This window comes from Curtobacterium sp. SORGH_AS_0776 (assembly GCF_031453355.1).
In the GTDB taxonomy this organism is placed as follows: domain Bacteria; phylum Actinomycetota; class Actinomycetes; order Actinomycetales; family Microbacteriaceae; genus Curtobacterium.
Genome location: NZ_JAVIYU010000001.1, coordinates 1,360,150 through 1,470,570, shown reverse-complemented (window position 1 = coordinate 1,470,570; position 110,421 = coordinate 1,360,150). Strand labels below are relative to the sequence as shown.

At 69.9% G+C, this 110,421-nt stretch carries 122 protein-coding genes, 1 tRNA gene and 3 pseudogenes (2 of these 126 cut by a window edge); 68 read left to right on the top strand and 58 right to left on the bottom strand.

Translation table 11 applies throughout. The features are described from left to right. Positions 1-1,148, top strand: the 3' portion of a protein-coding gene (locus QE359_RS07460; protein ID WP_309778647.1) for a hypothetical protein. It extends 40 nt beyond the left edge of the window; the window shows 1,148 of its 1,188 coding nt (coding positions 41-1,188); its start codon lies beyond the left edge, outside the window; its stop codon occupies positions 1,146-1,148. A gap of 16 nt (positions 1,149-1,164) precedes the next feature. Here the strand turns inward: QE359_RS07460 and QE359_RS07455 are convergent, their stop codons facing one another. Further along, positions 1,165-1,980 (bottom strand): helix-turn-helix transcriptional regulator, encoded by an 816-nt coding sequence (locus QE359_RS07455; protein WP_209080225.1) that lies wholly within the window; start codon positions 1,978-1,980, stop codon positions 1,165-1,167. Positions 1,981-2,134: 154 nt separating this feature from the next. On the opposite strand from QE359_RS07455, the gene QE359_RS07450 reads away from it, so the two are divergent. The 5 genes from QE359_RS07450 (at position 2,135) to QE359_RS07430 (ending at position 4,980) form a co-directional block, all read left to right on the top strand. Next, positions 2,135-2,974, top strand: a complete 840-nt coding sequence (locus QE359_RS07450) for an SDR family oxidoreductase (RefSeq protein WP_309778644.1) — start codon at positions 2,135-2,137, stop codon at positions 2,972-2,974. Between the two features lie 2 nt (positions 2,975-2,976). Continuing rightward, positions 2,977-3,744, top strand: a complete 768-nt coding sequence (locus tag QE359_RS07445; protein WP_309778642.1) for an SDR family NAD(P)-dependent oxidoreductase — start codon at positions 2,977-2,979, stop codon at positions 3,742-3,744. After that, a complete protein-coding gene (locus QE359_RS07440; RefSeq protein ID WP_309780474.1) occupies positions 3,725-4,030 on the top strand; it encodes a hypothetical protein in 306 nt (101 codons plus the stop codon). Before QE359_RS07445 ends, QE359_RS07440 begins: the two co-directional genes overlap by 20 nt. Then, entirely contained in the window at positions 4,014-4,634 is a 621-nt protein-coding gene (locus tag QE359_RS07435) for a helix-turn-helix domain-containing protein (protein WP_309778640.1), read from the top strand. The genes QE359_RS07440 and QE359_RS07435 overlap by 17 nt, the downstream gene beginning before the upstream one ends. A gap of 181 nt (positions 4,635-4,815) precedes the next feature. After that, a complete protein-coding gene (locus tag QE359_RS07430) occupies positions 4,816-4,980 on the top strand; it encodes a hypothetical protein (RefSeq protein ID WP_309778637.1) in 165 nt (54 codons plus the stop codon). Positions 4,981-5,014: 34 nt separating this feature from the next. On the opposite strand, the gene QE359_RS07425 is transcribed toward QE359_RS07430, so the two are convergent. From QE359_RS07425 to QE359_RS07415, 3 genes are read right to left on the bottom strand one after another with little or no spacing between them, the layout of a single operon-like run. After that, positions 5,015-6,292: an FAD-binding oxidoreductase gene (locus QE359_RS07425; RefSeq protein ID WP_309778635.1), complete on the bottom strand. Its 1,278-nt coding sequence runs from the start codon at positions 6,290-6,292 to the stop codon at positions 5,015-5,017. 19 nt (positions 6,293-6,311) lie between these two features. After that, positions 6,312-7,088, bottom strand: coding sequence for an SDR family oxidoreductase (locus tag QE359_RS07420; RefSeq protein WP_309778633.1), 777 nt, complete (start codon positions 7,086-7,088; stop codon positions 6,312-6,314). After that, the gene (locus QE359_RS07415) at positions 7,085-7,594 is read right to left on the bottom strand and encodes a MarR family winged helix-turn-helix transcriptional regulator (RefSeq protein ID WP_309778632.1); all 510 of its coding nucleotides are present in this window, start codon (positions 7,592-7,594) and stop codon (positions 7,085-7,087) included. Before QE359_RS07415 ends, QE359_RS07420 begins: the two co-directional genes overlap by 4 nt. A 218-nt stretch (positions 7,595-7,812) precedes the next feature. Between QE359_RS07415 and QE359_RS07410 the strand changes: the two genes are divergently transcribed. Then, entirely contained in the window at positions 7,813-8,715 is a 903-nt protein-coding gene (locus QE359_RS07410; protein ID WP_309778630.1) for an alcohol dehydrogenase catalytic domain-containing protein, read from the top strand. A 361-nt stretch (positions 8,716-9,076) separates the two neighbouring features. Beyond that, positions 9,077-9,277: a hypothetical protein gene (locus tag QE359_RS07405; RefSeq protein WP_309778629.1), complete on the top strand. Its 201-nt coding sequence runs from the start codon at positions 9,077-9,079 to the stop codon at positions 9,275-9,277. 63 nt (positions 9,278-9,340) lie between these two features. On the opposite strand, the gene QE359_RS07400 is transcribed toward QE359_RS07405, so the two are convergent. Further along, on the bottom strand, positions 9,341-10,114 hold the full coding sequence (locus tag QE359_RS07400) for a hypothetical protein (protein WP_309778628.1): 774 nt from the start codon (positions 10,112-10,114) through the stop codon (positions 9,341-9,343). A gap of 481 nt (positions 10,115-10,595) precedes the next feature. On the opposite strand from QE359_RS07400, the gene QE359_RS07395 reads away from it, so the two are divergent. The 6 genes from QE359_RS07395 (at position 10,596) to QE359_RS07370 (ending at position 14,724) form a co-directional block, all read left to right on the top strand. Beyond that, a complete protein-coding gene (locus tag QE359_RS07395) occupies positions 10,596-11,129 on the top strand; it encodes a hypothetical protein (protein WP_309778626.1) in 534 nt (177 codons plus the stop codon). 84 nt (positions 11,130-11,213) lie between these two features. Next, positions 11,214-12,224 (top strand): hypothetical protein, encoded by a 1,011-nt coding sequence (locus QE359_RS07390; protein WP_309778625.1) that lies wholly within the window; start codon positions 11,214-11,216, stop codon positions 12,222-12,224. A gap of 23 nt (positions 12,225-12,247) precedes the next feature. Continuing rightward, entirely contained in the window at positions 12,248-12,526 is a 279-nt protein-coding gene (locus QE359_RS07385) for a hypothetical protein (protein ID WP_309778624.1), read from the top strand. Between the two features lie 52 nt (positions 12,527-12,578). Continuing rightward, positions 12,579-13,442 (top strand): hypothetical protein, encoded by an 864-nt coding sequence (locus QE359_RS07380; RefSeq protein WP_309778622.1) that lies wholly within the window; start codon positions 12,579-12,581, stop codon positions 13,440-13,442. Further along, a complete protein-coding gene (locus QE359_RS07375) occupies positions 13,439-13,690 on the top strand; it encodes a hypothetical protein (protein ID WP_309778620.1) in 252 nt (83 codons plus the stop codon). The genes QE359_RS07380 and QE359_RS07375 overlap by 4 nt, the downstream gene beginning before the upstream one ends. Then, entirely contained in the window at positions 13,690-14,724 is a 1,035-nt protein-coding gene (locus QE359_RS07370; RefSeq protein ID WP_309778618.1) for a hypothetical protein, read from the top strand. Before QE359_RS07375 ends, QE359_RS07370 begins: the two co-directional genes overlap by 1 nt. Positions 14,725-15,765: 1,041 nt before the next feature. Here the strand turns inward: QE359_RS07370 and QE359_RS07365 are convergent. Next, a complete protein-coding gene (locus QE359_RS07365; RefSeq protein ID WP_309778617.1) occupies positions 15,766-18,843 on the bottom strand; it encodes a hypothetical protein in 3,078 nt (1,025 codons plus the stop codon). Between the two features lie 309 nt (positions 18,844-19,152). Between QE359_RS07365 and QE359_RS07360 the strand changes: the two genes are divergently transcribed. Next, positions 19,153-20,691: a LuxR C-terminal-related transcriptional regulator gene (locus QE359_RS07360; protein ID WP_309778616.1), complete on the top strand. Its 1,539-nt coding sequence runs from the start codon at positions 19,153-19,155 to the stop codon at positions 20,689-20,691. Between the two features lie 58 nt (positions 20,692-20,749). On the opposite strand, the gene QE359_RS07355 is transcribed toward QE359_RS07360, so the two are convergent. Then, positions 20,750-21,025 (bottom strand): hypothetical protein, encoded by a 276-nt coding sequence (locus QE359_RS07355; protein WP_309778615.1) that lies wholly within the window; start codon positions 21,023-21,025, stop codon positions 20,750-20,752. Between the two features lie 372 nt (positions 21,026-21,397). Between QE359_RS07355 and QE359_RS07350 the strand changes: the two genes are divergently transcribed. From QE359_RS07350 to QE359_RS07335, 4 genes are all read left to right on the top strand, one after another. Then, positions 21,398-22,072 carry a TetR family transcriptional regulator gene (locus tag QE359_RS07350; protein ID WP_309778613.1) on the top strand — a complete coding sequence of 225 codons (675 nt, stop codon included), beginning with the start codon at positions 21,398-21,400 and terminating at the stop codon, positions 22,070-22,072. Beyond that, a complete protein-coding gene (locus QE359_RS07345) occupies positions 22,036-23,607 on the top strand; it encodes an FAD-dependent monooxygenase (RefSeq protein ID WP_309778611.1) in 1,572 nt (523 codons plus the stop codon). Before QE359_RS07350 ends, QE359_RS07345 begins: the two co-directional genes overlap by 37 nt. Positions 23,608-23,610: 3 nt before the next feature. Beyond that, positions 23,611-23,967 (top strand): hypothetical protein, encoded by a 357-nt coding sequence (locus QE359_RS07340; protein ID WP_309778609.1) that lies wholly within the window; start codon positions 23,611-23,613, stop codon positions 23,965-23,967. Between the two features lie 153 nt (positions 23,968-24,120). Then, positions 24,121-24,693 (top strand): VanZ family protein, encoded by a 573-nt coding sequence (locus QE359_RS07335; protein WP_309778608.1) that lies wholly within the window; start codon positions 24,121-24,123, stop codon positions 24,691-24,693. Positions 24,694-24,829: 136 nt separating this feature from the next. On the opposite strand, the gene QE359_RS07330 is transcribed toward QE359_RS07335, so the two are convergent. Further along, positions 24,830-25,813 carry an aldo/keto reductase gene (locus QE359_RS07330; protein ID WP_309778606.1) on the bottom strand — a complete coding sequence of 328 codons (984 nt, stop codon included), beginning with the start codon at positions 25,811-25,813 and terminating at the stop codon, positions 24,830-24,832. A 2-nt stretch (positions 25,814-25,815) separates the two neighbouring features. Between QE359_RS07330 and QE359_RS07325 the strand changes: the two genes are divergently transcribed. Then, positions 25,816-26,346 carry a MerR family transcriptional regulator gene (locus QE359_RS07325; protein WP_309778605.1) on the top strand — a complete coding sequence of 177 codons (531 nt, stop codon included), beginning with the start codon at positions 25,816-25,818 and terminating at the stop codon, positions 26,344-26,346. Positions 26,347-26,352: 6 nt separating this feature from the next. Here the strand turns inward: QE359_RS07325 and QE359_RS07320 are convergent, their stop codons facing one another. The 4 genes from QE359_RS07320 to QE359_RS07305 all read right to left on the bottom strand — a co-directional run bounded on the left by QE359_RS07320 (position 26,353) and on the right by QE359_RS07305 (position 29,265). Then, on the bottom strand, positions 26,353-27,072 hold the full coding sequence (locus QE359_RS07320; RefSeq protein WP_309778603.1) for a hypothetical protein: 720 nt from the start codon (positions 27,070-27,072) through the stop codon (positions 26,353-26,355). Next, positions 27,069-27,578, bottom strand: a complete 510-nt coding sequence (locus tag QE359_RS07315; RefSeq protein ID WP_309778601.1) for a sigma-70 family RNA polymerase sigma factor — start codon at positions 27,576-27,578, stop codon at positions 27,069-27,071. The genes QE359_RS07320 and QE359_RS07315 overlap by 4 nt, the downstream gene beginning before the upstream one ends. After that, complete coding sequence (locus QE359_RS07310; RefSeq protein ID WP_309778600.1) at positions 27,575-28,183, bottom strand: YceI family protein; 609 nt, start codon at positions 28,181-28,183, stop codon at positions 27,575-27,577. Before QE359_RS07310 ends, QE359_RS07315 begins: the two co-directional genes overlap by 4 nt. Before the next feature lie 203 nt (positions 28,184-28,386). Next, entirely contained in the window at positions 28,387-29,265 is an 879-nt protein-coding gene (locus tag QE359_RS07305) for an aldo/keto reductase (RefSeq protein ID WP_309778598.1), read from the bottom strand. A 101-nt stretch (positions 29,266-29,366) separates the two neighbouring features. Between QE359_RS07305 and QE359_RS07300 the strand changes: the two genes are divergently transcribed. Further along, positions 29,367-29,930 (top strand): helix-turn-helix domain-containing protein, encoded by a 564-nt coding sequence (locus tag QE359_RS07300; protein WP_309778596.1) that lies wholly within the window; start codon positions 29,367-29,369, stop codon positions 29,928-29,930. A 60-nt stretch (positions 29,931-29,990) separates the two neighbouring features. On the opposite strand, the gene QE359_RS07295 is transcribed toward QE359_RS07300, so the two are convergent. Then, a complete protein-coding gene (locus QE359_RS07295; protein ID WP_309778594.1) occupies positions 29,991-30,464 on the bottom strand; it encodes a hypothetical protein in 474 nt (157 codons plus the stop codon). 94 nt (positions 30,465-30,558) lie between these two features. After that, positions 30,559-31,200 carry a hypothetical protein gene (locus QE359_RS07290; protein ID WP_309778592.1) on the bottom strand — a complete coding sequence of 214 codons (642 nt, stop codon included), beginning with the start codon at positions 31,198-31,200 and terminating at the stop codon, positions 30,559-30,561. Positions 31,201-31,389: 189 nt separating this feature from the next. On the opposite strand from QE359_RS07290, the gene QE359_RS07285 reads away from it, so the two are divergent. Next, positions 31,390-32,043: a phospholipase gene (locus tag QE359_RS07285; protein ID WP_309778591.1), complete on the top strand. Its 654-nt coding sequence runs from the start codon at positions 31,390-31,392 to the stop codon at positions 32,041-32,043. Between the two features lie 62 nt (positions 32,044-32,105). On the opposite strand, the gene QE359_RS07280 is transcribed toward QE359_RS07285, so the two are convergent. Continuing rightward, on the bottom strand, positions 32,106-32,801 hold the full coding sequence (locus QE359_RS07280; protein WP_309778588.1) for an SDR family oxidoreductase: 696 nt from the start codon (positions 32,799-32,801) through the stop codon (positions 32,106-32,108). Positions 32,802-32,934: 133 nt separating this feature from the next. Here QE359_RS07280 and QE359_RS07275 point away from each other — a divergent pair, with 133 nt between their 5' ends. Further along, positions 32,935-33,810 (top strand): LysR substrate-binding domain-containing protein, encoded by an 876-nt coding sequence (locus tag QE359_RS07275; RefSeq protein ID WP_309778586.1) that lies wholly within the window; start codon positions 32,935-32,937, stop codon positions 33,808-33,810. Positions 33,811-33,899: 89 nt separating this feature from the next. Continuing rightward, a complete protein-coding gene (locus tag QE359_RS07270; protein ID WP_309778584.1) occupies positions 33,900-34,157 on the top strand; it encodes a hypothetical protein in 258 nt (85 codons plus the stop codon). A gap of 92 nt (positions 34,158-34,249) precedes the next feature. On the opposite strand, the gene QE359_RS07265 is transcribed toward QE359_RS07270, so the two are convergent. Both QE359_RS07265 and QE359_RS07260 read right to left on the bottom strand, forming a co-directional pair. Further along, positions 34,250-35,158 (bottom strand): DUF4231 domain-containing protein, encoded by a 909-nt coding sequence (locus QE359_RS07265; RefSeq protein ID WP_309778582.1) that lies wholly within the window; start codon positions 35,156-35,158, stop codon positions 34,250-34,252. Continuing rightward, positions 35,148-35,693 (bottom strand): TIR domain-containing protein, encoded by a 546-nt coding sequence (locus QE359_RS07260; RefSeq protein ID WP_309778580.1) that lies wholly within the window; start codon positions 35,691-35,693, stop codon positions 35,148-35,150. Before QE359_RS07260 ends, QE359_RS07265 begins: the two co-directional genes overlap by 11 nt. Before the next feature lie 454 nt (positions 35,694-36,147). On the opposite strand from QE359_RS07260, the gene QE359_RS07255 reads away from it, so the two are divergent. Next, a complete protein-coding gene (locus QE359_RS07255) occupies positions 36,148-36,852 on the top strand; it encodes an SDR family oxidoreductase (protein ID WP_309778578.1) in 705 nt (234 codons plus the stop codon). Positions 36,853-36,949: 97 nt separating this feature from the next. Here the strand turns inward: QE359_RS07255 and QE359_RS07250 are convergent, their stop codons facing one another. Continuing rightward, a complete protein-coding gene (locus tag QE359_RS07250; RefSeq protein WP_259570715.1) occupies positions 36,950-37,786 on the bottom strand; it encodes an MBL fold metallo-hydrolase in 837 nt (278 codons plus the stop codon). Beyond that, on the bottom strand, positions 37,783-39,045 hold the full coding sequence (locus tag QE359_RS07245) for an MFS transporter (protein ID WP_259570717.1): 1,263 nt from the start codon (positions 39,043-39,045) through the stop codon (positions 37,783-37,785). Before QE359_RS07245 ends, QE359_RS07250 begins: the two co-directional genes overlap by 4 nt. Before the next feature lie 64 nt (positions 39,046-39,109). Here QE359_RS07245 and QE359_RS07240 point away from each other — a divergent pair, with 64 nt between their 5' ends. From QE359_RS07240 to QE359_RS07225, 4 genes are read left to right on the top strand one after another with little or no spacing between them, the layout of a single operon-like run. Next, positions 39,110-40,129: a LacI family DNA-binding transcriptional regulator gene (locus QE359_RS07240; protein ID WP_309778573.1), complete on the top strand. Its 1,020-nt coding sequence runs from the start codon at positions 39,110-39,112 to the stop codon at positions 40,127-40,129. 47 nt (positions 40,130-40,176) lie between these two features. Beyond that, on the top strand, positions 40,177-40,611 hold the full coding sequence (locus QE359_RS07235) for a hypothetical protein (protein WP_309778571.1): 435 nt from the start codon (positions 40,177-40,179) through the stop codon (positions 40,609-40,611). 36 nt (positions 40,612-40,647) lie between these two features. Next, positions 40,648-41,577: a 2-dehydropantoate 2-reductase gene (locus QE359_RS07230; RefSeq protein ID WP_309778569.1), complete on the top strand. Its 930-nt coding sequence runs from the start codon at positions 40,648-40,650 to the stop codon at positions 41,575-41,577. After that, positions 41,574-41,828, top strand: coding sequence for a glutaredoxin family protein (locus QE359_RS07225; protein WP_144711684.1), 255 nt, complete (start codon positions 41,574-41,576; stop codon positions 41,826-41,828). The genes QE359_RS07230 and QE359_RS07225 overlap by 4 nt, the downstream gene beginning before the upstream one ends. A 55-nt stretch (positions 41,829-41,883) precedes the next feature. On the opposite strand, the gene QE359_RS07220 is transcribed toward QE359_RS07225, so the two are convergent. Genes QE359_RS07220 through QE359_RS07210 form a run of 3 tightly spaced genes read right to left on the bottom strand, consistent with a single transcriptional unit; the run spans position 41,884 to position 44,260 of the window. Beyond that, entirely contained in the window at positions 41,884-42,183 is a 300-nt protein-coding gene (locus QE359_RS07220) for an antibiotic biosynthesis monooxygenase (protein WP_309778567.1), read from the bottom strand. 42 nt (positions 42,184-42,225) lie between these two features. Further along, positions 42,226-43,203: a helix-turn-helix domain-containing protein gene (locus QE359_RS07215; protein WP_309778566.1), complete on the bottom strand. Its 978-nt coding sequence runs from the start codon at positions 43,201-43,203 to the stop codon at positions 42,226-42,228. 34 nt (positions 43,204-43,237) lie between these two features. Beyond that, positions 43,238-44,260 carry a TDT family transporter gene (locus QE359_RS07210; protein WP_309778565.1) on the bottom strand — a complete coding sequence of 341 codons (1,023 nt, stop codon included), beginning with the start codon at positions 44,258-44,260 and terminating at the stop codon, positions 43,238-43,240. Positions 44,261-44,347: 87 nt separating this feature from the next. On the opposite strand from QE359_RS07210, the gene QE359_RS07205 reads away from it, so the two are divergent. Beyond that, on the top strand, positions 44,348-45,067 hold the full coding sequence (locus QE359_RS07205) for a hypothetical protein (RefSeq protein ID WP_309778563.1): 720 nt from the start codon (positions 44,348-44,350) through the stop codon (positions 45,065-45,067). A 23-nt stretch (positions 45,068-45,090) separates the two neighbouring features. On the opposite strand, the gene QE359_RS07200 is transcribed toward QE359_RS07205, so the two are convergent. After that, positions 45,091-45,699 carry a TetR/AcrR family transcriptional regulator gene (locus tag QE359_RS07200; RefSeq protein WP_309778562.1) on the bottom strand — a complete coding sequence of 203 codons (609 nt, stop codon included), beginning with the start codon at positions 45,697-45,699 and terminating at the stop codon, positions 45,091-45,093. Positions 45,700-45,776: 77 nt separating this feature from the next. Here QE359_RS07200 and QE359_RS07195 point away from each other — a divergent pair, with 77 nt between their 5' ends. Both QE359_RS07195 and QE359_RS07190 read left to right on the top strand, forming a co-directional pair. After that, entirely contained in the window at positions 45,777-46,637 is an 861-nt protein-coding gene (locus tag QE359_RS07195; RefSeq protein WP_309778560.1) for an SDR family NAD(P)-dependent oxidoreductase, read from the top strand. A 75-nt stretch (positions 46,638-46,712) separates the two neighbouring features. Beyond that, the gene (locus tag QE359_RS07190; protein ID WP_309778557.1) at positions 46,713-47,546 is read left to right on the top strand and encodes an alpha/beta hydrolase; all 834 of its coding nucleotides are present in this window, start codon (positions 46,713-46,715) and stop codon (positions 47,544-47,546) included. 59 nt (positions 47,547-47,605) lie between these two features. On the opposite strand, the gene QE359_RS07185 is transcribed toward QE359_RS07190, so the two are convergent. Together QE359_RS07185 and QE359_RS07180 are read right to left on the bottom strand one after the other, a co-directional pair. After that, complete coding sequence (locus QE359_RS07185) at positions 47,606-48,439, bottom strand: GNAT family N-acetyltransferase (RefSeq protein WP_309778556.1); 834 nt, start codon at positions 48,437-48,439, stop codon at positions 47,606-47,608. Positions 48,440-48,456: 17 nt separating this feature from the next. Next, entirely contained in the window at positions 48,457-49,437 is a 981-nt protein-coding gene (locus QE359_RS07180; protein WP_309778554.1) for a GlxA family transcriptional regulator, read from the bottom strand. Positions 49,438-49,528: 91 nt separating this feature from the next. Between QE359_RS07180 and QE359_RS07175 the strand changes: the two genes are divergently transcribed. Beyond that, positions 49,529-50,167 (top strand): HD domain-containing protein, encoded by a 639-nt coding sequence (locus QE359_RS07175; RefSeq protein ID WP_144711692.1) that lies wholly within the window; start codon positions 49,529-49,531, stop codon positions 50,165-50,167. 99 nt (positions 50,168-50,266) lie between these two features. On the opposite strand, the gene QE359_RS07170 is transcribed toward QE359_RS07175, so the two are convergent. Further along, positions 50,267-51,223: an alpha/beta hydrolase fold domain-containing protein gene (locus tag QE359_RS07170; RefSeq protein WP_309778550.1), complete on the bottom strand. Its 957-nt coding sequence runs from the start codon at positions 51,221-51,223 to the stop codon at positions 50,267-50,269. A 157-nt stretch (positions 51,224-51,380) separates the two neighbouring features. Between QE359_RS07170 and QE359_RS07165 the strand changes: the two genes are divergently transcribed. Continuing rightward, the gene (locus tag QE359_RS07165; protein ID WP_309778549.1) at positions 51,381-52,223 is read left to right on the top strand and encodes an alpha/beta hydrolase; all 843 of its coding nucleotides are present in this window, start codon (positions 51,381-51,383) and stop codon (positions 52,221-52,223) included. 59 nt (positions 52,224-52,282) lie between these two features. Here the strand turns inward: QE359_RS07165 and QE359_RS07160 are convergent, their stop codons facing one another. Together QE359_RS07160 and QE359_RS07155 are read right to left on the bottom strand one after the other, a co-directional pair. Further along, a complete protein-coding gene (locus tag QE359_RS07160) occupies positions 52,283-53,491 on the bottom strand; it encodes an MFS transporter (protein ID WP_309778548.1) in 1,209 nt (402 codons plus the stop codon). A gap of 132 nt (positions 53,492-53,623) precedes the next feature. Then, complete coding sequence (locus QE359_RS07155; RefSeq protein WP_309778546.1) at positions 53,624-54,175, bottom strand: TetR/AcrR family transcriptional regulator; 552 nt, start codon at positions 54,173-54,175, stop codon at positions 53,624-53,626. 74 nt (positions 54,176-54,249) lie between these two features. Between QE359_RS07155 and QE359_RS19065 the strand changes: the two are divergent. Both QE359_RS19065 and QE359_RS07150 read left to right on the top strand, forming a co-directional pair. Then, positions 54,250-54,447 (top strand): annotated as a pseudogene (locus tag QE359_RS19065) (helix-turn-helix domain-containing protein); the annotation flags it as partial. A 121-nt stretch (positions 54,448-54,568) separates the two neighbouring features. Beyond that, the gene (locus QE359_RS07150; RefSeq protein WP_309778544.1) at positions 54,569-54,871 is read left to right on the top strand and encodes a hypothetical protein; all 303 of its coding nucleotides are present in this window, start codon (positions 54,569-54,571) and stop codon (positions 54,869-54,871) included. A 54-nt stretch (positions 54,872-54,925) separates the two neighbouring features. Here the strand turns inward: QE359_RS07150 and QE359_RS07145 are convergent, their stop codons facing one another. The 4 genes from QE359_RS07145 to QE359_RS07130 form a co-directional block, all read right to left on the bottom strand. Further along, positions 54,926-55,774 (bottom strand): alpha/beta hydrolase, encoded by an 849-nt coding sequence (locus QE359_RS07145; protein WP_309778542.1) that lies wholly within the window; start codon positions 55,772-55,774, stop codon positions 54,926-54,928. Positions 55,775-55,805: 31 nt separating this feature from the next. Beyond that, on the bottom strand, positions 55,806-56,252 hold the full coding sequence (locus QE359_RS07140) for a hypothetical protein (RefSeq protein ID WP_309778539.1): 447 nt from the start codon (positions 56,250-56,252) through the stop codon (positions 55,806-55,808). Positions 56,253-56,328: 76 nt separating this feature from the next. Then, complete coding sequence (locus tag QE359_RS07135; protein ID WP_309778538.1) at positions 56,329-57,126, bottom strand: alpha/beta hydrolase; 798 nt, start codon at positions 57,124-57,126, stop codon at positions 56,329-56,331. 8 nt (positions 57,127-57,134) lie between these two features. Continuing rightward, complete coding sequence (locus tag QE359_RS07130; RefSeq protein WP_309778536.1) at positions 57,135-57,998, bottom strand: alpha/beta hydrolase; 864 nt, start codon at positions 57,996-57,998, stop codon at positions 57,135-57,137. Between the two features lie 125 nt (positions 57,999-58,123). Between QE359_RS07130 and QE359_RS07125 the strand changes: the two genes are divergently transcribed. The 5 genes from QE359_RS07125 to QE359_RS07105 all read left to right on the top strand — a co-directional run bounded on the left by QE359_RS07125 (position 58,124) and on the right by QE359_RS07105 (position 62,533). Next, complete coding sequence (locus tag QE359_RS07125) at positions 58,124-58,702, top strand: TetR/AcrR family transcriptional regulator (protein ID WP_309778534.1); 579 nt, start codon at positions 58,124-58,126, stop codon at positions 58,700-58,702. A gap of 40 nt (positions 58,703-58,742) precedes the next feature. Further along, positions 58,743-59,204, top strand: a complete 462-nt coding sequence (locus QE359_RS07120; protein ID WP_309778532.1) for a helix-turn-helix domain-containing protein — start codon at positions 58,743-58,745, stop codon at positions 59,202-59,204. A 77-nt stretch (positions 59,205-59,281) separates the two neighbouring features. After that, complete coding sequence (locus QE359_RS07115; RefSeq protein WP_309778528.1) at positions 59,282-60,451, top strand: thiolase family protein; 1,170 nt, start codon at positions 59,282-59,284, stop codon at positions 60,449-60,451. Between the two features lie 11 nt (positions 60,452-60,462). Then, positions 60,463-61,314 carry an MBL fold metallo-hydrolase gene (locus tag QE359_RS07110; RefSeq protein ID WP_309778526.1) on the top strand — a complete coding sequence of 284 codons (852 nt, stop codon included), beginning with the start codon at positions 60,463-60,465 and terminating at the stop codon, positions 61,312-61,314. Positions 61,315-61,408: 94 nt separating this feature from the next. Beyond that, complete coding sequence (locus QE359_RS07105; RefSeq protein WP_309778524.1) at positions 61,409-62,533, top strand: MFS transporter; 1,125 nt, start codon at positions 61,409-61,411, stop codon at positions 62,531-62,533. 467 nt (positions 62,534-63,000) lie between these two features. On the opposite strand, the gene QE359_RS07100 is transcribed toward QE359_RS07105, so the two are convergent. Beyond that, on the bottom strand, positions 63,001-63,567 hold the full coding sequence (locus tag QE359_RS07100; RefSeq protein WP_309778523.1) for a hypothetical protein: 567 nt from the start codon (positions 63,565-63,567) through the stop codon (positions 63,001-63,003). Positions 63,568-63,781: 214 nt separating this feature from the next. On the opposite strand from QE359_RS07100, the gene QE359_RS07095 reads away from it, so the two are divergent. Then, positions 63,782-64,909: a hypothetical protein gene (locus tag QE359_RS07095; RefSeq protein WP_309778522.1), complete on the top strand. Its 1,128-nt coding sequence runs from the start codon at positions 63,782-63,784 to the stop codon at positions 64,907-64,909. Between the two features lie 5 nt (positions 64,910-64,914). Here the strand turns inward: QE359_RS07095 and QE359_RS07090 are convergent, their stop codons facing one another. After that, entirely contained in the window at positions 64,915-65,484 is a 570-nt protein-coding gene (locus QE359_RS07090) for a helicase associated domain-containing protein (RefSeq protein ID WP_309778521.1), read from the bottom strand. Between the two features lie 373 nt (positions 65,485-65,857). On the opposite strand from QE359_RS07090, the gene QE359_RS07085 reads away from it, so the two are divergent. Further along, the gene (locus QE359_RS07085) at positions 65,858-66,838 is read left to right on the top strand and encodes a hypothetical protein (RefSeq protein ID WP_309778520.1); all 981 of its coding nucleotides are present in this window, start codon (positions 65,858-65,860) and stop codon (positions 66,836-66,838) included. Then, entirely contained in the window at positions 66,835-68,664 is a 1,830-nt protein-coding gene (locus QE359_RS07080) for a hypothetical protein (protein WP_309778518.1), read from the top strand. The genes QE359_RS07085 and QE359_RS07080 overlap by 4 nt, the downstream gene beginning before the upstream one ends. Positions 68,665-68,908: 244 nt before the next feature. On the opposite strand, the gene QE359_RS07075 is transcribed toward QE359_RS07080, so the two are convergent. Further along, positions 68,909-68,980 (bottom strand) — tRNA-Gln (locus QE359_RS07075). Between the two features lie 80 nt (positions 68,981-69,060). On the opposite strand from QE359_RS07075, the gene QE359_RS07070 reads away from it, so the two are divergent. The 4 genes from QE359_RS07070 to QE359_RS07055 all read left to right on the top strand — a co-directional run bounded on the left by QE359_RS07070 (position 69,061) and on the right by QE359_RS07055 (position 72,067). After that, a complete protein-coding gene (locus tag QE359_RS07070) occupies positions 69,061-69,555 on the top strand; it encodes a MarR family transcriptional regulator (RefSeq protein ID WP_309778517.1) in 495 nt (164 codons plus the stop codon). Positions 69,556-69,678: 123 nt separating this feature from the next. After that, positions 69,679-71,004, top strand: a complete 1,326-nt coding sequence (gene dacB / locus QE359_RS07065) for a D-alanyl-D-alanine carboxypeptidase/D-alanyl-D-alanine-endopeptidase (protein WP_309778516.1) — start codon at positions 69,679-69,681, stop codon at positions 71,002-71,004. A 10-nt stretch (positions 71,005-71,014) separates the two neighbouring features. After that, the gene (locus QE359_RS07060; RefSeq protein ID WP_309778514.1) at positions 71,015-71,452 is read left to right on the top strand and encodes a VOC family protein; all 438 of its coding nucleotides are present in this window, start codon (positions 71,015-71,017) and stop codon (positions 71,450-71,452) included. 36 nt (positions 71,453-71,488) lie between these two features. Then, complete coding sequence (locus QE359_RS07055; RefSeq protein ID WP_309778513.1) at positions 71,489-72,067, top strand: hypothetical protein; 579 nt, start codon at positions 71,489-71,491, stop codon at positions 72,065-72,067. Positions 72,068-72,083: 16 nt separating this feature from the next. Here QE359_RS07055 and QE359_RS07050 read toward each other — a convergent pair whose 3' ends face one another. From QE359_RS07050 to glp, 8 genes and pseudogenes are all read right to left on the bottom strand, one after another. Further along, positions 72,084-73,430: an ABC-F family ATP-binding cassette domain-containing protein gene (locus tag QE359_RS07050; RefSeq protein WP_396127753.1), complete on the bottom strand. Its 1,347-nt coding sequence runs from the start codon at positions 73,428-73,430 to the stop codon at positions 72,084-72,086. Between the two features lie 56 nt (positions 73,431-73,486). Beyond that, positions 73,487-73,853, bottom strand: a pseudogene (locus QE359_RS19060) (ATP-binding cassette domain-containing protein); the annotation flags it as partial. 258 nt (positions 73,854-74,111) lie between these two features. Further along, complete coding sequence (locus QE359_RS07045; RefSeq protein WP_309778510.1) at positions 74,112-74,510, bottom strand: PLDc N-terminal domain-containing protein; 399 nt, start codon at positions 74,508-74,510, stop codon at positions 74,112-74,114. Between the two features lie 22 nt (positions 74,511-74,532). Next, the gene (locus QE359_RS07040) at positions 74,533-75,177 is read right to left on the bottom strand and encodes a hypothetical protein (RefSeq protein ID WP_309778508.1); all 645 of its coding nucleotides are present in this window, start codon (positions 75,175-75,177) and stop codon (positions 74,533-74,535) included. Between the two features lie 34 nt (positions 75,178-75,211). Next, positions 75,212-75,655: a molybdenum cofactor biosynthesis protein MoaE gene (locus QE359_RS07035; RefSeq protein WP_309778507.1), complete on the bottom strand. Its 444-nt coding sequence runs from the start codon at positions 75,653-75,655 to the stop codon at positions 75,212-75,214. Next, positions 75,652-76,164, bottom strand: a complete 513-nt coding sequence (locus tag QE359_RS07030; protein ID WP_261645783.1) for a molybdopterin-binding protein — start codon at positions 76,162-76,164, stop codon at positions 75,652-75,654. Before QE359_RS07030 ends, QE359_RS07035 begins: the two co-directional genes overlap by 4 nt. Further along, positions 76,161-76,652, bottom strand: a complete 492-nt coding sequence (moaC, locus tag QE359_RS07025; RefSeq protein ID WP_309778505.1) for a cyclic pyranopterin monophosphate synthase MoaC — start codon at positions 76,650-76,652, stop codon at positions 76,161-76,163. The genes QE359_RS07030 and moaC overlap by 4 nt, the downstream gene beginning before the upstream one ends. Next, entirely contained in the window at positions 76,649-77,878 is a 1,230-nt protein-coding gene (gene glp / locus QE359_RS07020; RefSeq protein WP_309778503.1) for a gephyrin-like molybdotransferase Glp, read from the bottom strand. Before glp ends, moaC begins: the two co-directional genes overlap by 4 nt. Positions 77,879-77,997: 119 nt before the next feature. On the opposite strand from glp, the gene QE359_RS07015 reads away from it, so the two are divergent. The 9 genes from QE359_RS07015 (at position 77,998) to QE359_RS06975 (ending at position 88,305) form a co-directional block, all read left to right on the top strand. Beyond that, positions 77,998-78,897: an MTAP family purine nucleoside phosphorylase gene (locus QE359_RS07015; RefSeq protein WP_309778501.1), complete on the top strand. Its 900-nt coding sequence runs from the start codon at positions 77,998-78,000 to the stop codon at positions 78,895-78,897. Next, positions 78,894-79,964 (top strand): NAD-dependent epimerase/dehydratase family protein, encoded by a 1,071-nt coding sequence (locus QE359_RS07010; RefSeq protein ID WP_309778500.1) that lies wholly within the window; start codon positions 78,894-78,896, stop codon positions 79,962-79,964. Before QE359_RS07015 ends, QE359_RS07010 begins: the two co-directional genes overlap by 4 nt. Positions 79,965-80,511: 547 nt before the next feature. Continuing rightward, positions 80,512-81,258, top strand: a complete 747-nt coding sequence (locus QE359_RS07005) for a glycosyltransferase family 2 protein (protein ID WP_309778498.1) — start codon at positions 80,512-80,514, stop codon at positions 81,256-81,258. Next, on the top strand, positions 81,255-81,887 hold the full coding sequence (locus QE359_RS07000) for a DUF2064 domain-containing protein (protein WP_139219734.1): 633 nt from the start codon (positions 81,255-81,257) through the stop codon (positions 81,885-81,887). The genes QE359_RS07005 and QE359_RS07000 overlap by 4 nt, the downstream gene beginning before the upstream one ends. Further along, complete coding sequence (locus QE359_RS06995; RefSeq protein WP_309778497.1) at positions 81,884-82,546, top strand: class I SAM-dependent methyltransferase; 663 nt, start codon at positions 81,884-81,886, stop codon at positions 82,544-82,546. The genes QE359_RS07000 and QE359_RS06995 overlap by 4 nt, the downstream gene beginning before the upstream one ends. Before the next feature lie 118 nt (positions 82,547-82,664). Next, the gene (locus QE359_RS06990) at positions 82,665-82,910 is read left to right on the top strand and encodes a hypothetical protein (RefSeq protein WP_309778494.1); all 246 of its coding nucleotides are present in this window, start codon (positions 82,665-82,667) and stop codon (positions 82,908-82,910) included. A 153-nt stretch (positions 82,911-83,063) separates the two neighbouring features. Then, positions 83,064-84,683, top strand: coding sequence for a phosphoglucomutase (alpha-D-glucose-1,6-bisphosphate-dependent) (gene pgm / locus QE359_RS06985; RefSeq protein WP_071295065.1), 1,620 nt, complete (start codon positions 83,064-83,066; stop codon positions 84,681-84,683). Positions 84,684-84,695: 12 nt separating this feature from the next. Further along, positions 84,696-85,631 (top strand): hypothetical protein, encoded by a 936-nt coding sequence (locus tag QE359_RS06980; RefSeq protein ID WP_309778493.1) that lies wholly within the window; start codon positions 84,696-84,698, stop codon positions 85,629-85,631. Positions 85,632-85,818: 187 nt separating this feature from the next. Beyond that, entirely contained in the window at positions 85,819-88,305 is a 2,487-nt protein-coding gene (locus QE359_RS06975; protein WP_309778492.1) for an MDR family MFS transporter, read from the top strand. 8 nt (positions 88,306-88,313) lie between these two features. On the opposite strand, the gene QE359_RS06970 is transcribed toward QE359_RS06975, so the two are convergent. Both QE359_RS06970 and QE359_RS06965 read right to left on the bottom strand, forming a co-directional pair. Then, on the bottom strand, positions 88,314-89,231 hold the full coding sequence (locus QE359_RS06970) for a DNA-methyltransferase (RefSeq protein ID WP_396127723.1): 918 nt from the start codon (positions 89,229-89,231) through the stop codon (positions 88,314-88,316). A 46-nt stretch (positions 89,232-89,277) separates the two neighbouring features. Then, positions 89,278-90,663 carry a hypothetical protein gene (locus QE359_RS06965; protein ID WP_309778488.1) on the bottom strand — a complete coding sequence of 462 codons (1,386 nt, stop codon included), beginning with the start codon at positions 90,661-90,663 and terminating at the stop codon, positions 89,278-89,280. 69 nt (positions 90,664-90,732) lie between these two features. Between QE359_RS06965 and QE359_RS06960 the strand changes: the two genes are divergently transcribed. Further along, complete coding sequence (locus QE359_RS06960) at positions 90,733-91,020, top strand: GNAT family N-acetyltransferase (RefSeq protein ID WP_070416961.1); 288 nt, start codon at positions 90,733-90,735, stop codon at positions 91,018-91,020. Positions 91,021-91,029: 9 nt separating this feature from the next. Here the strand turns inward: QE359_RS06960 and QE359_RS06955 are convergent, their stop codons facing one another. Further along, complete coding sequence (locus tag QE359_RS06955) at positions 91,030-91,359, bottom strand: hypothetical protein (protein ID WP_139199469.1); 330 nt, start codon at positions 91,357-91,359, stop codon at positions 91,030-91,032. A 219-nt stretch (positions 91,360-91,578) separates the two neighbouring features. Here QE359_RS06955 and QE359_RS06950 point away from each other — a divergent pair, with 219 nt between their 5' ends. After that, on the top strand, positions 91,579-93,135 hold the full coding sequence (locus QE359_RS06950) for an ATP-binding protein (protein ID WP_309778486.1): 1,557 nt from the start codon (positions 91,579-91,581) through the stop codon (positions 93,133-93,135). On the opposite strand, the gene QE359_RS06945 is transcribed toward QE359_RS06950, so the two are convergent. Together QE359_RS06945 and QE359_RS06940 are read right to left on the bottom strand one after the other, a co-directional pair. Next, the gene (locus QE359_RS06945; protein WP_309778485.1) at positions 93,136-94,185 is read right to left on the bottom strand and encodes a biotin/lipoate A/B protein ligase family protein; all 1,050 of its coding nucleotides are present in this window, start codon (positions 94,183-94,185) and stop codon (positions 93,136-93,138) included. A gap of 79 nt (positions 94,186-94,264) precedes the next feature. Further along, positions 94,265-95,140 carry an alpha/beta fold hydrolase gene (locus tag QE359_RS06940; protein ID WP_071295057.1) on the bottom strand — a complete coding sequence of 292 codons (876 nt, stop codon included), beginning with the start codon at positions 95,138-95,140 and terminating at the stop codon, positions 94,265-94,267. Positions 95,141-95,238: 98 nt separating this feature from the next. Between QE359_RS06940 and QE359_RS06935 the strand changes: the two genes are divergently transcribed. The 3 genes from QE359_RS06935 (at position 95,239) to QE359_RS06925 (ending at position 97,678) form a co-directional block, all read left to right on the top strand. Beyond that, positions 95,239-96,381: an inorganic phosphate transporter gene (locus QE359_RS06935; protein ID WP_092384522.1), complete on the top strand. Its 1,143-nt coding sequence runs from the start codon at positions 95,239-95,241 to the stop codon at positions 96,379-96,381. Between the two features lie 11 nt (positions 96,382-96,392). After that, positions 96,393-96,662, top strand: a complete 270-nt coding sequence (locus QE359_RS06930; protein ID WP_071303526.1) for a hypothetical protein — start codon at positions 96,393-96,395, stop codon at positions 96,660-96,662. 62 nt (positions 96,663-96,724) lie between these two features. Next, positions 96,725-97,678, top strand: coding sequence for an acetamidase/formamidase family protein (locus QE359_RS06925; RefSeq protein WP_309778479.1), 954 nt, complete (start codon positions 96,725-96,727; stop codon positions 97,676-97,678). A 70-nt stretch (positions 97,679-97,748) separates the two neighbouring features. On the opposite strand, the gene QE359_RS06920 is transcribed toward QE359_RS06925, so the two are convergent. Further along, positions 97,749-98,501: an SDR family NAD(P)-dependent oxidoreductase gene (locus tag QE359_RS06920; protein WP_309778478.1), complete on the bottom strand. Its 753-nt coding sequence runs from the start codon at positions 98,499-98,501 to the stop codon at positions 97,749-97,751. A gap of 94 nt (positions 98,502-98,595) precedes the next feature. Between QE359_RS06920 and QE359_RS06915 the strand changes: the two genes are divergently transcribed. Further along, positions 98,596-99,006, top strand: coding sequence for a MarR family winged helix-turn-helix transcriptional regulator (locus QE359_RS06915; RefSeq protein WP_070416969.1), 411 nt, complete (start codon positions 98,596-98,598; stop codon positions 99,004-99,006). Between the two features lie 5 nt (positions 99,007-99,011). Continuing rightward, a complete protein-coding gene (locus QE359_RS06910) occupies positions 99,012-100,349 on the top strand; it encodes an MFS transporter (protein ID WP_396127752.1) in 1,338 nt (445 codons plus the stop codon). Between the two features lie 154 nt (positions 100,350-100,503). Here QE359_RS06910 and QE359_RS06905 read toward each other — a convergent pair whose 3' ends face one another. After that, entirely contained in the window at positions 100,504-101,400 is an 897-nt protein-coding gene (locus QE359_RS06905; protein WP_309778473.1) for an alpha-E domain-containing protein, read from the bottom strand. 198 nt (positions 101,401-101,598) lie between these two features. Between QE359_RS06905 and QE359_RS06900 the strand changes: the two genes are divergently transcribed. Both QE359_RS06900 and QE359_RS06895 read left to right on the top strand, forming a co-directional pair. Continuing rightward, a complete protein-coding gene (locus QE359_RS06900; RefSeq protein WP_309778472.1) occupies positions 101,599-102,129 on the top strand; it encodes a MarR family transcriptional regulator in 531 nt (176 codons plus the stop codon). A gap of 9 nt (positions 102,130-102,138) precedes the next feature. Continuing rightward, a complete protein-coding gene (locus QE359_RS06895; RefSeq protein WP_229087417.1) occupies positions 102,139-102,399 on the top strand; it encodes a hypothetical protein in 261 nt (86 codons plus the stop codon). Here the strand turns inward: QE359_RS06895 and QE359_RS19055 are convergent. From QE359_RS19055 to QE359_RS06865, 7 genes and pseudogenes are all read right to left on the bottom strand, one after another. After that, positions 102,396-102,761 (bottom strand): NAD-binding protein, encoded by a 366-nt coding sequence (locus QE359_RS19055; RefSeq protein ID WP_396127722.1) that lies wholly within the window; start codon positions 102,759-102,761, stop codon positions 102,396-102,398. The genes QE359_RS06895 and QE359_RS19055 overlap by 4 nt on opposite strands. Beyond that, positions 102,658-103,215, bottom strand: a pseudogene (locus QE359_RS06890) (NAD(P)-dependent oxidoreductase); the annotation flags it as partial. The gene QE359_RS19055 and the pseudogene QE359_RS06890, both read right to left, overlap by 104 nt. Positions 103,216-103,305: 90 nt before the next feature. Then, entirely contained in the window at positions 103,306-104,286 is a 981-nt protein-coding gene (locus tag QE359_RS06885) for a M23 family metallopeptidase (protein ID WP_309778470.1), read from the bottom strand. Between the two features lie 20 nt (positions 104,287-104,306). After that, positions 104,307-104,633: a hypothetical protein gene (locus QE359_RS06880; protein ID WP_309778468.1), complete on the bottom strand. Its 327-nt coding sequence runs from the start codon at positions 104,631-104,633 to the stop codon at positions 104,307-104,309. Between the two features lie 133 nt (positions 104,634-104,766). Further along, positions 104,767-105,447: a lysophospholipid acyltransferase family protein gene (locus QE359_RS06875; protein ID WP_309780406.1), complete on the bottom strand. Its 681-nt coding sequence runs from the start codon at positions 105,445-105,447 to the stop codon at positions 104,767-104,769. 139 nt (positions 105,448-105,586) lie between these two features. Then, positions 105,587-107,434 (bottom strand): DNA helicase RecQ, encoded by a 1,848-nt coding sequence (gene recQ / locus QE359_RS06870; RefSeq protein WP_309778467.1) that lies wholly within the window; start codon positions 107,432-107,434, stop codon positions 105,587-105,589. A gap of 9 nt (positions 107,435-107,443) precedes the next feature. Beyond that, positions 107,444-108,571 carry a CPBP family intramembrane glutamic endopeptidase gene (locus QE359_RS06865; protein ID WP_309778466.1) on the bottom strand — a complete coding sequence of 376 codons (1,128 nt, stop codon included), beginning with the start codon at positions 108,569-108,571 and terminating at the stop codon, positions 107,444-107,446. 36 nt (positions 108,572-108,607) lie between these two features. Here QE359_RS06865 and QE359_RS06860 point away from each other — a divergent pair, with 36 nt between their 5' ends. After that, positions 108,608-109,552: an EamA family transporter gene (locus QE359_RS06860; protein WP_309778464.1), complete on the top strand. Its 945-nt coding sequence runs from the start codon at positions 108,608-108,610 to the stop codon at positions 109,550-109,552. Between the two features lie 114 nt (positions 109,553-109,666). Here the strand turns inward: QE359_RS06860 and QE359_RS06855 are convergent, their stop codons facing one another. Continuing rightward, entirely contained in the window at positions 109,667-110,104 is a 438-nt protein-coding gene (locus QE359_RS06855; protein ID WP_309778462.1) for a GNAT family acetyltransferase, read from the bottom strand. A gap of 96 nt (positions 110,105-110,200) precedes the next feature. Between QE359_RS06855 and QE359_RS06850 the strand changes: the two genes are divergently transcribed. After that, positions 110,201-110,421, top strand: partial view of a class E sortase gene (locus QE359_RS06850; protein WP_229087447.1) — the beginning only. It continues 583 nt past the right edge of the window; only the first 221 of its 804 coding nucleotides appear in the window; it begins with the start codon at positions 110,201-110,203; its stop codon lies off the right edge, out of view.

Genomic DNA, 110,421 nt, shown 5'->3' with positions numbered 1-110,421 from the left:
AATCCCGGGCGCTGCGACACGCTCTCAGCGCCCTGCAGTCACATCATCCGGCCTTCGGAGCGCGAGTCGTCGAGACCGAAGCTGGACCCGAGATGCGGTCATCCGAGGACCCCATCCCGTTACGGAGCGCAGCAGCCGGCACTGCGTGGGAAAGAGAGGCAGCGAAGGAACTTGCGGACGCCTTCACGCTCGAACCCGACGATCCAACCGCACGAGCCGTTTTCATCGACGACGGCATCGATGGTGAGCGAGGAGCCACGGTGCTGCTCACGATGGTGCACTCGCTTGCAGACGGCCTTTCCGGGGCATCACTCTTGATCGACTTGTCGCGCGCCCTCAACGGCGAAGACCTCGGACCCGAAACACCGTCCGAGTCCCGCGAACAGGCGCTCGCGCGAGTCCCCGAACTCGACGAGGTATTACAGCTCGGCCCGCCTGCGGGTCCCCCGCCACTCGCCCACGACGAGTTGCGCGCGCTGCCCACGTTCCGTCCGTTCGACGGCGCTGAGGCGAAGATCTTCGCGCACACCCTCGATCAGGCCTTCACCACCGAGCTGCTGACGGCGGCGCGCAACGAGGGCACCACACTCCATGGCGCGCTGATCGCGGCGGCCGCGCGGGCATCGAAGGCAGCTCGGGGCACTGACTTCGTGCGGACGATGAGCCCGATCAGCCTTCTCCCGTTCATCGGCACGAAGGACGGGCCCGGCGTGTTCATCGCCGTTGCCCGGACAGGCGGCCGCCCGAATGGGCGGGACACGTTCTGGGAAGAAGCTCGCGAGAGCATCACCGCCCTGGCCCCCGCTCGAAGCACGGTCGGCATCGGTCGCTCTGTAGCCGCCATCGGCGCCGCAATGGACCCGCACGTGACGGCGGAGCGTGCTGAGGCGTTCATGGCGCGCGGAGCACTCGGCCTGGACGTCGTTGTGAGCAACCTCGGCACCACCCGGTTCCCCGCCGGCGGTGCCGTGACGGTTGACGCTTTCTGGGGGCCCCTCGTCCTGACACAGGTTGACGGCGAGCAGATGCTCGGTGCAGCTACCACGAACGGCCGCCTCGCCCTCGTCGCAGTCGGTTACGGCATGACGGAGGAGTTCCTGACCACCGTGATCGCTTCGCTCCGGGACGCAGTCATCGACGCACAGTGAGGCCTGGGAGGGTTGGTCAAGCCAGTGAGGCGAGCAGCCCGAGTTTCTCCGAGTCGGCGGTGCCGGGCTCCGCGTGGTACATCACCACAACGAGCCCGGGGCTGCCAGTCACTGCGAACTTCTCACGACGCAAGAGCAGATCGCCGACCTGACGATTGTGTATGACACCCGTCGGTGATCCCACCAGGCTGACATCGTGTCGCGCCCACAGCTGACGGAATCGCTCGCTCTTCATGGAGAGTTCCCCGATGAGCGCTTGGAACTGCGGGTCGTCCTCCTCAGCGCCGGTGTCGGCGCGGAGTTGCGCCACCACGCTCGCAGTGTTCTGATTCCAATCAGGATGCGACGCGCGCGTCTCCTCGTTGGTGAAGAGAGAGATCAGCCGGTTGGCCCCCACGATGAGAGCCGGCTCAAGCAGCGTCGCGAGGCGATTCACCACCAAGACGTCCCGGTACTGGTTCATGACGAATGCCGGCACGTTGACCGTGTCGATCAGCATTCGGACCCCATCAGGAACGCGTTGCGGCCGACGGCGCTTCGCCGGTCCGCGGCCCGGCCGCGCTCGCGCCAACTCCGTCACGTGCGCACGGCTTTGTTCATCGAGCTGGAGTGCAGATGCGATTGCCTCGATGACCTGGTCCGATGGGTGCTGATCACGACCCTGCTCGAGCCGAAGGTAGTACTCACTGCTGATGCCCGCCAGCAGCGCCACCTCTTCACGGCGAAGGCCAGGCACACGGCGGCGCTCACCTCGTGCCAAACCGACGTCCTCAGGGCGCAGCAGCTCGCGCCGGGCACGCAAGAACTCTGCAAGGGGCTTATGGGTGTCCACGCCCCGAGCGTACGGAGCATCCGAGCGCACTGGGCCACTCAACCTGTCCCTCCGACTACTGGTATGCGCAAGGACTTCCCGCGGTATTGGCGCCGACCGACGATGGTCTCCACGCCGGCCGGATCGGTCGGCGACATCCCGAAAGGAAAAAGCCATGCCTCAGCGCACCTGGTTCATCACCGGCTCGAACAGCGGTTTCGGACGGCTCATGACCGAGCAGCTCCTCGAGCGCGGCGACCGCGTTGCCGCTACCGCCCGCAACACCCAGTCACTCGACGACTTGGTGGAGCAGTACGGCGACCGCATCTGGGTCGCGCAGCTCGACGTCACGAACACCCCGCAGATCCGCGAAGTCGTGGAGCGGGCCTTCAGCGACCTCGGCACCATCGACGTCATCGTCAACAACGCCGGGTACGGCCTGTTCGGGGCCGCCGAGGAACTCACCGACGAGCTGATCGAGCACCAGCTCGGCACCAACCTCGTCGGCCCGATCCAGATCCTCCGCGCCGCGGTGCCGCACCTGCGCGCGCAGGGCGGCGGCCGCATCATCCAGGTCTCCACTTACGGCGGCCAGGCCACGAACCCGGGCGCCTCGCTCTACCACGCCAGCAAGTGGGGCGTCGAGGGCTTCATGGAGGGCAACGCGAAGGACCTCGCACCGTTCGGCATCGGCGTCACGATCGTCGAGCCCGGCAGTGCCGCGACCGGCTTCCGGGTCGGCAGCTCCCGTCTGCCCGAGCCGATGTCGGCGTACGACGGCACCCCCGCCGCGATGACCCGCGGCATCCAGAACCCCGCGCTTCCGTCGGTCAGCGACCCGGAGAAGGTCGCCGCGGCGATCATCGGTACCGTCGACCAGAACCCGGCGCCGCTGCGCCTGGTCACCGGGAGCGACTCCCAAAAGTACATCGCAGACGCGCTCCGCGATCGGCTCGCCGACATCGAGTCGCAGCACGACAGCGCCGCGCGGACCGACCTGCCGAAGGAAGCGTGAGCATGAGCGACGCGACCAGCCGCGGCACAGCCGTCGTCACCGGCGGCACGCAGGGAATCGGCTTCGCCATCGCTCAGACCCTCGCCGACCAGGGGTGGCGCGTCGCGATCCTCGGCCGGACCGAGTCGACGGGCCGGGCTGCCGCCGCGCAGCTCGGCCCGGACCACCGCTTCGTCCGGTGCGACGTCGCCGACGAGGCGCGCATCCCCGAGGCGTTCGCCGAGGTCGAGCGTGAGCTTGGCCCCGTCGAGGTCCTCGTGAACAACGCCGGCGTCGGCCGCGCAGCCGGCCTGGACGACCTGGAGAGCGGCGACTGGGACGCGCTGATGGCCGTCGACCTCAAGGCAGCCTGGCTCTGCACGAAGGCCGCACTGCGCGGGATGCGCGCGAACGGCGGCGGAGCCGTGGTGAACATCGCCTCGATCCACGCGCACCTCACCCGCCGAGGGCTCTTCCCGTACGCCGCCGCGAAGTCCGGCGTGCTCGGACTCACCCGCTCCATGGCGCTCGAGCTCGCCGACGACGCGATCCGAGTGAACGCCGTGTGCCCGGGCTACGTCGAGACCCCGCCGATGGTCGCGCAGTACCGCGCCATGGACGACCCGGACGCGGCCTGGGACCACCTGCGGCGCATCCACCCACTGGGCCGGATCGGCACGCCGCAGGAGATCGCGTCCGTCGTCGCATTCCTGGCGTCCCCCGCCGCGTCCTATGTCACCGGAGCGTCGTGGGACGTCGACGGAGGTCTCGGTGCTCGGTTCGCCTCCTGAACGCAGGTCCTACCACGTCGTTCGGTACCGGTGGCCTGTCGGGCACGACGCGGCCGTGCGGAGCGCATACGCGGAGCACCGCGCGGACCTCGACGGTCTCGGCGCCGACGGCGGTTTGTGGTTGATCGGGACCTTGCCGGAGGCCGACGGATTCGTGGACGCCATCGCCGTCTTCCGGTCCGAGCGGGCTGCGAGGGCGTTCAGCGACCGCGACCCCCTGTTCGTGCGAGGCATCGCCGAGGCTGGCCCCGTCGAGGGGTGGGATCCGCTTGCCTACGCCGGGTGAGCTCACCCCTCCTCCGCTCCGGGCTGATGCCGCGCTGAACCGGAGGCGGATCCTGACGGCCGCCCGCCAACAGTTCACCGAGCATGGTGCGGCGATGTCGCTCGACGGGGTCGCACGGACGGCTGGGGTCGGCGTCGGCACGCTCTACCGACGCTTCGGCGGGCGGGACGCCCTCGTCAGCGCGCTCCGCGACGAGGCGCTCGACGGTGTGTGCGCGGTTGCGGACCGGGCGGCGCGGGTCGCCGATCCGCGCGACGCGCTCCAAACACTCCTCGTCGGGCTATTCGAACTGCGGTCGACCGACCGGGCGGTCGACGACGTCCTCGCCGAGGTGGAGCGACCGGTCCGCGACCGACACGCCGCGCGCCCGGACCGCAGGACGGACGTCCTGCGGAACACCATCGCCGGTCTGCTCGCGAGCGCTACCGTGTCAGGTGCCGCACGTCCCGGGTTCGTCGCGCGCGACCTCTCGTTGCTCGTCCGGATGGCCGGGGCCGTCGTGGACGTCCCGAGTGCACGGTCCCCGGAGCCGGGAGCTCGTCTGCGAGCGACCGGGTTCCTGCTCGACGGCGCGCTCCGGGGCAGACGATCGGCGGGTCCCTGAGGTCGCGGGACCGCGAGCCGCCCCGGCCGCGTCGCGAGCGGCCCCAGCGCGCCGTGGCGTCCGCCCAACGATCGTCGTCGGTGATGGTGCCCAACTTCGGGACGGTGAGGCGCACCGGCGCGATGACGGTCCCCTCCGCCTTCATCCTCGCGAAGAGGGCGACACGCGCGCCAGCCGCTTGATGCCGATCGTGGTCCGTCATCAAGTGCACGGTGCCGTCGCGAAGTTGCGCGGGGAGCTCGACGAGATCGCGGACGAAGATGATCCTCTGCCCCTGGAGCCGAAGCTCGACGGTCCGGTGGCCTGGACCGCGCTCGGCGACGCACGGCGCTCCGTCGGCACCTGAGCGTCGGCGCGGAGCCAGCACCCGTACCAGGACGTCACCGAGCGGAGGGCACCCTTTCCATCACGTCGAAGTTCTGGTCGAACACGTCGTCCGGGTCAAACCGCGTTTTCAGCGTCCGGAGCCGCGCGAGCGTCCGCGGTGGGAACGCCTCTGCGACGGCCTCCGGCCGGTGGTCGCTCTCGAAGCTGAGGTACATGCCGTCCATGCGCTCGTGCACGCGCTCCCACGCCCGGTCGAACGCCGCGCCGCCAACCATGGACACGGCCGTGACCGAGAAGTTCTGGTGGCGGTGCGCGTACGCGGTGGCGTCCGGGTCGACGTCGTTGACCGCGCCGCCGACGGACCGGATCTGCACCATCTCCGCGCGGCCGGATCGCAGCAGCCCGGCGATCCGCCCGGTCAGGTCGTCGTCGAGGTGGACGGCCAGACCGGTGTGGGTCACCGCGCGCTGCTGCCCGGTGTGCGGGGCCCCGCTCGTCAGCGGGACCGCGGAGTACGGCACGACCGCCGACCGCTGGCCCGCGGTGCCGGGCAGCCGGAGGAACCGCTCCAACTCCGGGATCGCCGCGCCGAGGTCGTCCCCCGCGTACACCACGGTCGCCTGCGCGACGGGCGTCGGCCCGGCACCGATGTAGAGGAACGCGGAGACCTCCCGCGCGGCCTCCTCGACGGTCCTCCCCCACGCGAGGAGGAACGCCGCGAGATCGGACGGCTGGTACACGACGGTCGCCTGGACGACGTCGGACGTCTCGGCGGCCTCGAACTCGAAGGACGTGACGATGCCGAAATTCGCACCGGCGCCGCGCACGGCCCAGAACAAGTCGGGGTCCTCCGTCTCCGACACACTGCGGACGCGCCCGTCCGCAGTGACGACCTCGGCCGATCGCATTCGGTCGAGCGTCAGACCGTGCGCGCGACCCATCAACCCGAGCCCGCCGGTGGTGGCGAGTCCACCGACCCCGACGTCGCCCGAGTCGCCGGAGCTGATTGCCAGCCCGAGCGGCGAGAGCTGGTGCGCCACGGCACCCCACCGCGCCCCGGGTCCGATCCGGACGTTCGTACCGCCGAGATGCTCGACGGCCGACATCTGCCGGAGGTCGACGACGTCACCACCATCGTTCGTCGCGATGCTGCTGATGCCGTGTCCGCCGCTCCGGACCGAGAAGGGACGCCCGGAGGCACGGACGATCCCGAGGGCCTCGACGACCTCGCCGGTCGATCGGGGCAGGAGCACCGAGCCGGGCCGACCGTTGCGCGCGTAGACGTGTCGCAGGGCTTCGTACCCGCGGTCTGCGGGACGAACAATCTCCATGGTTCCTCGGTTCCTCGGTTCAGCGGAGCCCGCGTCCGGCGATCGGACCCTCGGCTCGGTCGGTGAAGTACTGCAACGGGGTGTGTGCGAGCGCACTGGTGCCGGCGACGAGCCCGGCGACGTGGTCGCCGATCTGCGTGGCGTCGATCCAGCGGACGTCGTCGATGCCCGCCTGCTGCCGGGCGCGCGTGCGGACCACGCCGAGCACGAGCTGCACGACGCGTGGGCCGCGGCCGCCCAGCTCGGCGGCGAGGGTGAGGGTGAGCGACTTGGTCGCCGCCGCGCTGAGCGCCACTCCGGCGCTCCCGGGGAAGGGGATGTCCGCGCTCATCCCGTTGAGCTGCACGAGCACGCCGCCGGGCGCGGTCACGGGCAGGAACGCCCGGAACAACCGGAACACGCTCGTCAGGTTGCCGTCGAGCAGCCGCTGCCATTCGTCGTCGTCGAGGGCGAGCGCGGGCTTCCGGCCCTGGTCGCCCCAGGACGCGACGGAGACGACGACCCCGTCGAGGGCGCCGAACTCACGCGCCAGGGATCGGACGTCCTCGTCGAGCCCGGGGGTCATCGCATCGAGGAGGCGGGTGTGCAGCGTCCCCGGGAGTCCAGCGTCCGCCATCCGCTGCGCGAGCGCCGCGAGTCGGGCGTCGTCACGCCCGGTCGCGACCACCGTGGCGCCGGCCGCGAGCGCCGACCGCACCACCCCCTCGCCCACGCCCCCTGATCCGCCGACGACCACGACGTTCCTCCCGGTCAATTCTGCCGCGCGGGTCGTCCAGGTGTCCGTCGTTCCGCTCATCGTTCCTGCTCCTGTTCCTGTTCCTCCGGGCGGTCGTCGCCCGGGTCGTCGCCGTCGAGGCGGCGGATTTGGTGGTCGAGTGCGCGCAGTGCTGCGTCGAGTCCGGCGAGCTGCGCGTCGTCGAGTGCCTCGCCGAACCAGGTGGAGGCTGCGCGCAGGTGCGACCCGACGGCCGCACGGTGCGCCGCCCGTCCCGTGGTGGTGATCGCGATGGACGAGCCACGCGCGTCGCCGCCGGGGTCGGGTCGTCGCTCCACCAGCTCCCGGCGCTCGAGGCGCCGCAACTGGTGTGCGAGACGGCTGGAGTCCCAGCCGATCGCCGCGGCGCAGGCAGTCGGGCGGGCGGCGCCGCCCATGTCGACGAGGTGTGCCAGCACCGTGAACTCCGGTTCGGACAGGTCGGCGTCGGATCGGAGGTCCGCACCGACCCGCCGTCGGAGCCGTTCGGTCACCACCTGCAGTCGCTGCCAGGTGTCGAGTTCTCGGTCGCTAAGTCGTCGCTGCACAGAGTGGGTCAACTGCCTGACGCGTCAGGCATTCCCACGATCCGTGCTCGGACGGGAGGCGCGGTGCGGGCCCGCCCCGAGCTCCCGTCCGCCTCACGGCGGTGCATCGGATGCCGCGAGGGTGTCCCTCGTCGGGGCACGCTGACTGATTCGTCGCCTGAGTACGGTCGCCGTGCCGGAGCACCCCGGCCCTGTCGACCACGACGAACGGATGCGCCATGTCGAACGCGATCGTGCTCACGGCCTTCGGATGCCCGGAGGTACTGCAGTGGCTCCCTGTCGTGCCCCCGGATCCCGAGCCGGGTGAGGTGCTCCTCCGGGTGCGGGCCGCCGCGATCGGGCCCACCGACCTGCACATCCGCGCTGGCGACCTCACCGATGTGTTCGCGCAGCGACCGGGCGACGTCCTGGGATTCGAGGCCGCCGGCGTGGTCGAAGCCGTCGGCGCTGGCGCCGAGGCCCGGGTAGGGGAGGAGGTCGCCGCCCTCCTGCCGAGGCAGGGCGGCTACGGCGAGTTCGTGAGCACGACCGTCTGGTGGCCCAAGCCCGCCTCGGTCAGCTGGGATGCCGCGGCCGCCCTCCCGGCGTCCGCCGACGCAGCAGTCGGCGCCCTCCGTCAGGTCCGCGTCACGGGCGGTGAGACCTTGGTCGTCCTCGGCGCCGCAGGAGCCGTCGGCGCACTCGCGACGCAACTCGCCCGGTCGCGGGATGTCCGGGTGATCGGCGTCGGTCGACCACACCACGGCTCCTTCGTCCGCGAGCTCGGCGGTGAGTTCCTCGAGTCCGGTCCGGGCGTGTTCGACCGGATCGGCGGCCACGTGGACGCCGTTGTCGCGGCGGCGGGTAGCGGCGGGCTGCTGGAGGCGGTCGCCGCGACCGGTGACCCGAGCAGGGTGGTCACGCTCGTCGGCGGTCCCGAGGTCGCGCTCTCGGGCGCGGTCCTCTCTCATCCGAGCGCCGACCGCGCGCCGGATGCGCTCGCCCTGACGATGCCGCTGCTCGCGTCTGGAGCCCTGCGGATGAAACGGCGACTGGTCATGCCCGTCCGCGAAGCCGCCGAGGCGCACCGGCTGCTCGAGTCGGGCGGAACGTCGGACAAGGTCGTGCTGTCGTTCGGATGAGCGGGAGCGGGGCCCGCCGGTCGGCATCGGATGAGAGGAGTGCACGTGGACGACAACGGACGGACCAGGACGTCGCCGCGACCGACCGCCGCGGCCGCGGTCGAAGGCGCCCGCCACCGGGTACAGCGTGCTCGACGGCGACTCCGTGGGGTCTTCGCGATCGCCACGGCCCTCGACCACCGTCGGCGGGGTCTCGGCGAGGCAGTCACGCGAGCGGTGATCGTCGACGGCGTCGGTCGCGGTGCGACGAGGGCGGTGCTGCAGGCCAGCGACGCCGGACGACCGCTCTCTACGAACGCCTCGGATTCAGGGACGCCGGAGACGACATCCTGTACCGCCGCGGGCCGGACGGGGTGACGAGGTGACCCGACCACGGCTCGACGGCCTGCACCACGTCAAGATCCCGGTGTCGGACCTCGCGGTCGCGCTCGACCACTACGAGCGGGCGTTCGGCGCCGTGCGACTCCCCGAGGCGGACCACTTCCGTCTGCCTCCTGAAGCGCGCCTCCGATACGACGAAAGCGCCGCCCACCGGTGGTGGACGGCGCTTTCGATGACCTGATGAAGCGTTTTGCTTGCTGGTACTCCGTTCGTCCGGCGGTGACTCGCGTCCGTGAAGAGCGATTCAGCGGACAGAGCCGAGGAGGCTCGGCTCTGAGGTGTGGCGGGTCATGACGGCGTACTCGACCTCCCACGAGGACGGCCGACGGACCGGCGACGGGGTCTTCTCGTACCAGCCAGCGTCGTCGTTCGACTGCGGCGGGCTGCACCGGGCTGCGGTGAGGCGGATCTCCGTCGCGTCGAAGGCCACTCGCCGACCGGCGCGTCGTCGACCCGTCCACACGGTTGAAGCGAAGGTCGCGTCGAACCACAGCTCGGCGGCGCTCTGGAGGGCGGTGGCTCGGTCGGAACGGTGCTTGTCGTACCCCTGGTAGTCGTACTGGCGGGTCGGTGGCAGCTGCGTGGCGTCGAGGCGGTGCGCGTATCCGCCGCAGATCGGGTCGTTCGGTGCGGGCGCCGGGGCCGGGATCGGCGCCTCGCCGTCGAGGTCGGTCTCCCCGCAGGTGCGGATGGTCGCCACGAGCCAGCTGGTGCAGTGCCAGCGGAGGAGCACGCTGCTGCTCTGCACGTCGGCCTCCACCAGCCGGCTGACGCGCAGCTCGGCCTCGCTCGTGCAAAGCACCCCGACCGGCGACGGCTCGGTCCGCACCTCGTACATGTCCTCGAACTCGCCTCGCCACTGACGGATCATCGGGCAGGTGAACTTCTGCTGACCGCGCTGGCCGGCACGGTTCCGTGCGATGCGGAGCTGCTGCAGCTCCAGCATGCTGTGGCGGTGCGGGGTCGTGCGCGTGCCGGAGGCGATCGAGGCAACGGTGTCGTACATGTTGGAGTTCATGACTGGGGTCTTCCGAGTTGGGACGGAGTGGTTCTCCGCCGATGCCAGCCCTATGCCAGGACGTGGCTGCGAGCTGGGCGGAAAGGCTGCTCATTAGCACCAGCAGAGCCGAAAATCGGCGAAAAGACCCTCGTTCGCGGGACGAAATGATGCCGAAGGGACCCGTCTTGCCCCGTGAAGTGGGGTCAACGCGGCTCGCCGCCGACGACACGCCGGAAGCCATGGCGCAGCACCGCGACTCCCGCTGAAGCTCGTCAGCTTTCCTGCTGCCGGACTCAGAGCGGCCGAAACGGCTGCGAGGACCGGAGAGCTCTCGTAGCGTCCTCGACATGCTTCACGTCGCATCCCTCACCGTCCGTGCCATGAAGACGTCAGGACGCCGCTCCCGCGTGGGCGCCACCGCGAGAAAGAGCGCCGGCCGATGAGCGGAGACTCCCCCGACACGGGCCCGGGTCCCGCGAAGCGATCACAGCGCGCAGCCGTGCAAAACGTGTCGCGTATCCCGCTGTCAAGCGTGCGCGACCAAACTCCGCCGAACCTGCAGGAGCTCTACGCCGAGGTGCACGCGGGGCAGGCGCTGATCCCGGGGTTGCAGATGGGCGTCGGCGCCCTTGTCGTTCAACGCTGGGATCCCACGTACGCGGCTTCTGGGTGGACGCTCTACGGCGCTGACCTGACCCTCGACATGGGTCATCCGTTCGGCTCGCTGTTCTACCGCAACGACGACGACGGCCGCGTGCTTCGGGTTGGCGTGCAGTGGCATCCCCCGGTACAGCAGCTCGAGTTCCCGGCACTGCACCCGTCGAAGCCGGAACTCAGCAGCGACTGCTCCGAACACGAGGTTGACTTGGTCGTCCTCGACGCGCGCAGCCGCATCGGGGTGCTTGTCGCCATCAACGCGCAGATCGGGTCGTGGGTCGCAACGACCGAAAGCGAGGACGCCATACTCGACGCCTCAGGGCTTGGCTTGGAACGACTGTCGGAGGACGACCCACGGTTGGCCGAGGATGCCTAATCATGCAGCGCCGCGGTTCGAACCGGTGCCGTCACAGCTGCTGTCAGTGACGACGCAGATCCTCGCGCAGGTGGGGAGGGTGTGATGGCGGGTCGACAGTGGGTCCAGAACATCCGGCAGCAGCAGACGATCCTGCCGTTGCCGTTCGGGCTTGGGTGGACGATCGACATCACCGACACCCTCGCCGCACTGGCCGCAGCAGGCATGCCCGCCAAGGTTGAGGCGTTTGACCGGCTCCGGTTTGAGGACGGCCGGACCGGGTTCCTGTCGACGCCGGATCCGACGACCACCATCGCTGACGGCGGACCGGAAAGTCGCGACGCGGATCTGATCGTCTTGCCGGGCGGGTCGGAAGGTGGGGTGTTGTCCCTGGCTCGGCGGTACCGGGACCTTGTCGTGGTGAACGGGAAACGGCAACGCGTGTGGGCGGACGGCCGGCAGCTGTCCGGGTCGTCGATGCAGCGGGACGCGACGCCGGGCTGGCGGAACGTGTTCGCCATCGCCCGCACCATCACTATCGACGGCGGTAGGACCAACGATGTCGCAGCGCGCACCGGGCTCCCGGTCGAGCAGGTTCGCGCAGCGCTGCTGACGCTCGGTGAGCACGTGTTCCACACGCCCCTCGGGTGGGAAGCCGCGGACCGGTCCGCTCTCGCGGACTGGGTCTTGGCGGCGTATCCGGGTCCTGGCGGGATCCGCACCTGCTGGAGGCGCGCCGTGCCCCTCGACGAGCAGGCGGATGAACTCATGGGACTGGGTGGGGTGATGTCGGACCGGTGGGCAGCGCACCAGTCATGGGCTGAGGTTGCACCGAACCGGTTGACGGCGTTCTTCGCCACCCATCCCGACATGACAGCGCTCGGCTACGAGCCCGCCGACGTGGATAAGGCGACGGTGAAGGTCCTGATTCCGCAGGACACGACGATCCTGTCCTCACCCAACCTTGGGGGCTGCACGGATGAGTTCATCACCGCGTCGGTGATCTGGCAGGACGGCTACACGGACACGCACACGGATGCGGTGAACGCGATGCGGCAGCTGCTGCACTTCCGCGCCGACACCGCCCACGACCTCCGCTGGATGCACGTCCAATGACCAACGAAGCGAACGAGAGTCCTGTGGCGTTGCAGTTGGTGTCTCTGACGTTGGCGTTCGATGACGCCCGGTTCTTCGGCGCGACCATCTTCACCGACGCGAACGATCCGGACGGGCCGTGGGCGACGGTCCTGATCGACCACGCAAACGAGGACCCCTGGTTCCGTCTCACCACCACCGACCCGACCGGGAGCGACGTGTCGGTCGTGGCGATGGCGGAAACGGATCGCCTGATGCGGTTCGTCCTCACTGAGCAGCCGGAACGCATCGGACGAACCCGACCCACTCCACTGACGAGCTGACCCGCACCACGGTCCCGCTCGCCTGTTGACGACTTCTTGGAGGTACTCGCTGATGATGCGTCTGGTTTCCCTGCACCTCTCGAACGACCGGATCCTGTGGGGGCATGTCCTCCTCGAGGACACCGAGAATCCGGACGCGTCGATGGCGCGGATCATGATCGAACACAGCGAGAAGGAGCCCGGCTACGAGCTCGTTGACCGGAACCGGCGGCGTCTCACTGACCTGACCGTCCCCGCGACACGGGAGGCGAACCGCATCGTCCAGACCCTCCTCATCCCGGCGTCCGTGGTCGCGAAGCGGGAGAAGGCGGTTCGGGAAGTCATCCACTCCGGCTACCTCGAAGGGTTCCCGGACGACATGCCCTGGCAGGCCCAGTTGTGGATGTACGCCCGCGGTGAGATCAGCATCGACCAGCTCCAGGCCTACACCGACAAAGGCCACCGAATCCCACACGCACCCGGTGCCGCTCCTGCTGATGGTGCTGACGTGCCCGAGGAGTGGTGGCAGGCCACGCAGGCCCGCATTCGCCGGCACCTGCTGGACACGACTCTCACCGAAGCGGAAGCCGCCGCCGCGCTGCAGATCAGCCTCGACGATGTCGGGGAGCTGCTCGGGTCGAACCGGCTGACCAGCTTCGACCTCGACGGTGAAGAACGCATCCCCACCTGGCAGATCGTGAAGCCCGCCCTGCCCGAGTTCGGCGACGCATCCAGTCTCCTGCCTGGTCTCGACGTGCTCTTCGCGGCAGCCCCGCAGCGGCTCCTCGACGCGGCAGCGATGACGGAGTTCATGACCACACCCCGGCAGTTCCTCAGCGTCGACGATGTGCCCTTGACACCGTTGACCTGGATGCAGCAGGGCCGGCCACTCGCCACCGTCATCGCCTTGTTCCGCGGACGGCGGTGGCGACGGTGACCACCCGACCCGAGCTGTTCCTGCTCACCGTCGCGTTCGACATGGCCGGCACGCACGGACACATGTACTTCCGTGACCCGCCGGACTCCGAGCTCCGGCAGGTCCTCGTCAGTAGCACCGACAGCGATGGCGGCTACCGCTGCGGACCAGCACACGGTGACACCCGCGACGGGTGGGAGCCGTTCCTCACCGAAGCCCGCTGGATCATCGCCCTCATCCGACCCGACACCCCGGAAGAGCGCCGCTGATGGGACCCGTACTGCAATGGGTCGCCGACGCCTACGCCGGACGCCCGCAGATCACCCTCCCCTACGGACTCGGGGACACCGCGGACCTCACCGACGCCCTCGCCGTCCTCAAACTCGCCGGCCTGCACGCGGTCGTCGAGTCGCACGACACGATCCGCCTCGCCGACGGACGCCGAGCACGCCTCCCGACATCGACCCGGAACCCGCGCGACGAACCAGACACACCCGCAGAGCTGCTCCTGCTCGCCCCGCGCACGGTGATGCAGATGCAGATCGCACTCGCGGAACAGACCGAGACAGTCCTGCTCGTCGACGTCGACCGCCGACGCGTCTGGGTCGACGGGAAACAGGTCCTCGGCGTCCACGACCGGTGGAAGGACGCCGCCCCGATCTACATCACCTTCGCCGTCGCACGGATGCTCGCCGTCAACGGCGCCACCTTCGACGACCTCGTCCGCCGCGGAAGACTCACGCCCGGGCAGGTCGACGACGCGCTCGCGCGGCTCGGGAAACGCGTGCACCGCACCAGCATCGGATGGGAATCCCGCGAAATCGGCGGCCTCGTCGACTGGAGCATCGCGTGCTACCCAGGACCGGGCGGCATTCGGACACGGTGGCGGTCCGACCTGCCACTGCCGGAGCGGGCGGACCGGCTCATCGGCGCTGGCTGTCTGATCTCCGGGCGTGGGATCTCGAGTCGCTCCGGTTACCCGGCGATCACGGTCGGGAAGACGACGCCGTACCGGCTCGTCGCCTTCACTGCGAACGAAATCGATATGAAGGGCCTCGGATTCGAGCCCGAAGATGAGGACCTGGCCGGGACTGAGCTGATCATCCCGGCCGACCCGACCATCTTCGCCACCGCGACCGCCGCCGGCTACCGGGACCGCACCGACGACATCATCACCGCCAACACTCTTCTCCGCGCCGACACCCGCACCGACGACGACACGAAGGCGTTGGAAGAAGTTCGGAGCCGGCTCTGGTTCCTCGCCGACACCGGGTACGACCTCCGGTGGAACCTGCCGAGCTGAGAAACGGCCGACGTCCGCCTTGGTCCCGGGCAGGTCGACCTGGACACGGAATGACTGCTGCTCACAAGGATGGTCACGGCCAGACACAGGCCGAGAGTCACTTCCGCGGCCATCCGACTCCTGAACTGAGCCATGAGCGCCGATCTATACTGCTGTCTCGTCAGGACGGTCTCCGTGTCCGGCTGCCAGGGCCCCAAAGAACACCGGCGCAACCTGGTCTGCATTTCCCCGTTGCCACAGCGAGCGCAACATGCGCGACGACGCTCAGCACGGCGACGATCAGCACCCATTGACACGTGCTCAATCGCGCTGCCCTGCGGTCGCGGTACCGGGCTCCTCCTCTCACGAAGGGTCGGTACTCCCCGCGTGCAGGAGGTACCAGCGGAGCAGGACGAGCATGTTCACCTGCCGCTCTGAGCCGTGGCTGGGGCCGCGGACTCCAACCGCCCATGGCGACCCGAAGGCTGCGGGTGTGAGGGCGAGGAACGCGCTCGGCAGGATTGGTAGCGGCGGCCCGGTGCGTGTGCGGACGGAGCCCTCTGTGACCTCGAGCATCGCGGCAAGCACTGCATGTGTGAAGCCGAGCTCGTGGGCGGCGCCAATGAGGGATCGGGTGTTCCGGAAGGCAATCCGCCTCGTTGGGCCGATCGCGGCCAGCTCAGCCTGCTTCGCGGCCCGCAGGAGCGCACGCAGCGCTTCGTGCTCGGCTATGGAACTTGGCGCAGGCGGCCTAGTCATTGCGCCTGCGTCATGGGGTGCTGCCGTTACCGCAGGTCGTTACTGGGTGCTGACTTGTCATGGGGGCGTCCGGGTGGGCGAGCAGCAGCCGACGAGGACGACGGCCGCGGGCGCGTCCGGCCGGGGTGTGAGGTGAGAGGCGTGATCGGCGGGCCGCTCAGGGAAGCGACCCGCCGATCGATTGTGCTCAGGGAATCGTCCTGAGTGGCAGCCAACGGATCCGAGGTCAAGCTCGGACCCGACGGCGCTCACGATCCGGCCAGGGTTTCCGCTGTGCGAGGGTCCAGCCGGACCGTGAACGTGTTAGGCGTTGTCCTGCACGTCACCGCTGGCCCGGCGCCGGCGGACGACCATGAGGCCACCACCGAGAGCGAGGAGCATCAGTGCCAGACCGATCCCGGGGCCGAAGAGCTCCGTACCAGTGAACGCCAGACCTGCCGGAGCAGGAGGAGCGATTGCCTTCACGTTCGCCGTCGACGGGTCCGAGCCGCTCGGGTCACCCGACGGGTCGACGCCGGTCGCGGTGGCGGTGTTCGACAGGGTGCCGCTGGTGAGGTCCGCCGCGGTGACGTGGTACGTCGCCGTGCAGGTCACCGAAGCACCGGGGGCCAGGGAAGCCGCCGCTGCCGGGCAGGTCGGCTTGGAGAGCTTCCCGGAGCCGGTGAACTTTCCTTCCTTCGCGGTGACGTTCTTCTCGGTCACGTTGCCGGTGTTGGTGATCTTGAACGAGTACGTCACGACCTGACCGACGGTGGTGATCTTCGCCGTGTCGGAGGTCTTCACCAGTGCCAGCGCCGGGTGCGGCGTGTTGGGCACCGTCACGGTCGACGGCACCGACGTCGTGGTGTCACCGTCCGGAGTGGTGCCGCCGACGGTCGCGGTGTTGGTGACCTTGCCGGCGTTTACGTCAGCCTGGGTGAGCGTGTAGGTCGCCGTGCAGGTCACGACCGCGGCGGGCGCCATCGTGGCGGACTCTGCCGGGCAGGCGATCGGGGACAGCTGACCCGTGCCGGAGAACTTCGAGTCGTCGATTGTCGGGTCCGTGATGGTCACGTTGCCGGTGTTGGTGACGACGAAGGAGTACGTGACGACCTGACCGACCGTGTACGACTTCTCGTCCGTCGGGGACGCCGACTTCACAATCTTCATCGACGGCGACTGCTCGACCGGGACTCGGACGTTGGACGGGTCCGACGTCACGCCGGGGCCGGTGGGCGGGGTACCGCCCGCGGTGGCGGAGTTCGTGATCGCAGTGCCCTTGTCGAGGTCGGCCTGCGTGGTCGTGTACGTTGCCGTGCACGTCTCGTCGGCGCCGGCGACGAGGGTGGTGGTCGGGCAGACGACGTCGGACAGGGTGCCGCTCCCGGAGAAGTCGCCCTCGTTGACGGTGACGTCGCGGAGGGTCACGTTGCTGGTGTTGGTGACCTTGAACGAGTAGGTCACCTTCTGGCCGGCCTTGGTGATCGACTTGGTGTCCGAGGACTTCACCACGCTGACGCTCGGCTGCGGGGGCGTGGGCAGGGTGATCTCCGACGGCGGCGTGGTGATCGGCGGTGCGTTGTTGCCGGGCGGGGTTCCGGTGGCGGTCGCGGAGTTCGTGATCGAGCCGGAGTCCACGTCAGCGCTGGTCAGCGTGTAGGTGGCGTCGCACACCATCTGCGCGCCCGCGGCGAGGGTTGTTGCGGGGCAGTCCACCGCGGAGAGGTCGCCGGTGCCGGTGAACTCGCCCTCGTTGACCGTCACGTCGTTCATGGGCAGGTTGCCGGTGTTGGTGACGGTGAAGTGGTAGGTGACCTTCTGGCCGGGGGTGTACCGGTCGGCGTTCGCCGGGTCGACCGACTTCACGATCGACAGCCCGGGGGCTGCAGTGGTGACCGGGGTGGTGGTCGACGACGGGCTGGAGCTGACGTCGGCTCCGGTCGGGGACGTGCCGGTGGCGGTTGCGGTGTTGTCGGCGGAGCCGGCGTTCGCGTCTGCTGCGGTGATTGTGTACGGGTTGTCCGCGGTACAGGTCGTCGAGGCGCCAGGGGCGAGGGTGGTGACCGGGCAGGTCACCGCGCCGGCCTTCGGGTCGCTGATCGCGAGAGCGTTTACCGCGACGTCGCCGCTGTTGGTGACGTCGAAGGTGTACTTGATCGTGTCGCCGGCGTCGGTGATCGTGTTCGCGTTCACGTCCGTCGGGGTCCCGGCACGCTTCGTCAGCGACAGGGCAGGCTTCTCGAAGGTGACGGTTGTCTCAGCCGGCGGGTTCAGGCCGCTGGAGGTGATGTTGTCGGGACCGTTCGTGTAGGAACCTGCCGTGGTCGAGGTGACCGGTACCGTGATCGTGCACGAGGTCTGCCCGGCGTTGAGGGTTCCGGCCGTGATCGCGATCGATGTCGCGCCCGCCGTTGCAGCCGTCGTCGCATCGCACGTGCCGCCGGTCGCGCCGGCGCCCACCGTGAGGCCGGCAGGGAGTGCGTCCGTGAAGGACCAGCCGGCCTTGGAACCCAGCTCGCTGGTGTTCGTGACCGTGAAGGTCAGGGTCGAGGTGCCACCGGTGGTGACGAGGGCCGGGCTGAAGGACTTATCCAGCTGCGGGGTCACGTCGAGGATGCGGATGTTGTCGATGGTGTGGTCGTTACCGGTGCCGGAGCCCTGGTTGTTCACCATGCGGATACCCACCGATGAACCGTTGAATAGGACAGCACCGTTCGAGGTGGCGTTCGTCACATTGACGGTGGCCGCCGGTGCGCTGGGCCCGATTGCGGGCACGGAGATCGCGCGACCGTTCGCGCATCCGTTCACCTGCGATCCAGCGTTGGTCGCAGTGCCGGCGTCGTTGAGGAGCTGGAACTGCAGCAGTGGAACGGCCACGTTGCAGTTGATGGCTGCGACATCAGCGCTGAAGGAGATGAACCGGTTCGCTGCGGTGAACGGGATGTTGGTGGCGGTCTGGAACTCGACCAGCCCCGCGCCCGGGTTCCCGGCAGTGAAGGCAGTGTCAGCGAAGTTGTAGTCCGGGCGGGCAAGACCGTTGGCCTGCCCGATAGCCCACGCCAACTGCTGCGACTTGTTCCACGCGTCCTGTCCGGCGGCGGCGTTGGCGCCGGCGCCGGTGCAGTCCGCGATCTGCGCCGGAGCTGCGGGGTTCTGCGCGTAGGCAGCGATCCACCCATTACATGCCTGCAGCCAAGCCTGGTCCGCGGTGTACTTCTGCCCGGTCGCGCCGGTGTAATCGGTGAGCCGTTGGATCGGCGTGATGTCGGCGACGTTCTGGAAGTCCTCGGTGTACACCGTCGTCGGCGCCGACGGGGTTCCCGGGTTACCGGGAGCAGCCTCAGCGGCACGTGGTGCGGCGAGCGTGACGGCGGACAGGCCGCCGATCGCGAGCGCGGTCAAGGCGACTCCTGCGACTGTCCGTCGCAGACCACCCCACCTCGTCGCTGTCAGTTCCTTCTGACGTGATGACACAGGTTTCCTCCCAGAGCGAGCCCGGCGCGCACGGCTCCCCTGATCGGGACCATTCGAGGCTCTTGGAAGCTGAGTTTCACGTGGGAATGGCCTCTCAGGTAGGTCAGAAGCTGACGTTCACCCCGAACTCACCCGCGTTCACCCCCGAGTGCTTCGTCGCGCGGCTCCGACGTAACCGGGCCGTTGCATGGCAACAGTTGCCGTTTATCCCTCCGGCCCGTCACACTTTCTGATGCAATGAGCAATCCCCCTGAGATGCCACCCTCGGCCCTGTCCCTGCCGGATGCGGTGCGTCGTGCGAGCATGCGGGACGGTTGGAGCGCGGCAGCGGCGCTCGTCGAGCAGCACTGGGATGCGCTCGCGGCAACAGAACCGTCCCTGCTGCTCGCCGCGGTGAAGGCGCTGCCTGGAGAAGCGTTCATGCGTAACCCGGGCATGCTCATCGCTGCCAACCACCTCGAGCACGTCGTCATCGGGGGTCGATCTGCCCGCGTGCACGCGGCGATGGAGCACGACCAAGCATCGTTGGTGGGGTCCGCGCCGCTGGATCAGCTGATTGCGCTCACCAGCGACTCCGCAGCAGCCCGCACCCAGGACGACTCCGCGCGCGCTGCCGACATCGCTGAGCGGGCACTCACCGAGTTGGATGGCATGCCAGCAATAGACGTGGCCCCGATTGCGAAGTCGCTTGCCCATCTACGCATGCAGTGGGCACGCTCGCTCGACGCAGCCGACTCACCGCGAGCACGGGTCGAGTATGAACGCACGTACGAGGTTGCGCTCGCCACGGAGCAGCTGCGGGTTGCCCGCCGTGCGTCGAGTCACGCCGCATGGTTGCACGCCGAGCGCGGACGACTCAGCGAGGCCGCACGATGGCTGGCACGTGCGGCCGCGACCGGTGTGACGGATGCGCGGTACGACGCTGCCCTGCACCTGACTGCGGCGCTGATGCGCATCGACGGCGATGACCTCGCCGGGGCGAAAGCATTCCTCGACACGGCCGACGAGACAGGGGTAGGTGAGTACTGGGCCGCCGCGTGCTGGGTGCACTCGCTGTACGCGCACAACGTCGCCGATGCCGCCGTCACGGAGACGCGCCTGGCGAACCACGTGCAGGAGCACCCAGGCGTGCTGGAAGCTCCCGGTTTCGACGGCCGCTTCGTTCGAGCCTGCCGCGTCCGCGTCCTGCTCCTCCGCGGCCGAACGCCGGAGAATCTCGACACCCTCGCCGGGCTGTCTCCCTCCGACCAGGTCATCGCAGCAGCCGTAGCGCATCTCGAGAGGCGCGAGCACGACGCGATGCGTCTCAGTGAACCGGTCACTGAGAACGGAGTCGAACCGCGGCTTCAGTCGAACGCGCTCCTGATCCACGCAGCGGCCGCCGCAGCGCTCGGCTACACCGACACCGCAACCCACAACTTCGTCCGCGCCGACGCGCTCATCCAACATGCCGGCCTGCACACCGGGTATGAGACGATCGCGCCGGCCGACTTGAAACGACTGATTGAGCTCTCCGGGATCCAAACGCAGGCCGCCATCCGTATCGGCTCCGCTCGGCGCGATCTGCCGGATCTGACCCCGCGAGAGAACGACATCCTGGCGTTGCTGACGACAGAACTCAGTGCCGGCGACATTGCAACAACACTGTTCGTGAGCCCGAACACACTGAAGACCATGACGCGCCGTCTCTACCGAAAGCTCCAGGTCACCTCGAGGCAGCAAGCGGTCGATTACGCTCACCGAGCCGGATTTCCGAACCGCAAAAACCCCTCGTAGGTCCGGCTCCTCCAAGTCGGCTTCTTCGCTGTTCACGGACGCGCCATCAGGGCGTTCTTTACCTTCTGATCGGCGCGATGATGTCGCGTGCGACCGAGCTCCGCCACACCCATGCCGTCGGCTTCGTCTCGCCACGGCCCGCTTCCGCCCAGACTGCGTCAAGCGTCATGCTTCTCGCGACCGCATCGTCGCGGCGGATGAGCCGGTCCGGCAGTTGGAACCAGGCGTACACCGGCATCGGCTGCACCAACTCCCGCGTTTCCGTGCCGCGTGCTGCTTCCTCAAGCGAGAACGGCTGCGGCGGCACCCAACGATTCGAACGACGACGAGCCATGGCACGGATCGCACGAGCGGTTCGCCCGTATGGCGCACCCGAAATGAGATTCGTTCCGGACCACCTATGTGCGACCGAGCTGCTCCGTGCCACGTAGAACGGAACGGCTCACCGCCCCGAGACAGCGAAGTACCCGGCCAACGACCGGCTATCGAGACAACGCTTTGGCGAGCGGTAGATCGCTCCCGGACAGGCTCCGGTTGGATGGCAACTTGCTGCCTCATCGTCGCTGCTCAAGGGACGTGAGTGGTAAGTGGGGGCCGACGGGGCGAGCTCCCACACAGACGCGGCCGATTGTGGAGACTGCCCAATGAGCATGTTTGCTCGTCGGGTAACTTTGCTCATTGGGCAACTTACTGCTACGGTGGGCACATGGTAGACACCTCTTCGCTTCGCGATCAGAAGAAGGCGGCGCTCCGCGATGAGCTGAGTGTGACGACCGTGCTGCTGGCGCGCGAGCGCGGCCTCGACAATGTTCGCGTTGAGGACATCGTTCGCGAGGTCGGTGTCTCCCGGCGGACGTTCGGCAACTACTTCTCCAGCAAGGAAGACGCGATCGCTGACCGCCACGTGCAACGTGTCCGGGCGGCCGCAACACACCTCGCAGATCGCCCCGATGATGAACCGCTGTGGTCAGCGGTCACAGCGGCACTGCTGGCTCCGTACCGAACACACGGAGCGGGGAGATCCTCGGCGGACGACCAGAGTGGCCTCATGGCGGTGCTCGCGACACCCGGCATACAATCTGCCGTCGATCGTGGCGCCCGAACCGCGAACATAGTTCTCGCGCAGGCGATCGCCGCGCGGCTGGGGGGCGACCGTGACGATCCGCTGCCAGGAGCGATCGCGGCGGCGGCACTCTCGACCCTGCTGTCCACTTTGGAGGCGTGGGCGGCGAGCAGCCAGGGGGCCCCGCTCGAGCCGATGCTCGTCGCTGCCTTCCAGCGACTCGGAAGCGGCTTCGACCGCCTGCACGCGCCTCGACCACTCCTCTGGAAAGGCTCTCCTCCATGTTCGACACCCTCATCATCGGTGGCGGCCCAGTAGGTGTTTTCATGGCCTGCGAGCTGAAGCTCGCGGGCGCGAACCCGCTGGTCCTCGAACGTCTCCCCGGGATCAACCAGTGGGACAAGGCGCACGGCCTCACCGGCCAGGTCGTCCGTCTGCTGGACCAGCGAGGCCTCTTCGAGCGTTGTGCGGGGGCGGCTGAGCCGTCTCCGGCTCCGGCGTTCTTCTTCGGCGCGCTTCCCTTGCCGCTGCACGTGCTCGGTGAGCGCAATCCGATGTACTTGCTGCACATCAACCAGCGCGACTTGGAGCGCGTTCTGAACGACCGCGCCGCCGAGCTGGGCGTCGAGATCCGCCGCGGCGTCGAGCTGATGTCCTTCCAGCAGTACGACGACCATGTCGAGATCACCGTCGTCGACTCCGCGACCGAGGTCGAGCGCGTCCTGTCGGGTCGGTACCTGATCGGGAGCGACGGGGCGCGGAGCACTGTCCGCAAGCAGTCCGGTATCGGCTTCCCGGGGAACACCGATCGCCACATCGTGGACCGTACGGTGCTGATCGCCCCGACCGAGGACCTGGTCACGGCCGGCCCTGGAAAGGTGCAGGTCGCCGGACTCGGCGAGATCGCGGCAGCGTTCCACCGGACCGAGACAGGAGTTGCCACGATCGCGCTCCATGACCCCGAGCACCCGCTGGTCTACACCGCGGAGTGGGAGGACGAGCCCGAGAAGAGCTTTCCTGGTGACGGGGCGGCGATGACCCTGGCCGAGATGGAGGACAGCTTGGAACGCGTCCTCGGCGTCCGCGTCCCCCTCGCACCGCCCGCGGAGGGGAAGCCCACCTTGCTGCGTCGTCTCTCGGGCAGGAACACCCGCGTCGCCGACCGTTACCGGGACCGACGCGTATTCCTGCTCGGCGACGCTGCCCATGTCCACTCCGCCGCAGGTGGCCCCGGCCTGAACCTCGCGCTGCAGGACGCCGCGAATCTTGCCTGGAAACTCGCCGCCGACCTGGCAGGCACAGCGCCAGCAGGGTTGCTCGACACCTACGAGGCAGAACGCCGACCGCTCGGGCAACGGGTTTTCACGCAGACGCAGGCGCAGACCGCGCTCATGGCTCCAGGGTCGGACGTCACCGCCCTTCGCGACCTCTTCGCCGAGCTGCTCACCGACACGGGCACCGTGCAGCGCATCGCCGACCTGCTCGCAGGCGCCGACGTCCGCTACGCGATGGGTCCCACCGATCCCGACGGTCCCACTGGCTGGTTCGCACCGTCCGCGCAGCTCACCCTCGCCGACGGCACTCGTCGCCGCGTACCCGATTTGCTCCACGACGCACGTCCCGTCCTGATCGACAACGACGGCAGCCTGCGTAACGCTGCTGCGCCATGGACGGACCGTGTCGAGCACATTGAACTGGCCGGTGGAGGCGAACTGGCATCGATGCTGATCCGACCCGACGGGTACGTCGCGTGGTCGCTGACCGACCCCACCGACGTCAGCACAGCAATCCGAACCTGGTTCGGGGAGCCTCACCGCGCTGCGGTGAGCGCCGCCGCGACGGGCCAGGCCTAGAACGTGGATGCCACCATTGTCGGCGCCGCAACCATCTCGATCAGCGGCGCGATCCTCTCGACAGCCTCGATCTGGAGCCTCGTCGCCGAGCTCATGGGCCTCCGCGGAACGAAACCCGGAGCAGCTGCCGCACGAGTGCACGCCATCACGGGATCCATCATCATGATCGCCGGCCTCGTGACGCACGTGTTGGGCTACTTCCCGGAAGCATTCGCCCTGATCTACGCCGGAGGTGCATCCTCTCTCGTCGCCGCAGCATCCGCAGCAAGCTCCGGTGCACATCGCCGCGTCCGCAGCACGTTGCCCCCCGTGCTCGTGATCATCGGCCTCGTCGCTCTCACGGTGGGACTCCTCATCTGACGGAACACCGCTCCTTCGAGTACGTGGCACCAACGGCGTCCACGCAGGCGTGGCAGCGGCTCGCACCCGTGGCGATTCGCTCTCTGCTGGAACCGGAGTCGCCGCCGTTGGTCCGTTGGTGCGGGGCAGCACAGGATGGTTAGGATCGCTCAAGTGCCTGATCCGTTCGGCGAAGTTCCTGCCCTGCCCGTTGCCCTCGTAGTCGGCGTCATCGCGTTCGTCGTCCAACTGCTGCTCCTACTGCGCGGTGGACGATTCACCTGGCCCCACTCCGCCGTCGCGGCCGCGTTCGCGGTCTACGCCGCCGGCATCTTCGCGAACACGGTGCTCCCGATCTACCTCAACCGGCCCCCGCAGCTGGAGCCCTGGACGCCGAAGCTGGCACTGATCCCTTTCCACGACTACGAGGTCATGGACGCGATCACCAACGTGATCGTGTTCACCCCACTGGGCATCCTGATCCCGCTCCTGACGCGCCGGCCGTCCTGGGCGAAGGTGATACTCACCGCCGCGGCGGTCAGTCTCACGATCGAACTCATTCAGATCGTCACGGACGGGCTCTTCGGCGGAGGCCACGTCGCAGACGTCAATGACTTCCTTTGGAATGCCGTCGGCGGAGCGGTCGGCTACGCGATCTTCATCCCGGTGTCACACACCCCAGGCCTATCCCGCCTCGTCGGCTTCTTCCGCTGGCATCCGACCACGGAGACCACGCACACCGCCTGAACTAAGCGCAACCTGATCGACAGCGCCCGCGGAGCACGTGCCCCGCGAGCGCTCCCGCGTCTCGGTAGGCCATCGGCTATCGGACGCGATGGACGCCCCGCGGTACCTGCTGGTGCTGCGGGGCGTTCCGTTCGACTCAGCCGCGGTCGCGTGCCATCCCTGCTTCGGTGTTGCGAGTACCGACGGCGACGCCGTGCGGGGATGCAGCTTCGATCCGGGCGAGGTCGCTCATGGTGAGGACGACGTCTGCGGCGGCGACGTTTTCCTCGACCCTGGACGCCTTCGTGGTGCCGGGGATCGGGACGGTGCCGACCTGCATCAGCCACGCGAGCGCCAGCTGCGCGGTCGTGACTCCCTTCTCGTCAGCGATGACCTTCAGTGCCGAAACGACGCGGAGGTTCGCGTTGATCGCCTCGTCTGAGAACCGGGGGAGGTTTCGCCGTGCGTCGCCCTCGGGGAGGTCGTCCTTGCGGGTGAGGGTGCCGGAGAGGAACCCGCGGCCCAGCGGCGAGAAGGGCACGAACCCGATGCCGAGCTCGCGGGCGGTGTCGAGGACGCCGTTGTGTTCGGCGTCGCGCTCGAACAGGCTGTACTCGGACTGGATCGCAGTGATCGGGAACGTCGCGTGCGCACGGCGCAGGGTCTCGGCCGAGGTCTCGGAGACCCCGATGTAGCGGGCTTTTCCGGCGGTCACGGCTTCAGCCATCGCGCCGATGGTGTCCTCGATCGGGACGGTCGGGTCTGCCCGGTGCAGATACCAGAGGTCGACGTGGTCGGTGCCGAGGTGGTTGAGAGACCGGTCGATCGCGCGGCGTGCGTGCTCCGGGGAGCCGTCGAGGCCGATTGGTGTGCCGTCGTCAGTGAAGTCCGTGGCGAACTTCGAAGCGATGACTACTTGTTCCCGGTCGGCACCGAGGACCCGGCCGAGCAGTTTCTCGTTCTCGAACGGTCCGTACGCTTCTGCGGTGTCGAACAGGGTGATCCCGAGGTCGAGGGCTCGTCGGATGGTCTCGACGGAGCCGGTCTCGGTGGCGCCGCCGTAGAAGGCGCTCATGCCCATGCACCCGAAACCGAGGGCGGACGTGACGAGGCCCTGGGAGCCGAGAGGAATATGCTGCATGCGTGTTCTCCGTTCGTCGCCGGGATCACCCGGACGATGACGACCCTCCACCCTGGTGCACACACCATGTCAAGTGGGAGACTCAACCCATGCTGCTCCCGGAGGTCCACGTCGATGAGCCGGTCACGATCAGCACTGCGGCAGAGTTGCTCGGCATCACCGTCGACACGATCCGTTACTACGAGAAGGAAGGCATCGCGCCGGCTCCTGATCGTGGGCAGCACGGGTGGCGCCGTTACGACACGGCTGCGCTGAGCTGGCTCGCCGGGACGGTGATGCTCCGCGGGACCGGGATGAGCGTGCAGGAGATGCGCGAGTACGCGTCCGCGTACAGGGCTGGCGCTGATGATGTCGCACGGCTCGCGCTCCTCGAGCAGCATCATGCGACCGTCCTCGCTCGGCAGGCGGAGGTGCAGCGACACCTCGCGGCGCTGGAACGGAAGATCGAGGCGTACCGCGAGACCATTGCCGCGACCGGCCGATCGGCGGCATCACCTCTGCCCGGTCGACCATCGCCTTCCGGCCACCGGTGACCACGATCAGAGCTTGACGCTGGCGATGGTTGTCTCGGCACCGTGCAGGCGGACCTGAACGGCAGCGATCTGTGCGCGAGGGATACTCGTCACTGCCGCAAGTCCGCTGGCGCTTCTCCCCACGGCCGTCCATGTCCCGACAACTTGCGTCTCGCCGTCAGTGCGGACCGCCAGGAGGTCATAACGTACCGATCCGTCCTCAGCCCAGTTTTGACTGCCGTATGAGCAGCCCCAGTCGAACCGGGTCCCCCAGGACACGTCCTTCACTGCGAGACTCACCGCAAACCCTTGTCCTCCGGACATCGCGTAATTGTCGGCCTCAGGCGCGGCAGTGATCATCGCTGAGCCTGCCTGCACGGAACCATGATCGGATGACGTCCCGATGGCGAGGCCTCCCAGGACGGCGGCGACGACCGCGAGGATTGAGCTGGCGGCAGCCCAGGCCCGGCGACGCCGCCGGCGGCGGCTGGCGCGATGGGCGACAGAAGCGAGCGACGTTTCGGGTTCCGGGTCGGCTTGCCGCTGCTTCGGGTCCGCGTAGGAGATTTCGACCGCCTCGTCGGCCGGCAGCTTTCCGAGCAGGCCCGGCAGACCGGCGAGCTCGGCGACTGCAGCCGTGCACTGATCGCAGCTAGCGAGGTGGCGTTCGTACTCGAGGCGCTCGTCGATCGGAAGAGAGCCGACCACGTAAGCCGCATCCCACTCGATGTAGGGGTCGTCATTCATCGGGTCACGCCTCGTTCCTGCAGTGCGAGCCGGAGGGCCCGTAGTCCGTAGTGCAACCGCGACTTCGCGGTGCCTTCGGGGATGTCGTGTCGTCGTGCGATCTCGGGCACGGTGTGACCGAGCCAGTACGCGTCCACCACCACCCGGCGGTGATCCGGTGTCAGCGACGCGAGGGCATCGGCAACGACGATCCGGTCTAGGACGGCGTTGGTATGGTCGAACTCTGCCCGATCGACCGGCTGCTCCATCCCGTACTCGTGGCGGTGTCGCGCCGAGCGCGCATCGTCAACCACCAGATTGCGCGCCACGGTGAAAAGCCACGCCCGAGCGCCGTCAGGCGTCCTCTCGAGGACCGCAGGTCGCTGCCAGGCGCGCACCATCGTCTCCTGGACGACGTCGTCGACCGACTGCCCATTCTGGGTGAGATGTCGGACATAGCGGGTGAGAGCGTCTCCGTGTTCGCGATATAGCGTCGCGAGTAGTTCGTCGGCGGACCGGCCCTTCACGGTCTCTTAGCCAGGTCGAGGGAGAACTCGACCGCGCCCTTCCCGTCGACGGTGACGAAGCCGAGCGAGGGGGCCTTCACGCCGTAGTCGGCGAACGCGATCGGCACCGAACCGGCAACCTGTATCGTGCCGCCTGCCCCGACGGCGACCTGTGCTTGAGTCGACACCGGCTTCTTGACCCCGTGCAGGTCCATCGTTCCAATTAGCATGACATCCTCCGTCGCGCCGTCGAGCGCTTTCGACACGTCGACAGGCTTCGTCAGTTCGAACGTCGCGGTCGGGTACTTGTCCGTCTGAAGAGCGGTCGAGCGGAAGTACTCGTCACGGGCCGACTCCGGGGTTTTGATCTTCGCGACCCGCACGGTAACCGTTCCCTTCATTAGAGTTCGGCCGTCAACAACGGCTGTGCCCTGCAAGTCTCTTGTGCGTCCAACGACCTCTACATCATTGCCTTGCAGGACCTCGTGCACCCGATAGCCGGCGAACGATGTCTTTGTGCTCACCCACGTGCCGGTGGCGCGCTCCTGCGCAAGCCTCCCTGCGGACGTTGAGCGAACCGTCGGTGCCGCTGCCGCCTGGCCGTTCACAGTGTTCGCGTAGATCATCGGCCCAGCGATTGCCGCGGCCGCGGCCAGAACCACGACGCCAATCGAGATGCCGATGATGACCTTGATACGTGGAGGAGCTCCCATACCCTCGCAACGAGACAGCGGGCCGAATCGTTCGAAACGGCCATCGGACGTTCACCGCCGGGCCTCGCCGACTCTCGGCGGACCGGAATGCAAACGTTCGTTCTCCTGGACGACGCTCAGCCCTCGGACGCGAGGTCGGTGATCATGGCGACCTCATGAGAAGTGAGGGTGATTTCGGCCGCGGCAAGGTTTGTTCGGAGGTGCTCGAGGCTGGTGGTTCCGGGGATGGGCAGCGTGTTCGGTGCACGGTGCAGGTGCCAGGCGAGGGCGACCTGCTGGACGGTGGCGTCGTGGTTCTGCGCGATCGGATCCAGAGCGGCGGTGATCCGTTCCGGCTCGCCGCCATCGGCGATGCTCATGGGGTGCCACGGCGAGAAGACCGCGCCGGTCTTCTCGGTCGCGCGGAGCAGGTCCACACCCCGGCGGATACCGGGGTTGTAGAGCGCTGTCGCGGCGGCGATGGGGGTGATCGTCTGCGCAAGCTCGAACTGCTCGACAGTGACGTTCGACAAGCCGATGTGCCGGATCAGGCCCTCTTCCTTGAGGGCGGCGAGAGTGGCGACCTGGTCCTCGAACGGGACGTCCGTGGCTTGGCCGCTGTGCAGGTAGTACAGGTCGATGCTGTCGACGCCGAGCCGTCGCGCGCTCATGTAGGCCGACTGGCGGAGGTAGTTCGGGTTGCCGACCGCGTCGAGAGTGGAGTAGTCGTAGCCGCCGCGGACGAAGCCGCCCTTGGTCGCGATGACCAGGTTCTCGGGGTAGGGGTGCAGGGCCGCTCGGATGAGGAGTTCGTTCGAGTGCGGTCCGTAGACGTCTGCGGTGTCGATGAACGTGACGCCGGCGTCGACGACTGCTCGGAGTAGCGCGATGCCGCCGTTGTGGTCGGGGTATTCGCCCCAGACCTGCTTGCCGGTGAGCTGCATTGCGCCGAAGCCGATGCGGCCGACAGTGAGGTCTCGGCCGATGGTGAGGGTCGAGGTGGTGGGTGTGGTCATGGCTGTGCCTCCCGGCCGTTAGTCGGCCAACTTCAGAACCGAGAGGCTGCCTCTCGGTTAACTGGTAGCAGGTCTATCACATTTAGGGCATGATGAGGACTGTGACTTTGGCGGCGATGTTGGAAGCTCGGCGTCCTCGACGCCTTGATGCGCGGCGCAACTTCGACGCGGTCATCGCCGCGGCCACGGAAGCCTTCGGTGAAGCTGGCGCGGACGTGGGGACGGAAGAGATCGCGCTTCGAGCAGGCGTGGGAGTCGCGACGCTGTACCGGAACTTCCCGACTCGGATCGCCCTGATGGAAGCGGTCTATCTGGCTTCCGTGGACGAGCTCGTGAGCTCCAGCTCGGGCAGCGGCGACGTCGATTCCTGGACGGCGTTGCGTCGGTGGCTTGAGAAGTTCGTTGACTTCATGCGTACCAAGCACCCGGTGGTCTCGGTCCTGACCGAGCAGTCCGAGGTGTATGTGCCCACTCGGGACGCGATTTACGGCATTGCCGAACCACTGTTCGACCGGGCTCGAGAGGATGGGCAGATCCGCGCGGGGATCGATGCCGATGACGTGATGAGGGTCATCTTCGCGGTCACCGGAGGGCGCTACCGCGACATCGCGCAGCGGAAGCGGGCCTTGGAGATCGTCCTCGACGGCATCCGTGCGCAGCGCTGACCCGCGCATCTCGTCCTGGAACCGCCCCGGTCGCTTTCCCGAGTGGGTGTTGGCGGTGCGTCACGACCTTGCCGGCCAGAAGGTCCGAGCGAACTCGATGAACTCGGGAGTGTCACAGCCGGTGAACGACGTCGATGACGCGTTCCACTCGAAAGCAGCTGTTCGGCTGAGCGAGATGTCGGTCATCCCGTTGATCAGTCGGACGCTGCCATCGACGGTGAGGATGGCCGTGCGGCCGTCAACAGTGACGGCGGTGCCGACAGCAACGGTCACGACGCCAGGGACCGTCTCGAGCGGCGTCGCGATCTCGCCAGCGACTGAGAGTGTTCCCTCGTTCCGGTCGACGAACGCTCCGAGGGTGCCTCCGAGGATGAGCCGCGCCCCACGTTCTAGCGTGAGGGTGCCGCGGAGGTTGCCGTGCACGAGGAGGGAACATCCTCGGAGGACGGTAGCTCCCTCGCGGAGGGTGCCGCTGATGGCGAGATCCTCTCGAACAGTGAGTGGTGCCGGAATGTCACCGTGGATCGTCTTCACGCGTGGGTCGTCTCCTCATTGCGGGGCGCCCTGACCCGCCACGGGTGCAGGCCGTTCGGCGTGGCACGCGTTGGGGGTCAGAGCGGCAACCCTGCTACTTGTGTTCTGAGCCGTCCGGATTGACGGCGTACCAGACTCCGCCGACGCCTTCGCCGGTGACGCCGCCGGGCTTCGTGTCCTCGGCGTAGGTGTAGATCGGTCGTCCATTGATCGTGATCTGCGGCTTGCCGTCGACTCCGGTGATGGTCCCGATCTTGCCGGTCACGCCAACGACGTCCGACTTGGTCGTTCCTGCTTCGATAGCTGGCCAAGCTGCAGCGCACCCTCCGGTGCAGGCGCTCGTTCCAGCGCCGGGAGTGTCCTTGTCGTAGTAGTAGGCGGTCAGGCCCGTTCCATCGACGATGATCGTGCCGAGGCTCGTCGACGCGGTCGTGATGCTCCCGCCGGCACCCATCGGGTTGCTGGCGTTCGGCGTTCCGTAGGACGATGAGGTGGATCCGTATGCCGAGCCAGCTGACGTTGAGGTGTGCGATGCGCTCGGTGACGATGCCGCCGGTGTCTGGGCGGCGCAACCAGCCAGCGCGATAGCCGCGAGCGCGACCCCGACAACGGGCAAGAGACGGGTGATGTGCATGAGTTCCTCCATGTGGATCCGATACGGACCCTTCATCCGGAACACGGCTTCGGGGAGGACATCGTTCGATGTTTCCGCAGATTGAACGATGCCGGCTGCCACTTCGTCTTGCCTTCTGGCGAACGAGTTGGCAGGGCGATCTGCATTCGCTTTCCGGCGAACGGGGTGAAGAGACCAGTTCGCATGGAACAACGCGGGTGATGCAGTCGAGGTATCACGGGCGACGGAAGAGGTCTTGGACGCGACCGACCGGAGAGCGTCACGGTTGGTGGGCTCACGAAAGGAGGCTTCATGTACACCCCTCACACTCCGTACCCGTCGCTTGATCCGACCGTCGTGCTGTGGTCGTCCCGCCTCTCGGCCGGGTCGGATCTGCTGATCATGATGCACGGGTGGAGCTACGACGAACGGCACCTGTTCACGCTTCGCGACGAGCTTCCCGAGGACCTGGTCATCGCGTCCGTGCGGGCACCGATTCCCGAGGCGGGCGGATATGCCTGGTTCCCCAGCGTCGGGAACCCGATCGGTGACCCGCAGCCGGCAGTGGCCAACGCTGCTGCGGACGTCGTCCTGGACTGGTGCGACTCGTTGCCCACGCCCCGATCGGTGGGGCTGTTGGGCTTCTCGCAGGGTGGCGCGATGGTGCTACAGATGATGCGCCGGCGTCCCGGCGTGTTCGCGTATGGGGTGCAGCTCGGCGGGTTCGTCGTCAACGACACCCAATCAGGCGACGGTGCCCTCCGATCGGGACGCCCACCGGTGTTCTGGGGTCGAGGCGCCCACGACGGGGTGATTCCCGCCGCCGCGGTACGCCGCACCGCCATGTTCAGCACGCAGCATCTGTCCATCACGGAGCGGGTGTACCCGGATCTCGGGCACGATGTTGCTGGCCGGGAAGTCACCGACTTTGCAGCGTTCGTCACCGATCAGATCGCTCGTCGCTGACCGCAAGCAAGTGCCTCGCGCCGCGGGGTTCGCGACGCAAGGCAGCCGGAGCGCCTGATCGTTCAGACGAGGAGCGCTCCGCCGTCGACGGGGATCGAGGTCCCCGTGATGAAGGTCTGCGTCATTGCGTAGAGGAACGCCTGCGCGACGTCGCTCACCTCGCCAACGCGGCCGACCGGGAGCGTCTGGGCCTGCTGGTCGAACATGGCCTGCTGATCTTCGGCGGTCATTCCCGCCCAGAGGGGGCTGCGGATGATGCCGGGCTCGACGACGTTCACACGGGTCGGCGCCAGCTCGACGGCGAGAGCGCCGGCGAGACTCGTCGTCGCGCCGCACAGGCTCGATGCGACCGCCCAGCCGGCGCCCGGTCGGGTGCGCGCTGACCCGGAGGTCAGGGTGATCGATCCCCCCGGCCGGATGTGCTGCGCAGCCTTGCTGACCGCGTTGAGCGCGCCGAAGTAGCGCACTTGGAAGAACCCTCGCGCCTGCTCGAGGTCCAGACCGTCGACGGGCATCAGCGTGAGGGGCTCGCCGGCGGTGTAGACGAGGTGGTCGAACCCGCCGATCTCTTCGAAGAACGACGCGACGTGGTCGGCGTCGAGCACGTCGAGTGCCCGGCCCGTGGCGGACGCGGTGAGTTCGCCCAGTGCGGCATCGACGCTGGACTGGCGGCGCGAGGCGATGACAACCTCCGCGCCGGCATCCACCGCGGCATGTGCCGTTGCGAGACCGATTCCGGAGGTGCCGCCGATGATCACGACGCGCTGATTGGTGAGGGACAAAGTGTTCCTTTCGATCGAACAGGATCGAGTGTGTGCGCTCGACCGCCAGCCCGTCCAAGACCTCTTCATCGCGTGGTGAGACCCAACGGGTATGAGCCATGATGAGGGTGTGAACGCCGATCTCGACCTCCGGAAGCTGCGGTACTTCGCGGCCGTCGCGGACACGTTGAGCTTCGGTCGCGCCGCGGAACAGCTCCACATCGCTCAGCCGGTGCTGTCTCGCCAGATCCGCGCGCTCGAGCAGGAACTCGGCATGCAGCTCTTCGTCCGCGATACCCGCGGGACCGAACTCACCGACAGCGGACGCCTCCTTCTCACCGAGGCGCGCTCGCTGCTCGCTTCTGCCGCCGCGGTGCGTCGACGCGTCGCGATCGCGGCGCGCGGCGAGGACGTCTTCACGGTGGGCTTCATGCCCGGGCTGACCGTCACTGACGCAGTGCGGACGTTCCGACGCGGTGCGCCGTCCGTCGACGTCCGGGTGATGCGTACCGGGTGGGAGGAACAGGTCGCGGTTCTGCATGACGGTCGTGCAGACGTCAGCTACCTCCGCGAACCCTTCAACAGTGCGGGCATCCAGACCGTGTTCCTCCACGAGGAACTGAGGGTCGTGATGCTCCCGACGGGGCATCCCCTCTCCGGTGCCGACCAGGTAACGATGGAGGACCTGAGCTCTGAGGTGCTCCTGCAGGACCCGGCAGCCGTGCCCGAATGGTCCACCGCTGCGCCCGTTCGGCGTACGCTCGAAGGCGCTACCCAGCGCAAATCACGAACCGTTGAGGAGAAGCTGGAACTCGTCGCCGGCGGTGCCGGCATCGCGATCCTGCCGCTATCAACGGCCCGGTTCTACCGCCGCCCGGATGTGGCTTTCTGTGTCATCGCCGACCTGGCACCCACCGCGGTGCACATCGCCTGGGACGCCAGCCGCTTCTCGGAGCGCATCGCGGCATTCGTCGACGCCGCACAGGCCATCGCGGCTCAACGCTGACATCAGGCATCGCAAAGTCTGTCCGGTTGAGGATCGGCAAGCGGGACGCGCTCGAGCATGTTCCGGCGCACTATGAACGAGTGCGTGTGATGACGATTCAGACGGTAGCGATGGGTGTCTCCGCGGAGCAGGAGGCGCACTGGCCACAGCTCGCAGCCGCTGCGATGCTGGCAGCAGAGGAGGGCCGCGAACCCGTTCCCGGGGTGTGGTTCAGGACAGATGAAGGAGCGAGTGGGCTGATTCCGGTTTTCGAACTCACTCCCGTGACCTTCACTGATGACGAGGAACCGGCTCGATTCATCGGGACAGTGACCGCGCTCGGACCCGACGCCGCTCCATCGACCTGAGCGCTGTCCGGTCGCCAATCGGCTACCGGACACGTCAGGGACGACGGGCGGATGCGCCGGAGGCCGATTGCCCGCGGTACGAAGGTCGACGCCTACTGGCCGATCTGTTCGTTGACATCGCTTCGAGAAGCGAGCCACATCGTGTGCTCGCGGCTGATCGCTTCCTCCGCATCAGCCACGGCGACCGCCCACTCGTCTTCGGCGGCGGACATGAGTGTCGCATCCTGTTTTTGCAGCTCGGCCGCAGTGAGCGAGTAGGCGGATTCGAGAGTGGTGTGCTGTTTCAAGGCGAGCCAGGCAGCGCCTGCACCGATGAAAGCCGCTAGGACACCCGCGAGGTCGATGTCCCAGACACCGGCAAACCGGAGCGCCGCCAGTGTTATAGCAACGAGCTCTGCAACGACGAGCGTTGTACGCCAGGCAAAGGACGCTCGTGCGTTGGAATTCGACTTTCGGGTGTACCAGTCTCGTTGCGCCCTAGTTCGATCACGCAAGTACACCTCGCGCTGCTGCTCTGTCGTTGCGGCACGAAGAGCTTCCATGGCTTCAGTCGGGGCAGCTCCGTCACCTTGCGGGGGAGCAACTGCTTCCGAGACTTGGCGAGCGACCTGTCCGACCCTCGCACGGAAGAGTTTCTCCGCGTCACCGTCCGGGAGGGTGACGAAGAACGGGTCGGCACCTACTGCGTAGCGCCAGCTCAACGTCTTCATCGACTCAGCAGCCGCCCGGGCCATGTACCACTTGCGCTCTGGGGGCTTCACGCCGAGGATAAGTTCTCCTCCAAACGCAACGATGAAGCCGATCAGGGCCACGAGCGCCCAGAGATCGAACGATCCAACAGCTAGCGTGAACGCGCCACCGATCGCGGCAGCAACTGCCCCCGCTGACCGAATGCGGTTGCCCCAGAGAGCGATTCGTTGCCCTCGAAGGGATGCAGTGTCGGCCGCGTGAAAGAAGCCGGGTAGCTGCGGGTCGTCCAGCCCGAGTGGATTAGCTGGCATTGCGCTGACGAAGTGCGCGGCTGTTGTCTACGACCGAGGCGTGCGTCGTGCGCCGGGTGTAAGCGGCATCGATCATCTGTCCCAGATCAAGTGTGCTCGATGGGTACTTCATCCAGCGCGCGTAACCATCTGTTCCGTCAACGTTGTCGTCCACCCGAGCAGGGAGCTGCCGAGGGGAGTTCGCGATCGATGGCAAAGTGATCGCGAGAAGTCCGTTACGGCTCGACGTTGCTGTGTTTCGCAAGGAGGCCGCGACTTCCCAGTCCACGAATCGTCGTCCCCATGTCTCAGCACCGACCATGACCAGCGTCACCGAGCTGTCCCGGAGGTACAGCTGACGGATGCGCTGCTTGATGTAGTCCGCGTTGGTGCTATCGATGACGTCACCAGCCATCGATGCGCCGATGCCGCGCGAAATCAGAACATCGTGGTCGTGGTCAAAGTGATCGATGAAAGCCTTCACCTCCGCCTCGTCTGCGTGGTGGTAGGAGATGAATGTCTTGTGCCGCGTGTACGACTTCAAGAGGCTTGCCACGGTGACTCCTTCGGGTTGGTGAGCAAACCTTAGCCGGAGCAACGGACACCGACGGCGGGGCGGGCCGCGAGAGTGTCGGCGCTCACTCCCACGATCCGGTGCTCGAAACCCGGTGGGCGACTCTCGCCGAGCTCACCTAACTCGACCATCACAAGTGGATCCACCAGGTGCTGACCGATGCCGCCCGGTAGAGGATCGTCTGCCGAACAGCGTGGACGGCTCGGCCGTCCTGAGCTGGCCCCCGTCGCGCATGGACAGAGGTGTTCGGGCTCAGGCTAGTTCGGCGACGAGATGTTCGACCAACTCGAGTGACGCGCGCGCCTTCGGGCGGCCTCTCGGGGCCGTGTAGCCGACGACGCTCGACGCCCGTTCCACTTGACGGGCCCGGCGCTGATGCGACGTAGACTTCGTTCTGACTTGCGTTTGGCAAGTAAGACTAGAGAGTGGAAGACCGATGGATATCAACGGCGCGGCTGTTCTTGTTACAGGAGCAAGTGGGGGCCTCGGGAGGGAGTTCGTCCGACAAGCACTCGATCGAGGGGCGCGGCGCGTGTACGCGACGACCCGTCGCCCGCTCGAATGGGAGGACGACCGCGTCGCGCCGTTGGTCGTCGACGTCGGTGACGAGGGCGCGATCGCAGCTGCCGCCGAAGCCGCGTCTGACACCACCGTGGTCGTCAACAACGCGGGGACCTTCACGGGCGGGTCGTTGCTCACGCAGCCCGCCGACGAGATCCAGGAGATGTTCTCGACGAATGTGTTCGGCGCACTGAACGTCGCGCGCGCCTTCGCTCCCGTCCTCGAGCGGAACGGTGGCGGAGCATTGTTGAACGTCCACTCGATCCTGAGCTGGACGGTCTTCCCGGGCGGAGGAGCCTACGCAGCCACGAAGGCGGCGTTCTGGGCGTTGACCAACGCCCTGCGACTCGAACTCGCTCCCCGAGGCACGCTCGTCACCGGGCTCCACCTCGGGTACACGGACACCCCGATGATCGAGTCGTTCGATGTGGATAAGAACGACCCCGCCAATGTCGTCCGCGTCGCACTCGATGGCCTCCGCGACGGCCGGTACGAGGTCATCGCGGATGAGATGACGGACCGCGTGCGGCACCTCCTGTCCGCGCCGCTCGAGGAGCAGTTCCCGGTCTTGGTCCGTTGACGCGGGGCAGAACCCCTCCGATTTGACGGTTCGGTCCGCTCGGAGGGGTTCTGCTGGGCGTCGTGCTCCCGCCCGCGCACTCGCTTCAACCTCGGGATCAGATGCGATCCGGGCGGTACACGAGGTTCGCCCGAGGGTCCTCGATCCCTTCGAGCACCTTCCGCGCCAGCAGGGCTGAGAACTCTCGGAACGAGAAGGGCGCCCGGTCGTCGGTTCCGGCGACCACCTCGGCGGTCAGGTCGATGAGGTCCTGCAGGACGGTCACCGGCGCGTCGCCGGTGGCATGAGAGATGAACACCCGGTCGTAGAGTCCGCTCAGGTCGTCACGGACCCGTCGCAGCGTCTCGGCGTACTCCGTGACCGTTGCAGAGTCGTCTGCGAAGAGGAAGGTGCGTTGGTTCGCCGCGTCTCCCGTGATCAGGGTCCGCTCCTCGCCGAGGAGGACCGCATGGGAGCCAGGGGTGTGGCCCGGCATTGGGATCGTGCGAACCGTCATGCCACCGAGTTCGAACGTCGTGCCGCTACCGAGGTCGTGGAAGCGCTCCGGCGATGCGGCCGGCGCGAGGACCCGCCCTTCCCGACGCGCCTCGTCGTGCACGTCCGCGATCCAGCTGCGGTGGACTGCGTGGACGGCGAGGTCGGCGTGCGCCATGTGGACGTCGTCGAACCAACCCGCGCCGAAGGCATGATCGAGGTGGCCGTGGGTGATCACCACCGTGACCGGCTTGTCGGTGAGGTCCCGGACGAAGGCCGCGAGGTCGCCGACACCGAAACCGGTGTCCACAAGCAGGGCACGGTCCTGTCCTTCGACGAGGTACATCTGCGCGTCGAGCCGGTCGTAGATGCGTGTGACGCGAGCCGTCAGTCGTACGGACGAGAAGTCCGGGGACGGGGACGAGGACGAGGACCCATCGGGCGCCGGTGCCGCCGTCACTTGACGCTCCTGACCCCGAACATGAACGCAGCTCCGACGGCCGCCGCGGCAGCACCCAGGACGAGTACCCAGGTGTAGGAACCGGTGAGCCCGAAGACACCGGCAGCGACGAGTGGAGCAGTCGCCGCGGGGACCGACGTCGCGAGCGCCAGGAGCGCGAGATCGCGGCCCTCGTCTGCGCGGCTCGGCAGGACCAGGGACATGATCGCGATGTCTACCGCGAAGTACACGCCGGTTGCAGCACCGCCGAGGACGGCGTACACGAGCAGACCTGCCCAGTCTCGGGCGATGATCGGCGACACGAACGCAGCGGCCATGGCCACCGCACTCAGGGCCACGACGACCTTCCGTCGGTCGAGACGGTCTGCGAGCCAGCCGAAGGCCACGATGGCCACGACCTGGCTGATGGTGTTGATCGACGCGACGGCCGCGACGGCGTCGTTCACACCGCTGAACGGCGTGTTCTCGGGTCCGACGTAGTCACTGACGATGTAGAACACGTAGTCGATCACCGCGAAGAAGCCGAGGAAGAAGAACAGCCGAGACAGGAAGACCAGCGTGAAGTCCCGGTGACGGAAGCCGGTGAAGAAGCCGGCGATGCGCGCGGGGACACTCCGGCGTGGTTCGGACGTCCTGAGCTCGGGTGCGCGCACCGGCGCTTCGGGCGCGACGACGACGAACACCACGGTCGCCAGGACGAGGAAGATGCCGAGGACGGCGTACCCCCAGAACTGCCCGGTGCGCGTCACGACGTTGACGGACGCGAGGATCCCGAGCGGGAGACCGAGGCCCACGACGGACGAGGCGGTGCCGCGCAGTCGCACCGGAACGCGATCGGGGATCACCGCGTAGATCGTGCTCTGGTAGATGTTCGCGAAGAACCAGACGAAGCCAATGCTGACCGCGAGGAGCGGAACGGTCGTCGCTCGCGCCATCAGGACGCATGCCACCGCGGTGAGGACGGCGCTGACGAGCAACCACGGCGTCCGTCGTCCGAGACGTCCTCTGGTGCGGTCGGAGAGTGCGCCGCCGAGCGGGAGGGCGACCGTCCCCGCCACGGACGAGACGAGCGCGGTGAGCGCGACGACGGCGACCTTGTTGGTGGGGTCGATCGATGCGACCTGCGCGGGGAGCAGGGCCTGCTGGATGCCCTGGTAGACCCCGTAGAGGCCGATGACGCCGGGGAAGAGCGTCGACAAGACGCGGGTGGTCCCAATGGTCCGTGGGGTGGGCGGGCTCGCCTGCAGTTGGTGGGTCACGGTTCCTCCTCGAAACGCTGACACGTGTCAGTGCTGACACGTGTCAGCACAGTAGACTCGCTGCATGACCACGTCAAGGCGGACCCCTGACCGCCGTGCCACGAGTGCTGACGTCGCGCGGGCCGCCGGGGTTTCGCGCGCCACGGTGAGCTACGTGCTGAACGCCACGCCCAACCAGTCCATCCCCGACGCGACGCGCGATCGGGTACGCGCTGCCGCGGATCGACTCGGGTACATCCCCTCGGCCCACGGCCGAGCACTGCGCCAAGGTCTCGGAGAGACGGTCCTCGTGCTCGAGCCGGACTGGATGCCGTCGTCGACGTCAGCCCGCTTGTGGTCGTCGTTGAGCACGTCGCTCGCGGAAGTCGGTCTCGTCTGCGTCTTCTCCCACACCGCGGGCGTGGCGACCTCACTCCGGCAGGTCCTGACCACGTTCGTCCCACGACTGGTGCTCTCGTTCGTTCCGCTCTCCGAGGACGACGCGGAACTGCTCGCCACGCAGTCCGTGCCACTGCTGCGCCTCGACGTCGGGAACGGTGGCCGGGGCGGCGACCACCTCGAACTGGACGAGCACATCGGCCGAGCGCAGGTGGAGCACCTCGTCACTGCTGGCCGGAGGAAGCTCGCTTTCCTCGACCTGGTGGACGAGCGAGCTCGCGCGCAGTCCACCGCTCGGGCTGCCGGCGCCGGTGCCGCGGCCGGCGCCGCGGCCAGGCAGGGAGTCACCCTCGAGCGACTCGACTTCGACTTCACGTCCGAGATCGTGGGAACGGCCGTGCACCGGATCCTCGACGGAGGCTTCGACGGCGTGTGCTGCTTCAACGACGACGTCGCCCTCGTCGCACTGTCGAGACTCCAGGACGCAGGGAGCCGCGTCCCGGACGACGTGGCGGTGGTCGGGGCGGACGACCTTTCCGTCGGGGCCTTCACGTCACCCCCGCTCACCACCGTTTCGCTCGACAACGAGCGCATCGGTCGCTACTTCGCGCTCAGCGTTGCAGCCGCGGCCGGGTTGGACAGCGCCTCCGAACCGGACCGCGATGCGGCTGCCAGGGTGCACGTCATCCACCGTGGCTCCAGCTGAGTAGACCGACCCCGCCATCACCGCCTACCGACGAACACGAGGATCCGATGGACTCCATCCCGTCTGCTCAGACCACCGCCGAATTGACGGTGTGGTTCTTCGACGACTACCTCCCAGCGTGGACAGCAGCTGCGCTCCGGGACGACCCTGCGTTCATCGGCGCGTACTGGGCGTCACCGCTCTGGGTCGGTGACGACCGCGGACCGGCGACGCTGATGCGCGACGACGACGCCGTCCGCCACTGGGTTGCGAGCACCTTCGCGCGCCTGCGCAGCGAGGACTACGCCCGCACCGCGGTCCTCAGCCAGCGGGTCGTCGCGCACACCGCACACGGCGGCACGGTGGACGTCCTCTGGGCCAGGGTCCGACGCGACGAGAGCGAGATCGAGCGTCTGGCCGTGCACTTCACAGTGGCGCGAACGCAGGAGGGCCTGCGCGCGGTGGCGATCCAAGCGCATGCCACGGACGCTGGTGCCATCTAACTTGTTATGAGCAAGCAAGGGGAGCATCATGGCGTCATGCGTGTGCTCTTCGTCGGCGCCGGCTCCGTCGGCGGCCTGTTCGGATCCCTCCTCCTCGATGCCGGGGTGGACGTCTCCTTCCTCGTGCGTCACCACCGACGTGCACAGCTGCTGCAGTCCGGCCTCGCCATCGCGTCGTCCGTCGCGGACGGATCCGTGCGACGGCTCGCGGTCCGAACAATCGTGCGCGACGACGTCCCGGCATCGGACCTCGTAGTCTTCGCGGTCCGGGCGCCGGACCTCGACGCCGCCATCGAGGAGGCGCGGCCCGCCGTCGGCGCGTCGACGATCGTGCTCCCACTCCTCAACGGCATGCGACACCTCGCGCCGCTGACCGAGCACTTCGGCGACCGGGTGCTCGGTGGGGTCGCGGTCGCCGGAGTGATGTCCGATCCAGACCACGTCGTCCGTCGGCTGAGCGAGGACGCGAGCATCACCTTCGGTGAACTGACCGGCGGAGCGTCCGAACGGTGCGCTGACCTCGCGGCACGCTTCAGGCCCGCCGCGTTCCGGACCGTCGTCTCCTCGACGATCACACAGGACATGTGGGAGAAGTGGATCTTCATGGCGGCGGGCGGGGCCGCCACGGTCCTGCTCGGCGGTCCGATCGGCACGGTGATCGCCGTGCCGGGAGGCCTCGAAACGGTCGAAGCCGTCCTCGCGGAAGCCTGTGCGGTGGCGGCCGCTGCAGGGCATCCTCCCCGGCTCGCCGCGGTCGAGAGCATCCGCCACACCCTGACGCGGCCGGGCTCCCCGTTCACGACGTCCATGTACCGGGACTTCGCCATCGGTCGGCGGACCGAGGTCGAACCGGTCCTCGGAGGGCTACTCGACGAGGCGCGGGCCCTCGGTGTCGATGTGCCGCTGCTCGCGAGCGCCGCGGTGCGACTCCGGGTCCACGAGGCGTCCCTGGAGCTGGTCCGATGACCGAGGTCACGCTCGTCACGACGGTCGACTGCCACCTGTGCGACGACGCTCGCGGCGTGGTCGCCGAGGTCCTCGCCGCGTTCCCCGCGGTGGTCCTGACGGAGCGGTCGCTCCTCGACGACCGGGCGTTGCGCGAGGAGTTCGCGGAGGACGTCCCCGTCGTGATCGTGGACGGACGGGTCCACAGCACGTGGTTCGTGGATGCCGATCGACTGCGCCGGCGGCTCGACCGCGCGACCGCGCATCCGTGACCGACGGGCACCGCTCCGCGGGTCCCCGCTGGCGGGACCCGCGGGCAGCGTCACGTCACTGCGGGAGCTTGGCCGCGACGAGGTCGACCGGCGTGATCGTCGGGGGCACGGCGAAGAGGTCCCCGTTCGCGTCGATCGCCTGCCGCACCTCACCCTGGAGGTGGAACGCACGCCCCTCCTCGGTCTCGAACGCGTCGAAGATCCCGAACGTCCGGTCGTCCTTCCGGAATGCGAACCACGTGATCGTCTCCGGCTCCCGCCCGACCATGGCACGTGCCGATATGAGGAATGCCGCCACCTCGTCCTCGCGTCCTGCTGCTGCCGTGAACTCCACGACGAATCCGTTCTGCACCATCTGTCGTTCCTCCTGTCTGGCCGATCCGGCCTCGCTTCGACGCTAGATCGACGACGGGCCGGGCACCCCACGCATCCGGCCACCAGCACCGCGGTCTCCGCCAAGTCCTCCTGAGGTCGTCCCGTCCCGGTGGGCGAACGTCGTCCGGTATGCGGAGGCCGTGACGCCGACGTGGGCCCGGAAGTTCCGTCTGAGGGTCTCCGCCGTCCCGAATCCCGTTGCGGCTGCGATCTGCGACAGGGGCAGCCGCGTTGTCTCGAGCAGCACCTTCGACTGCTCGATCCGCTCGTGCGTGACCCATGCCGCGACGCTGGTGCCCACCTCGCGTCGGAACCAGCGGACGAGCGTGCGCTGGCTGACGTGCTCGACACGAGCAAGCCGCTCCAGGGACAGTGGTTCGTCGAGGTGCTCGCGCATCCACTCGAGGAGGCGCGGGGTTGCCGTCGGAGCTCGGAGGGCGTCCTTCGCGAACTGTGCCTGCCCTCCAGCTCGGTTCGGGGCGGCCACGAGGTACCTGGCGACATCGTTCGCGTAGGCCCGTCCGAGGTCGCGAGCGGTCAGGTGGAGCGCGAGGTCGACCGCGGCGAGGCCTCCGCCGGATGTGAAGAACGCACCGTCGGCCACGAAGAGGCGTCCCGCTCGCATCCGCACCGCTGGGAAACGCGCGGAGAACTCCTCGGCGTGCACCCAATGCGTCGTCGCGGTCCGCCCGTCGAGCAGGCCCGCCTGCGCGAGGACGACGGCACCTGCGCACAGTCCGACCACCCGTGCCCCCGAGGCTGCCGCGTTCCGGAGCGCCTTCAACAGCGCCGGCGGCCGAGGCCGGAACGGCTCCGATGATCCGGGGACCACGACCGTGCCCGCACCTCCGACGGTCCGCAGTGTCCCCTCGTCGGTGGCATCGACGATCCGGAGCCGGTAGCCCGGACCAGGGGGCGTGAGCCCGGGCACGGGCCCTGCCGTCGCGAACACCTGCGACACCACCGCTGTCTCCAACGGGTCACTGTCCGGTTCCGTCACCAGCGCGACGGTGTGGGGTGCACCGTCGATGGAGTCACCCACGCCGCACGACCGCTCCGCGCCCGCCCGTCGGGTGCTGCCGGCCCCGGTGCGCCCCTCGTCGCCTGGGACGTCGCGCCACCGAACCTGCGGCGACCAGCACGACGAACGCCGAGGCGACTCCCAGGACCGACCATGCGGCCGCCTCCCATCCGGGTACCTGCACGGTGGCCGCCCAGCGGATGGCGAAGTTCGTGGTCGACGCGACCGGGAAGGTGAACGTCCACCAGGAGACGCCGAACGGCAGCGACCGGTAGGTCCCGACGACGAGCACGGCCTGGACGGCGAGCATGAACACGAGCATGCCGATGAGGATCGACTGCACTTCGCGGATGGGTCCCGGATGCGCGACGATCCACGCGAGGTTCGAGGTGGCTGCGGCGGCGAGGAACGCGGTCATCGCCGGCTTCAGGGTGTCGGGCAACGCCGACCCGGTCATCAAGCGGATGAGGACGACCGTCCCGATCATCAGCCAGAAGAACAGGCCGGCGCCGAACGCACCGAGAGCGGCCTGGTGGAGTCCGACGCTCGACAGGGAGATGCTCGCGACGTTCGCCCCCGCGACGACCGGGACGAAGTACCCCGGGTGGACCGCGGCGAGCTCGACACCCCCTGCGATCCAGTGCGCCACCAGTTGCGCTGCGACGGAGCCGAGCAGGACGACGAACGCGAAGCAGACCCAGTCCAGGTGGGCTCCGGGGATGACGGTGCGGTAGTGCGAGGCCAGCAGCAGGCCGACCAAGGGGATGTACGCCGCGAAGGGCCCGGAACCCGGGTGCTCGAGGTCTGCGCGGAACGCCCCGGATCGCCGCAGGCCGGGCACGACGTACAGGACGGCGAGCAGGGCCCACAGGACGCCTGCCACCGCGAAGAGTGCCTCCGACGGCCATCGCACAGCGTGCAGGTCTGCCGTCGCGGTCGTCCAGCACCCAGCGAGCCCTGCGAGGCCGAGCGGGACGCCGAATGAGCCGAGTGTGACCAGCTGCCGGGAGAGGGGGCGTGTCGATCCGTCGTCCATCGTGCTCCTCACGTGCTCCACCTGACTTGTAGAATACAAGCTAGCGAGGTCGGACTGCCCCTCGCGCGACACCACCTGGAGGTCCCCATGCCCATCTCGCTCGCCATCGCCGTGACCGCAGCCGCTGGCGGGTCCCGCTGGTCAGAGGTCGAACGCATCGACATCACTCGGACGCTCGGCGGTGCGGTGTGGGGGTTGAAGCGCGCAACGGGCACCGTCGAGCACGGGCTGACCCACGTCGACGTCCGGCGTCAGCGGACGCGCATCGACTCCTTCGGTCCCACGGGCGGCTTCGCGGAGTACACGCCCGACCGAGTGACGATCACCGACGGGGCGACCGGGGAGTCCGAGGTGCTCGACCACCCGAGGGAGTCGTTCGCCGGGCACGGTGTCGACACCCCCTGGACACCAGCACAGGTCGCCTACTTCGTCGGGTACACGATGTGGACGTACACCACCGAGGCCTGGTCGCTGCAGCTCCCGGGAGTCGACACCGAAGAGGACGGCACGTGGACCGAAGCGGGCACGAGCCTCCGTCGCCTGCGGGTCACCTACCCGTCGAGCATCACGACCCACAGTCGCGTGCAGACGCTCTACGTCGACGGGGACGACATCGTGCGACGGCGGGACTACGAAGCCGACGTGATGGGCGGGGTCCCGAGCGCGCAGCTCGTCGCCGGCCACACCGAGGTGGACGGGATCGTCATCGCAACAGCGCGCGACGTGTTCCCCCGGGACCCCGCGGGTGGGATCGTCGCTGACCAGCACCTGGTGTCCATCCGGCTCGCCGACGTCGCGGTGGTGTGACGCGCGAGGAGGGCCGGACAACCTCAGGCCGCGGGCGGCCCGGCACCCTCCGACCCGGCCTCGCCGAGCTCACTGAGGAGATGTGACCGTGCCGCCCCGAGGACGTCGGTACTGAAGTCGGTGGTCGAGGTGGCGCGCGCGAGGAACAGCGCGCCGACCATCGTCGACATCCGGACCAAGGAAGCCGGTGTGACGGCGTCACCCTCGTCGGACAGCCACGCTGCGAAGTCCCGCACCCCCTGGGCGAACGCCGTCCGCACCGCTCGGTCGTCCGACCGCGCGACGTCCGAGCCGAAGCCGGTCGTCACGCATCCCCCGGCCCAGTCGTCCCGGTTGTGCTCCGACAAGTACCCCCGGACCAGCTCGGCGAGCGCGGCACTGTGGTCCACCGACTTCTCCTCGAGGCCTGCGAGGCCCGTGTTCATCTGCTCGTACGCGTTCGCGGTGGCCTCGGCGACGAGCGCGTCCTTCGACGGGAAGTGCCGGTAGAACCCGCCGTTGGTGAGCCCGACCTCGCGCATCACGTCGCCGATGCTCACGGACGCGGCGCCCCGCTCCCGGAACACGTGCGATGCGGCTTCGACGATCTGCTGACGGTGCCGGTCCGCCTGGTCCCGTGAGACGCGCCCCATGTTGCCCCCTCCGTAGATGCTGATAGTAATCTATCGTCTGATCGAAAGATGTCGACCGACATCTAAGAGAGGACACCATGAGCGATGACTTCCCCGACCAACACGGGCGGCGCTACCTCGTCACCGGGGCGACCGGCGGCATCGGCGCCGCTGCTGGACGTGCGCTGAGCACGGCCGGCGCTGAAGTGGTGCTGGCGGTGCGCGACCTCGACCGCGGTGCGGCGGTCGCCGCGACCTTCCCGGGCCCGACCGAAGTGCTCGTGCTCGACGTCTCCCGCCTCGACTCCGTCCGCGCGTTCGCTCGGGACTGGTCGGGTCGGCTCGACGGACTGCTCAACAACGCCGGCGTGATGGCCACGCCGTTCGCACGGACGCCCGACGGCTTCGAGTCCCAGCTCGCGACGAACGTCCTCGGCCACTTCGCGTTGACCCGCCTGCTCCTGCCGTCCGTCACCGACCGCATCGTGAACGTCTCGTCCGTGCTCGCGTCCTTCGCCAGGATCGACCTCGACGACCTCAACTGGCAGCGACGCCGGTACCGCCCGTGGCGGGCGTACGGACAGTCGAAGCTCGCTGACCTCCTGATCACCGACGAGCTGCAGCGCCGCCTCGACCTCGTGGGCAGCCGCGTCCGCGCGGTGACGGCCCACCCCGGAGTCGCGCGGACCGGGCTCTACGGGAACGGGAACGCGACAGGTGCGATGGGCGTCGTCCTCCGGGGTGCCGCTCGCTGGCGCGGCGTGTCTCCCGAGATCGGTGCCCGATCGGTCCTCCAGGCCCTCACCGCGGACGTCGCCGGTGGCTCGTACCTCGCACCACCGAGCCGTCCGTCTGTCGTCCGCGAGCAGCGCCGTGCCCGCCACGAGGACGACCACGCCACTGCGCTCGCCCTGTGGGAGCGCGCATCGGCACTCACCGGCTTCTCCGCCGCACTCTGACCCCCTTCGCGCGAACCACTCCCGACCTGCCGCACCGCGGCGGTCCGTTCGAGCACGAACAGAAAGAGGAACACCATGTCCACGACACCCTCGACGACGACCGTCCAGACGGCGTCCGCAACGTACGCCTACCGACGGACCGGTCCGGTCGGCGGGGTCCCACTCGTCCTCCTGATGCGCTTCCGCGGAACCATCGACGACTGGGACCCAGCCCTCATCGAGCCCCTCAGCCGGAACCGCGACGTCATCCTGGTCGACAACGTCGGTTCCGGGCGCTCCACCGGTGAACCGCGCGACTCGATGGAGGGCGCGGCAGCGGGCATCATCGACTTCGTCGAAGCCCTCGAGCTCACGCAGGTCGACCTGCTCGGATGGTCTCTCGGCGGCGTCGTCGCCCAGTACGTCGTCGACGCCCGCCCGGACCTGGTCCGACGCGTCGTCGTGGCGGCGAGCACGCCGGGGCTGGTACCCGACACCCCGGCGCCCGACGCCCGTGTCACTGAGATCCAGATGAAGCCAGACGCCACTGCTGGGGACATGGCGTACCTCTTCTACCCGGACACCGACGACGGCAGAGCAGCCGCCGCCGCGTCCGACGCGCGGATCGCAGCGGCCCGTCCGACGGACGCCGTCGTGGTGTCCGACCGTGCGGCCGGGGCTCAGCTGGTCGCGGCGTCCGTCGCGTACCAAGTGCCGGTGCCCGACCTGGTCGCCCGACTCGCGAGGACCACGCAACCGGTCCTGTTCGCGAACGGAATGCAGGACGTGGGCATCCCGGCTTCGGCCTCGGTGTTCGGTGCGACGCACGCGCCTCACGGGACCGCTCTGCTCTACGGCGACGCCGGCCACGCGTTCCTGTTCCAGCACGCGGAGCACTTCGCTGCGACCGTGGACCTCTTCCTGCGCTGACGCCGAGCTGGAGTGGTCTGGTGCGTCCGGCTCGGGTCCTCCTCGGTCGGACGCACCACTCAGACCGTCAGCGTCCAGCCCGTCCGGAGGCCCAGGTCCCGGAGGCCCGCCCGGCGCAGGTTCCGCAACGACTGCCCCGGCCGATTTACGGAGCCGAGGGCAGCCTCTGCGAACACCCATCTACAGCCGGCGCGCCTCGCCGCCTCGATGCGAGCGCGGATGAGGACACCCTGGACACCGCGGCGTCGGGCGCGGGGCAGCGTCGCGCCTCCGAACAGCTCGGCAGCGGGTCCCCGGACCGAGACCGCGCCGACACCGACGAGGTCCGCGCCGTCCCATGCCCCGAGCGCCACCCAGCCGTCGGCGTCCACGGAGCCGGCTCCCATGGCGGCGAGGTGCGGGTCAGCCGGATCCCCGAAGGCCTCGAACATCGTCGCGGACCACGACAGCGCCTCCTCGGGCCGGACCGCACGCACCGTCATCGGCCCGGTGGGCGCGGCGGACACGGCGAGCTCCTCGAGTTCCGCGCCCACCTTCACGAGCGCCGGCCCCGCCGACAGTCCCAGTCGCTCGCACGTCTCCCGCCAGCCGTCCGGCTCGAACGCCGGAGCGATCTGCAGCGACGCTCGACGCACTCCGCTCCGCGTGAACCGCTCCCGTGCCAGCGCGACGAGGTCGTGAGCGTTCCCCGTCCACCGCGTGACGCCGACGACGCGACTCCACTGGTCGGTCGGGTCGTGGGGCATCGAGACGAGCACGCCGTCGGCGAAGGCTTCCGCAGTCAGTCCGAGTGCTGCTCGGGCCTGCGCAGGCGTCCGACCGACGAGGTCGGCGAGGGCATCGGCTTCGGCGTGTTCCGCGATGCGGAGGAGCTCTGTGGCTGTAGTCGGCATCCACCTAGCTTACTTTCTCAACGAGAGTCAGGGGGGCGGATCCCGGTGGTCCCGAACCGGTGGCGGTGCGCGCTCGGCGTCGTGCCGGAGACACGCCGGAACGCTCGGCGGAACGCGGCCGGGTCGGTGAAGCCCGCTCCGTGAGCGGCCTCCGCCACGGTCGAACCCTGCTCGAGCAGCTGCCGACCGAGGTCCACCCGCGCACGCTCGACGAAGCGGACCGGAGTGGTGCCGAGCTCCTCGACGAAGAGCCGCGCGAGGTGTCGGGCGCTGACACCCACGGCTCGGGCCGAGTCCCGGGTGCTGAACGGCGACGCTGGATCCGCCAGGACCACGTCCACGACGGACCGCACCGGCGAGGAGCGCGGAGCAGGCCCACGCAACCCCGCCGAGAACTGCGCCTGACCGCCAGGACGCTGCATGTGCACCACGAGCGCTCGAGCGACGTCGCGGGCCAGGTCACCTCCGTGGTCGCGTTCGACGAGCGCCAGAGCGAGGTCGATCCCCGCTGTCACACCGGCGGAGGTGACGACGTCCCCGTCCTGGACCCAGATCGAGTCCGGTGTGACCTCGGTGTCCGGCGCGACCCGAGCCAGCAGCCCCGCGTGTCGCCAGTGCGTGGTCGCGCGCCGGCCCGCGAGCAGTCCGGCCTGGGCCAGGACGAACGCGCCCGTGCACACCGATGCGACGGTACGGGCGGAGCGGGCGACCGCACGCACACCCTCGACGAGTCCGTCGGGTGCCGATCGATCGACGAGGTCGTCGCCGCCGGCGACCAGCAGGACGTCCGGCGCGTCGAGGTCCGCCAGGGAGGCGTCCACGGGGACGGTCAGTCCCACCGACGTGCGGACGGGCCGTCCATCGGGGGAGACGAACCGGAGGACGTAATCGGCTCCGGACCGGTTGGCCTCGGCGAACACCTCGGCCGGCCCGGTCACGTCCAGGAACTTGACCCCGTCGAACAAGACGATCGCGACGGTCGTCCCCTGCATGTCCATCGGTGCCTCATCTCCGTCCTGATGTCGCTCGTCGCCGGTCGCGCCGTCCACCCACCCTGGAGTACACGATCCACGAGAGAGGACGCGATCCATGATCGACACCATCGCCGGCATCACCGTGCCGGACACTGCCCTCGTCCGCGCGGCGACCGAACACGTCCGTGCCGCTGAGGACGACCTGCTGTTCCACCACTCACGCCGGGTGTTCTTCTTCGGCGCCCTGCAAGGTCAGCGGCGCGGGCTCCGCCCCGACCTGGAGTTGCTCTACGTCGGCGCGATGTTCCACGACCTCGGCCTGACCGATCGACACCGCGACTCCGGGCAGCGGTTCGAGGTCGACGGTGCGGACGACGCCCGCACCTTCCTCCTCGAGCACGGCGTGGACACCCAGGCGGCCCGAGACGTGTGGCTCGGCATCGCGCTGCACACCACACCCGGTGTGCCGGAGTTCCTCGAGCCGGAGATCGCGCTGGTGACCGCGGGTGTCGAGACGGACGTCCTCGGTGTCGGCCGGGACGACCTCCCGGAGGACACCCTTGGAGCGGTCATCGCGGCGCACCCGCGGCCGGACTTCAAGCGACGCATCCTCGAGCGCTTCGCGGAGGGCAACCGGCACCGGCCGGAGACGGTGTTCGGGAACGTCAACGCAGACGTGCTGGCGCACTTCCTGCCCGGCTTCCGTCGGACCGACTTCGTCGAGGTCATCCGCGGCAACACCTGGCCGGAATGACCGGAGCGGCGGGTCGTGACCCGCGGCCTTGACGGACGGGAGGCGCGGTGCGGGCTGGCACCGCGCCTCCCGTCCGTCTGCACGCACGCCGGCGCGCAGTCAGCGCGCGAGCAGACGCCGGACCCACTCGCCACGGGTGCGGCGTGCTGCCTTCGAGAGCTCGGCGTCGGGTGCCAGCAGTTCGAAGAGGTGGTACCCGCCAGGCCACACGTGCAGCTCGGCCTCGCCGCCAGCGGCCCAGATCCGGCTCGCGAAGGCGACGTCCTCGTCTCGGAACACCTCGGCCGAGCCGACCTCGACGTACGTCGGCGGGAGACCACTCAGGTCCTGCTCACGGCTCGCGGACTCGTACGACGTGATGTCCTCGGTGCCCCGGCGGTCGCCCAGGTAGAAGTTCCAGCCGGTTTCGTTGCTGGTTCGGTCCCAGATGCCGATGCCGTCGATCTGCTGCGCCGAGATGCTGTCGTTGTGCTCGTCGAGCATGCCGTACATGACGACCTGGCCGGCGAGGGCGGGCACTCCGCGGTCTCGGGCCATCAGGGTGACCCCCGCGGCGAGGCCCCCTCCGGCACTGCCACCGATCGTGATGAGCTTCGACGGGTCGAAGCCGAGCTCCTCGGCGTGCTCCGCCGTCCAGACCAGCGCAGCGTACGAGTCCTCGAGCGCGGCCGGTGCCGGGTTCTCCGGCGCGAGGCGGTACTCGACGGTGACGACGACGGCGTCGAACTCGACGACGTAGTCGACGACCGGGGCGACCCCGACGAACCGGTCGCCGAAGATCATCCCGCCGACGTGCGTGAAGAAGAACGCGGCACCGGGCTCGGTGTGGTCCGTGCGGCGGAAGACCGAGACGACGAGGTCGCCGGCGGGCCCGGGGACGAGGTGCTCCTCGTGGACGATCGGACGCCCCTCGAGGAGCTGCTCCAGGGATGGGGTGAAGCCCGGGCCGCGCAGGACCTCGAGGTGCTCGGGCAGGAGCGTCGGGGAGATCCCGGCCTGGGCGAGGACGGGCTCGAGTTCAGCGTCGAACGGCGGGGGCGTGGTGTTGCGGGTCATCGTTCCTCCAGTGCGAGTGCAGTGCCGATCGGTCGACCGGCACGGGGGAACGTAACACTGACTGACCGTCGGTCACAACTGACTTTTGCAAAACAAGTGAGATGATGGGCGCACCCGGTCCGCACCCTGCGCACCGACAACGAGAACGGATCCCGCCATGACCAACCGCACCGAGACCGCGCCGACGCACACCGTCGACACATCCTCCGGACCCGTCGCCTACCGCCGGTTCGGCCCGACCGGGGGCACCCCGGTCGTGTTCTTCCAGCGCTTCCGCGGAACGATGGACCACTGGGACCCGGCCTTCGTCGACGTGATCGCCGCCGAGCACGACGTGATCCTCTTCGACAACATCGGCGTCGGCCGGAGCGGGGGCGTCTCGCCCGACACCTTCGGTGGGATGGCCAGCACGGCGGTCGACTTCCTCCGCGCGCTCGGGATCGAGCAGATCGACGCGGTCGGCTGGTCGATCGGCGGCTTCGTCGCGCAGCTCGTGGCACTCGACGAGCCGGGCTTCGTCCGCCGCCTCCTCGTCCTCGGCTCCGGCCCCGGCGGCCAGAACGGCGCTCCCGGTCCCGAGCCGAAGTCCATCGAGGTCATGGTCAAGCCGGAAAACGACGACGAGGACTTCCTCTACCTGTTCTTCGGTCAGCACGAGGACGGGCGACGCCGCGGCAGCGAGTCGCTCCGTCGACTCGAGTCCCGTCTGACGCCGGATGCCCCGCAGGTCGGCCCCGAGACCATCCAGGCGCAGCTGCACGCCATCGGCGCCTGGGGAGAGGACGAGGGATCGGCGTGGGAGCGTCTCGAGGAGCTCGACATCCCCGTACTCGTCGCGAACGGAGCGCACGACGTGATGGTGCACGCCGAGCACTCGTTCAAGATGGCGCAGCGGCTGTCTGATGCCACGACGGTGATCTACAGCGATGCCGGCCACGGCTTCCTCTTCCAGCACCCGGAGGAGTTCGGCGCCACCGCACTGCGGTTCCTCGCCGCGTGATGGACGGAGGGCGGGGCGCGCACCGTGGTGCGCGCCCCGCCCTCGACCGACAGGAGCAGTCAGCGCGTCTCGACCGAGACGCGGTACCGACGGGCCGTGGCAGCCATGAGCACGAGCCCGATCACGAGGGCGACGAGGGCCGACGCCGCACCGAGCTGCACACTGCTGCTGGTCCCGACCGCGTCCACCGCGAGGCCCGCGAGGAATGAACCAGCAGCCACACCGACCTGCACGACGGCAGTGAAGGAGGCGTTCACGGCCTCTGCCGAGAACCGCTTGCCGTCGAACGTGAAGAGCCAGTGCTGGAGCGCGACCGGTGCGTTGCCCCACGACAGGCCCCACAGCACGAGCGCGACGACGACCGCCACGACCGCAGAGGCACCGAGCGCGAGCAGCAGGAGCCCCACCCCTCCCGCGACGAGCGTGGCGACCACGGTTCCTCGGATGCTCCGTCCGAGGAGTGCACCTCCACCGAAGTTCCCGACGATGGTGAGGACCCCGTAGACGAACAGGAGCAGCGATGCCGTGGCGGCAGACAGACCGGCGACCGAGACGAGGTAGGGGACGACGAACGTGAACGCGCTGAACTGGCCGAACACGACGAACAGGACGATCGCGAGCAGCGCAACCGCTGGGGCAGACGTGAGGATCGTCCGGAAGTCCGCCCCCGTCACACGGTCTGCCGCGGGGATGCGCGGTACGAGGACGAGTTGCATGACGACGGCGAACACGGCGACGGCCGCAGCACCGGCGAAGGTCCAGCGCCAGTCGACGTGGGCCACAGCGAGGGTCGCGGACGGCACCGTGATCACCGATCCCACGGCGATGGCGCCGAACACCATCGAGCTGGCGGTGTGCACGATCCGCTCAGGGACGAGCCGTGCCGCTGCGGACACGGCGGTCGCCCAGACGCCACCGACGCTGACGCCGAGCAGCAGACGTCCCAGCAGCATCACGCCGAAGGTCGGCGCGACCGCGCTGAGGAGGCAGGACACTGCGATGAGCGCAGTGAGCACCTGGACTGCGACACGACGGTCGAGACGCCGCATGAGGACGGTGGCGACCGGCGCGGCCACCGCGCCGACGACCGCCGGCAGCGTGACCAGCAAGCCGGCCTCCCCTTCGGACACGCGGAGCCCGTGGGCGATAGCGGAGAGGGCGCCGACCGGGACGAACTCGGCGACGACGACCGAGAAGGACCCGAGGGCGATGGCGAAGACGGCTGCCAGGGGCCGACGGCCCCGCGGGGCGAGGTGATTCTGAGACATGCTTCTCCTGTTGAGACTGTTCGGTGCGGAATGAAGGGTCGGATCGAGACGGGGCCGGGAACGACCCCGTGGGCCCGGTCGGGTGTGTGGATGATGGCGGAAGCGGAGTCGACGGACGAACCCGCAGCCGGCTCAGGACACCAGTGCGGCGATCTGCCGGATGATCGCTTGCTGTCCGTTCTCGGAGAGACCCGCGGCGGATCGCGCTCGCAGCCCGATCCAGGCGGTGTGCACGAGCGGCGCGAGTGCTGCCGCCTGCCCGCCGCCCGCCTGACGCAGCACCGCCGCGATGCGGTCGGTGCTGCGCTCGAAGTGCCCGTCGACGATCGCGCGGACATCCGGGTCGCCACCGAGGTCCGTCCCCGCGTTGACGGCGAAACACCCCGGCGGGGTCGCGTCCGCCAGTCGGAGGCCGGAGCACAACAGCGCTTCGATCCGGTCTGCCACTGGCCCGTCTGCGTCGAGCACGGTCTGGTGCACGAGTTCCGCACGCCGGACGTACTCGTCGAGCGCGCGGAGGTACAGCGCGCGCTTGTTGCCGAACGTGTCGTACATGCTCCGCTTCCCGACGCGCATCACGGCCATGAGCTCCTGGGTCGAGGTGCCCTCGTACCCGGCAGCCCAGAACCGCCCCATCGCGCGATCGAGGGCGATCTCCGGGTCGAACTCCTTGCTCCGTGCCACGGACCGAGCGTAGCGCAGATCGAGACCGATCGGTGCGGAAAGCAAGTGCATAAGATGACGGACCAGGAGGACGCATGACAACGGCAACCCGATCGACGCGACCACCACGCCGGGTCAAGCCCGCCGAGGAGCGCCGTCGCGACCTGCTCGACGCAGCAGTCCTCGTGTTCACGGAGCGCGGCGTCGCCGACACCACCGTCGAGGAACTCGCTCGGACCGCGGGCATGTCGAAGGGGTCGTTCTACCTGCACTTCGCCACGAAGGAAGACCTGGCTGCGGCCGCGTGGGCGCGTCACATGGAGTCGTTCCTCGACGTGGGAGCGCAGATCCTGTCCGACGAAACCAGGACCGTCGCGGGACGGCTCGTGACCGTGCTCGAGGAGTTGACCCGGTTTGCACTCGATCACGGTGACGTCCACCGGGCCCCTCTACGGGACGTCCGGTGCCGACGCGGTGAAGAACGACGTGAACGAACGGCTCATCTCGATGATCGCCGCCGCCGCCACAGCAGGAGTGCGCGCGGGAGTGATCACCGCGGACGGTCCGGAACTCCTGGCCCGAGCGCTTTACCACGGGTACTGCGGAGCAGCGACGGACGCCGTCGCCGGAGCGGCCGACATCGATGCCGACGAACTCGTGCGCAGCGCCGGCGTGATGACCAGGGCGGTCTTCCCCGGAGTCGACGAAGTCCGCTGACGGCGTCGACCCGGCCCGGCCCGTTCGGGTCGGGTCGGGTCGGGCGACACCGGGTCAGCGGCGGTCAGCGATCAGACCGGCGACGACCTCGGGCTGGTCCCACTGCGGCCAGTGCGATGCGCCGGGTACCTCGTGCACCACGGCACCGGTGAATCGGTCCGCCATCTGCCGCGCCAACGCTGGACTGAGGTACCGGTCCTCCGCACCGAAGGCCAACGTCACCGGCTTGCTCAGCTCACGGAGCTCGCCAGCGGCCGCACGACGGGTCTGCTCACCGAGGTCCCGCGGCAGCGCACGGGTCCACGCCCGGACGGCGCGCAGCGCGTCCGGCTGCGAGGCATCCCCGAAGAACTGAGGGATGACGGCCCGCGAACGGACACTGTCCGGCGCGTCCGGGTCGTACCCGAAGCGCCTCGCGGTGTGGCCCAACAACCAGGCGCGCTGCGCCGGATCGGCGATGACGGCATCGGAGAGCGGTGCCAGACGAGGGTCGCCGAACATCTGGATCATCTCCGGCAGACGGAGCGCCGACTCACGGCCGTAGTAGCTGTTCAGGAGGAAGAGGCTCGACACCCGTTCGGACGCCAGTGCCGTCTCGACGGCCACCGGCCCGCCGCTGTCGTGGCCGACGATGACGGCGTCGCTGACGTCGAGCGCCTCCAGGACGGCCACGACCTCGTCAACACGCTGCCCTGGACGGACGAGCGAGCTCTGCGTGCGCTCGGATGCGCCGTAGCCGACGAAGTCGATGGTCACCACCCGGTGTCGGTACAGGAGCGGGACGATGCGGTCGTGGATCCGGCTGTCGTCCGGGAAGCCGTGGAGCAGCACGATGGGGGCACCGTGCCCGTCGTGGTCGTGGGCGGCGACGCGGCCGTACCGGGTCGGGATCCGACGGAGCACGTTCCGTCTGGTCGCGCGTGTGGCCGACACGTCAGACCTGCCCGACGGGGTTGGGGAGGGCGCTCTCGTACGCCCGCAACCAGTCGGTGTGACCACCGATGCCCCAGTCCTCCGCCTCGAGCTCGACGATCGTTACCCAGACGCGGCGGAGCTCCTCGGGCAGGGGCACGCGCTCCTCGGCCTCGATGAGGATCTGCGCGAAGTCGCGCATGATGCCGGACTTGTCCAGACGCGACAGCCGGCCGGCGGGGATGCGCACTTCCACGAAGTACGAGGGGCGCGCGTGCTCCGGCGAGCCACCGACGTAGTCGGCACCGGACTCCACCTCGTACACCCACCCCTTCATCACCCTGCGCGCGACCGGAGTGTCCGGGACGTGTTCCCAGTGCATGAGCGCGTCGGTGAGACGCGCCATCGCCGCAGCCTGCTGCTGCTGGTCGAGTGCGCCCTTGCGCATCGTGAGGTTGATCCAGGGCATGGTTTCTCCTTGTCGGTCGTGGTCCGGCGCGCCGCATGGGGGAAGGCGCGCCGGACCACGGTGTTCCCGAGCACCGTCAGCGGGCGACGCTCGGCTCGTTCTGACGGACCCACTCGAGCGCCGTCTTCGCCACCGTCTCCCAGCCGCTGTCGAAGACCAGGGAGTGGCCTCGCCCGTCCATGCGTCGGTACGAGGTGTGCAGGCCCGGTTCGTACAGCAGGGCTGCCTGGCGGGCCACGATCTCCGGGATGGTGTGGTCACGGCTGCCGCCCATCACGAGCAGGGGGCCGCGTCGCAGGTCGTCGAGGTCGACCTCGGTCGGTGAGGACGCGTCCTTCTTCGCCGCGGTGAGCTCGAACACGGGTCGACCGGGACCGGGGATCGCGTACTGCCGGTGCAGACGGTCGGACTCGGTCCGGCTGATCGCGTTCCCGAATCCGTACCGGAACTGTCGCGGCGTCAGCGACACCGAGCGGTCGGCGTTCGCCTTCTTGCTGACGACGGGGAGTGCCGAACGGATCTGCGCGAACGGGAGGGCGCGGACGCCCTTGATGGGGGCCGGATCGATCGCCACCGCTGCGCGCGCCACCCCGGCCGCGAGGAGCTTCTGCGCGACGAGACCGCCGAAGGAGTGGCCGATCACGATCGGCTTCTCCGGCAGGCGTGCTGCGATGCCCGCGTAGTGATCGGTGATCGCACGCACGCCGATGCCGGCGAGACGCTCCGGGTGTGCGCGGGTCTCCTCGACCGTGGCGCCGTCGCCGGGCCACCCGGGCGCCTGCGCGTCGTAGCCGGCCTCCTCGAAGAGGTCCTGCCACGGACGCCAAGCCGACGAGTGGATCCACAGACCGTGGATGAAGAGCACCGGGGTCATGGCCGCGCCTACTTCGTCTTGGCCGCGGTCTCGATCACGCGAGTGATCGCCGACGGCTGCTCGAGCATGGACAGGTGGTCGGCCTTGACCTTCGTCACGTCGCCGTGCGCCCGCTTCGCCATGGCCTCCTGACCTGCGGCCGGGATGACCTTGTCCGAGGAGCCGATCACGAACCAGCTCGGAATCGTCTTCCACGCCGGGTCACCCGAAGGCTCCTGGAGCGCGCCACCCGCCACCGGCGACTGTGACGCTGCGAGTACGGCGGCCTTGCTGCCGCTCAGGTGTGCCGCGAACGCCGACTTGAACAGGCTCTTCTTGATGTAGAGGTCCGGGTCGCCCGCCGGCAGGTTCGGGTCCTGCACGGCGTCGAAGACGGTCTTCGGGTCTGCCGCCAGCGCCGAGCCGGGGACCGAGCCGGAGAGCTGCACGACGGTCTCGCCCTTGTCGGGCGCGAATGCGTCGACGTAGACCAGGTCGGTCACGCGGGAGATGCCCTTCGCGGCGTTGGTGATCACGGCGCCGCCGTAGGAGTGCCCGACGAGGACGACCGGCCCGGTCGTCGCCTGCTCGACGAACGCCTTGAGGGACGCGGCGTCGGTCGAGAGGCCGCGCAACGGGTTCGGAGCACTGACGACGGTGTACCCGTCCGACTGCAGACGCTTGGTGACGGGCGCGAAGCTGGAAGCGTCGGCCCACGCGCCGTGCACGAGCACGATTGTCGGCTTCGCGCTCTTGGTCGTGGAGGTCGCGGACGCGGACGCGGACGTGGACGGGGTGCCAGCGGCGTGCGCTGCGGTCGGCACTGCGATGAGCGCAGCCGCGGCGGCACCGATGGCGAGGCGGGTGGTGAGGCGACGGGACGAGGTGGTCATGAGGACTCCGATCAGCGAAAGAAAGAACGATCGTTCTTGCTGGTGACGAGCATTACACGGCGTCTGGCTTGCGTCAAGCAATCGAGCAAAAAGAACGAACGTTCTTTCTGTGTTACGATCCGCCGATGACCGCCACCGCCACGATCCCGACGACCTCACCTCGCGAGCACTTGCTCGCGGTCGCGGGCGAGCTCTTCTACCGAGAAGGCATCACGGGTGTCGGCATCGAGCGGATCGTCGCCGAGGCGCACACCACCCGCGCGACCCTCTACCGGCACTTCGCCGGCAAGGAGGCACTGGTGGTCGCCTACCTGGAGCGTGAGGACGCGATGCTCAAGGCCGCCTTCGACGCCGCGGAGTCCGTGGCGACGGACCCGGAACACCTCCTCGAACTCGCGATCGAGGGGATCGCCGAGGACGCGAACCGGCACCACACGCGCGGCTGCCCCTTCATCAACGCCACCGCCGAGTACGCCGACGCCCAGAGCCCGGTACGGGGCGTCGTGTCGTCCCATCGGCGCTGGTTCCGGGGGCAGCTGGAGCGGTACCTCGATGCCGCAGGCCGTGGCGACGCCGGGGACCGAGCCGATGAACTCGTCATGCTCCGCGACGCGGTCCTCGTCGGGAGCTACCTCGACGACCGATCCGCCGCCCATCGCACCTTCATCCGGGCCGCACGAGCCGCGGCATCGATCGGCGGATGACGCACAGCCGCGGAGCTGACTTGCGCAGTACGATGCAGGGATGTCGCGCGCACGGACTCCCGAACTCGGACCCGTTCAGCCGTTCTGTTCGATCGAGCGGACCCTGACCATCCTCAGTGACCGGTGGGCGTTCCTCGTCCTCCGAGAGTCCCTGCTGTACCAGGTCGAGCGGTTCGCCGACTTCCAGGAGCGACTGGGGATCGCCACCAACGTATTGACCGATCGCCTTAAGCAGCTCGTCGACGGCGGAGTGCTCGAGCGAGTGGACTACCAGGAGCCCGGTCGCCGAGCGCGTTCTGCGTACCGCCCGACCGCCGAGGGGCGACAGCTCCTCGTCGTACTGGGTGCGCTCCAGCAGTGGGGCGACGACAACGTGCCGCGAGCTGACGGCCCGACGATGGTGCGACACGAGCAGAGCAGCGACGCGCCTGTCCGTGTGGGATTCGTCCATCACGACGACGACAGCCTCCCGCCCGAGGCCGTGGAGTTCATCCGGGTCTAGGTCACACCACTGACTTGTGATAAACAAGTCAATGGTGATGGTCGCGTGATCGTCGCCACCCGTGAGGGAGGGCAGTCGTGGCAGAAGCGTTCATCATCGACGCGATCAGGACCCCGTTCGGCAAGGGCAAGCGCGACGGGCAGTACGCGGGCACGCATCCCGTCGATCTCCATGCCCACGCGATCCGAGAAGTCGTTCGACGGGCGGGCGTGCCCGGTGCAGCCGTGAGTGACGTGCTCGCCGGCGCCGTTGGACAGGTCGGCGAGCAGAGTGCGAACACCGCTCGGTGGGCGGCGCTGGCCGCGGGCCTGCCGGTGAGCGTGCCTGCCGTCACCATCGATCGGCAGTGCGGCAGCAGCCAGCAGGCGCTGCACTTCGCGGCGCAGGGCATCCAGGCAGGAGCTTACGAGGTCGTCGTCGCATCGGGTGCCGAGTCCATGAGCCGGATCCCGATCGGCAGCCAGATGGCCGGCAGGGACCCGTTCGGTGAGGCCGTGCAGCGGCGCTTCGCCCCCGGACTCGTTCCCCAGGGCATCAGCGCCGAGCTCATCTCGGCGCGCTGGGCCATCTCGCGGGAGGAATCAGACGCCTTCGCGCTCGAGAGCCATCGTCGAGCGACCCGGGCGCAGCGAACAGGGCTGTTCGAGCGCGAGACGGTCCCCCTGTCCGCGGGCGACGTCGACCAGTCGATCCGCCCGAACACGACGCCGGAGGCACTGGCAGCGCTGCGTCCGGCCTTCGAAGACCCTCGCTGGTCCGAACGGTTCCCCGAGATCTCCTGGAGCGTCACAGCCGGGAACGCGAGTCCGGTCAACGACGGTGCCGCCGCGGTGCTGGTCGCCGGATCGGAAGCGGTGGAGCGGTTCGGACTGCGGCCCCGGGCCCGCGTCGTCGCGACCGCGGTCGTCGGCGACGATCCCATCATGATGCTCACGGGCATCGTCCCGGCCACGGAGCAAGCTCTGCGCCGCGCCGGGTTGTCGCTCGACGACATCGATGCGTTCGAGGTGAACGAAGCGTTCGCGTCCGTCGTACTCGCGTGGCTCAAGGCGACCGGCGCTGACCCTGCCAAGGTCAACGTGCACGGCGGCGCCCTCGCGATCGGCCATCCGCTCGGTGCCAGCGGCGCACGTCTCACCGCAACACTGCTCGGCGTGCTCGACGCAACCGGGGGCCGCTACGGCCTCCAAGTCATCTGCGAAGCAGGCGGGCTGGCGAACGCGATGGTCATCGAACGGCTCGGCTGACGGGGGACCTGATGAGCATCGAGTACTCAGTCCACGTCTCGCACGGGCGCGAACGCGCTGGCGATGACCGGATGCCGGACGGCTCGCCGCTGATGTGGAGCCCACTCTCGACCGTCCTGATCGAAGGGGACCGCGACGCGTTCCTCGTCGATCCGCCGTTCCTCGTCGATCAGATCGACGAGGTGATCGACTGGGTGGCGCGGAGCGGGAAACGTCTCGTGGGGATCTACGCCACGCACGGTCACGGCGATCACTGGTTCGGCACGGCACGGATCCAGGAGCGCTTCCCCGACGCACGAGCGTGGGCGACCCCCGGGACCATCGGACTCATGCGCCTCCAGGCGACCACCGCACGAGAAGCACTCTGGGACCGGATCTTCCCGGGCCTGCTCCCCGCGACGCCGGTCGTGGCCCAGCCAGTCCCCGAGGAGGGGCTTTGGCTCGAGGGCGCCGAGCTCGTCCCCGTCGAGGTCGGGCACTCCGACACCGACGCGACGACCGTGCTCTGGGTTCCCTCCATCGGACTGGTGGTGGCCGGAGACGTCGTCTACAACGGCGTCCACCAGTTCCTCGCCGAGGGTGCGCACGGCGGCTATCGACGCTGGCAGGAGGCGCTCGACCAGGTCGCCGAGTTGCACCCGACGTCCGTGGTCGCCGGGCACAAGGACGCGCGACGAGCCGATCGGCCCGAAGCCATCGGGGAGACACGGCGGTACCTGTCGGACGTCATGGAGGTGTCTGCCTCCGGCGTCGACCGGATCGGGTTCTTCGACGAGATGCTCAGACGCTGGCCCGAGCGGTTGAACCCAAGTCCGGTCTGGTACGGCGCCCCAGCGGCGCTGGCCGCAGCAGAGGAGTCCTGACATCGCCGACCTGGGTGCCGCGGATCGTGACCGGACGACGTCAGGGCTGCAGCGCAGGTCCTTCTGGACAGCGGCCACTGTCCCGGCGCTCGCCTTGTGGGGGAGCGGAGCGTCGACACCGGTCTACCCGGTCTACCGAACCGATTGGGATCTGAGTCAGGTCGAAGCCACGACGATCTTTGCCGTCTACCCCTTCGCCCTCGCCCTGGTACTCGCGTGTCTCGGAGGAGTATCGGATCGCGTCGGCCGCCGTGCGGCGATGCTCGCCGGAGTCGCTTCGATCGCCGGCGGAGCGCTGGTCTTCGGCGTCGCGCCCGACCTCGGGTCGGCCATCGCCGGCAGAGCCCTGATGGGCGTGGGCGTCGGGCTGGGCTTGAGCCCGGCAACGGCGGTCATGGTCGAATCGGCGTCACATGCTGCTCCTGGCCGATCGAGTTCGATCGCGACCGCGTCCACGGCGATCGGGCTGGCGTTCGCCACCTTAATCGGCGGGGCGCTCGTCGAGTACGCACCGGCGCCGCTCCACTTCTCGTACTGGGTCCTCTTCGCGGTCGCGGTCGTGGTCCTGCTCATGCTCCTCCGACTCTCTCCTGACCGGCCGACGCAGGCCCGCAGTGAGCGGAGGAGAGGCCTCCGGCTTCCCGCCACGTTCCGCGGCGTGCTCGTCCGGGCGTCGATCTCGATCGCGGCCGCGTACTCGCTCGGCGCGCTGGAGCTGTCCCTCGGGGCGGACATCGGCAAGGAGCTCATCGGGACGTCCAACGCCTTCGCGATCGGCTCGATCATCTCCATCACGAGCCTGGTCATCGGAGTCGTGGCGATCGCAGCGAGACGGTTGTCCGCCCGGGTCTCCGGCGTGTCCGGCGGCATCGCCTCGGTGGCCGCTACTGCGACGCTCATCGGAGCCGCACAGGCTTCTTCGCTCGTGCTCTTCGTCGTCTTCGCGGTCCTCGGCGGCATCGCCTACAGTCTGTTGTTCGCGTCTGGTGTGGCGGCACTCGCGTCGTCGATCCCGGAGTCGTTCCGCGTGACCAGCCTCTCGACCGCGTACCTCGTGGGCTGCGTCATCCAGGTGGTAGTCGCTCTCGGCCTCGGTGTGGTCGCCACGAACTCGGGATTGCTGCAAGGGGTCTCGGCGGGACTACCCGTAGTCGGTGGAGTCGGGGCGATCGCGCTGATCACGAATGTCCTACCCGTGCGGGAAGATCACCGGCAATGACAGCCACCTGCCGAATCACCTGTGCGGCCGCGCTGCTCCCATGAACCGCGCAGGTCCATCATTAGAGGCGATTTGCAGGACAGCGTGTCGTCGGAGCTCGCGTTTGTACAGCGATAGCGGCGAGTTGTAGGCGGGGGACCGGGGAGTTGGATCCCGTGAGCGTCGAAGTTTGCTCAATAAAGTTGTCGCTCAGACGGTCCAGCGACACTTTCGGCGGGCAGGCGACCGTTTCCGTGAACAGTCACACAACAACCCTGCCTGCTGCCGCAAGCCGACGAACCGCGAGCACATCCCGTGGAACGCCATCGCGATGGTGTGGGTTGGGCCGACAGATCGCTCTGCCCGCAGCCGATTCGGGTAGCCGCTCCCCCGCTGCCGGCTGGTTGCAAGCCTCGCCGTCGCTCACGACGTGCCCGGTGCTGACACGTTGAGGCGAACGAGTAGTGGGGCTGCGGTCGACGGCGCAGCTAGCGGGTCTCCGCGCTGCGCGGGGTCCGCTTCCGTCCGGTGGTCGTCCCTGCCGGGCGGTTCCGCCACTGGCCTTCCTCTGACTTCTTCTTTGACCGCGGTGCCGAGCGGTGAGATGTGAGGGCGCAGTTGGGGCAGCCGGTCGCGTATTTGGAGGTGTGGTTGTCTGGGCGGACTGAGAATGCTCCGTGTTCGCTACAGTTCACGGTCACGTCGGTTCGCGCGTCCAAGTACACGACATCGGTGTAGTCGTACCGGTCGCCGTGCGTGGCCAGAGCCCTCGCAACGAATCGCTCGCGACGAATCTCCGCCTGAGCGTTGAACCCTCTGCAGTCTCGGCAACCCTGGCCACGCTGTGGGCCCCAGGGCGTTTCGCGGACTCGGCGGTGCTCGCGCGGGGGCTGCTCGAAGGGCCCATGGTCGGGGCAGATGATGGTGACCTTGGTGTCGCCGTTGACGTAGCCGAGCGGAACGTGCGCGTAGTCGTATCGGCCGTCGTGCAGCTTCGTCGCGAAGTCGATGAACTCGGCGGCTCGTTCTTCACGGGTAGCGGTGCGGTAGTCCAAGGGGTCCTCCAGGAGTCGTTGTCCTGGAGCTATGCCGGCACGCCCGAACCAGCTGGGGAAGTTGGCTAGGAGCGGTCCTTGAAGGCCGTGTCGGTCTACTTCTCGGCGTTCCTCACGTCAGGGTCCGGTCGTCGGGCATAGCCGTGGCATGCCTTCGCTCCCTGCCGCCGTTCGAGCGGCGCTCCGCTCACCTCGTTCTACCGAGCACCGCGTCGTGCCGCACCAGGAGACCGTCACGTCTGCGACTGCCCTGGGGCGGCCGATGGGCGCCGCCTTCGGTCGTCCGTTCCCACGTCGAGGTCTCGTCGAGCACTGCTCGCACGTCCAATGTTGGGAACCCGAGCCGCTCATCCTCGGGGACTCAACGCTCGGGGCCCGAAGCTCGAACGCAGACAAGGGGACGCTTGTCCCGCAGCTTCGCCCAGAACCCCTCCACGCGATGCGGAAGTACCGGAACCAGTCGGTTCCCGCCGACCGGTGGGCCAACATCGAGCCGTTCGTACTGGACGCTGTCGCGCTCGTCGCGCCCGCGTGTGCCTACCTTGCTGAGCGGCTGATGGTCGCGGTAACGCCGTACGTTGACTGGGTCGTTCACGTCAACGGGATGCAGAAGGTCGCGAACGTGTTCCACCCGGTGCTAATCCGCCGGTACATCTCCCGCGACGACCTAAACCTCAAGGACAAGACGCTCCGCGACTACCGCTCCTTCCTGCTCCGGATCTCGGAGGTCGTCCTCCCCGAAGAGGGTCCGATCGAGTTTGCGCCGTTGAACGGGCAGTCTGTCACTGCCCCGTACACCGACCTCGAACTGAACCTGCTCGAGTCGTGGGCGCGTGGGCAGTCAACGGCACTGCGACGTCGAGGTGCTGGCGCAGTCCTTACCCTCGGCGCAGGTGCTGGGCTGGACCCGTGGGAGATGCAGCACCTCCGGCGCAGCGACGTGCGCGTTGACCGTGACGGAGCGCTCGTCGACGTACGGGCTGGGACGCCGAGGTTGGTGCCCGTGCTCAAACGATGGGAGCAGCTCCTCATTGACTCCCTCGCGGACGTGCCGGACGACGCATGGGTGCTTGGCGGGGAGGACAGAAAGACGACCTACAACTTCGTCACGCCGTTCATCAACCACACCGACTTCGGCAACGAACCGAAGCCAGTCCCCACGCGAATGCGCGCTACCTGGATCACCACGCACCTCGCTGCAGGCACGCACGCCGCCGAACTCATGGCTGCCGGCGGACTGCGCAAGCCAGAGCACTTGGTCACGTCCCTCCGGCACATTCCGACGATGGACGCTTCCGAGCACCGTCGACGGATCCTCGGCGAAGCACGCGAAGTTCGGTAACGCCATCAGAGGACACGGAACCGAGCCGCCCGGAGCTGCTGCTCGCGTTCCGGCAGCAGGCGGCCGCGGGCGTGCTGGGCTCGTTGCTGGGCGACCCACCGTCCGATCGTCACCTCCGTCTGGTCGGCCGCGCGACGACGCGGCGGTCGCTGATGATCGGCCCAGAACTGCTGGTGCGCGGCGAGCATCGACGACCACTGCGCGTCACGGGGGTTCCAGGCGAAGCCCGGCACCGCTTCAAGTCGTCGAACCTGGTACGAGCAGTAGCCACCCGCAGCGCCGACCTGCCGGAAGTAGGTGAGTGCGTCGACGAGGGTCTGTTCGGCGGTGGCAGGGCGCGGACGGGTCGAGTCGGCACGGGGCATCCGTCCGTGCTCGTCGACGAAGTCGTCGAGGTCGTGCACTCGGTCGACCCAGCGTCGCACGAAGGATTCAACCTCGACGGCGTCATCGGTGTCGGCCAGGTAGAACGCCACGCCGCGCCGCTGGTCGAGGGTGAGCGTCAGGGCTGGCTGCGTTGCGTGGTCGGCGTACTCGCCGTGGAGCGCTGCGAGCGCCGTGGTCGGGGTGGGCATGTGGTCCTCTCCGAGGCCGACGGTCGGCCTCGGAGGGGGTATGCGCGGAACGGGCGTGATCTTGGAGGACGCGCGGGTCGCAGACGAGCGGGGTCCGCAAACAGGACCAATCCGGCCGCGAAGATCACTACGTTTTCTGAGTCCCCGAAGCAGAGAGCCGCCCGGATCGAATGCACATCGCCAGCGTCACGCGTACGACGCCGACGTCACCGTCACATGTGCGAGCAAGCGGCGACACGCCCGGGGTGACACGACCGTTCGCGTCGGCGGCGCCCCCCGACCATCCGCGCGGGCATGCCGATCCGCCGGCAGCGAGATCGGAATCTGGAGCGCCTTCCCACAGCTCATCCCACTTCGCCTGCATAGGCCGGGCATGCCTACCCAGATCCTCCGGTCACCGCGTCAGTACATCGCCGCGATGCTGCGCGCCCTCCCGTCGTTCCTCACTTCCGGAGGAACAACGGTGAAGTACGCCCCGACGTTCTCGGACGACCGATGGAGGGCTGTCCGCGACTTCGTGGTCAGCGCAGTCACCGAGGCGGCAGCGTCCATTACTCAGTCAGCCGACCGGCTCATCGTCATCGCAGCACCCTTCGTCGACTGGGTCGTCAACGTCAACGGATACCCGGCGAAGACCGCCGTCGTGTTCCACCCCGTCATCATCCGGCGCTACATCACCCGCACCGACGTCACCTGGTCGGACACCACGCGTCGCACATACCGGTCGGCCCTGATGCACATGTCCGAGGTCCTCCTCGGCGAGGTGCCACTGGAGTTCGCACCGACGACTCCGCAGAACACCGCAGCACCCTACGACGACCTCGACCTGCACCTCCTCGAAAGCTGGGCGACGGGCCAGTCGACCGCGGCTCGACGTCGCAGCGCCGGCGTCGTCCTCGCGCTGTGCACGGGAGCGGGGCTCAAAGCAAACGAGCTCCTCCAGGTCCGCCGCCGCGACATCGTCGCTGACGCCGAAGGTGTCCTCGTCACCGTCAGGGCGGGAGCCCGGACCGTCCCGCTCCTCGCGCGCTTCGAGAGTCTCCTGCTCGACTCCATCTCCGATGTCGAACCGAACCACTGGGTGTTCGGATCCCCGAAGCGCGTCAAGCACGGCATCAGCACGCTCACCACGTTCCTCTACGACACCGACCGCGGCAACGAGCCAGACCCCGTCACCACCCGCATGCGGAACACATGGCTCATCACGCACCTCATCGCCGGCACCAACATGCGTGCCCTGATGACCGCCGCCGGTGTCACGAAGTTCGAGCACCTCGACCAGCTCATCGCCCACGTTCCCGCGCCCGACACTGCTTCCTACCGCCGTCAGCTCCGTGCGGAGGTTGCACGATGACCGCGCCGAAGCCGAAGCATCACGACTTCGACGACGCCGAACGGTGGATGCAGGACGACTTCGGCATGAAGATGTCGACCTACATCCGCATCGGTCAGGCTTTCCCCCTTGAGCTGGCGACGTTCGAGACCGTCCGCCTGTTCGACAGAGCGTGCATTCGAGCGCGCATCGAGCGCTGGAAAGCGGAAGACCGGACGTCCGACCGAGGCCGGAAGGCGTTGATGTCGGAGACCTCCGTGCTCATGCTGATGTTCATCACGATGCGAGCTCGGCGGAGCGTCAGCATCCAGCAGATGACGGAAGTCGCGATGTCCCTGACGACGTCACAGCGTGAAGCAATCGGCATCTTGAAGTTCACCCCACACCAGGACACCCTCTACCGCCGCATCTGGGAGGCAATCAAGCGGCTCCGGAAGCTCATCGACCGACACCCCGGCCCTCGCCGCAACACTATGACCGACGCAGAACGCGCGGCGGCCATTGCGGAGCTGCGCGACCCGGTGGAGATGGCGAAGCGCGCAGCCCGCATGCTCGAACTCACGAACCAACTGATTGAAGGATCTGTCCAGTTCCTCAACCGTGAGGTTCGTCGGCGATTCAAGGGCGCGATTGCCATCGATGCCACATTCGCGGAAGTCTCGGGCAAGCAGAAGAGTGCCAGGAACATCAAGCCGGGCGACAAGGTCTCCACGAACTACGACTGCGGTTGGTACGGCCGCCAGGGCAGCCACGACCCCGACCAGGACGGTGGCGATAAGTACGCGTTCGGATGGGAGCTCGAGTACGCGGTCATGACCCGCGACCCGAACGAGACTGAGGCGAGCTATCCCCTGCTCTTTCTCTCGACCAGCGGTCACAAGCCGGGCGCTCTCACAGGGCACGGCTTGTTCCTCTACCAGTCTGCCGTTGAACGCGGTCACGCCATCAAGACCGTTGTCGGCGACCGCGCCTACTTCCCAGGAGCGAAGCCCGAGGACTTGCAGCGCCCTCTCGCGCAAGCAGGCGTCAAGGTCGTCATGGACTACAAGAACGATGAAGAAGAGCTCGGTCAGCAAGCGTTCTACGCAAGCGCCGATGGCCGGCACAACCTGGTCATGGTCACGGGTAGCTGGCACATGCGGTTTATGCCAGCCGCCCTCATCGACGCCGAGAAGACATACCTCGACTACCTCAAGACCATCACGAGCAAGCCCGAGGCCGAGCGCTCCAAACTTCGAGACGAAGCCCACGCGCTTCTCCGTCAGCGCCGCAAGGAGCGCTCCCGCTACCGGCTCATCCCCCGTAGCGGTTACGACGTCACCGGCGCGCGCCAGTACTCCTACCCGGAGTTCACCGACCCGAAGGTCTACGACGCAGAGTCCGACACCTGGATTGACGTTGTCATCCCGGGCAAGACCGTGAAAGTCCCTGGGGTTCTCAGCGACAAGAACGGCGACAAGAACCAAAACCACCTCAAGTACGGTCAGGAGTACGAGTACAAGTCCGACGTGTGGCGCGCCTGGTTCGGCAAGCGCAACAACGTCGAGAACGGTAATTCGTGTCTCAAGGACGCGGACCGCGAGGCGCTCGGGGTTCCGATGAAGCGACGCATGCGTGGCCCCTGGATTGTCGAGATGGCCGGCGCCATGGCAGCAGCGAGCGCCAACATCTCCCGCATCATCGACTGGCTCAAGGCCCGCCTCGCTCTCCGTGGGATGAACCGCATGAACCGCTCGAGCGCCGCGCTCTTCGAGCCCGGCCTCGAAAGCCTCACGGTCGAAGAGCACGATCGTCGCAACCCGTTCAACCGACTTGCAGAGATGGAGCAACTCAGACTCATCGCGTAGCGCACTGATCGCTCCGAACTGAACATCGACCCTCCTGACGGCCGCCCCGGCCGCGGTACCCCCTGCCCGTTTGTCGGGCAGGGGGTTCTGTCGTTGGCGCAGAGCACCTTTGGCCTAGGGGTTCAGTCCCGTACGACGTCTCGCAGTTCGTCCCCGGGGTGCCCAACCCGGTTTTCGCGGCGCCAAGCTCCCCCAGCCGCGAAAAGTCTCAACCCGAACGCCGAAAACTCGGATCACCCCCGGGCTCCGCCTCCAGGATTCGAACCCGGACCTAACGGCACCAAAGGCCGTCGTGCTGCCATTACACCAAGGCGGAACGCGCACGGAGGCGCCCGTCCATCCTCCCACGACCGCGGCGGCTGGCCGTGCAGCCCCTGCTTCCGCCAAGATGGTGGGATGCCGCAGGAGGACGAGGTCGACCGCATCGTCGCGGCGTGGGGTCGCGAGCGCGCCGACCTGGACTTCGGCCCGCTCGAGGTCCTGTCCCGCGTCGACCGGCTCGCCCGACACCTCGACCGTGCACGACGGGCGGCGTTCGACGCGAGCGATGTCGAGCCGTGGGAGTTCGACGTCCTGTCGGCACTGCGGCGGGCGGGTGAGCCGTACGAGCTGAGCCCGAAGACGCTCCTCCAGCAGACGCTGGTGTCGAGCGGCACGATGACGAACCGGGTGGACCGGCTGGCGGCCCGAGGGCTCGTCGCGCGTCGCACCGACCCGAAGGACGGCCGGGGCATCCTCGTGTCGTTGACCGGCGCCGGGCGAGCCGCGGTGGACGCCGCGATCGCGGACCTGCTGGCCGCCGAGCGGGCCATCCTCGCCGGGGTGTCCGACACGGAGCAGGACCAGCTGTCGGGGTTGCTGCGACGCCTCATCCTCGGGCTCGGCGACTGACCCGACCGCCGAGCGGCTTCATCCGGCCACCGCGCGGCTTCATCCGTTCGGCCGAGTCCACGGGCCGGGCTTCGGTCATCGGGTCGATGTGCGGCGACACCGACCCCGGCGACGATGGTCGGCATGCCCAGACTCCGCGCCCTCATCCGTCGTCGCCGGTACACCCTGCTCTTCGTGCTGGTGCTCCTGCTGCTGGCAGCGGGCATCACGGCGACGACCTCGGCCATCGGTGCGCAGCGCCAGGCGAAGGCGGCGGGCGAGCTCTGCACCGCGGACGACCTCGCCGCCCGCTGGCACCACGGTGCGCTGTTCCTCGACGCGCGATCGGCCCGGACGGGGAAGACGGTCCTGACGCACCGGGGTGACGAGCCGACGCAGACCGGCAGCACGATGAAGGTCGTCACGGCAGCCGCGGCGGTGTCCGCGCTGGGACCCGACCACCGGTTCACGACCCGGGTCGTCGCGGGTACCGATCCGGGCGCGGTCGTGCTGGTCGGCGGCGGCGATCCGACCCTGAGCCGGCTGCCGTCCGGTCAGGACAGCGTCTACCCGCACGCACCGCACCTCGACGACCTGGCGCGGCAGGTGCTCGAGGCCCGTGCAGGGCAGCCGGTGACCTCGGTGCAGGTCGACACCAGCCTGTTCGACGGGCCGGCGTGGCACCCGAGCTGGCCGGAGAGCGCCCGGACCAGCGGCAGCGTCTCGAACATCACGTCGCTCATGGTCGACGGCGACCGCGACGACCCGACCGAGTCGTACTCGCTGCGGAGCGCCGGGGCGGTCGCGCGCGCGGCGACGGCGTTCGCGGCACTCCTCGGGCCGGACGTCCGGGTGGACACGACCTCGGTGCCGGCGCCGTCCGGCGCGCAGGTGCTCGGGACCGTGCGGTCGGCGACGGTGTCGGAACTGGTCGGGATGCTGCTCACGGACTCCGACGACACCCTCGCCGAGGTGCTCGCCCGCCACGTCGCCGTCGCCGAGGGTGCCGGCCGCTCCTTCGACGCCGTGCAGGCCGGGAGCACGAAGGCCCTGGTGCGGTACGGCGTACCGACCGGAGGCCTGCGCCTCGTCGACGGCTCGGGCCTCAGCCCGGACAACCGGGTACCCGCCTCGGCGCTCACCACGCTGATGCGCGCCGTCGCTTCGAAGCAGGACGGCCTCGGTCCGGTCGACGCTGGTCTCGCCGTCGCGGGTCGGACGGGCACGCTCGGCGAGGACGGTCGCTTCACCGGCGCCGCATCGGACGCCCGGGGCCACGTCCGGGGCAAGACCGGGACGCTCGACGACATGTACGGCCTGACCGGGGTGACCGACGAGGTCGGCGGCGACCGCATAGTGTTCACGGTCTTCGCCGAGGGCACGAGCGACCCGGCCGCCCGGAAGGAGATCGACGCCCTGGCAGCGGCGTTGTGGCGGTGCGGCGGACACGCTCCGGCGCTGCGGGGGTAGCCTCCGGCCCATGCACGCGATCACCCTGGCCGTCGCCGACGTCGCACGCTCGACGGAGTTCTACCGCGCCCTGCTCGGGATCGACGGCAGCGGGGTGATCGGCACCGAGTACCCCGCGACCGACACCGAGGCGGGCGGCACCACGGCGATGTTCACGCTCGACGACGGACTCATCGTCAGCGTGTACGGCCGCGATGACATGGCGAAGGACTCCGGGGTCTCCCTCGCGACCGCGCCGAGCAGCACGATCGGGCACTTCGTGGACAGCCAGGCCGACGCCGAGGCGTTCCTCGACCGCGCGCGGGCCGCCGGTGCGACGATGCTCGCGGCGCCGTACACGCGGCCGTGGGGCATGTGGTCCGGCTTCTTCCAGGACCCCGACGGGCACCTGTGGGAGGTCGTCGCGAACCCCGGCGGCATCGCGCCTCAGGACGCGACACCGGCGTAGCCGCGTCCGGACCGCCACCTCCCCTACGGTGAGGACATGGACATCGGGCGAGCGGTCATCGGGGCGAGTGCGATCGGGGCGGTGGTCCTCGCGGTCGGGCTCGGTGTGGCCACGGCTCCCGGGAACACCCTGCGGTCCGAGCCCGGGTGGGGTGCCGCGTGCGGGTCCTACCCCGACGGCGCACCGACGGCCGCCGCCTGGTTCATGGTGGAGTTCTCGAACGAATCGGGCCGGAGCATCCGTGTCCGTGACGTCACGATCTCGGACGTCGAGGACGCCGAAGTGTCGCACCTCGCGGTCGTGCCGCACCCCGGTACGGCCAGCAGTGGACTCTTCGTCACGGACGATCCCGAGGTGCCGCGCGAGTGGGGCCGGACGGTCCCTCTCGGCGACGGTGTCACGGTGCCGCCACACGGCACTCTCGACTTCGGCGGGCGCATGGTCGTGCGGGACGGAGCGAGCGCCGGGCACATCCGAAGGTTCACGGCCACCACGACCGGCCCACTCTGGACGACGAGCACCCGCACGCTCGACCAGTCGTTCACCATCGGTGTCGACGACGAGAACGCCGGAGCGGCGATCGGCTGCGGGCCCCGGTTCGGCGACGACACCTGACCCAGGCCGAACCCCGCTACACCCCGAGCTGCTCCGCGACCTCGAGCCAGCGCTCCTCGAGCTGCTCGACCTCGGATTCCAGAGCGGCCAGGCGAGCCTGCAGCTCCCCGAGTCCGGCGTAGTCCGACTGGTCGTGCGTCGCGAACTGGTCGAGCAGCTGCTTCCGGTCGTCCCCGACCTTCGCGATCTTGCGGTCGAGCGCCGCCATCTCCTTCTCGGCGGTCCGACGCTCTGCCCCGGACAAGCCCGAAGCGGCGGCGGCCGACGTGCCGGGGCCGACCGGGGCGGTGAACCCGGCCACGGCTCCGGCCGAGCCCGCCCCGCCAGCGGTGTCGGGCCTCCCGGCAGACGCGGCGGCAGCCGCAGAGGCGGTCCCGCCTCCGGTGCCGGCCGCACGCAACCGCATGTACTCGTCGACGCCGCCCGGCAGGTGCCGCAGGTGCCCGCCGAGCACGGCGTACTGCTGGTCGGTCACGCGCTCGAGCAGGTACCGGTCGTGGCTCACGACGAGGAGGGTGCCCGGCCAGGTGTCGAGCAGGTCCTCCATGGCGGCGAGCATGTCGGTGTCGAGGTCGTTCGTGGGCTCGTCGAGGATGAGCACGTTCGGCTCGTCGAGCAGGATGAGCATGAGCTGCAGGCGCCGCTTCTGGCCACCGCTGAGGTCCTTCACCGGCGTGGAGAGCTGCGCCGAGGTGAAGCCCAGCCGCTCGAGCAGCTGGGACGGCGTCATCTCCTTGCCGTCGGCGACGTAGCTCGTCTTCTTGCGGGCGACGACCTCGCGGACGCGGTCGTCGGCGAACTGCGCGAGGTCGGCGAGCTGCTGGTCGAGGACGGCGACCTGCACGGTCTTGCCGGTCTTGACGCGGCCGCTCGTGGGCTGCAGGCGCCCGGAGACGAGGCTCAGCAGGGTCGACTTGCCGGCACCGTTCGGGCCGAGGATGCCGGTGCGCTCCCCCGGCGCGATCCGCCACTCGATGCGGTCGAGGATCTCGGTGCCGTCGAACGAGACGCTGACGTCGAGCAGGTCGACGACGTCCTTGCCGAGGCGCGCGGTGGCGGTCTTCGCGAGGGCGACCGTGTCGCGGATCGGGGGCACGTCGTCGATGAGCGCGTTCGCCGCGTCGATGCGGAACTTCGGCTTGCTCGTGCGGGCCGGGGCGCCGCGGCGGAGCCATGCGAGCTCCTTGCGGGCCAGGTTCTGCCGGCGCTGCTCGCTCGCGGCGGCCTGCCGGTCACGCTCGACGCGCTGGAGGATGTACGCCGCGTAGCCGCCCTCGAACGGGTCGACGACGCCGTCGTGGACCTCCCACGTGTCGGTCGACACCGCGTCGAGGAACCACCGGTCGTGCGTCACGACCACCATTCCTCCCTGGTTCGCGGACCACCGGCCGTTGATGTGCTCGGCGAGCCACTGGATGCCCTCGACGTCGAGGTGGTTCGTGGGCTCGTCGAGGAACAGGACGTCCCAGTCGCCGACGAGCAGGCGCGCGAGGGCGACGCGGCGGCGTTGGCCACCGCTCAGCTCGTCCACCGACACGTCCCACGGGATGTCCGACACGAGGCCGCCGATGATGTCGCGGATCTTCGGGTCGCCGGCCCACTCGTGCTCGGCGAGGTCCCCCACGACGACGGTGCCGACGGTCTCGCCCGCGGGCAGGATGTCGCGCTGGTCGAGGTACCCGACGGTCAGGCCGCGGCGGTGCGTGACGCGGCCGCCGTCCGGTTCGAGGCGCTGGGACAGCAGGGCGAGGAGGGTCGACTTGCCGTCGCCGTTCCGGCCGACCACGCCGATGCGGTCGCCCTCGTCGATGCCGAGGGTGACGTTGTCGAAGACGACCTTGGTGGGGAACTCGAGATGCAGGTTCTCGGCGCCGAGGAGATGAGCCACCCGTCAAGGGTAGGCGGCGTGGCCGGTGGTCGGTGCGGGGGGGCGTTCCGCAGCGTGCGAGGTTCCTCGCTCCGTGGGACGGGCTGCGGGTCGCACGTCGGGCGGGACCTCGCACGTGCGTCCGTCAGGGGTGCGGCGCGGGTCGGGAGGCGCTGGTCAGGTCCCGGTGGTCGGCTCGCCCTCGCCGGCGGCTTCCTTCGCCCGCATGAGGCGCGCCTGGGCCTCCCAGTACTCGATCTCGCGCTCGAGCTCGGCGAGCTCCTGCTCCGTGCCGCTCACCCGCTTGTCGCCGTGGGCGTTGCGGGCATCGCCGAGCGTGGCGTACCGGTCTTCGTGGCGAGCCGGCTCGAGGTACCGGCCGTGGTTCCGCTCGCCCGGCGCCCAGTCGTGTCCGACGGCGAACCAGACGATGCTGCCGACGACGGGGACGAGGACCACGAGGAGCACCCAGGCGAACTTCGGGAGCCCACGGATCTGGTCGTCGGTCTTCGTCAGGATGTCGATCAGGGCGAAGACCAGCAGGACCACGCCGGCCCCGTACAACAGCACGCTCATGGTCTCGGATTCTATGGATCGGCTAGGAACCGGCGCTACGCCCCGAACGCGTGGCGCGGTTGCGATCCGGCAACGGTGCGCTGCGGGGATCCACAGGGTCGCCGGCGAGGTACCGACGTGCGACGACGACGTCGCGGAACCCGAACCCGACCGCGACGGCGGCGGCGATCGCGGCGGCGAGGTAAAGCGGCCAGAAGAGGATGTTCGAGACCGCGACCGAGGTCAGGAGGACGAGCCCGCCGCCGGTGGACAGCAGGGCGCGGCCGCTGCTCGACTGCACCGCGGTCGCGCGCACCACGTCCAGCCGTTCGTCGGGAGCGTCCACACGTCCCCGGATCGCCCGGTCGACGGCATGCCGCTCACGGCCCGACAGCGACCGGGTCACGGGGAGTCGCTCGGGGTGTCGGCTCGATCGGAACGTCCGGCTCGAGTCGAGGATGACGACCGCGAAGCCGACGCCGACGCCGACGGTCGCCGCCACCCAGCGTCCGTCGGAGTCCGGTGCGAACACGAGTGCAGCGGCGATCAGCGCGAGGACCGCTGCTGCGAACGCGACGGTCAGCGTGGCGATGGGCAGGCGGCGCGGCGGCTGCGAGTCGAGCACGAGCCGTGCGCGTTCCTCGGCCAGCGCCCACCGGGACGCGGCCCGTGCTGCGGTGTCGGTCATCGCCCCCGATGCAACCAGATTGACTGAGGATCCGTCAGAGGGCGGCGACCCACTCGTCGGAGCCGTCGGTGAACCGCTGGTGCTTCCAGATCGGCACCCGCTCCTTCACGAGGTCGACGAGCGCACCGCAGGCAGCGAACGCCTCGGCCCGGTGCGGGGACGACACGGCTGCGGCGAGCGCCACGTCCCCGATGCCGAGCGCGCCCACGCGGTGCAGCACGGCGATGCGGACCTCGGGGTGAGCGCCGGCGATGGTCCGGGCCACCTCGGCGATGACCTCGCCGGCGCTCGGGTGCCGTTCGTACTCGAGCGCGGTCACGCCCTTGCCGCCGTCGTGGTCGCGGACGACCCCGGCGAAGGTGACGACGGCGCCGTCCTGGTCGGTGGCGACGACGACCGAGACCTCGTCGACGGTGATCGAGCGGTCCACGACGTCGGCCACCACGACCCGGTCGCCGGCCGTCGCAGCGTCCGTCACGAGGCGCTCCGCGGGGCGTGGCCCTCGCCCGAGACCTGGGCGAGGACGTGGTCGAGCAGGCCGTCGAGGACCGCGAGTCCGTCGGCGACACCACCGCGGGACCCGGGGAGCGTGACGATCAGGGTGCCGCCGCCGGCGATCCCCGCGATGCCACGACTGAGCAGCGCGGTCGGTCCTGCTCCGGCGAGTCCGCGGCGCCGGATCTCCTCGGTGATGCCGGGGAGCTCGAGGTCGATGAGCGGTGCGATCGCCTCGGGCGTGCGGTCGGTCGGGGTGACGCCGGTCCCGCCCGTGGTGATCACGACCCGGGCGTCCGACAGGAGTTCGGCGGAGACCGTCTCGGCGATCGGGCCCCCGTCGGGCACGATGACCGGCTCGGCCACGGTGAAGGCTCGCTCTCGGAGCCAGCCCGCGATGACGGGACCGGTCCGGTCGAGCGCGGGGTCGACGGACGCCTGGGTCGACACCACCACGACGGCCGCCCGGCCCTTGGTCGGCTGCGAGGTCATCGGTTGCTCCAGTCCCCCGAGCGTCCGCCGTGCTTCTCGAGCACCCGGACGTCCGTGATCGTGGCCGTGCGGTCGACGGCCTTCACCATGTCGTACACGGTCAGGGCCGCGACGCTCGCGCCGGTCAGCGCTTCCATCTCGACGCCGGTCCGTGAGGTCGTCCGCACGGACACCTCGACGAGGACGCGGTCGTCGTCGCCGGTGATGTCGACCTCGACCCCGGCGATCGGGAGCGGGTGGCAGAGCGGGATGAGGTCGGAGGTCTTCTTCACTGCCATGATCGCCGCGATGCGGGCGGTGCCGATCACCTCGCCCTTGGGCAGCGAGCCGTCGAGGATGCGGGCGACGACGTCGGGGCGGGTGACGAGGGTCGCGGTCGCGGTGGCGGACCGCGCGGTGACGTCCTTCTCGGAGACGTCGACCATGTGGGCGGTGCCGTCGGCGCGGACGTGCGAGAGTTCGTCGGCGGCGGGTGCTGGTTCGGTCAACGGAGGCTCCAGACGGTCAGCGGGTCGCCGGGCGCCACCGTGGCGGTGCCGATCGGGACGTGGACGAGGTGCGTGGCGGTGGCGTAGTGCGCGAGCAGGTGCGAGCTGGGGCCCCCGACGAAGTGCACGCGGCCGTCCTCGACCCGTCCGCGCCGGACCTGGTGCTTGCCCTCCGGCGAGGTCGCGGTGTCCGCAGCGGGCAGCACTGCGGCGACGCGGTCGTCGGGGATCCCGGCGTCCGCCGCCAAGAGCGGGCGGAGGAAGACCTCGAACGAGACGAGCGCCGACACGGGGTTGCCGGGGAAGGACACCACGGGGACCTGACGCCCGGCGAGTTCGACGGTACCGAACGCCTGCGGGCCGCCGGGCTGCATCGCAACGTGGGTGACGGCGAGACCCCGCGGTTCGAGGGCCTGCCGCACGACCTCGTACGCCCCCGCGCTGATGCCCCCCGAGGTGAGCACGAGGTCGGCCCAGTCCCCGACCGCATCGTCGAGGGCCGCGACGAAGGTCGATTCGTCGTCCGGCACCCGCACCGACCGCGAGGCCACTCCGACCTCGGCGAGCGCCGCCCGCAGTGCGATGCCGTTCGCGTCGCCGATCGTGGCGTCACCGGCGCCCTGGAGTTCGGAGCCGGTGGACACGACCAGGACCCGAAGCTGCCGGACGACGTCGACCGTCGAGACCCCGGCCGCGGCGAGCGTCCCGAGCACCGCTGGGGTCACGGCAGCACCGGCAGGAGCCAGCTCGCCCCCGCTCGGCAGGTCGGTGCCCGTCGCCCGGACGAAGGTCCCGGTGGCGAGGTCGTCCGGCACCCTGACCTCGGCCAAGGCCAGCGCCGCGGGGAACGCCCCGAGGTCGGTGGCCTCGACCGGGAACACCGCGTCGGCGCCGAGCGGGATGCGCGCCCCCGTCATGATCGGCGCAGCGGTCCCGGGGTCCAGCGCCGGTGGCATCGTCCCCGCCGGGATCGGGGCGACCACCCGCAGCACGCGACCGGTGTCGGCGGCACGGACGGCGAAGCCGTCCATCTGGCTGTTGTCGAACGGTGGGAGCGGCACGGGTGCGACGACGGCACGTGCGAGCACGCGGTGCCCCCGTCCGACGCCGGCACCGGTGGCGAGGTCGTCGATGTCCCGTGCCTCCGGAGCCGCGGAGCGCCTGGCGGACAGGACCGGCGCGACCAGGGCCGCGATCTCGTCGCGGTGCTGACCGATCGTTCGCACGTGCGCCTCCGAACAGGTGAGAAGTGTGCCCGCTCCCGGTCCGGCCGGGGGCGGTCCCAGTAGCGTAACGAGCGCGCAGAACGCGCCGAGGACCATTCGGAGGACCTGTGGAGAACGACGTGACCACGACCGGGGCTGTGGACGAGACGCGCATCGGGGTGATCGGCGGTTCGGGCCTCTACGAGCTGTTCGAACCCGGCACAGCGGACGAGATCGACGTCGACACCCCGTTCGGCGCCACGTCGAGCCCGATCAGCATCGGCACGATGGCCGGCAAGCGCGTCGCGTTCCTCACCCGACACGGCCGCGCGCACTCCGTCGCCCCGCACCGCATCAACCACCGCGCGAACCTGTGGGCGCTGCGGTCGCTCGGGGTCCGCGCCGTGGTGTCGTCGAGCGCCGTCGGCGGGCTGCACCCCGACTACGCCCCGGGGACCTTCGTCGTGACCGACCAGCTCATCGACCGCACGTGGGGCCGCGCGGACACGTTCTTCGAGGACGCCGTGCAGCACCTCTCCTTCGCGGATCCGTTCGACCCGGTGCTCCGACGCGTCGCGATCGGTGCGATCGAGCGCCTCGACGTGCCGTTCCGCCCGACGGGCACGTGCGTGGTGATCCAGGGGCCGCGGTTCTCGACGCGTGCGGAGTCCATCTGGATGCGCGAGGCCGGCGGCCACACGATCAACATGACGATGACGCCGGAGGTGCCGCTCGCGGCCGAGCTCGGCATCGGGACGGTGAACCTCTCGTTCGTGACCGACGCCGATGCCGGCCTGGCCCCGGCCGAGGCCGAGGCGGAAGCGCAGGCAGCCGCCGGAACCGGCGAGGCCCCGGTCACGCACGGCATGGTGATGGAGCGCCTGGCCCGCGCGAACGAGGTGATCGTCCGCGCGATCGGCTCGATCGTGGCGGCGATCCCGGACGACTACGCCCCGCGCGAGCTCGTCCCGGCCGAGGCGAGCGCGAGCGCCATGACGAGCGCACGGCCCGCAGCAGCGACCACGGGAGCCACCGCGTGACCCGCCTGCTCGTCACCGGCGGCGCCGGCTTCATCGGCTCCGCCATCGTCCGCCGCGCCCGGGCCGAGGGCCACGAGGTGCGCGTGCTCGACTCCCTCCGCGACGACGTGCACGGCGACCCCGCCGAGGTCGTCACCGCCCACCAGCAGCAGGGCATCGAGTTCGTGCACGGCGACGTCCGCGACCGGGTCGCCCTCGACGCGGCCCTCGACGGTGTGGACGTGGTGTGCCACCAGGCCGCCAAGGTCGGCCTCGGCGTCGACTTCCAGGACGCCCCGGACTACGTCTCGACGAACGACGCGGGCACGGCCCACGTGCTCGCCGGCATGGACCGCCACGGCATCGGCCGGCTCGTGGTCGCGAGCTCGATGGTCGTCTACGGCGAGGGGGCGTACACGACCGCCGCCGGCGAGGCCGTGCGCCCGCCTGCCCGTCGCCGGGCCGACCTCGACGCTGGTGAGTTCGACCCGATCGGGCCGGACGGCACGCCGCTCCTGCCGGGCCTGATCGACGAGTCCGCCGCGCTCGACCCCCGCAACGTGTACGCGCAGACGAAGGTCGCGCAGGAGCACCTCGCGTCGTCGTGGGCCCGTGCCACCGGAGGCCGCGCGATCGCCCTGCGGTACCACAACGTCTACGGGCCGGGCATGCCCGCGAACACGCCGTACGCCGGCGTCGCCTCGCTGTTCCGCTCGGCGCTCGCACGCGGCGAGGCCCCCCGCGTCTTCGAGGACGGCCGCCAGCGTCGGGACTTCGTGCACGTCGACGACGTCGCCGGCGCGAACGCCGCGTCGATCGCCGCGACGGCGGAGCTCCCGGCGGAGACCTTCCGTGCGTACAACGTCGGCTCCGGCGTCGTGCACACCATCGGCGAGATGGCGGCCGCGATCGCCGGTCCCGAGGGGCCGCGACCGGTCGTCACGGGCGAGTACCGCCTCGGGGACGTCCGGCACGTGACGGCGTCGTCGGACCGGATCGCCGCCGAGCTCGGGTGGCGTGCCGAGGTCGACTTCGAGCGCGGCATGCGGGAGTTCGCGACGGCGCCGCTGCGCGCCGCGGTGCAGTAGGCCGCGCCGCCGCCAGCGGGCGCGGCCGCGATCGGGCGCGCCCGCGAGCGGGCGGGATGCGTCGCCCGGGCTGAGCGGTCGAGCGGGCACGACTCGCCGCTCGCGTTCGGCGAGCGGGCGGAACCGGCCGCACAGCGGCCGCGAACGCGACGTTTCGTGCCCGCTCGGCGACCGGGCCGGCGGGCGAGCGGGCGGGCGGGCAGGCAGGCGACCGGGCGGGCGGGCAGGCAGGCGGGCCAGCGGGCAGGAGCGCGACCGCCTGGAGGCGCGGCGCCGGTCCCCGAAACCGGCACCGCGCCTCCAGGCCGGCACCTCCACCGCGTGACGCGTCCGCCGGACGCCCCACCGGCGTGTCCCCCGATCAGGGGTGGCCCGCCACCGAGAGTGCGCGGAACGTCCATCGGGGGACGCCGATCCTGTACCCCGACCGCTCATCACGTGTTGTGTCGTAGGCATGGAACGACAGCCGGCCCACGAGACCGACCGCCCCACCCCGCCGACGCGCGCGGCGGGAGCCGACACCAGTCGTTCCGACGCTCCGCACCGAATGGGCGACATGAACGTCGACGTCATCCTCCCCTGTCTCGACGAGGCCGATGCCCTCCCCGAGGTCCTGGGCCGACTCCCGCGCGGCTACCGCGCGATCGTCGTCGACAACGGCTCGACCGACGGCTCCGCCGACGTCGCCCGGGCCCACGGCGCCCTCGTCGTCACCGAACCGGTGAAGGGCTTCGGCTCGGCCTGCGCCGCCGGGGTCGCCGCCGCCACGGCCGAGTACGTCGCCTTCTGCGACGCCGACGCCTCGATGGACCCGGCCGAGCTCGTCCCGCTCGTCGCCCGCGTGGCCACGGGACACACCGACCTCGCCCTCGGACGCCGCGTGCCGACCACGCCGGGCGCCTGGGCACCGCACGCCCGGTTCGCCAACCGCGTCCTGGCGGTCCTGATGCGTCGCGCGACCGGGTACCGGCTGCGCGACCTCGGCCCGATGCGCGTGATGCGTCGCGCGGACCTGGTCTCCCTCGACCTGCGCGACCGGCGCAGCGGCTACCCGCTCGAGATGGTCCTCGCGGCGCACGCCGCCGGGTGGCGCGTCGACGAGTCCGACATCGGGTACGCGCAGCGCATCGGCGACAGCAAGGTCACCGGCACGCTCCGCGGCACCGTCAACGCCGTCAAGGACATGTCGCGTCTGCTGCGCGAGTACCGCCGGGAGGCGCGACCCACCGTCGTCGCACCCACTCCGGTCCGCCACGTGGCCGGTCCCACCCACTCCGAGGAGGTCCACTCATGACGACCGACATCACCGTCGCGGTGGTCGCGAAGGAGTGCCTGCCCGGCCGGGTCAAGACCCGCCTGACGCCGGCGCTCACCCCCGAGGGTGCCGCGCGGGTCGCCGCCGCGAGCCTCGCGGACACGCTGGCGACCGTCCGTGCGCTGCCCGCCGCCCGTCGGGTGCTGTTCTACGACGGCACGGTGCTGCCGACCGGCGCCGAGGGCTTCGACGTCATCCACCAGACCACGGGCGGCCTCGACGAGCGCCTCGGTGCACTGTTCGACGCCGTCGACGGCCCGACGCTGCTCGTCGGCATGGACACGCCGCAGTTCGGCCCGGCCGACGTCGCGCCGGTGTTCGACGAGCCGCAGCGCGACGCGTGGTTCGGCCCGGCCGAGGACGGCGGCTTCTGGTCCCTCTACCTGCGCGACCCGGACGGCGACCTGCTCCGCGGCGTGCCGATGTCGCAGGACGACACCGGTGCGGTCCAGTTCGCCCGCCTGACCGACGCCGGGCTCGACGCGGGCACCCTCGGGGTCCTGCTCGACGTCGACACCGTGCCGGATGCCGAGCGCGTCGCCGATCTCGTACCCGACTCCGCGTTCGCCGCCGCACTGCAGGCCGAGACCACGGGGGCACTCCGATGACCATGGAAGCACCCGTCTCCTTCGGGGCCGGCGGTGGCGAACCGTACGCGCGTGCGCTCCGCACCGACGGTCGCATCCGGCTGACGGACACCTCCCGACCTGACCGGGCGGTCACGCTCGACGTCGGCCGCTGGAGCGCCGCGGCGGACCGCATCGACCGGTCGCTCCTCGACGGTGCGGACGGGCCGGTGATCGACATCGGCTGCGGGCCGGGGCGGATGCTCGTCGCCGCGCGCACCCTCGGCATCCCGTCGCTCGGCGTGGACGTCTCCGCCGACGCCGTGGCGATCGCCCGACGCTCCGGCGGGACGGCGATCCAGGGCTCGGTCTTCGACACCGTCCCCGACGAGGGGCACTGGGACACGGCGCTCGTGATCGACGGGAACATCGGCATCGGCGGCGACCCGGCGGCCCTGCTCGCCCGGTGCCGCGAGATCGTGCGCGTCGGCGGCCGCGTGGTCGTCGAGACCCACGTCGACCGCACCGCCGACCGGGTGTACACCGCCCGCGTGGTGGACGCCGACGGCCACCAGAGCGCGGGCTTCCCGTGGGCCGAGGTGGGCGTCGACGCCCTGCTCGACCACGCCGAGACGGTCGGCCTGGTGGCGAAGCAGAGCTGGACCGCCGAGGGCCGGACCTTCTGCGAGCTGCTCGCCTGAGCATTCCTTCTTTTGTGTCATGCAAAAGAAGGAGGTAGTGTGGTGGTCATCAAGCCGACGGCGTCGCGGTCGCCGGCCCGGTGACCGACGACCCTCGGCACGACGACGAGGAGCATCCATGCAGAACCGTCAGAACCCCCTGGGCGGCGCGTACGTGACCGGCCTCGAGAACCGTGACGAGCTCGGCGCCTACGCGGTGGACGCCGCCTGGCGACCGATCGGCACCTACACCGGAACCGGGATCGGTCGCGCGCTCGGCCGCTTCGTCGACACGCAGTCCCGTCGGCCCGGCACCGCGACGTCCTGGACGCGCACGGCCACCGGTTCGCTGCGGACCGCGACGGGCTCGTTCCGCACGGCCTGACGCCGTCCCCGTGCCGCGAGCGGTCGTCCACCCGGGGTGTCCCCCTTTCTCCCCGGTGCGGACGGCCGCTCGCTCCTCGTCCACAGGTGCGCTCGTCGTCCACAGGCGCGACGTTCCTGGGCGTGCCGACCCGCGCGATGCCAGGATGGACGCATGAACGACCGCGCCGGCACCCCTGCCACAGCAGACGACCTCGTCGACCTCGACGCCCTCATCGCCGCGTACCACGAGCGCGTGCCGGACGTCTCCGTCCCCGAGCAGAAGGTCGTCTTCGGCACCTCGGGGCACCGCGGCTCCTCGCTGGACTCCGCGTTCAACGACACCCACATCGCCGCGATCACACAGGCGATCGTCGAGTACCGCACGTCGCAGGGCACCGACGGCCCGCTCTTCATCGGCCGTGACACGCACGCGCTGTCCGGCCCCGCCGAACGCACCGCGCTCGAGGTCCTCGCCGCCAACGGCGTGCACGTGCTCGCCGACAGCGAGAACGGCTACGTCCCCACGCCGGCGCTCAGCCACGCGATCATCGCGTACAACCGTGCCGGCAACGCGGACACGGCGGACGGCATCGTCATCACGCCCAGCCACAACCCGCCCCGCGACGGCGGCTTCAAGTACAACCCGCCGCACGGTGGCCCGGCGGACAGTGACGCGACGAGCTGGATCGCCGAGCGCGCGAACGCGATCATCGCCGGCGGCAACGCCGAGGTCCAGCGCACCGAGCACGCGTCGCCCGACCGCTACGACTTCCTCGGCGCCTACGTCGCCGACCTCGAGAACATCATCGACATCGACGCGATCAAGCGTGCCGGCGTGAAGATCGGCGCCGATCCGCTCGGTGGTGCATCGCTCCCCTACTGGAACCGCATCCGCGACCACTACGGGCTCGACCTCACCGTGGTCAACCCCGACGTCGACCCCACCTGGTCGTTCATGACCCTCGACTGGGACGGCAAGATCCGGATGGACCCGTCGAGCCCGAGCGCGATGGCCTCGGTCGTTGCGCGCAAGGACGACTACGACGTCCTCACCGGCAACGACGCCGACTCCGACCGGCACGGCATCGTCACGCCCGACGGCGGCCTGATGAACCCGAACCACTACCTCGCCGTGGCGATCGAGTACCTCTACGCGCACCGTCCGGCCTGGCGCGACGACGCCGCGATCGGCAAGACCCTCGTGTCGTCGAGCATCATCGACCGCGTGGCCGAGTCCCTCGGTCGCCGCCTGTGGGAGGTCCCGGTCGGCTTCAAGTGGTTCGTCCCGGGCCTGATCGACGGTTCCGTGGCCTTCGGCGGCGAGGAGTCGGCGGGCGCGTCGTTCCTCCGCAAGGACGGCACCGCGTGGACCACCGACAAGGACGGCATCATCCTGGCGCTCCTGGCGTCGGAGATCATCGCGGTCACCGGCAAGACCCCGTCGCAGCTCTACGACGAGCTGACCGAACGCTTCGGCGCCCCGGTCTACCAGCGTGTCGACGCCGCCGCGAGCAAGGAGCAGAAGGCCCGCCTGTCGAAGCTCGACGGTGACGCCATCACCGCCGAGACCCTCGCGGGCGACCCGATCACGGCGAAGCTGTCGAAGGCTCCGGGCAACGACGCAGCCGTCGGCGGCGTGAAGGTCGTCACCGACAAGGCGTGGTTCGCGGCCCGCCCGTCCGGCACCGAGGACGTCTACAAGATCTACGCCGAGAGCTTCGTCGGGCAGGAGCACCTCGAACAGGTGCAGCGCGAAGCCAAGGAGATCGTCGACGCCGCACTCGGGGCCTGAGGTCCCGCGCGGATGGGGTGGTTCGGCCGGAAGCAGGACGATCGGCACGACGAGCCCGCCCCGACGCTCGTGGTGCTCGCGCAACGAGCCCTCGCCGAGCGCGGCATGGAGACCACGGTCGAGGTACCGGCCGGTGAGCAGGCTCGCCTGGTCGGTACCGACGGCCGGGTCTTCCTGCTCGAGAACCTCGCGGCGCAGGTGCACGGCGAGACCCCGGACGTGCAGGCCGACATGGTCGCCGAGCACTTCGACCGGATGATCCAGGCGTACAGCGAGCCGGCACCCGAGGAGCTCGGCGCCGACGAGCTGCGGCAGCGCATCCGACTGCGGATCCTGCCGGACCCCAGCGCGGACGGCGGCACGGGCCTCGGCGCCGGCCCGTCCGACCCCACCGACCTCGACTACGCCCGACCGTTCGCTCCCGGGCTGGTGCTCGGGCTGTGCGTCGACTACCCGACGATGGTCAGCACGCTGTCGGGTCCGACCCTGCCGCGGCTCGCCCTCGGCATCGACGAGCTCTTCGCCTTCGGGCAGCTGGGCACCGACGACGAACCGGTGGACGAGCACGCCGAGATCGCCCCCGGGGTGTTCATCGTCGAGGGCGAGTCCCTGTTCGTCGCGTCGAAGGCGGTCAACCTCCCGGCGCTCTTCGGTGCCGCCGGGTTCGGCACGGTGTTCGCGATCCCGCACCGGCACCTCCTGCTCGCCGTCCCGATCCGTGACGCGTCGAGCATCACCTCGGTGCAGATGCTCGCCGGCCTGGTCGTGCAGGTGCTCACGGACGGCGAGCACGGCCTGCCCGGCGGGGTACTGAGCCCCCTGCTGTACTTCTCGCGCAACGGCCGGGTCAGCGCGGTGTCCGGCTTCGACGACGAGACGGGCGCGATGCGCATCGAGGCGGACGAGCGGTTCCAAGAAGCCCTCGAACAGGCCGCCGCAGCGTCCTGACGCACCGCACGTCACGCTCGGGCGTACTGTGACGGCGTCGGGAGCGCTCACGAGGGCGTTCCGACAGACGCCACCGAAACCGGCGCCGGTGCTGCCGATCCACTCAGGAACCCACTCCGGCGCGACCCTTCACCTTGCGGCAGATGTAACTTTGCAGCCAGCGCAAAGTTTCCGGGAGACCCTGCACATGACCCAGACCGCGACCGCACCCGCGGCACCCACCACCTCGTCCAACGCCGTGATGAACCACCGGCAGATCCTGCTGGTCATCTACGGCCTGATGGCGGGGATGTTCCTCGGCGCCCTCGACCAGACGATCGTCGGTACCGCGATCCGCACGATCGGCGACGACCTGCACGGCCTCGACCAGCAGGCCTGGGTGACGACCGGTTACCTCATCGCGTCGACGATCACGACGCCGATCTACGGCAAGCTGTCCGACATCTTCGGCCGGCGTCCGCTGTTCCTCACCGCGATCGGCATCTTCATCGTCGGATCGTTCGCCGCGTCGTTCTCGACCTCGATGCTCATGCTCGCCGGGTTCCGCGCGCTGCAGGGCCTCGGCGCCGGCGGTCTGATGTCCCTGCCGCTCGCCATCATGGGCGACATGCTCGCCCCGCGCGAGCGCGCCAAGTACCAGGGCTACTTCCTGGCGGTCTTCGGCATCTCGAGCGTCATCGGCCCGCTCGTCGGCGGTGTCTTCGCCGGGGCGGACCAGCTGCTGTTCATCGCCGGGTGGCGCTGGGTGTTCCTGATCAACGTGCCGATCGGCATCATCGCGCTCTTCATGGTGCTGACCTTCCTGCACCTGCCGAAGTTCGGCGACCGCGGCAAGCCCCGGATCGACTGGTGGGGCGCGACGCTCGTCATCGTGACCCTGGTGCCGCTGCTCCTCATCGCCGAGCAGGGCCGCGAGTGGGGCTGGGACTCCCCCGGCGCCTTCGCCTGCTACGCGATCGGTGCGCTCGGGCTCATCGCGTTCATCATCGTCGAACGCGCGATGGGCGACGACGCGATCCTGCCGCTGAAGCTGTTCGGCTCGCGGGTGTTCTCGATGTCCGCGATCCTGTCGGTCCTCGTCGGCTTCGGCATGTTCGGCGCGATGCTCACCATCCCGCTGTACCTGCAGATCGTGAAGGGCGTCACGCCGACCGAGTCCGGGTTCGCGATGCTCCCGATGGTGCTCGGTCTGATGATCTCGTCGATCGCCTCGGGCCAGATCATCTCGCGGACCGGCAACTACCAGGTCTTCCCGATCACCGGCACGGCGTTCACGGCCATCGGGTTCACCGTCCTGACGTTCCTCACCGCCGATCGTCCGCTCTGGTTCCTGATGCTCGGCATGTTCGGCATCGGCCTCGGGCTCGGGCAGCTCATGCAGACCCTGACCCTGGCGGCGCAGAACTCGGTCAGCCCGCGGGACATCGGCGTCGCAACGAGCGCCGCCACGTTCTTCCGCCAGATCGGCGGCACCATGGGCACCGCCGTGCTGCTGTCCGTCCTGTTCACGCTCATGCCGACGAACATCACGACGGCGATGCAGAACGAGGGCGACCTGAAGAGCGCCCTGAACGCCGCACTCACCCCGTCGGTCGCGAACGCGTCGGACAACAAGGGCGTGATGGACCAGATCTGGAACAAGATCGTCGACCCGGTGCAGCAGAACGTCCAGGACGGTCTCGACAAGGGCGCCGCCCAGGCCAAGGAGGCCGCGGACGCCGCCGTCACGAAGCAGGTCACCGCTGCCGTCCAGCAGCAGGTCGCAGCCGGCACGGTCCCCGAGGCCTCGGCGGACACGGTCATCGCCCAGCAGGTCGCCGCCGCGAAGCCCGCCGCCGAGCAGCAGGCACTCGAGACGGCCGCGTCGAAGGCGAACGCCGAGGTCGTGGACGGCACGCTGCAGGTGGACTACTCGAACGCCGACCAGCGCCAGAACGTCGTCGACGAGGTCGCTCCGACGCTCGTCAAGCAGCTCAAGAGTGGTGACTCGAGCGCGAGTTCCTCGACCAGCTCGTCGACGAGCGACACGTCGTTCCTCAACGGCGCGGACAAGCGCCTCACCCGGCCATTCCTCGTCGGGTTCAGCGACTCCGCCGTGGTCGTCTACTACGTCGGCCTCGCCGTGATCCTGCTCGCCTTCGTGCTCACCTGGTTCTTCCGCGTGCCGCCGCTCCGCAAGGTCTCGGCACTGCAGGAGCAGGCGAACACCGAGCGCGCGGACAACGAGCGGGCGACCGCCGACGCGGACCGCCTGACCGTGGACGCCCAGCACGCAGCCGCCCGGACGGGATCGCTGGTCTCGCCGGACACCGGCTCGATGGCGGTCGTCCCGACCTCGCCGGACGTGGTCTCGCAGCCGCGCTCGGCCGGTTCCGCGGTCGGCGTCGGTGTCGGTGTCGGGCAGTCGACGACCCGGTCGGCCGGTTCAGCCGGCGGTGCCTCCACCGTCTCCCTCGACGGCACCCGCGCACCACTGCCCGACGCGACCACGCACGGCGCGCACTCCGCCGCCGCGCCGGTCGACGAGCCGCCCACCACCACGGGCGCGATCCGCACCCGAGCCGCGCACGCCGCGACGGACGCGACCACGGACACCACCGGCGGCGACGCTGCGGAGGCGAGCCGCGCCTCCAGGCCCGACGAGCACGGGCACGGGCGTCACTCAGCCGAGTAACGACGTGGTCAGCCCGCCGATGCGTCCGACGGGCTGACCACGTCGAACGACGCCTCCGGCAGCCGTCGGCGCATCACGTCGACGGCGACCGGGTTGTCGTCCACGAGCACGAACCGCCGGCCGAGCGCGCGGGCCACCGCGCCCGTCGTCCCGCTGCCGGCGAAGAAGTCGAGGACCCAGTCGCCCTCGCGCGACGACGCCTGGACGATGCGGCGCAGCACCCCCTCGGGCTTCTGCGTCGGGTAGCCGGTCTTCTCCTTGCCGGTCGGGGACACGATCGTGTGCCACCACACGTCCGTCGGGAGCTTGCCGCGCTCGCGCTTCTCGGGTGTGACGAGTCCCGGCGCCATGTAGGGCTCACGATCGACCGCCTCGGAGTCGAACCAGTACCGTGACGGGTCCTTCACGTAGACGAGGATCGTGTCGTGCTTCGTCGGCCACCGTGACCGGGACTTCGCACCGAAGTCGTACGCCCAGACGATCTCGTTGAGGAAGGACTCCCGGCCGAACAGGGCGTCGAGCAGGACCTTGGCGTAGTGCGACTCGCGGTAGTCGAGGTGGAGGTAGAGGGTGCCGTCCTCGGCGAGGAGCCGCCACGCCTCGAGCAGCCGCGGTTCGAGGAACGACCAGTAGTCCTCGAACCGGTCGTCGAAGCGCATGAGGTCGCCGCGGACGCGCTCGTAGGAGCTCCCCCGGAAGCCCGTCACCCGCTCACGTCGGCGATCGGCAGCTGCGGCCTCGTCGCCGACCGTCGGCTCGCGGACTGCGGCGCTCGCGTGCCGACGCTGGTAGCGGCCGGTGTTGAACGGCGGGTCGAGGTACACGAGCGTGAACGAGCCGTCCGCCAGGGTCGGCAGGACGTCGAGGTTGTCGCCGAGGACCACCCGGTCCGGTCCTCGATCGTCGCCGCTGTGCACGTGCACCATTCTGGTCCACGCGGCGTCCCGTCCCCGCGGAGCCCGCGGGCCGGGCTCAGCCGCAGGTCACCTGGGAGATCGTCGCGTCGTCGTCCGGCAGCCACGCGCCGCCCGCCCAGACGTCCACCGGTTCGCCCGCGCGCAGTGCCGTCGCCACCACGAGGTCGTGCGGACCGGGCAGCGTCGCGACCTCCTCGTCGACGGAGAACTGCACGGTCGCCGAGTCGCAGGACGCCTCGGGGGTGACCTCCCACCCGGCGCAGCCGTAGTCGACGCAGCCGTCCGGCCACGAGCCGTCGGCGTCCTCGGCGTCGGAGTCGAGCGGGCTCCGGGTCAGCGCCACGGCGTGCTCCGGTGCGGTGGAGCAGGTGACGTCGCGGATGCCGCCCCACTCCTCGGACCCCTGCTCGGTGAGGACGAGCGGTCGCCCCGAGGTCAGCACGACCGTGCGGCTGTCGGTGCGCACGTCGTCACCGCCCTCGGTGGCGGAGAACCCGACCGTGACCCGCGCCGGCCCGTCGCACTCGCTGTCGATCTGCCACGCCCAGCAGCCGTCCGCGAAGTCGATCGCTCCGCAGGTCGCCTGCCACGTCTCGTCGTCGCCGATGAACGACGCGGTGACCGTGCCGTCGTCCGAGGTCCACGGCGCCTGGTCCCCCGCGTCCGGTGCGTCCTGGTCCGGTGCGTCGTCGTCCGGGCCGCTGTCGTCCGGGACGCTTCCGTCGGGTGCGGTGTCCTGGAGTCCGTACGCGAGCGTCTGCCCGTTGCTCTGCAGCGCACGGACGACGGGGTCGACGGCCGTCGTCGCGCCGACGACGAGCAGGAGCGCGGCGGCACCGGCCGTCACGGCGACGACCGTACGGGTGCGGTGGCGCAGCGGCGAACGCTCCGGTGCCGCGTCCGCCGCCACGGCGAACGGCCGCACGGTGGGCATCCCCCACGCCGCCGACTCCCAGGCAGCCACGGCTGCGTCCTGGTCGAGCTCCGGGAACGCCGCCCGTGCCCGCGCCGGGACCTCCGTCCGCCGCCACACCGCCGCATCGTCCCGGATCGAGGCCGCGGTCCGGTCAGCGAGCTCGCCCGCCCGCGCGGAGCACACCACCAGCACCGCGATCCCGGCCACGAGCGGCAGGAGTCCGACCACGGCCAGACCACCGAGCGCCGCGACGACGCTGACCGCGGCGAGCGCGAGGAGCGCCACCACGAGGCCGATCCACTGGGCGACGCGGAGGCGGCGGGCTGCGGCCGGCACGAAGCCCCGGAACGACCGCGGGACCGGGGCCCAGAAGCGCCAGTCCACGGGTGCGGGCGGGATCCCCGGTGCGGGCGACCACCCCGGTGCGGGCTCGGCGGCCTGGTGCAGTTCCACCCACTCGGCGGAGGGTGTCGGCCACCCGGGAGGCGTCCGGAAGCGGAACGGCGGGGTCGTCTCGTGCTGCACGATCAGACCCTAGCCCGGCGTCCAGCGCGCACACAGGCCCTTCTTCGGGAGGGGCGTAGCGTCTGCTCCATGGCGACACCCGAGGTCCGGAACGACACCGACAAGCAGCAGTACTCCCTCGTCGAGGACGGCGAGGTGATCGGCTTCGCGGCGTACGAGGTCGACGGCGACGAGATCCGCTTCGTCCACACCGAGGTGGACCCCGCGCACCGCGGCGGTGGTCACGCCTCGATCCTCGTCGAGCACGCGCTGGACGACGTCCGCTCGGGATCCTCGCGACGGGTCGTCCCGCAGTGCAGCTACGTCGCGGCCTGGATCGAGCGGCACCCGGACTACCAGGAGCTCACGACCCGCTGACGCGGTTCGTCAGTACGACCGGTCGTGCGTCCCGGCCCGCACTGCGTGCCGACCGGCGCTGCGCACCGCCGGCACCTTGATGAGCACGCTCCCGCTGAGCAGGTCGTGGTCGTCGTCCGCCGGCGTCGGTGCCTCCCTCGGGAGGCGCGACTGCCGTTCGTACTCGGCTTGCGTCTCGTGACGGGTCGGCGCGAACACCTCGTCCATCATCGAGACCACACCGCCGGATCCGCCGCTGCGCGTGGCCTTGTTCGACAGGTCGATCCACCCCACGCGATCGGCGATCCACATCACGACGGCCGCGGCGGCCACCGCCCCCAGGAGGATCAACCAGTTCACGCACACGACGCTACGTCGGCGATCGGACGAGGACATCCGCCGCGCGGAGGATTCTCACGATCCACATGGCTCGTTCTTCAGGACGACACCCACACTGGTCCTGCGGCCGCCCGGAACCCCCCTCTCCGGGCGGCCGACCACGTGCGGCCGGAACCCCACAGTGTCCCCGGCCGCCCGGGCGGCCGACCACGTTCCAGCGCTGCGTGCCAGGATGGCGACGTGCTCGACGACGCAGACCGGGACCTCATGCGGGCGTTCGCCCGCTACATCGAGAAGGCGAACGAACTCGCCGCCGCGGAACAGCAGGCGGTGACCACACCGATCGGTGAACGGATCGGCGCCCACCTCGGCGTCGACCCGCAGTCCGTCCCCGTGGTCACCGAGGAGTTCCCCGACCACCGCCTCGTCGACGCCGACATCGCCCTCGAGGAGCTCGCCGGCACCGACCCCGACGCCCTCGTCGGCATCGCGGGCGACGACAGCCGGTTCCACAGCTCCGTCAGCGAGTTCATCGCGAATCCCCACATGCGGTGGGCGCCCGGCCCCGTGAGCTACGCCACACGGGCCACCGGTGCCGACACCACCCGTCGGGTCGTGTCGTTCGGCCTCCGGTTCCTCACCTTCGAGGGCGCTCCGGTCGCGGTCGTCCAGCGGTCGGCCAAGCCGGAGTACGGCCGTGGCCGCGCCAGCCTCGAGATCCTGTCGCCCGACCAGGACGCCGCCACCGCGTTCCTGCTCCGCCTCCGTGCCCTGATGATCGAGCGGAGCGTCCTGCGCGGGCAGGTCCTGTCGTTCGTGCAGTCCGAGTACGGGTCCGATGCCGGGGCGACGTTCCTCCGTCGGCCCGAGGTCGACGCCGACGACGTCGTCCTCGGCGCGGGCGTACTCGACGAGGTGGTCGACCACGTCGTGGGGATCGGCGAGCAGCGTGCGGCGCTCCTCGCGGCCGGACAGCACCTCAAGCGCGGTGTGCTCCTCTACGGCCCTCCCGGGACGGGCAAGACGCTCACGATCCGGCACCTCCTCACCCGGACGACCGGGGTCACCGCGATCCTGCTCACCGGCTCGAGCATCGCGGCGATCGGTGCCGCGGCCGAGATCGCCAGGACGTTCCAGCCGTCACTCGTCGTGATGGAGGACATCGACCTCGTCGCGATGGAACGCCACAGCTCCCCGCAGCCGCTGCTGTTCGAGGTGCTCGACGCCCTCGACGGGCTCGACGGCGACGCGGACGTCGCCTTCGTGATGACCACGAACCGGGTGTCCGTGCTCGAACGCGCCCTCGCGGACCGTCCTGGCCGGGTCGACCTCGCCGTGAAGATCCCGCTCCCCGCCCTGCCCGAGCGCGTCCGGCTCTTCCGTCGGTACGCCGGCTCGCTGCCCTTCTCCGAGGCCGCCCTCGCCGAGGCGGCCGAGCGTGCCGAGGGCACGACGGGCTCCTTCGCCAAGGAGCTCATGCGGCGGAGCGTCCTCGGTGCGGCCCTGCGCGGTGCCGAGCCCGCGGACGTCGACCTGCGTGCAGCGCTCGACTCGCTCCTCACCGAGCGGAGCGCCCTGACCCGGAAGCTGCTCGGCACCCGCTCCGCCGACGACACCGGCGAGCCCGACGACGACGAGGAGGACGACGACGCAGCTGCAGGCGAGTGGGTGGCCTTCGCCCCGCTCGCGCGAACCACGTTCAGCCCGGACGGCGTGGGTCGGACGATCGCGACCGGCATCCAGTACGACGACGGAGCAGGAGACGACCACGACGACGACCTGTCCGCGGAGCGCTGATCAGGGGACGCGCTCGAGCCACTCCCGCGTCGCGAACTTCGACACCACGAGCTCCTGCGCCCGCCGCCGCTCGTCCGCGGTCACGTGCCCCTCGTGCGCCCCGTACAGCTTCGTGAAGGTCGCGATGAGCCGGTCGATGATCTCCGCACGGGTGAGCCCGGTCTGCGAGCGCAGCGGATCGACGCGCTTCGCAGCCGAGGTCGTCCCCTTGTCGCTCATCTTCTCGCGACCGATGCGGAGCACCTGCACCATCTTCTCGCCGTCCATGTCGTAGCTCATGGTGGCGTGGTGCAGCAGCGATCCGGTGCCGAGCCGCTTCTGTGCCGCCCCGCCGATCTTGCCCTTGGTCGACGAGATGTCGTTGAGCGGCTGGTAGTAGGCCTCGATGCCGAGGGACTTCAGCGCCTCGATCACCCACTCGTCGAGGTACGCGTACGAGTCGGCGAAGGTCATGCCCTGCACGAGGTCGGTCGGCACGTACAGCGAGTACGAGATGATCGCGCCGGCGTCCATGAACATCGCGCCGCCGCCGGAGATCCGACGGACGACCTCGACGCCGTACTTCGCGGCGCCCTCGGGGTCGACCTCGTTCTTGAGGGACTGGAACGACCCGATGACGACGGCCGGCTGGTCCCACTCCCAGATGCGGAGGGTCGGGCCGCGGCGACCGGCCCCGACCTCTTCCGTGAGGACCTGGTCGAGCGCGAGGTGCTCGTTCGGGCTGATCGGCCCCTCGTGGATGATCTCCCAGTCGTACTCACGCCAGGTCGACGCGCGCGAGAGGGCACGGCGGACGGCGACCCCGACGGACTCGGGCGTGAAGCCGAGCAGGACGGCGTCCTCCGGCAGGGCGGCACGGACGGCGGCGGCGATGCCCGCGGCGTCGGTCGTTGCCGGCAGCCCGTCCACGGCGGCGTCGATGAGCGGCAGCGCGTCGTCCGGTTCGAGGAAGAAGTCCCCGGCGAGCCGGAACTGGTCGATCACCCCGTCGACGACCTCGAGGTCGACGACGACCAGCTTGCCTCCCGGGACCTTGTACTCACCGTGCACACCACGAGCCTACGCCGCGTCGGACGGGAGGCGCGGGGCGGCGCCGCCCCGCGCCTCCTGGCCGTCAGCCGGTACCGTTTCAGGACGTGCGCGCGACCGCCCGGTCCAGCCACGCGACCAGGTCCGCGACGACCTCGTCACGGTTGGTCTCGTTGTAGACCTCGTGCCGCGCCCCCTCGTACACCCGCACGGTGACGTCGGAGAGGCCCCCGCGCCGCCGGTACGCCTGCGCGAGGCGCTCGACCGACCGCGGGCCGCCGAGCGAGTCCTCGGAGCCGACCTGCAGCAGCATCGGCAGGTCGTGCGCGATGCCCCGACGCGGGACCCCGAGCAGCCGGAGGGCGTCCCGCAGCCCGAAGAGGCCGATGACGTCTGCCTCGACCGCGAGCGGGTCGGCCGCGACGGCCTCGATGACCGCCCGGTCCCGGGTGAGCCACTCGAACTTCGTCGGCCCCGAGCCCGCGTGCCGGGCGTTCAGGTCACCGCTGTTCATCCACCCCGGCAACCGGTACGCGCTCGCGGAGAGGACCACTCCGTCGTAGGAGCCGGATGACGTGTTCACGATCCGCTGGGCCATGAGCGAGCCCCACGAGTGGCCGAGCAGCACGAGCGGGACGCCGGGGGTGTCCTCGCGCGCGACGGCGCTCATCTGCTCGACGGCCGCGATCGCGGCCCGCAGACCCCCGGGGCCGAGCCGTCCGAGCTTCGCGTGGTCGCCGTCCCACTGCGCGAGGCCGGTCCGACCGTGCCCGCGGTGGTCGTTCGCGTGCACGGTCCAGCCCGCGCGGACGAGGTCCTGCGCGAGCGGCTCGTACCGGAGTCCGTGCTCGCCGACCCCGTGCGCGATCTGCACGATGCCCTTCGGACGCGCCGCACGCCAGGTCGAGTAGACGATCTCGACGCCGTGCGCGTCGGTGAACGAGGCGTCGCCTCGCGCTGCGGAGAAGGTGGGCACGTGAGCATCCTCGCAGACGGGTCGGACGCAGCCAGGTGGCCGCCGGTGTTCACCCGGCGTTCACGCAGCGGGTTCGGAGCAGGCCTAGCGTCTCGCGCATGGACGTCCTCGTCACCGTCGTGCTGGTGATCGTGGTGGCCCTCGTGTTCGACTTCACGAACGGCTTCCACGACACCGCGAACGCCATGGCCACCTCGGTCGCCACGGGTGCCCTCAAGCCCCGCACCGCCGTGCTCATCTCCGCCGTCCTCAACGTGGTCGGCGCGTTCCTGTCCACCGAGGTCGCGAAGACCGTCTCGCAGGGCATCATCCGCGAGGGGCAGGACGGCATCCACATCTCGCCGACCATGATCTTCGCGGGACTCGTCGGCGCCGTCCTCTGGAACCTCGCCACCTGGTACTTCGGCCTCCCGTCGTCCTCGACGCACGCGCTGTTCGGCGGGCTCATCGGCGCGTCGATCATCGGCGCGGGCCTGAACTCGGTCGACTGGGCGACGGTCGTCTCGAAGGTCGTCCTGCCGGCCCTGCTCTCCCCCGTCATCGCGGGCGTCATCGCCCTCGTCGCGACGTACATCGCGTACACGCTGACGAAGAACGCGACCACCCACGGTGCGGCGACGGGCTTCCGGCACGGCCAGACGATCTCGGCGTCGCTCGTGTCGCTCGCCCACGGGACGAACGACGCACAGAAGACGATGGGCGTCATCACGCTCACCCTCATCGCCGCGAACTACCAGTCCGCCGGCACCGGACCGGCGCTCTGGGTGATCCTGGCGTGCGGCCTCGCGATCGGCCTCGGCACCTACATGGGCGGCTGGCGGATCATGCAGACCGTCGGCAAGAAGATCTCCGACGTGCAGTCCCCGCAGGGCTTCGCGGCGGAGACCAGCTCGGCGGCGACGATCCTCGTGTCCTCGCACCTCGGCTTCGCGCTCTCGACCACCCACGTCACGAGCGGCTCGGTGATCGGCTCCGGCCTCGGCAAGAAGCTCGCCGACGTGCACTGGTCGGTCGTCGGTCGCATCGTCGTCGCGTGGGTGATCACGCTGCCCGCGGCCGCGGTCGTCGGCGCCCTCGCCACCTGGGTCGCCTCGACGTCGACCATCGGGCTCGTCCTGGTCGCGGTGCTCGCCCTGGCCGCAGGCCTCACGTTCTACGCCCTCGCCAAGCGACGCCCGGTCTCGCACGAGGACATCACCGCGGACGAGGCCGAGCGCGAGCCCGTCGCGGCCCGGAACTGAAGGGGACGACGATGGACATCGACTTCACCAGCATCGGCACCGTCGCGGGGGTCGGCTTCGTGGCCGCGGTCGGCGTGGTGCTCCTCTACACGCTCGGGCTGCGGCTGCTCGGCACCGGCCAACCGGTCGACGCCGGGGGCGAGCACACCCAGTACGCGCAGGAGACCCCGAGGTCCGGCCACACGCCCCCGCTCGCGCTGGCGGGTGCCGGGCTGTGCTTCGCGGTCTGCATCGCTGCCGTGCTCTTCGGCATCTGGATGACGATCCCGCAGTTCCACTGACGAGCCCCCCCCCCCCCCCCCCCCCCCCCCCCCCGACCGCGCTCGCCTGGGATGATCGGGCGGTGACCGCCACCGCGCACCACCACATCGACACCACGGTCGACTCGGCCGTCGACGTCCTCACCGCCGAGCGCAGCCCCGTGCTGGCCGTCGCTCCCGGCGACACCGTGACCGTCCGCACGCTGAGCGCTGCGGGCTACACGGAACGGCAGCCGGGCCCGGGGCTCGAGGCGCCGACCCGCATCGATCCGCGCCGCGGCCACTGCCTGGTCGGTCCGATCGCCGTCCGCGGCGCGCGGCCGGGCGCGGTCCTCGCCGTCCGCTTCGACGAACTCGTCCCCGACGACTGGGGGTACACCGGCTCCGGCGGGGTCGACACCCCGGTCAACCGTGCGCTCGGGCTGACCGATGCCGCGTCACGCGGTCCGTTGCTCTGGGACATCGACCGGGCGTCGGGCACCGCGGCGAACCAACTCGGGCTGGAAGTGCGCACCGCCCCGTTCCTCGGGGTCGTCGGGCTCCCGCCGGAGGCCACAGGAGAGCACTCCACGATCCCGCCGCGCGAGGTCGGCGGCGGGAACATCGACTGCCGGGAACTCGTCGCCGGTTCGACCCTCTTCCTGCCGGTCACCGTGCCCGAGGCCCTGCTCTTCGTCGGGGACGGGCACGCGGCGCAGGGGGACGGCGAGGTCTCCGGGACGGCGATCGAGTGCGGCATGACGACGACGATGACGCTGTCGCTGCTCGACCGGGCGCCGGTGGCGGGTGTGCACGCCGACACCCCCGCCGGCCGGATCACGTTCGGCTTCGACGCGGACCTCAACGCCGCGACCACGACCGCCCTCGACAGGATGGTCGACTGGATCGTGGGGCTGCACGGGATCGGTCGCGGCGAGGCGCTCGCCATGGCGAGCGTCGTCGTGAGCATGCGGGTGACGCAGGTCGCGAACCGCACGTGGGGCGTGCATGCCCTCCTCCCGCACGACGCGATCGTGTCGTCGGACGCACCGCGCTGACGGACGGGAGGCGCGGTGTGCGTGAGCGGACCCGCTCACGCGCGCCGCGCCTCCCGTCCGACCACCGGGGTCAGTGGGCGCTGTAGCCGCCGTCGACCAGGTGGTAGCTGCCGCTGATGAAGGACGCCTTGTCGCTGAGCAGGAACAGCACCAGGGCCGCGACCTCGGCATCGGTGCCGAGTCGCTGCGCCGCGTGCTCGGCCTCGAGCGCGGTGAGCGCCTCGGGCGAGAGCGATGCGCGCACGAGCGGCGTGTCGATGAAGCCCGGTCCGACCGCGTTCGTCCGGACGCCCTGCGCCGTGTACTCGAGGGCGGCGACCTTCGTCAGGCCGACCAGCGCGTGCTTCGACGCCACGTAGGCGGCGTTCTGCGCGATGCCGACCGAGCCGAGCACCGACGACATGTTCACGATCGCGCCACCGCCGGCGGCGACCATCGCGGGGATCTCGTAGCGGAGGCCGTAGAACACCCCGTCGAGGTCCACCGCACGCACGCGCTCCCACGCGGTGACGTCGTACTCGCCGATGGGCTGCGGTGCGGCGCCGATGCCGGCGTTGTTCACGGCGAGGTGCAGGGCACCGTAGGTGTCCACGGCGAACTGCACCATGCGCTCGTTGTCGGCGGCGACGGCCGAGTTGGCCTCGAACGCACTCGCCGTCCCGCCGGCTTCCTCGATCGACGTCACGACCCGCTGTGCGGCGTCGAGTTTGATGTCGGTGACGACGACCGTCGCGCCCGCAGCGGCGAGCTCCTTCGCGACGGCCTCGCCGATGCCGCTGCCGCCACCGGTGACGATGGCGACCTTGCCCTCGAACTCGGACATGATTCCTTCTCTCTGGACAACACCTGTTGTTCAACAGCACGATACACCCGAAAACCAGTTCGTTCGCTGAACTAATTTGCTAGGCTAACGACCTGTGACCGACGCCACCGACCTCCGCATCGCGGTGAACCGCCTCTCCCGCACGCTCCGCGCGCAGAAGGCCGACACCACCGTCAGCGATGCCCAGTTCTCCGCGCTCGCCCGACTGCACCGCGACGGCCCGATGACCCTCGCCGAACTCAGCCGGCAGGACGGCGTCACCCCACCGTCGATGACGAAGACGATCGCCGTCCTCGTCGAGCGCGGCCTCGTCTCGAAGGGCGACCACGGCGACGACCGCCGCAAGGTCCTGCTCGGGGCGACCGGCGCCGGTGCCGCGTTCGTCGAGGAGACCCGTCGTCGTCGGGACGGCTGGCTCACCCCGCGGCTCGCCGAGCTCACCGACGCAGAACGGCGGACCCTCGCGGACGCCACCGAGATCATGAGGAGGCTGGCCCAGCAGTGACCGCCATGTTCCGCTCCCTGTCCGGCCGCAACTACCGCATCTGGTTCGCCGGTGCCCTGGTGTCCAACGTCGGCACCTGGATGCAGCGCACCGCCCAGGACTGGATCGTCCTGACGAAGCTGTCCGACAACGACGCCATCGCGGTCGGCATCACGATGGCCCTGCAGTTCGGTCCGCAGCTCCTCCTCCTGCCCCTGACCGGGCTCGCCGCCGACCGGTTCGACCGGCGCAAGATGCTCATGCTGACGCAGGGGTTGATGGGCGCCCTCGGCCTGGGGCTCGGCATCATGGTGCTGACCGACACCGCCACGATCTGGTCGCTCTACGGGTTCGCCCTCGCGCTCGGCATCGTCGCCGCGTTCGACACCCCGATCCGCCAGGCCTTCGTCTCCGACGTCGTGCAGGGCGAGAACGTCGCCAACGCCGTGGCGCTCAACTCGGCCTCCTTCAACGCCGCCCGGCTGATCGGCCCCGCGGTCGCCGGCGTGCTCATCGCGGCGATCGGCTCCGGGTGGGTGTTCGTCATCAACGCCGCCTCGTTCCTGGCCGTGCTCGTCGCGCTCCGCTTCGTCGATCCGGCGCAGCTCGCCGAACGGATCCGGCCGAAGCGCGGCAAGGGGCAGATCCTCGCGGGCTTCCAGTACGTGCGGACCCGACCGGACATCATCGTCGTGCTCTGCATGATCTTCGTCGTCGGGACGTTCGGCGTGAACTTCCCGATCTTCACCTCGACCATGGCCCGCGTCGAGTTCCACAAGGGGGCGGGCGAGTTCGGCCTGCTCAACTCGGTCATGGCGATCGGCTCGGTCGCCGGCGCCCTGCTCTCCGCACGCCGCGACCGCCCGCGGATGCGCACGCTCGTGATCGCCTCCGCCGGGTTCGGCCTGGCCTGCGTCGCGGCCGCCGTCGCCCCGACGTACTGGTCGTTCGCGATCGTCCTGGTGTTCGTCGGGCTCGCGTCGCTGACGTTCATGACGACCGCGAACGCCCTCGTCCAGACCACAACGAAGCCCGCGATGCGCGGACGGGTGATGGCCCTCTACATGGCGATCTTCGCGGGCGGCACCCCCATCGGCGCCCCGATCGTCGGCGCCGTCGCCGACGCGTGGGGTCCGCGCTGGGCCATCGCCGTCGGCGCGGCATCGGGGTTCGTGGCCCTGGCGATCGCGCTCGTGTGGCTCATCCGGTACGAGCGCTTCCGGGTGCGGTACGACGCGGACACCCGGCTGCACCTGGCGATCACGCACGCGGTGCCGGTCGTGGGGACCCGCGCGTCGCGCGCGGCGCTGCGGCAGGACCTGGAGCGGGACGAGGCGGTCGCGGACCGGTCCAGCGCGGTCTGACGTGACCGTCTGACGGACGGGAGGCGCGGGTCGGCCCCGCACCGCGCCTCCCGTCCGTCGTCACGTCGATCCAGGGCGCGGTCCGGCACACGGGTCCGGGCGCGGCTCAGCGCGCAGGTTCGGGCGCGGCTCAGCGCGCAGGTTCGGGCGCGGCTCAGCGCGCGGGTTCGGGCGCGGCGAAGACGCGTTCGTCGAGGGCCTGCACCACCAGGTCCGCCGCCGCCGCGAGCCGCTCCCCCGCGGCGCGGGCTGCCAGCACCGCGCCGTCGTCGGACACCGACTCGAGGCCCGCCCGGGTGTCCGCGAACGCACGCACCTCGTCGGCGATGCACGACGGCGCCACGTCGGCGAGGCACTCGTCCGCCCGCCGCGCGAGGAACCGCAGCGACCGCGGACTGTGCTCGTCCAGGAGCAGGAACGCCGCGGCGTCCTCCGGCCCGGGCGTGTGGTGGTCGCGGCCGCGCTGGAACGCCTCGCCGGCGCCGCACGCCCGGAGCGCCGTCGTCCACGATGCACCCGACTCCGGGTCGAGCAGCCCCGACGCGAGCAGTCGCGCCGTGACGGAACACCGCTGCAGCGCACGGCCGAGCGTGAAGAACTCCCAGACCTCGTCGTGGCTCGCATCGGCCTCGACGACCCCGATCGCCAGGGCGCTGCGCTCCCGCACCCACGCCAGGAACTCGTGAGCACGATCGGGTGCGACCTTGCGGGGCATCCGCGACCGGGTGACGTTGAGGCAGTCCCACAGTTCGGTGGAGACGACCTCGCGGGCACGCCGGGCGTTGTCCCGCGCGACCGCAACGGCCGATGCGATGGACGCCGGTTCGTGCCGGTCGAGGGCGAGGGAGTCAATCGTCGAGGCCCGGTCCGGGTCGTTCGCCGGTCCCGCGGCCCCCACGACCGCCCGGAGCTCGGCGGCGACCGCCCGGTCGTGCTCGACCCCGGCGGGCTCACCGCGGGCGACGTACACGTCGAGCATGCGCGCGACGACCTCGGCCCGTTCCACGGCGCTCCCGACGTGGAACACGCTCCCCGCGAGTCGGCTCAGCACGTCGGCTCCTGCATGCCGTGAACCTACTGACCGGGGATTGCGAGGGTGTTTCGTCGCCGCGTCACGGGTGTTGCGGCTCGGCGCGGACCCCGCTGGTGCGCCCGTGTGCCGGGTCCGATCCTGGACGTGCGGCGTGCGTCCCCGGTCCACTCTCCGCGCTCGCTAGACAATCTAACTAGAGCGTCTAGCATTGTGACCATGAGTACCGAGGTGACGACGAGCGCCGCGGGGTTCTGGTACGGCGAGGATTCCCGGGTCGACGCGGTGGACGTGCTGAACGCACTCCGCAGGTACCGGAGCGCCGAGAGCGCGGCACAGCGACGCGCGCGTGAGGCACTGGGCATCGGCGAGAACGCCCTGCTCGCGCTCCGCGCACTCCTCGACGCGGAAGAGGCCGGCCGCACGGTCAACGCGAAGGACCTCGCCGAGCACCTCGACATCACCCCGGCGTCGACGTCGGCACTCGTCGACCGGCTCGTCCGGAGCGGGCACGTCGAACGCCACCCGGACCCGAACGACCGTCGCGGCGTCATCCTCACCGCGTCCGGTGGCTCGATGCGCCAGGTGCTCCAGGTGATCGACCAGCTCGACTCCCGCGCGGTCGAGGCGACCGAGCACCTGTCGAACGACGACATGGCCGTCATCGTGTCGTTCCTCGATGAGATGGTCCGCGTCGTGGACGGCGTCGACGTCGCCGGTCGTGGGCACCGCGTCAGCCGGTCCGCGTAGCCTGCTGGCATGGCAGACACGGGCACCGACGGCACCGCGACGCCCGCGCCGCACGACCCCGAGGACGACATGCCCCTGGCGGAGCTCGACGCCCGGGCCCGTGCGGACGCCGCACTCCGTCGGATCCAGGCCGGTGCCGATCCCGCGCGCGAGGCGTTCGACCTCGCCAACACGATGAACGACGAGACCGTGGGGCGCCTGACGAACGCGCTCCGACGGTTCCTCGGACGGGACGGGCGCCGCACAGCCCGGCGTGACGACCTGCGCTAGAACGCCGTGCCGACGGCAGCGATGTCGTCGCCGCCGTGTCCAGCAGCGCTGGCGTCGGCGTAGACCCGGCCCAGTGCGTCGAGCAGGACCGTCGACACCCCCGTGCTGCGCGCGGCGTCGGTGATGAGGCCGATGTCCTTCCGGAGACCGTCGAGCGCGAACTGCGCCGGGAACGACCCCTCGATGATCGACCCGCCCCTTGGTGTGCGCGTAGGCCGAGTCGCTGGCGCTGCCGTCGATCGCCTCGAGGAAGAGCGCCGGGTCCAGCCCGAGCGACTTCGCGACCGCGAGCGACTGCCCGGTCGCGGCCGTGATCGACGCGATCCAGGCGTTCGCCGCCAGCTTGAGCGCGGTCCCGGCACCGACCTGGTCCCCCGCACGCACGGTCTTCGCGCCGATCGCGTCGAGCACCGGGTCGATGCGGTCGAGCACGGCCGCGGGGCCGGCTGCGAGCATCGTCAGGGTGCCCTGCTCAGCGGGTGCCTTCGTGCCGAGCATCATCGCCTCGACGAGGGTGATCCCGTACTTCGCGGCGAGCTGCACGACGGTCTCGGTGCCGGCGACGCCGATCGTCGAGCACTGCACCCACACGGCGTCGGTCGGGGCGTCGCCCGCGGAGGCCTCGAGGACGTCCACCACCGCGTCCGTGTCGAAGAGCGTGAGCAGCACGACCTCGGCATCGGCCACCGCTGCGCCGGGGTCGTCCGCCACGGTCGCACCCTGCTCACCCAGCGGAGCGGCCTTGTCGGCGCTCCGGTTCCACACGGTCACCGTGTGGCCCTCGCGGAGCAGCGACCCAGCCACCCCGGCACCCATCGCCCCGGTCCCCAGTACCGTCACCCGCACGCGCGTCTCCGTCCCTGCGCCGCACCGTGCGGTCGCCCGTCCGACGGTACGCGCCGTCGGTCAGAGCAGTCCGCGGTCCCGGAGCCACACCGCCGGATCGACCGCCACCCCACCGTGGAGGACCTCGAAGTGCAGGTGCGACCCGGTCGAGACGCCGGTGTTCCCCACGGCGCCGATGCGCTGCCCCGCCGTCACGGTCTTACCCACCCGGACACCGATCTGGGAGAGGTGTCCGTACCGGGTCTGGGAGCCGTCGGTGTGCTGCAGCAGGACCTGGTTGCCGTACCCGCCGACGACCCCGGCGGACACCACGCGTCCGGACATCGCCGCGACGACGGCCGTCCCCTCGCGCGCGGCGAAGTCGAGCCCCTGGTGGTTCGTCGAACAGGCGCCGCAGCCGCTGACCCACCGCGAGCCGAAGCCGCCCGCTGCCGGGATCGTCCCCGCGACGGGCCTGGCATTCGAGGCGCCGGGAGCCGCCTCGGACGTCGGAGCCGCTGCCGCACGACGCTCGGGTGCCCGGCCGATCGCGAAGCCGTCCCGCTCGGCGCGGGCGGTCGACGTCGCCGATGTCGTGTACTCCTGCACGTCGAGCGCGGGGAGCACCGACGTCGCGCTCGCTGCGGTCGCCGTCTGCGGCGTGACGACGGTGACGAACAGGCACGCGGCGACGGCGGTCGCGGTGAGCGGAACGGCCCTCGCGGACGCGACGGCCGAGCCGATCGAGCGCAGCGGCAGCGTGATCGTCCGGGTGACCGCCCGCCCGAAGGCGACGGGGCGGATCGCGGGCCGCCCGGCGCGCAGGGTTCGTCGCGACGGCAGGGGCTGCAGGCTCTCGGCACTGGTGGAGGCCGGGGCGGCGGGAGGGGACACCGCCACCCCGGTGGTCGAGTGGGTGACCGATCCGGTGCCGGTCACGGTGGTCGGGTCCGCCGCCGCACGTTCTGCGGCACGCTGAGCACGACGGGTGGCCGGGGCGTTGGCCGCGTGGCGAGCGGCGCCCCGCGGGCGCATCGGCAGGCGGTCCGTCGTCGTGGACATCGGCTTCGTCGAGGGCCGGCTCAGGCGCGGACGACGCCGTCGCGGGCGATGCGCTCGAGCTCGGTCACGACGGCGTCCACCACGGCGCGGGTGATCGCGTCGGCGACGGCCTCGACCAGGACGAGCTGCTCCGGAGCCACCGCGTGGGCGGTCGTCGCGGCGACCACGCGCGTCGGGATGGCCTCGATCGCGGCGACGAGCGACGCCGGGACGAACACGGGGCCCTGCGGCTCGACCGGGGCGGTCATCGGCGAGGTCGGCGCGCTCGGAGCTGCCGGTGCCGCCGGAGCGGGGGTCGGCCGTTCGGCACGGCGGGCGATGGAGTCGAAGAGCGGCGTGGAGGACATGCTGCTTGCCTTCCGATCAGGTGGTCGGGCGTCCCGTTCTCGGGCGGGACGCGGTCGGAGTGTGCCCCTGGCACGACTCCATTCAACCACCAGTATTTCAGATGTGCAATAGCATGTTTCGTGTATGCGCGCGTCAGTCGGGCTCGACCGCGGCCGTCGGGTCGTCGCGTCGGAGGACCTGCCGAACCCGTTCGACGATCGTCGCCGGCGGGTTGTTGTAGGCGTTCGCGGACTCCTGTCCGCTGAGCTCCTGGATCGCCGCCATCACGGCGTCCGTCGCGTGACGACGAGCCCGGCCGGACGACGCCTCTCCGAAGCCGGAGAGGTCGAGCGGCGTACCGAACTCGACCGTGACCTTCGCGAGCTTCGGGACGCGCGAACCCACCGGCTGGACGTCCTGGGTGCCGGTGAGGGCGACGGGCACCACGGGTGCACCACTCGTCAGGGCCAGCCAGGCCACTCCGGTGCGGCCCCGGTAGAGCCGGCCGTCGAGGGACCGGGTGCCCTCGGGGTAGATCGCGAACGCATCGCCCGCCCGGAGCCGCTCGAGCCCGAGGTCGAGGGCCTCCTGCGCCGCCGAACCCGCACCCCGCTCGACACCGATCGCGCCGATGCCCTCGAAGAAGCCCCGCGTCACCGAGCCCCGGAAACCCTTTCCCGTGAAGTACTCCTTCTTCGCGAGGAAGAACACCTTCCGCGGGGCGAGGAGGCCGATCGTCGGGGAGTCGATGAACGAGCGGTGGTTGCTCGCGAGGATCACCGGTCCACGCTTCGGGATGTTCTTCCGACCGATGATCCGCGGCCGCCAGATCATGCGAGCGAGCGGCGCCACGAAGGCACGGCTCAGCGTGGTGTACTTCGACGATCCGGACACACGGGCCTCCTCGAGACGGGAGTCTCCGAGTGTAGTGATCACGACCCCGATCGCATGCCCGCCACGGAATGTGTCGCGATCACTCGGCCGCGGCGACGACGTCGAGCACCGCGCGGCCGTAACGCTCGAGCTTCGCCCCGCCGACGCCGGAGATCTCGGCGAGCTGGTCTTCGTCCGACGGCTTCACCGCCGCGATGCCCCGCAGCGTCGCGTCGCTGAAGACCACGTACGCCGGGACGCCCTGTTCGCGGGCCTGGGCCGCACGCCAGGCGCGCAGGGCCTCGAACAGCCCGAGGGCTTCCTGGGGCATGTCCGTCACGACGGTCCGGCGGTTGCGGGAGGCCCGGGGTGCCTTCACCGGGTCGCGCCGCATGCGCACCTGCACGCGGCCGGCGAGGACGTCGGCGCTCGTCGGGCTCAGGACGACCGTGCCGAACCCGTCGCCGGACACCGCCGCGTAGCCCTGCGCGAGGAGCTGTCGGGCGACGGTGCGCCACTCCGCCTCGCCCAGGTCGCTGCCGATGCCGAACGTGGCGAGGGACTCGTGCCGGAGCTCCTGCACCCGGGGCGACTGCTTGCCGACGAGGATGTCCACGAGGTGCGAGACGCCGTACCGCTGGCCGCGTTCACGGTCGAGCCGGACCACGGTGGAGAGGAACTTCTGCGCCGGGACCGTGCCGTCCCACGACTCGGGCGGGGCGATGCACGTGTCGCAGTTGCCGCACGCCGTGCTCTCCTGCCCGAAGTACGCGAGCAGTCGGACGCGCCGGCACTCGATGGTCTCGCACAGGGCGAGCATCGCGTCGAGGTGCGCGCTGAGCTGCCGACGGTGCGCGGCATCACCCTCGGACTGGTCGATCATCCGGCGCTGCTGCACGACGTCGTTCAGGCCGTACGCCAGCCAGGCGGTCGAGGGGAGCCCGTCGCGCCCGGCACGACCGGTCTCCTGGTAGTAGCCCTCGACCGACTTCGGCAGGTCGAGGTGCGCCACGAACCTGACGTCCGGCTTGTCGATCCCCATGCCGAACGCGATGGTGGCGACCATCACGACGCCGTCCTCGCGCAGGAAGGCGGACTGGTTCCGTTCCCGCACCTTGGCGTCGAGACCGGCGTGGTAGGGCAGCGCCGGGATCCCCTGCTCGGACAGCGCGGCCGCGGTGCGCTCGACCGAGTTGCGGGAGAGGCAGTACACGATGCCCGCGTCGCCGCTGTGCTCGGTGCGGATGAACGTGAGGAGCTGCTGCAGCGCCCCGGTCTTCGGTTCGATGCGGTACTGGATGTTCGGCCGGTCGAAGTCGGCGACGAAGTGCGCGGCGTCGTCGAGGCCGAGCCGGGCGGAGATCTCGCGGTGGGTCTGCGGCGTCGCGGTGGCGGTCAGGGCGATGCGCGGCACGGTCGGCCAGCGCTCGTGCAGGACGCTCAGCTCGAGGTAGTCCGGCCGGAAGTCGTGGCCCCACTGGGCGACGCAGTGCGCCTCGTCGATGGCGAACAGGGCGATCTGCGCGCGGTCGAGCAGTGCGCGCGTGGACTCGAGCCGCAGCCGCTCGGGCGCGAGGTAGAGCATGTCGACCTCGCCCGAGACCACGGCGCGTTCGACCCGGGCACGTTCGTCCGGCCCCTGCGTGGAGTTGAGGAACGCGGCCTTGACGCCGTTCGCCGCGAGGGCGTCGACCTGGTCCTGCATGAGCGCGATGAGCGGCGACACGACCACGCCGACGCCGTCCCGCACGAGTGCCGGCACCTGGTAGCAGAGCGACTTGCCACCGCCGGTCGGCATGAGGACGAGCGCGTCGCCCCCGGTGACGATCTGGTCGATGATCGAGGCCTGTTCGCCCCGGAAGTCGTCGTAGCCCCACACGCGGTGCAGGACGTCGAGCGCGGCGGCTCGGGAAGCAGACACGGCGGCGGGCGCGGGCGTGGTGCTCATGCCACGAGCCTACGGCCGACCGACGACACCCACGGCGTTGTCCACAGGCGCTGCGTCCGCCCCGTCGGCCGAGCCGGCCGTCTCGTCGAGGCGGGCCGGGGCGCTCGCCCAGCCCGTGCCTCCTGGACCGAACCAGCGCCCGCCACCCGCCCAGACCGGTGCCGGACCACGGAACCGCGGTGCGGCCGCGCCCGCGAAGCGGCGGTCGAGGTGGCGCCACCGCGCGAGCACCTCGACCATGCCCCAGTAGAGCAGCGAGGTACCGAGGGTGACGAGCCAGCCGCCGACGGTCCCGTTGGCGTCCTGCGACGAGAGGTCGATCCGCGACCAGCCCGGCGCCTGCAGCACGAAGATCATGATGTTGTTGAAGGCGTGCTGCAGCACGGTCGCCTCGAGGCCGCCGGTGCGCAGCACGATGATCGCGGCGATGAGGCCGAACGACCCGACGTCGAGGATGCCCCAGACGTTGTAGCCGTTCGGGATGTGCAGCAGGGCGAACACGACGGTCGACACCGCGACGGCGAGGACCGTGCCCACGATGCGGACCGGGATCCACGAGCCGATGGTCTGCATGAGGAAGCCGCGGAAGATGTACTCCTCCGCGGCGCCCTGGAACGGCACGAGCACGATGACGAGCACGAGCGTCGTGGTGAGCGTGCCGAGGGACACCGTCGACTGGCCGATCGCGGCGTGGTCCCACCCCAGGCCGCCGTCGAAGGTGAGCATCCCGAGTCCTTGGAAGCAGAACATGATCGCCGCGATGACGAGCGTCGGGATGAGGCACCAGGCCGTCCAGCCCCAGCGCACCCGGAACCGCGTGGACGACAGGATCCCGGCGGGACCGACGCGCGCGATCTTCACCGCGAGCAGGATGCCCGGCAGCAGGACCACGAGGGACACGAGCGACAGCGAGAGCACCACCGGGTCGGTGGGGTCGAGCGCCCCGCTCGCGAGGTCGTTCTGCAGGTCGATGACCCCCTGCGGCCCCTGGTTCGCGCCGATCGGCACGAAGTACGCGATGGCGATGATCACCTGCGAGACGAAGTACCAGCCGGCGAGGAACGCCAGCGCCACGAGCGGGCGCCACCACCTCCAGCGTGCGTCGATGCGGGGCAGGCGGTGGTAGGGAACGCTCACGCCACGCAGGCTACCGGGCCGGGCAGGATGGGAGCCGTGCTCACCGTCGTCCTCGGCCTGTCCGGCGCGCTCGTCTACGGGTTCGCCGACTTCCTCGGCGGCCTCGCGTCACGTCGTGTCCGTGCGGTGACCGTCGCCGCCGTCGCCGCGGCGGTCGGGATCGTGCCCCTGCTGGTCGGGCTCGTCGTGGTCGGGGGTGCGTTCGGCGCGGAGTCCGTCCTGTGGGGCGCGGTCGCGGGGGTGTCCGGAGGCGTCGGCGTCCTCCTCCTCTACCGCGCGCTGGCGATCGGCCCGATGAGCGTGCTCTCGCCGCTGACCGCCGTCTTCGCCGCCGTCGTGCCCGTCCTGGTGGCGGTGCTGCGCGGGACGGCGCTGTCCGGCCTCGCGGTCGTCGCGCTGGTCGTCGCGGTGGTCGCGGTGGTCCTGGTGGCGGCGGTGCGGGACACGTCGGGCGCGCGGGTGACCGCCGTGGGGCTCGTGACGGCGGCGGTCGCGGGGTGCGGCTTCGGCGGGATCGTGCTCGCGTACGACATGACGCCGTCGGACGCGGGGGTGGTGCCGTTGGTCGTGTCGCGGGTGCTGCAGGCGGTGCTGCTCGGGACGGCGGCGGTCGTGGTGACGCGGCGGGCGGCGGTCACGGGGCGGGGCCCTGGAGGCGCGGCAGACCCCGCGAGGTCGGCCGACGCTCCGGGGTCTGCCGCGCCTCCCGGCATCCGTCGTGGCGGACGCTGGCCGGCCCGCCTGGTGTGGACGGTGGTCGCCTGCGGCGTCCTCGACGCCGCGGCGAACGTCTTCATCCAAGCGGGGCTGCACTCGAGTGAGGACCCGGCGACCCTGCCCGTGGTCAGCGTGCTCAACGCGCTGTACCCGATCGGGACGGTCGTGCTCGCCGGGATCGTGCTCCGGGAGCGGCTGACTGCCGTGCAGTGGGCCGGGATCGTGCTGGCGTTCGGCGCCGCGGTGGGGCTGGCGCTCGCGTAGGCCGGGCGCGGCGCCGCATCGGGCGAGTCTCGCCTGAGCGGACAGTTTCGTGGTCGCAGGGCCGCGAAAATGTCCGCGGAGCCGAGACTCGGGGCGGCCGGAGCGGGCCGGGCGTCAGGCGTCGGGGATGAGCCGCTTGCCGAGGGAGACCGTGCGGTCGTCGGTGTAGCCGAGTGCCTCGTAGAAGCCGATGACCTGCTCGTTGCCGGCCCGGACCTGCAGGTTGAGCTTCGGGCAGCCGAGGTCCGTCAGCAGTCGCTCGAACTCCGCCATGAACGCACGCCCGAGCCCCGAGCCCTGCAGGTCCGGCTGCACCGCCAGGTAGTTCACCCAGCCGCGGTGCCCGTCGAACCCGGCCATGCCCGCTCCGACGACCGGGTGGCCGGGGTCCTCGGCGTCCTCGGCGACCAGGAACAGCTCCGGCTGCACGGTCAGCTTGCGGGCGATGTCGCGACGGGGGTCGTTCCAAGGACGGACGAGACCGCAGGCCTGCCACAGGGCGACGACGGCTTCGGTGTCGGCCGGGTCGAACCGGCGGAGGACGTGCTGCATCACTTCACCGTAACGGTGCTGTGGACAACCTCGTCACGGGGTCGTCGTCGTGATCTGATAGACCTGTCCGACCACCCCATCCGGATCAGGAGCCCCGTGACCGCACACGAGACACTCCCGTCGCGCCGAGATCGCCGCGACGGTGCGGCCGGTGCTGCGCGACGGGCACCGCGTCGCCGCCAGACCGTGGGTGGCGCCATCGTCTCGCTCATCGCCGAGCTGCTCATCATCGCGGGCGCCGGCACCGGGCTGTACGTGGTGTGGACGGCGTGGTGGACGGACGTCGTCGCGGTCAACGAGCAGACGAAGCTCGTCGA

What these genes read in the sequence shown, in the direction of transcription:
- QE359_RS07090 (WP_309778521.1), bottom strand. Translation starts at nt 65,484, where the DNA reads ATGCCCACCCCGACCACGGCGCTCGCAGCGCTCCACGGCGAGTACGCC.
- QE359_RS06875 (WP_309780406.1), bottom strand. Translation starts at nt 105,447, where the DNA reads ATGATCTGGCGGCCGCGGATCATCGGTCGGAAGAACATCCCGAAGCGT.
- QE359_RS07420 (WP_309778633.1), bottom strand. Translation starts at nt 7,088, where the DNA reads ATGAGCGGAACGACGGACACCTGGACGACCCGCGCGGCAGAATTGACC.
- QE359_RS07130 (WP_309778536.1), bottom strand. Translation starts at nt 57,998, where the DNA reads ATGACCACCTCGTCCCGTCGCCTCACCACCCGCCTCGCCATCGGTGCC.
- QE359_RS07165 (WP_309778549.1), top strand. Translation starts at nt 51,381, where the DNA reads ATGACCAACCGCACCGAGACCGCGCCGACGCACACCGTCGACACATCC.
- QE359_RS07350 (WP_309778613.1), top strand. Translation starts at nt 21,398, where the DNA reads ATGGTAGACACCTCTTCGCTTCGCGATCAGAAGAAGGCGGCGCTCCGC.
- QE359_RS07370 (WP_309778618.1), top strand. Translation starts at nt 13,690, where the DNA reads ATGGGACCCGTACTGCAATGGGTCGCCGACGCCTACGCCGGACGCCCG.
- QE359_RS07070 (WP_309778517.1), top strand. Translation starts at nt 69,061, where the DNA reads ATGCCGCAGGAGGACGAGGTCGACCGCATCGTCGCGGCGTGGGGTCGC.
- QE359_RS07085 (WP_309778520.1), top strand. Translation starts at nt 65,858, where the DNA reads ATGCCTACCCAGATCCTCCGGTCACCGCGTCAGTACATCGCCGCGATG.
- QE359_RS06910 (WP_396127752.1), top strand. Translation starts at nt 99,012, where the DNA reads ATGTTCCGCTCCCTGTCCGGCCGCAACTACCGCATCTGGTTCGCCGGT.
- QE359_RS07080 (WP_309778518.1), top strand. Translation starts at nt 66,835, where the DNA reads ATGACCGCGCCGAAGCCGAAGCATCACGACTTCGACGACGCCGAACGG.
- QE359_RS07230 (WP_309778569.1), top strand. Translation starts at nt 40,648, where the DNA reads ATGCGTGTGCTCTTCGTCGGCGCCGGCTCCGTCGGCGGCCTGTTCGGA.
- QE359_RS07125 (WP_309778534.1), top strand. Translation starts at nt 58,124, where the DNA reads ATGACCGCCACCGCCACGATCCCGACGACCTCACCTCGCGAGCACTTG.
- QE359_RS07120 (WP_309778532.1), top strand. Translation starts at nt 58,743, where the DNA reads ATGTCGCGCGCACGGACTCCCGAACTCGGACCCGTTCAGCCGTTCTGT.
- QE359_RS06935 (WP_092384522.1), top strand. Translation starts at nt 95,239, where the DNA reads ATGGACGTCCTCGTCACCGTCGTGCTGGTGATCGTGGTGGCCCTCGTG.
- QE359_RS06930 (WP_071303526.1), top strand. Translation starts at nt 96,393, where the DNA reads ATGGACATCGACTTCACCAGCATCGGCACCGTCGCGGGGGTCGGCTTC.
- QE359_RS07175 (WP_144711692.1), top strand. Translation starts at nt 49,529, where the DNA reads ATGATCGACACCATCGCCGGCATCACCGTGCCGGACACTGCCCTCGTC.
- QE359_RS07255 (WP_309778578.1), top strand. Translation starts at nt 36,148, where the DNA reads ATGGATATCAACGGCGCGGCTGTTCTTGTTACAGGAGCAAGTGGGGGC.
- QE359_RS07190 (WP_309778557.1), top strand. Translation starts at nt 46,713, where the DNA reads ATGTCCACGACACCCTCGACGACGACCGTCCAGACGGCGTCCGCAACG.
- QE359_RS07445 (WP_309778642.1), top strand. Translation starts at nt 2,977, where the DNA reads ATGAGCGACGCGACCAGCCGCGGCACAGCCGTCGTCACCGGCGGCACG.
- QE359_RS07040 (WP_309778508.1), bottom strand. Translation starts at nt 75,177, where the DNA reads ATGACCGACACCGCAGCACGGGCCGCGTCCCGGTGGGCGCTGGCCGAG.
- QE359_RS07305 (WP_309778598.1), bottom strand. Translation starts at nt 29,265, where the DNA reads ATGACCACACCCACCACCTCGACCCTCACCATCGGCCGAGACCTCACT.
- QE359_RS07135 (WP_309778538.1), bottom strand. Translation starts at nt 57,126, where the DNA reads ATGACCCCGGTGCTCTTCATCCACGGTCTGTGGATCCACTCGTCGGCT.
- QE359_RS07330 (WP_309778606.1), bottom strand. Translation starts at nt 25,813, where the DNA reads ATGCAGCATATTCCTCTCGGCTCCCAGGGCCTCGTCACGTCCGCCCTC.
- QE359_RS07285 (WP_309778591.1), top strand. Translation starts at nt 31,390, where the DNA reads ATGTACACCCCTCACACTCCGTACCCGTCGCTTGATCCGACCGTCGTG.
- QE359_RS06970 (WP_396127723.1), bottom strand. Translation starts at nt 89,231, where the DNA reads ATGGTGCACGTGCACAGCGGCGACGATCGAGGACCGGACCGGGTGGTC.
- pgm (WP_071295065.1), top strand. Translation starts at nt 83,064, where the DNA reads ATGAACGACCGCGCCGGCACCCCTGCCACAGCAGACGACCTCGTCGAC.
- QE359_RS07045 (WP_309778510.1), bottom strand. Translation starts at nt 74,510, where the DNA reads ATGAGCGTGCTGTTGTACGGGGCCGGCGTGGTCCTGCTGGTCTTCGCC.
- QE359_RS07380 (WP_309778622.1), top strand. Translation starts at nt 12,579, where the DNA reads ATGATGCGTCTGGTTTCCCTGCACCTCTCGAACGACCGGATCCTGTGG.
- QE359_RS07180 (WP_309778554.1), bottom strand. Translation starts at nt 49,437, where the DNA reads ATGGACATGCAGGGGACGACCGTCGCGATCGTCTTGTTCGACGGGGTC.
- QE359_RS07360 (WP_309778616.1), top strand. Translation starts at nt 19,153, where the DNA reads ATGAGCAATCCCCCTGAGATGCCACCCTCGGCCCTGTCCCTGCCGGAT.
- QE359_RS06880 (WP_309778468.1), bottom strand. Translation starts at nt 104,633, where the DNA reads ATGTCCTCCACGCCGCTCTTCGACTCCATCGCCCGCCGTGCCGAACGG.
- QE359_RS07050 (WP_396127753.1), bottom strand. Translation starts at nt 73,430, where the DNA reads ATGGTGGTCGTGACGCACGACCGGTGGTTCCTCGACGCGGTGTCGACC.
- QE359_RS06920 (WP_309778478.1), bottom strand. Translation starts at nt 98,501, where the DNA reads ATGTCCGAGTTCGAGGGCAAGGTCGCCATCGTCACCGGTGGCGGCAGC.
- QE359_RS07140 (WP_309778539.1), bottom strand. Translation starts at nt 56,252, where the DNA reads ATGCCCTGGATCAACCTCACGATGCGCAAGGGCGCACTCGACCAGCAG.
- QE359_RS06895 (WP_229087417.1), top strand. Translation starts at nt 102,139, where the DNA reads ATGGCAGACACGGGCACCGACGGCACCGCGACGCCCGCGCCGCACGAC.
- QE359_RS07410 (WP_309778630.1), top strand. Translation starts at nt 7,813, where the DNA reads ATGTCGAACGCGATCGTGCTCACGGCCTTCGGATGCCCGGAGGTACTG.
- QE359_RS07310 (WP_309778600.1), bottom strand. Translation starts at nt 28,183, where the DNA reads ATGATCTACGCGAACACTGTGAACGGCCAGGCGGCAGCGGCACCGACG.
- QE359_RS07110 (WP_309778526.1), top strand. Translation starts at nt 60,463, where the DNA reads ATGAGCATCGAGTACTCAGTCCACGTCTCGCACGGGCGCGAACGCGCT.
- QE359_RS07170 (WP_309778550.1), bottom strand. Translation starts at nt 51,223, where the DNA reads ATGACCCGCAACACCACGCCCCCGCCGTTCGACGCTGAACTCGAGCCC.
- QE359_RS07400 (WP_309778628.1), bottom strand. Translation starts at nt 10,114, where the DNA reads ATGAACTCCAACATGTACGACACCGTTGCCTCGATCGCCTCCGGCACG.
- QE359_RS07205 (WP_309778563.1), top strand. Translation starts at nt 44,348, where the DNA reads ATGCCCATCTCGCTCGCCATCGCCGTGACCGCAGCCGCTGGCGGGTCC.
- QE359_RS07450 (WP_309778644.1), top strand. Translation starts at nt 2,135, where the DNA reads ATGCCTCAGCGCACCTGGTTCATCACCGGCTCGAACAGCGGTTTCGGA.
- QE359_RS07355 (WP_309778615.1), bottom strand. Translation starts at nt 21,025, where the DNA reads ATGGCTCGTCGTCGTTCGAATCGTTGGGTGCCGCCGCAGCCGTTCTCG.
- QE359_RS07320 (WP_309778603.1), bottom strand. Translation starts at nt 27,072, where the DNA reads ATGAATGACGACCCCTACATCGAGTGGGATGCGGCTTACGTGGTCGGC.
- recQ (WP_309778467.1), bottom strand. Translation starts at nt 107,434, where the DNA reads ATGAGCACCACGCCCGCGCCCGCCGCCGTGTCTGCTTCCCGAGCCGCC.
- QE359_RS07265 (WP_309778582.1), bottom strand. Translation starts at nt 35,158, where the DNA reads ATGCCAGCTAATCCACTCGGGCTGGACGACCCGCAGCTACCCGGCTTC.
- QE359_RS06980 (WP_309778493.1), top strand. Translation starts at nt 84,696, where the DNA reads ATGGGGTGGTTCGGCCGGAAGCAGGACGATCGGCACGACGAGCCCGCC.
- QE359_RS07425 (WP_309778635.1), bottom strand. Translation starts at nt 6,292, where the DNA reads ATGGAGATTGTTCGTCCCGCAGACCGCGGGTACGAAGCCCTGCGACAC.
- QE359_RS07030 (WP_261645783.1), bottom strand. Translation starts at nt 76,164, where the DNA reads ATGACCTCGCAGCCGACCAAGGGCCGGGCGGCCGTCGTGGTGGTGTCG.
- QE359_RS07005 (WP_309778498.1), top strand. Translation starts at nt 80,512, where the DNA reads ATGGGCGACATGAACGTCGACGTCATCCTCCCCTGTCTCGACGAGGCC.
- QE359_RS06975 (WP_309778492.1), top strand. Translation starts at nt 85,819, where the DNA reads ATGACCCAGACCGCGACCGCACCCGCGGCACCCACCACCTCGTCCAAC.
- QE359_RS06900 (WP_309778472.1), top strand. Translation starts at nt 101,599, where the DNA reads ATGAGTACCGAGGTGACGACGAGCGCCGCGGGGTTCTGGTACGGCGAG.
- dacB (WP_309778516.1), top strand. Translation starts at nt 69,679, where the DNA reads ATGCCCAGACTCCGCGCCCTCATCCGTCGTCGCCGGTACACCCTGCTC.
- QE359_RS06960 (WP_070416961.1), top strand. Translation starts at nt 90,733, where the DNA reads ATGGCGACACCCGAGGTCCGGAACGACACCGACAAGCAGCAGTACTCC.
- QE359_RS07390 (WP_309778625.1), top strand. Translation starts at nt 11,214, where the DNA reads ATGGCGGGTCGACAGTGGGTCCAGAACATCCGGCAGCAGCAGACGATC.
- QE359_RS07220 (WP_309778567.1), bottom strand. Translation starts at nt 42,183, where the DNA reads ATGGTGCAGAACGGATTCGTCGTGGAGTTCACGGCAGCAGCAGGACGC.
- QE359_RS07160 (WP_309778548.1), bottom strand. Translation starts at nt 53,491, where the DNA reads ATGTCTCAGAATCACCTCGCCCCGCGGGGCCGTCGGCCCCTGGCAGCC.
- QE359_RS07200 (WP_309778562.1), bottom strand. Translation starts at nt 45,699, where the DNA reads ATGGGGCGCGTCTCACGGGACCAGGCGGACCGGCACCGTCAGCAGATC.
- QE359_RS07210 (WP_309778565.1), bottom strand. Translation starts at nt 44,260, where the DNA reads ATGGACGACGGATCGACACGCCCCCTCTCCCGGCAGCTGGTCACACTC.
- QE359_RS06995 (WP_309778497.1), top strand. Translation starts at nt 81,884, where the DNA reads ATGACCATGGAAGCACCCGTCTCCTTCGGGGCCGGCGGTGGCGAACCG.
- QE359_RS07235 (WP_309778571.1), top strand. Translation starts at nt 40,177, where the DNA reads ATGGACTCCATCCCGTCTGCTCAGACCACCGCCGAATTGACGGTGTGG.
- QE359_RS07270 (WP_309778584.1), top strand. Translation starts at nt 33,900, where the DNA reads ATGACGATTCAGACGGTAGCGATGGGTGTCTCCGCGGAGCAGGAGGCG.
- QE359_RS07185 (WP_309778556.1), bottom strand. Translation starts at nt 48,439, where the DNA reads ATGCCGACTACAGCCACAGAGCTCCTCCGCATCGCGGAACACGCCGAA.
- QE359_RS07240 (WP_309778573.1), top strand. Translation starts at nt 39,110, where the DNA reads ATGACCACGTCAAGGCGGACCCCTGACCGCCGTGCCACGAGTGCTGAC.
- QE359_RS06885 (WP_309778470.1), bottom strand. Translation starts at nt 104,286, where the DNA reads ATGTCCACGACGACGGACCGCCTGCCGATGCGCCCGCGGGGCGCCGCT.
- QE359_RS06855 (WP_309778462.1), bottom strand. Translation starts at nt 110,104, where the DNA reads ATGCAGCACGTCCTCCGCCGGTTCGACCCGGCCGACACCGAAGCCGTC.
- QE359_RS07430 (WP_309778637.1), top strand. Translation starts at nt 4,816, where the DNA reads ATGCCGATCGTGGTCCGTCATCAAGTGCACGGTGCCGTCGCGAAGTTG.
- QE359_RS07060 (WP_309778514.1), top strand. Translation starts at nt 71,015, where the DNA reads ATGCACGCGATCACCCTGGCCGTCGCCGACGTCGCACGCTCGACGGAG.
- QE359_RS07000 (WP_139219734.1), top strand. Translation starts at nt 81,255, where the DNA reads ATGACGACCGACATCACCGTCGCGGTGGTCGCGAAGGAGTGCCTGCCC.
- QE359_RS07055 (WP_309778513.1), top strand. Translation starts at nt 71,489, where the DNA reads ATGGACATCGGGCGAGCGGTCATCGGGGCGAGTGCGATCGGGGCGGTG.
- QE359_RS07345 (WP_309778611.1), top strand. Translation starts at nt 22,036, where the DNA reads ATGTTCGACACCCTCATCATCGGTGGCGGCCCAGTAGGTGTTTTCATG.
- QE359_RS06990 (WP_309778494.1), top strand. Translation starts at nt 82,665, where the DNA reads ATGCAGAACCGTCAGAACCCCCTGGGCGGCGCGTACGTGACCGGCCTC.
- QE359_RS07225 (WP_144711684.1), top strand. Translation starts at nt 41,574, where the DNA reads ATGACCGAGGTCACGCTCGTCACGACGGTCGACTGCCACCTGTGCGAC.
- QE359_RS07195 (WP_309778560.1), top strand. Translation starts at nt 45,777, where the DNA reads ATGAGCGATGACTTCCCCGACCAACACGGGCGGCGCTACCTCGTCACC.